Genomic DNA, 115,343 nt, shown 5'->3' on the forward strand with positions numbered 1-115,343 from the left:
CAATTCGAACACCGTCGGCTTTCGCTCGACGGACGTGAAGTTCGATCAGGTTCTGAGCAACACCCAGAACGACATCGGCGCCAAGGTCGCCTTCGTCTCCCAGGGCAACGACTATCTGTCCGAGCGCCAGGGCGACATGCAGGAGACCGGCAACAATCTGGATTTCGCCGTCCGCGGCGATGCCTGGTTCGCCATCAATACGCCGGTCGGGCAGGTGCTGACCCGTGACGGCCGCTTCACGCTGTCGGATACCGGCGAGCTCCTGTCCACCCGCGGATATCCCGTTCTCGACGCGGGCGGTGCCCCGATCCAGGTCAACCGCGACGGCGGTCCGATCAAGGTCGCCCGCGACGGCAACATCTATCAGGGTGGAAAGCAGGTCGGTTCGATCGGGCTGTTCACCGCCGATCTCGCCCAGGGCTTCGTCCGCTTCGAGAACTCGGGCGTGATCTCCACCCAGGCGCCGCAGCCGGTGGTGGATCGGCCCGATGTGGGCGTGATGCAGGGCTATGTGGAGCAGTCCAACGTCAACGGGATCGGCGAAATGACGCAGCTCATCCAGGTCAACCGTGCCTTCGAGCAGATCACCGCATTGATCCGCGATAGCGAAAGCTCGCTCGAAGAGGCCATCAAGACCCTCGGCGGCAGCCGCTGATGCCATCTGCAGCCGTCTGCCATGAGGGCCGGGCGGTCAGGTCGCTCCTTCCGGAGCGCCACGAAGAATGACTTTTTTCGAAACGAGGACCGGGCGCTGCCCGCCTGCAGGCGGGACCGGAATCCGCAGGGAGTGACAAGGCATGACCGAGGCATTGTTGGACGACATTCCTGTTTCCAGAAAGCTGAGCCAGCTTGCGGGGCTCGTCGACCGTTATGCCCGGCCGGCCCACGCCGTCACCCACGGCGGTCACGTGGAGACCATAGCGGCCGGCCATTACACCGTCTCCGGCCTTTCGCGGCACGTGCGCCTTGGCGAGTTCGTGGCCCATCGAAGCCCGTCGGGCATTCATCTGGGCGAGGTGATCCGCGTGGAGCCGGATGTGGTCTACGTGTGCCCCATCGAACCCGGCGAACCGATCGGCATCCACGATACCATCATCCGCAAGGGCGCGTTCCGCATCGCCCCCGACGACAGCTGGTGCGGTCGGACCATCAACGCCCTCGGCGAGCCCATCGACGGGCAGGGGCCGCTGACCCCCGGCCATATCCGCCGTCCCATTTCCAACACCGCACCGCCCTCGATGACGCGCCAGCGCGTCGAAACCGGCTTCAAGACGGGCGTGCGTGCCATCGATATCTTCTCGCCGCTCTGCTACGGCCAGCGACTGGGCATCTTTGCCGGCTCGGGCGTGGGCAAGTCGACGCTCCTGTCGATGCTGGCGCGCGCCGATGCCTTCGACAAGGTGGTCATCGCGCTGGTCGGCGAGCGCGGCCGCGAAGTGCGCGAGTTCATCGAGGATACGCTGGGCGTGCACATGGCCAAGTCCATCGCCGTGGTGGCGACGTCGGATGAAAGCCCGATGCTGCGCAAGATGGCGCCGCTTTCCGCCGTCACCATAGCCGAGCATTTCCGCGACCAGGGCGACAACGTGCTTCTGATCGTCGACAGCGTGACGCGCTTTGCCCATGCGATCCGCGAGGTGGCCGTGGCAGCCGGCGAACCGCCGATCGCGCGCGGCTATCCGGCCTCGGTCTTTACCGAACTGCCGCGTCTTCTGGAGCGGGCGGGTCCCGGGGCCGAAGGCGCCGGAACCATCACCGCCATCATCTCCATCCTCGTCGACGGCGACAACCACAACGACCCCATCGCGGACTCCACCCGAGGCATTCTCGACGGGCACATCGTCCTGGAGCGCAGTCTCGCGGAGGAGGGCCGCTATCCGCCCGTCAATCCGCTAGCCTCCATTTCCCGTCTCGCCCGGAAGGCCTGGACGCCCGACCAGGAGAAGCTGGTGCGGCGCCTGAAGTCGCTGATCCATCGCTTCGAGGAGACGAGGGACCTCAGGCTCATCGGGGGGTATCGCCCCGGCAGCGATCCGGATCTCGACATGGCGATCAAGCAGGTGCCGATCATCTACGAGGTGCTGAAGCAATCGCCCGGCGACAAGCCTGCCAACGATGCCTTCGCGGATCTCGCAAACGGCCTGAAGAACGGAGCGGTCCGCTGACCCGTTGAATGACATGACAAAGGACACCAAAGCCTTGACCGAACTGGACCTCGAGACCGATGACGACATGCCCGTTCCGCCGCTTGCGGGGCCGCGCAGGAAGTCTGTCTGGGTCGACCGCGTGCTGATCGCGACCGGCATCACCATGGCCGCGGCCGCAGCCTTCTTTCCCTGGTACGTGTTCTTCAACGAAGACAAGTTCGGGATCCGGGTGGCCGCCATCGATCGCAGCCGGGACCTTCCGCATACCGGCCCGCGCAACGTCTTCAGCGTCTCTCCGATGGCCATGGTCAACCGCAACAAGAACCCGAATCCGCAGCCGCTGCCGATGGATCAGCTGACCACCGCCAGCGTGTCCAGCCTCGGCAAGGACAAGAACACCCGTCCGGTGCCCATGGAGGAGCAGCCCTTCCCCGGTCCGACCGGCTTCCGGCTCCTGCACGTCGCCAACGGCCGCGCCATGATCGAGGACAGGTCAGGCATGTACATGGTGCGCGTCGGCTCCATCCTGCCCGACCAGAGCCGACTCGCCGCCCTCGAGCAGCGCAACGGACAGTGGGTGATCGTCACCTCCAAGGGCAACGTCTTCGCCCCGGAGTAAAGGGTTTTCCGCACCACGTTTTCCGTAAGTCTGACGCAAGATTAGCCCCTTAGGGTTTAGTCAGGACAAGACGGAGAACAGCATGACGCAGCCTATCCAACTTTTCGACCTGGCATCGAGGCAAGCCGAATGGCTTTCCATCCGCCAGGAAGTGGTGGCCTCCAACATCGCGAATGCCAACACCCCGAAGTACCGCGCCAGGGATGTCACGCCCTTCAACGCGGTTCTGGACAGCCGCAGCAATTTCCGCATGGCGCGCACCAATGCCGCGCATCTGACCGGCAATCCGGCCGGCATCAGCGGGGATGTCGATGTCCGCGAAGCGGAGCTGGTCAACGAAATCGGCGTTCAGGAGTCCGGCAATACCGTGGGCCTGGCCGAGGAAATGACCAAGAGCGGCGAAATCAAGCGCCAGTACGAGCTCAACGCTGCTCTCGTCAAATCCTTCCATCGCATGATGTTGATGACGGTAAGGAAATAAACCACCATGGATCCCTTGGCAGCCTCCCTCAAGATTGCGGGCACCGGCCTGGAAGCCCAGTCCACCCGCCTGCGCATCGTTTCCGAAAACATCGCGAATGCGCGCTCCACCGGCGATACGCCCGGTGCCGACCCCTACCGGCGCAAGACCATCACCTTCGGTTCCGAGCTCGACAAGGCCTCGGGCGCCGATGTCGTCACGGTCAAGAAGCTCGGCTTCGACCGTTCGAAATTCATCGAGGAATACGATCCCGGCAATCCGGCCGCGGACGAGAAGGGCATGGTGAAGATGCCCAACGTCAACATCCTCGTCGAGATGGCCGACATGCGGGAAGCAAACCGCACCTACGAGGCCAATCTCCAGACCGTCAAACAGTCGCGTGACCTCATCTCCGCGACGCTGGATCTTCTGAAGGCATCCCAATGATCGACGCATTGAGTGGAATTAGTGGCATTTCCGGCCTCGGCGCCGTCGGCAAGACGCTGCTCGAGACGAAGACGACCGCCACGCCCGGGGCAACCCCGGGCCAGGCGACCGGCGCAAGCTTCGGCGAAGTTCTCACCGAGATGGCGAGCGACGCCATGAACAACATCCGCCAGGGGGAGGCCATGTCCTTCGCCGGCATCCAGGGCAAGGCATCGACCCGCGAGGTCGTCGATGCGGTCATGCAGGCCGAGCAGTCGCTTCAGACGGCGATCTCGATCCGCGACAAGGTGGTCTCCGCCTTCCTCGACGTCACCAAGATGCAGATTTAACGCGTTTCCGGGGGAACCAGCATGAGAGCGCTTTCCATCGCCGCAACCGGCATGAATGCCCAGCAGACCAATCTCGAAGTGATCGCGAACAACATCGCGAACATCAACACGACAGGATACAAGCGCGCCCGCGCCGAATTTACCGACCTGCTCTATCAGACCGAGCGCCTGCAGGGCGTCCCGAACCGCGCCAACCAGGCCATCGTGCCGGAAGGCGCCAACATCGGTCTCGGCGTGCAGACAGCCGCGGTGCGCAACATCCATATCCAGGGCGAGCTGACCGAAACCAACAACGAGCTGGACGTGGCCATCGTCGGCCGCGGCTGGATCCAGGTCCAGACGCCGGATGGCACCACTGTCTACAGCCGGGCCGGCGCGCTGAACAAGAACGGCGAGGGCCAGCTCGTGACCATCGACGGCTACTCCGTCGTCCCGAACATCACGATCCCGCAGGATACCTCCGAGATCAAGATCAACGAGACCGGCCAGGTCATGGTGCGCGCCGGCAATACCGGCGAGTTCACCGAAGTGGGCCAGCTGACCCTTGCAAACTTCGTCAACGAGGCCGGCCTCGAGCCCATGGGCGACAACCTGTTCCGTCAGACGCCGGCTTCCGGCGAGGCGATCGTGGCGGCTCCCGGCGATCCGGGCTTCGGCACGCTCAAGCAGGGCTATCTCGAAAGCTCGAACGTCGATGCGGTGAAGGAAATTTCCGAAATGATTTCCGCCCAGCGCGCCTACGAGATGAATTCCAAGGTCATCCAGACCGCGGATGAAATGGCAGCCGTCGTCTCCAAGAACTTGAGGTAAGGAAAGAAAGGCAGGGTGAACATGAGGTTTTCCCAAAAATCGATGACCCTCGCGGGGGCGGCAGCCCTTGCTGCAAAGGTTGCGTTCGGCCCTGCCTGGGCTTTCGCCGGTGCACTCGGCACGGCCGTCATTCCCACGGCGATCATCTATCCCGGCCAGGAAATCACCGGCGACAGGATCCAGGTGGTCGACGTGACCAATCCCAACCTCTCCGGGGACTATGCCCGCAACGGCAACGAGGTGATCGGCATGATCGCCCGTTCGACGCTCCTGCCGGGCCGGACCATTCCGGTGTCCTCGCTGCGCGAACCCTATGCGATGACCCGCGGTTCGACGGTGCGCCTGACCTTCAGCATCGGCAACATGACCATCTCTGCTGCGGGTTCGCCGCTGGTGGATGCCGCAGTCGGCGACGTGATCCGGGCCCGCAATCTCGATTCCGGCGTGATCGTCAGCGGCACGGTCATGGCGGATGGCACGATCCATGTGGTGGCCAAATGAAAAAACTGCGTTTCCTTCTTCATAGCCTGATGGCCGCCGCCTTCGTGCTGACCGGCTTCCAGCCGGCCATGGCGGCGACCTCGCGCATCAAGGATATTGCCTCGCTCCAGGCAGGCCGCGACAACCAGCTGATCGGCTACGGCCTCATCGTCGGGCTGCAGGGGTCGGGCGACAGCCTTCGCGCATCGCCCTTCACCGAGCAGTCCATGCGGGCCATGCTGCAGAACCTCGGCATTTCCACCCAGGGCGGCCAGTCCGGCGCGAAGAACACCGCTGCCGTGATGGTCACCGCCACGCTGCCGCCCTTTGCAAGCCCCGGCAGCCGGATCGATGTCAATGTCAGCTCGCTCGGCGATGCCACCTCGCTGCGCGGCGGCACGCTCATCATGACTTCGCTTTCCGGTGCTGATGGCCAGATCTATGCCGTTGCACAGGGCAGTGTCGTGGTTTCCGGCTTCACGGCCCAGGGCCAGGCATCGAGCGTGACCGAAGGCGTGACGACCGGCGGTCGCGTTCCCAACGGGGCGATCATCGAGCGCCAGCTTCCCTCCCGCTTCAAGGACGGGATCGACCTCGTCCTGCAGCTGCGCAATCCCGATTTCACGACTGCCGTCGGCGTGGCCGATACGGTCAACCGGTATGCGGCCAAGAAATACGGCGCCCCGATCGCCGAGGCGCGCGACAGCCAGGAAATCGCCGTCGAGAAGCCGAAGACCGTCGATCTCGCCCGGCTTATGGCCGACATCGAGAATCTCGAGGTGGAAACCGATACGCCGGCGAAGGTCGTGGTCAACGAGCGCACCGGTACCATCGTCATCGGCGCCGACGTGCGGGTCTCTAAGGTGGCCGTTTCCTACGGCACCCTGACCGTTCAGGTGACCGAGACGCCGCAGGTCATCCAGCCGGAACCCTTCTCGCGCGGGCAGACCGCCCTCCAGCCGCAGACCGACATCACCGCCCAGAAGACCGGCGGCAAGGTCGCCATGCTGGAAGGTCCCGACCTCAAGACCCTCGTCGCCGGCCTCAACAACATCGGCGTGAAGCCTGACGGCATCATCGCCATCCTCCAGGGCATCAAGTCCGCGGGGGCCCTGCAAGCGGAGCTCGTTCTGCAATGATTGACAGACCATCCCTGAAAACCCGTTCTCTCGCGGCAACCGCCGCGGCCCTTGGCCTCCTTTGCCTCGGCCTTGCCGGCCCGGCCTTCACCGAGGAAGCCCAGCAGCAGCCGGTCGCCGCCGAAGGCGAGGGGGCCGCACAGCCGGCGGCCGAGGCTTCTGCCGAAGGCGGTGGCATCAAGGCCTATCCGAAGCCGCGCCAGCTCGGCGAGCTCACGTCCGAGGAAGAAATCAAGAGGTTCTGCACGAACATCGCCGATGCCGCAAAGGACCGGCGCTACCTGCTGCAGAAGCAGGAGCTCGAGAAGCTCCAGGGCGACATCAATGCCCGCATCGCCATTCTCGAGAAGCGCAAGGCGGAATACGAGGACTGGCTCAAGCGGCGCAACGACTTTCTCGCCCAGACCGAGGCAAATCTGATCGGCGTCTACAAGACGATGAAGGCAGATGCCGCAGCCCCCCAGCTGCAGGAACTGCGCCCGGAGATCGCGGCCTCGATCATCATGAAGCTTCCGGCCCGCCAGTCGGGCCTGATCCTCAGTGAAATGGATCCGCGCAAGGCCGCCATGGTGGCCGCGGTGATGACCAGTGCGGCCGATCCCAATACCTCCAAGGACCCATCATGAAGAAGTGTGTTGCAGCCATCATGACCGCCGCCCTGCTGGCCGGGTGCCAGAGCCAGGCGGCGCGGGAAATTGGACGGGCGCCGGAAATGAGCCCCATCGGCAGCGGCCTGCAATATGGCCGCACGCAGCAGATGGCGCTTTATCCGAAGGAGCCGCAGCGGACCGCCGTAGGCTATTCGCTCTGGAACGACAGCCGCGCGGCCCTTTTCAAGGACGCCCGGGCACTCAATGTGGGCGACATCCTGACCGTCAACATCCAGATCAACGACAAGGCCTCCTTCGACAACAAGACCGACCGCAGCCGTAAGAACGACAGCGGCGGCAAGTGGTCGCTGAAGACCGACCTGCTCGGCTGGGATCCGGCCACCAATGGCGAGGTCGGGTACGGCTCCGATACCTCCACCCAGGGCAAGGGCACCACCGAACGCGCCGAGAAGCTGACGCTTCTGGTCGCGGCCGTCGTCACCGGTATTCTGGAGAACGGCAACCTGATCATTTCCGGTTCGCAGGAGGTGCGCGTCAATCATGAACTGCGCATCCTCAATGTGGCCGGTATCGTCCGGCCGCAGGATGTCGATGCCAACAATACGATCTCCTACGAGCGGATTGCCGAGGCCCGCATCTCCTACGGTGGCCGCGGTCGCCTCACCGAGGTGCAGCAGCCGCCGGTCGGCCAGCAGGCCGTCGACCTCTACGCACCCTTCTGATCCTGGAGCCGGCGTTTCGGCGCCGGCGCCTCATGAGACATTACCAAGGACGACGAGATGGCGGACGAAGCCGAAACCGAAGACGCACCCAAGAAGAAGGGCGGACTGGTTCCCCTCATCGGGGCATTCGCCGTGCTGACGCTCGTCGGTGGCGGCGGCGGCTGGGTCCTCGGCGGGATGCTGGCGGAAAAGCTGGCGCCGCAGGTTGCGGCCGCCAAGGCCGAAGCCGCCAAGCAGGCGGCCGCGGAAAGCGGCAAGAAGGAAGAGAAGAAGGAGGAGGGGCTCCCGAAGATCGCGACCGAGGCCAACGGCATCGTGCAGCTGGAGCCCATCACCACCAATCTCGCCTATCCCTCCGAAAACTGGATCAAGCTCGACGTGGCGCTGATGTTCAACGGCCCGCCGGATCCCAAGCTTGCCGAGGAAATCCACCAGGATATCCTCGGCTATCTCCGCACCGTTTCGCTGCAGCAGATCGAAGGTCCGCGCGGCTTCGAATATCTTCGGGATGACATACAGGAGCGTGTTGACCTGCGCTCGGAAGGCCGCGTATCGAAGGTGATGTTCAGGACCTTCGTGATCGAATGATTCGATTTTTTACGGCTGTTTGCATCGTATTGCTGTTTCCCGCGGTGGCGGCTGCCCAGCAGCTTCCGACGAACATCCTGAACGTGCCCGTCGATGGCTCCGCCGCGGCATGGATCATCCGCACCTTCGGCCTGCTTACGGTGCTTTCGATCGCGCCGGGCATCCTGATCATGGTGACGAGCTTCCCGCGCTTCATCATCGCCTTTTCCATCCTGCGCTCGGGCATCGGCCTGTCGACCACGCCGTCCAACATGATCATGCTCAGTCTGGCGCTGTTTATGACCTTCTACGTGATGGCACCGACCATCGACAAGGCCTGGCAGGAAGGGGCCCAGCCGCTTCTCGACAACCGGATCACGGAAGCGGAAGCGGTGGTTCGCATCGCCGAGCCGTTCCGGACCTTCATGTCCGCCAATACCCGCGACAAGGATCTCAAGCTCTTCGTCGACCTCGCGCGCGAGCGCAACCAGTCCGTCGGCACCCCGGACAAGATCGACTATCGCGTCCTGATACCGGCCTTCATGATCTCGGAAATCCGGCGCGGCTTCGAAATCGGCTTCCTGATCATCCTGCCTTTCCTCGTGATCGACCTGATCGTTGCCACCATCACCATGGCCATGGGCATGATGATGCTGCCGCCGACCTCGATCTCGCTGCCCTTCAAGATCCTGTTCTTCGTTCTTATCGATGGCTGGAACCTGCTTGTGGGCAGCCTTGTCCGCTCCTTTTCCTGACGGGCGCAGCCCGTCGAGCAGCCTATGATTTCATTCGAATTTCTGCGTGATCATTAACGCCACATTCACCATGCTGTGCACGGTTCGAATGCTTCTGTCTGAGTTAAGTTGTTTGAAATAATTTCACCGCATCATCATCCCTACATGACGGGTTTGGTCTCCTCACGAGGAAAAATGCGGAGCCGAGAGGCATGAAGCCATCTGTCATCACCGGTGAAGTATCAAGTCCGGTATGTCCCTCAACAAGTTCTGCGTAAAAAAGGGACAATTCCTATGTCAAGCATCATGACCAACTCTTCGGCGCTCGCCGCTCTCGCTACCCTGCGTTCGATCGACCAGAACCTCGAGCGCACCCAGAGCGCGATCTCGTCGGGTTACCGCGTCGACACCGCAAAGGACAACGCTGCCTACTGGTCGATCGCAACGACCATGCGTTCGGACAACAAGGCGCTCTCCACGGTTCAGGACGCCCTGGGCCTGGCTTCTGCCAAGACCGACACGGCCTATTCCGGCCTGAACACGGCGATCAACATCGTTTCCGAAATCAAGGCCAAGCTCGTTGCCGCCCGCGAACCGGGTGTTGACCGCGACAAGGTGAACAAGGAACTCGCCGAACTCAAGAACCAGCTGACCTCGGTATCGCAGTCCGCTTCGTTCTCCGGCGAAAACTGGCTGTACAACGACTCGACCGCTGCCGTCGGCACGAAGGAAATGGTTGGCTCGTTCACCCGCGGCTCGAACGGCTCCGTTTCCGTTCAGACCGTCGACTTCGACGCTTCCAAGTCGGTTCTCGTCGACACCAAGAACGCCAACCGCGGCCTGCTGACCGTCGGCGTGACGGTGACCCAGCCGAGCGGCACGACCACGACCACCGCGACCTACTACCTGATCAACCCGAATGCGACCACCACCGCAACGGGCACGGAAGTGAAGATCTCGTCGGCCACCACGGACGACAGCCTCGAAGGCATGATCATGGCCGTGGACTCTACGCTCAAGAGCATGACCGACGCGGCCGCAACGCTCGGTGCCGTCAACAGCCGCATCGACCTGCAGAACAACTTCGTGAAGTCGCTCTCCGACGTGATCGACAAGGGTGTCGGCCGCCTCGTGGATGCGGACATGAACGAAGAGTCGACCCGCCTGAAGGCGCTTCAGACGCAGCAGCAGCTGGGCATCCAGGCGCTCTCGATCGCCAACAGCAACTCCCAGAACATTCTGGCCCTGTTCCGCTGATAGCGAAACACCGGACCGAAAAAGCAGGGGCCGCACCGAAAGGTGCGGCCCTTTTCGTTTCTTTTCCAAGAACCTTCAACATTAAAGAACAAGAATAAAAAAAATTAGCGATTTACGTCACATTAACCATACGCGTTTTAGAACATGGTCATACGGCACCGGCTGAACCTCACGAGACGGTTCCAGCATGAAGCGCCCGCTGCCCACGGTATCCAGTCCGTAATGTCCCTCTATTTCAGTTATTTAGCCAAAGGGGCAAAACACATGTCTAGCATTCTCACCAATACCGCCGCGCTTGCCGCACTCTCCACGCTGCGCTCCATCGATACCAATCTGGAAAACACCCAGAACAATATCTCCTCGGGCGAGCGCGTCGGCCAGGCCTCGGACAATGCGGCTTACTGGTCCATTGCGACGACGATGAAGTCGGACTCTCATGCGCTTTCCACCGTGACCGATGCCCTCGGTCTCGGTGCCGCCAAGGTGGACGCGGCCTATGCCGGCCTCGACCAGGCCAAGACCCTGCTCGACCAGATCAAGAGCAAGCTGCTGGCTTCCATGCAGCCGGGCGTCGACAAGGCCAAGGTGAACAAGGAAATCGCCGAGCTCAAGAACCAGCTGCTCACCACCGCGCAGTCTTCGTCCTTCTCGACGGAAAACTGGCTCTACAACGGCACGACCGGCGCAATGGGCTCCAGAAACATGGTGGGCGGCTTTACCCGCAACACCAACAACACCATCTCCGTGCAGACGATCACCTTCGATGCGGCCACGTCGGTCCTGCTGGACAAGGGCGATGCCGGCCGCGGTATCCTCACCAAGGGCACCGGTGTGAACACCGCTGCAGGCACCTCGACCACCTTCTTCCTGATGAACATTTCGTCCTCGACGGCGGCCGCCGCAGGCACCGAAATCATTCTTTATGCCACCACGACCAATGACAACATCACCGGCATGCAGAGCGCAGTGGATGCCATGCTGCAGACCGTGATCGACGTTGCCGGCACGCTGGGTGCGGTGAAGGCGCGCGTGGACACGCAGAACCAGTTCGTCAAGGATCTGATCCAGACGATCGACAAGGGCATCGGCCGCCTCGTCGATGCCGATATGAACGAGGAGTCCACCAGGCTGAAGGCGCTTCAGACGCAGCAGCAGCTCGGCATCCAGTCGCTGTCGATCGCCAACAACAACTCGCAGATGATCATGCAGCTGTTCCGCCAGTAAACCGGCGGAACCGCAGTCAGGCAAGGAAAGGGAGGGCGAGCGATCGCCCTCCTTTTTTCATTCCGGAGAGAGCGCAATCGAGGCCTGGAAGTGATTTAGAAAGAAAGGTTAAAATAAATTAGAGATTTACGGATCATTAACCATATCTGTCCTAGAACCTGACCATACGGCAGCGGCCGAATCTCAACAGACAGATCCTGCATGACGCACCCGCTGCCCACGGTATCCAGTCCGTAATGTCCCTCAAAACAACATTCAGCCGAAGGGGCACACCGATGACCAGCATTCTGACAAACACCGCCGCTCTCGCCGCACTCTCCACGCTGCGCACTATCGACAACAACATGGACACCACGCAGCAGCGCATCTCTTCCGGCATGCGCGTTTCGCAGGCCGCAGACAATGCAGCCTACTGGTCCATTGCAGCCACAATGAAAACCGATTCCCACGCTCTGGCGACCGTGACGGATGCGCTCGGCTTCGGTGCGGCGAAGACCGATGCAGCCTATGCCGGTCTCGATCAGATCAAGACGCTGCTGGACTCAATCAAGAGCAAGCTTGTTGCGGCGAGCCAGCCGGGTGTGGACAAGGCCAAGGTGAACAAGGAGATCGCCGAGCTGAAGGGCCAGATCGTCACGGTTTCCCAGTCTGCGAGCTTCTCTTCGGAAAACTGGCTCTACAACACCGGCACCAACCCGCCGGGCACCAAGAATCTGGTCGGCGGTTTCACCCGCAGTGCAGCCAATGCCGTGTCCATTCAGACCATCGACTTCAACGCGTCCTCATCCGTCATGCTGGACAAGACCAATGCCACGCGCGGGGTCCTTACCAGAACCACAAGCGTTGCCGTGGATGCCAACACCACCCATACCTACATCCTCGTCAACATCTCCTCGACCACAACCGCGACCGGGACGGAGATCTCGATCAGCAACGCCACGACGAACGATGCGCTTGGGGTCATGGCACAGGCGGTCGATCAGATGCTTCAGACGGTCATCGACGTCACGACGACGCTCGGCGCCGTCAAGGCACGGATCGATACCCAGCAGCAGTTCGTCAAGAACCTCACGGAGAATATCGACATTGGCGTCGGGCGCCTCGTCGATGCCGAGATGAACGAGGAATCGACGCGGCTGAAGGCGTTGCAGACCCAGCAGCAGCTCGGCGTGCAATCCCTCACCATCGCTAACAACAATTCCCAGGCGATCATGCAGCTCTTCCACCAGTAAGGCGCGGCGGGAAGGCCATGTTGAGGGGAGGAGCAGAGAAATCCTCCCCTTTCTTCACCTCATCGATCTGTAAAAGAAAATGTTAAGATTCTAATGTAAGAACCTAATCATACGACGGGCATCAGCGAGGATGAAGACTGACAGGCATGACGCCGCAGCCCAGTCGACGGTAAACATTCCGTATGTCCCTTTCAGTTTTGCGTTTTTCAAGGGGCAATTTCATGTCTAGCATTCTTACCAATGCGGCCGCACTCGGCGCACTCTCCACTCTCCGCAGCATCGACACCAACCTGTCGCAGACCCAGTCCCGCATCTCCTCCGGCCTTGCCGTCGGCCAGGCTGCCGACAACGCCGCCTACTGGTCCATTGCCACCACCATGAAGTCCGACAATATGGCGCTGGCCACCGTCCAGGATGCGCTGGGCCTTGCTTCGGCCAAGGTGGACACGGCCTATGCCGGTCTGGAGCGCACGCTCAACATCCTCAACGCCATCAAGGGCAAGTTGGTAACGGCACAGGAGAACGGCGTGGACCGCACCAAGATCAACCGCGAGATCTCGGAACTCAAGAACCAGCTCAACACCACCGCGCAGTCCTCCTCATTCTCGAGTGAAAACTGGCTGTACAACTCGACGACCGGCGCCATGGTGGCACGAAACATGGTGGGTGGTTTCACGCGCAGCTCCGGCAACTCGATCGCCATCCAGACGATTACCTTCGATGCCGCCACCTCCGTCATTCTCGACAAGGGCGATGCCAACCGCGGCATCCTCACCAAGGGCATCGGCGTCAACACCGCAGCCGGCACCTCCACCACCTTCTTCCTGATGAACATCAGCTCCACGACCAACGCCACCAACGGTACCGAAGCAATCGTTTACGCCACCTCCACCACCGATTCGATCAGCGGGATGCAGGCCGCCGTCGAGGTGATGATCGGCGAAGTCACCAATGCCGCCGGTACGCTGGGTGCGGTGAAGTCGCGCATCGATACGCAGGGCGCTTTCGTCAAGGATCTCGCCGATACCTTCACCAAGGGCATCGGCCGCCTGATCGATGCTGATATGAACGAGGAGTCCACCAAGCTCAAGGCGCTCCAGACCCAGCAGCAGCTGGCGATCCAGGCGCTGACCATCGCCAACAGCAGCGCGCAGAACGTGATGCAGCTCTTCCGTTAATCCACGGATCAGCACTGCTCTGACCAGGGGCGCCGCCGGATCGACCGGCGGCGCCTTTTCTGTCTTGCGCGAAGCTTGCAGAGGTTAAGAAACCGTTAAAAAAATAGTTGCGAAATTAGGAATGAAAAATATAAATGACCTCATGAAGACGGCGGCTGTGTCCTCGAAGGCGCAGCAGACATGAGGTCGAGGTCCGTCCCCGGTGTTGCCGGACTGTCCGCACATTACCAACTCCAGGGGCGAAATGATGAGCAGCCTTTTGACGAACTCCGCAGCGCTCGCTGCATTGCAGACCCTTCGCACGATCGACAACAATCTGAACACGACACAGGAGCGCATTTCCTCCGGTTTCAAGGTCGGCAATGCAGCCGACAATGCCGCCTACTGGTCGATCGCCACCACCATGCGCTCCGACCACGGCGCTCTGTCCACGACCGTCGATGCGCTCGGCCTCGGTTCGGCCAAGACCGATACGGCCTATGCCGGTCTCGATCAGGTGCGCAGCCTGCTCGACAAGATCAAGAGCAAGCTGGTCGCCGCATCCCAGCCGGGCGTGGACAAGGAAAAGGTCTCTGCGGAAGTCGAGGAACTCAAGAAGCAGATCTTCAGCGTGACGCTCAGCTCATCCTTCTCCGGCGAAAACTGGGTTTACAACTCCGACAGCGATACGATGCCCGTCAAGCAGCTCGTCGGCTCGTTCACCCGTTCCGACAGCGGGAGCACCAGCATCCAGACCATCGATTACGATGCCAGCCAGTCGATCCTGATCGATATCGGCGACGTCCAGCGCGGCGTGCTGACCATGGATACCGAGGTCACCGACCCCGACGGCACCACGACAAACGATTTCTTCCTCATCGATCCCGGTGCTGCAACCGGCGCAAACGGCAACGAAATCAAGCTCACCAGCGCGACAAGCGCTGACGACCTCAGGCGCATGCGGGACGCGGTGGAGATAATGCTGGCGAAGGTCATCGACTCCGCCTCGACGCTCGGCGCCATCAAGACGCGCATCGACTCGCAGTCGGACTTCGTCAAGAACCTGGTCTCCACCATCGAGAAGGGCGTGGGCCGCCTCGTGGATGCGGACATGAACGAGGAGTCGACGCGTCTCAAGGCGCTGCAGACCCAGCAGCAGCTCGGCATCCAGGCGCTCTCGATCGCCAACACCAATGCGCAGAACATTCTGCAGCTGTTCAAGTAGCCCCTTCCCGACGCCGCAATTTTATCTTTTGGGCCGCCCTCCGTTAGGAGAGGCGGCCAAAATTTTTTTTAACGCTTTTTCGGCTGTTAAGGTGCGTTCGGAAAAACAGGAACCATATCAAGGAGATAGCTGTGGCCGTGCGGCCGCGAAAATTAACAAACATGGTTAAAATCGCGTTGGAGAGCTTAGGCGTTTATTAACCATAATCGTGTCATCTACCAATCATTCGAACGGTGAATTAATGATTAACCAAGCGAATTAATTGGCATGATGTCGCTCACCGTTGCCGGTAAATAGTCCGGAATGTCCCTCGAAACTCCTATGCACCAAGGGGCAAGTCCTATGACCAGCATTATCACCAACACCGCCGCAATGGCAGCTCTCCAGACTCTGCGTTCGATCGATCAGTCGATGGAAAACACCCAGAATCGAGTTTCTTCGGGGTACCGCGTACAGACTGCAGCCGACAACGCCGCCTACTGGTCGATCGCGACCACGATGCGCTCCGACAACAAGGCCCTCTCCGGCGTCGAAGACGCTCTCGGCCTCGGCGCGGCAAAGACCGATACGGCCTATACGGCCATGAACTCCTCCATCAACGTCGTGATGGAAATCAAGGCCAAGCTCGTCGCCGCCCGCGAACCCGGCGTGGACAAGGACAAGATCAACAAGGAGCTCACCGAGCTCAAGAACCAGCTGAACTCGATCGCGCAGTCCGCTTCGTTCTCCGGTGAAAACTGGATGTACAACGACTCGACGACCGCAGTCGGCACGAAGGAAATGGTCGGCTCGTTCGTTCGCAATGCCAACGGCACCGTCTCGATCCAGACCCTGGAATTCGACGCTTCCAAGTCGATCCTCATCGACAGCAAGAACGCCAACCGCGGCCTGCTTACCGTCGGCGTGACGGTGACCCAGCCGAGCGGCACGACCACGACCACCGCGACCTACTACCTGATCAACCCCTCCGCGACCACGACCGCGACCGGTACGGAAGTGAAGATCTCGTCGGCCACCACGGACGACAACCTCGAAGGCATGATCATGGCCGTGGACACCACGCTCAAGAACATGACCGACGCGGCCGCAACGCTCGGCGCCGTCAACAGCCGCATCTCGCTACAGAAGGACTTCGTCCAGAGCCTCACCGACGTGATCGACAAGGGTGTCGGCCGCCTGGTGGATGCGGACATGAACGAAGAGTCGACCCGCCTGAAGGCGCTGCAGACGCAGCAGCAGCTGGGCATCCAGGCGCTCTCGATCGCCAACGGCAACGCGCAGAACCTCCTGCAGCTGTTCCGTTAAAAGACGGTCCCCATCACACTTCGGGAAGGCCCGCGCGGAAACGCGCGGGCCTTTCGCGTTAACGCCGCTCAGCAGGTCCAGAACGCGGGCGAAGGGACGAAAAAATCTATAAGCAATTGAAAAATATGAGAAAAATATTCATTCTGGATCGGGCCTGAGCCGCGTTCGGGCATTGATTATGAGAAATGTATGTTTTGCTTCAGTATTTTTTAACGTTAATAGTATTTACTGTAACCATCAAACGGCGGATTAACCAACGAGTACAGAACAGGTTAGTTTGCATGACGCTGGCTGCCGTTGCCGGTAAGTAAATCCGGTATGTCCCTTCCATTTATCTAGTCCAAAAGGGGCAGTACCAATGACGAGTATCATGACCAATTCTGCAGCACTTGCAGCTCTTGCCACCCTGCGTTCGATCGACCAGAACCTGGAAAAGACGCAGAACCATGTTTCTTCCGGGTATCGCGTAGAAACGGCAAAGGACAATGCTGCCTACTGGTCGATCGCAACCACCATGCGCTCTGACAACAAGGCGCTTTCGGGCGTGCAGGATGCACTGGGTCTGGCAGCAGCCAAGACCGACACGGCCTATTCCGGCCTGAACACCGCCATCAACGTCGTTTCCGAAATCAAGGCCAAGCTCGTTGCCGCCCGCGAACCGGGTGTCGACCGCGACAAGATCAACAAGGAACTGACCGAACTCAAGAACCAGCTGGTTTCGGTTTCGCAGTCGGCCGCCTTCTCCGGCGAAAACTGGCTGTACAACGACTCCACGACCGCTGCCGGCACGAAGGAAATGGTTGGTTCCTTCACCCGCGGCTCCAACGGCTCCGTCTCGATCCAGACCATCGACTACGATACCTCGAAGTCGGTCCTGATCGACACCAAGAACGCCAACCGCGGCCTGCTGACCGTCGGCGTGACGGTGACCCAGCCGAGCGGCACGACCACGACCACCGCGACCTACTACCTGATCAACCCGAACGCGACCACCACCGCAACGGGCACGGAAGTGAAGATCTCGTCGGCCACCACGGACGACAACCTCGAAGGCATGATCATGGCCGTGGACACCACGCTCAAGAACATGACCGACGCGGCTGCAACACTCGGCGCCACCAACAGCCGCATCGAGCTGCAGAACAACTTCGTCAACTCCCTCACCGACGTGATCGACAAGGGTGTCGGCCGCCTGGTGGATGCGGACATGAACGAAGAGTCGACCCGCCTGAAGGCGCTTCAGACGCAGCAGCAGCTGGGCATCCAGGCGCTCTCGATCGCCAACAGCAACGCACAGAACATCCTCTCGCTGTTCCGTTAACAGCGCAGGACAATTAGCCGAACAGAAGAGGCCGCGCCCCCGGGCGCGGCCTTTTCGCGTTCCGGGATGCCTCCTGCTTTCGATGCGAGAAATGGCCATCGGATTTTTACAATTTTTTTATACAGAATAATTTTTTCTTAATTGCGTTAACCTTTTGTTAACCATATAACTGATAACTATTCGTTAACAGAACGATGAGCTGGTCACCAGGGCAAAACGTGGCCACCTGCATGATGCTGATCATCGTTACCGGTATTTCCCTTTGCACTCCGGTATGTCCCGACATCTCTATGGGGCAATGACCATGACAAGCATCCTGACCAACACCGCCGCCATGGCGGCACTCCAGACCCTGCGCACAATCGACAGCAACATGGAAACGGTGCAGAACCGCATTTCCTCCGGCTATCGCGTGGGCACTGCAGCCGACAACGCCGCCTACTGGTCCATCGCGACCACGATGCGCTCCGACAACGAGGCTCTCTCGACCGTCAAGGATGCGCTCGGTCTCGGTGCGGCAAAGACCGACACCTACTATGCCGGCCTCGATTCCTCGGTAAAGGTCGTCACGGAGATCAAGGCGAAGCTCGTCGCCGCCCGTGAACCCGGCGTCGACAAGGACAAGATCAACAAGGAGCTCACCGAGCTCAAGAACCAGCTGACCTCGATTGCCCAGTCCGCCTCCTTCTCCGGGGAAAACTGGCTCTTCAACGCCTCCACCACTGCGCTGGGCACAAAGCAGATCGTTGCCTCCTTCAACCGTGCGGCAAACGGCACGGTGTCGGTGACCACGCTGGCCTTCGACACCACGAAGTCGGTCCTCATCGACACGTCCCAGGCAAGCCGCGGCATCCTGACCAAGGGCATGCAGATCACCCAGCCGAGCGGTTCCACCACCACGACGGCAACCTACTTCCTCGTCAATGCAAGTGCTGCAACTGGCGCGACGGGTTCGGAAATCAAGATCTCCACCAGCACCTCCAACGACGACCTCGACGGCATGATCAGCGCCGTGGAAAGCGTGCTGCAGGTGCTGACCGACTCGGCCGCAACGCTCGGTGCCATCAACAAGCGCATCGACATGCAGGACGAATTCGTCTCGACGCTGATGGATGTGATCGACAAGGGTGTCGGCCGCCTGGTGGATGCGGACATGAACGAGGAATCGACCCGCCTCAAGGCGCTGCAGACCCAGCAGCAGCTCGGCATCCAGTCGCTCTCGATCGCCAATACCAACGCTGCCAACATCATGCAGCTGTTCCGCCAGTAAGCGGACGGCCATCACCGCCGGGGTGAGCCGGCGTCGGAACTGACCTGACCGGGACCGGACGGGATGCAGCCCTGGCGCCGCAGATGGCAGACGCACCCTACCCGAAGGCGCCCTCCTTCTTGCCTTCGCTTCCCTTTCACCGTGCCGCCGGTCATCGGCATCAGGTGGAATAGTTGGACCGCGCAAAGCCCTGGCGCGGTCCAACGCCATTTCATCCTCGCACAAGTTTGAGGCTCTAGGCTCCGGCATGCTGCTTTCATGCGGCATGAACCGAGGGGACCGATCATCCCCCGGATAGTTCAGTTCTCGCCGGATGCCATGATGACGAAGGTATTGAAACATCGCTTTGCCCGGGCTTGCGCATGCTGCCTCCCCGGCGCGGAAATGACTTCCGAGATGAAGGGAGGTGACGCATGAGCTCTCTCCTTGCACGATACCTGAAGGACTTCGGCGAACCGCAGGCCCATCATGCGGCCCCCCAGCTTCCCGATTTCGGCGAAACCGCACCGCTTGCGGCTGACGCGCCCGACTTTGCCGATTTTCCGCAGCCCGAGGCACCGGATCCTGACCTGATCCGGCAGGAGGCCTATGCGGAGGGCTACGAGACGGCCTCTGCCGAGCTTGGCGTGCGGCACGCGGAGGAAATGGAGGCGCTGCGCCAGGCTCATGCCGAAGAGCTTGCGGCCATCCGCCAGTCCCTTGAAAGAGACGCCGCCACTGCAATCTCCGAAGGGCTGAAGAACATTGCCCACACGGTCGCCGACCGCATCAGCGAAGAGCTTGCCCTTTGCCTTGCGCCGGTGCTTCAGGAAGAAATTGCCAGAAAGTCTGTTACCGCCATGGCCGGGATGGTGCGCGAGGCCATCCTCGAAGGCGAGGCGGGCGCAATTATAGTTAAAGGTCCATTGTCGCTTTTCAATATTTTGGCAACCGAATTGGGAGAAGATGCAAGCCTGCTTCGCCATGTCGAGGCGGCTGATCTGGATCTCTCGGTGGAAATGGCCGGATCGGTGTTGGTCACCCGAATGTCGGCCTTTGCCGCTAGTTTGAAGAAAGTTCTGGAATGAGTGAAGGCGAAAACCATCACCACGGAAAAAACGAGATACTGATCATCAAACGGCACGGCGGCGGGCACGATGACGGCCATCATGGTGGCGCGTGGAAAATCGCCTATGCCGACTTCATGACCGCGATGATGGCCTTCTTTCTCGTGATGTGGCTGGTGAACGCCGCAAACGAAGAGACGAAGGCTTCGGTGGCGAGCTACTTCAATCCGATCAAGCTGACGGACGAGACGCCCGCGCAGAAGGGGCTGAAAAAGCCCACCGAGCAGGCCGAGGGCGAACAGAAGAAGGACAAGTCGCAGTCCACCCAGGAACAGCCGAAGGACGGCGCTGCCGCCGCCACCGGTGAGGACCAGTCGTCTTCCGCCGGCGACCAGAAGAACTATTCCGAAGCCGACTATTTCGAAAATCCCTATTCCGTGCTTGCCGAAATCGCGCAGGAAGTGGGTCAGCAGGCGAATGTCAGCGTCAAGGGCGAGGGCGGTGCCGCCAATTCCGGCCCGGCGACCGGCGCAAGCGGAGGCGAAGCCTATCGCGATCCGTTCGATCCGGACTTCTGGACCCAGCAGGTCGAGGTGACCGGCAAGGACCAGTCGACCTCGGAGGCAACGCCGAAGGTTGCCCAGGACGACAAGGCGGAGCAATCCCAGCAGGTGCAGGAGCAGGCTTCCCTCGAAGCCCCCGCAGAGGACGCGGTTCAAAACCCGCCGGTGCCCGCGGCAAGGCCCGCAGACAAGGCCGAACAGGCAGACAAGACCAAATCGGAAGACAAGACGAAGACCGAGGACAAGACGGCCGATCCGGTGGAGGCCAAGAAGGCGGACGAGCTGAAGCAGGCCATCGAGAAGGAGCTCACCGGCGTGCCCGGCAAGCTTGCGGAAGGACTCGTCGTCACGCCCTCCGAGGGCGGCATGCTCGTCTCGATTTCCGACCAGGTGACCAGCCAGATGTTCAACGTCGGTTCGGCCGTTCCAAGCCGCGAGCTGGTGCTGGCCATGGAAAAGATCGGCAAGGTGCTCCAGGAGCGGCCGGGCGAGATCGTCATCCGGGGCCACACCGACGGACGGCAGTTCAAGGGCGGCCGCAACGACAACTGGCAGCTTTCCACCGCCCGTGCGCAGAGCGCCTATTTCATGCTCGTGCGCGGCGGTCTGGACGAGAAGCGGGTGCAGCAGATTTCCGGTTTTGCGGATCGCCGCCTCAAGGATGCGGCCAATCCGCTTGACGATGCGAACCGTCGCATCGAGATCCTGATAAAGGCAGATAAGGGGTAAGCCATGAGGGCTTTCAGGACCAGTTTCCTTCTGCTCGCCGGCACGATGCTGGCGGCGACGATCTCCGGCCATGCACGTGCCGCGGAGGAGGAGCTGGCGCCCTACAAGATGCTTCGGTCGATGCAGTTCGTGCAGGACTCGGTCGTGCGCGGAGATCACTCGGCCGGCGAGATGCAGCGCTATCTTCTCGGCGCGATCGACAAGCGGCTGCGCACCGTCGATTCCTCCATATTCGAAGATCCTCGCAATGTGGATGCGACCCTGATCTACGCCATGAGCGGCGGCAACCCGGCGACCCTCGAATATCTCGTCGACCGGGATGTCCAGGGCTACTTCGACAACCGCGTGGCGGAAGTCCTGCGCAAGTACCTCAACGGCAAGGGCCAGATGGCGAGCAAGACCCTGGTCGAGATGGCCAAGGAGTATGCCAGCAAGCCGATCGGTCCCTATCTGGCCCTCGTGGCCGGCAACACGCTGATGAACGCGAAGCCCGAAGAGGCGCTGAAGATGTACAGCTGGGCACGGCTGACCTCTCCGGGAACCATTGTCGAGGAAGCGGCTCTGCGCCGCTCGCTGTCCATCGCCGTGAATGCGGGCCTGGTGGAGGAGGGCGTGAAGTTCTCCAGCCTCTATGCGCGCCGCTTCCTGCACTCCCCCTATGCCAGCCAGTTTGCCGATCTCTTCGTGGCGCTTGCCGTCGACAATGTCCACGTCATCGGCCTGGATCGCATTCGCCAGGTGGCCGAGGTGATGGAACCCGACCGGCGACAGGCGATCTATCTGCGCATCGCACGTCAGGCGACCATTGCCGGCGAGATGGAGCTTGCCAGCATGGCGGCCGACGAAGCCGCCAAGGTGAAGGGAACCGAAACCCGCGACCGCGAGGTTCTGGCGAATTTCTACAGCGGGCTGGCAGGCGTTCCCTCGGACAATGTGGTCAAGGCCGCCGAAGGGCTCGACATGGTGCCGGATGCCATGCTCTCGCCCAAGGACAAGATGCTGCGCGACGCCGCCCGTGCGATTGCCGAAGAAGTTCTCCGGGAACCGGATCCAGCAAGCCTCACGCAAGAGACACCGGATAATAAAAGCGCAGGCAATAGTAGCATTGATGCAGATGCTGCCGGTCATGATGAACCGGCCCCCGGGCAGGAAGATCCGCTCGCCACGCAACCTGCGGTGGCCGATGCGGCAGCCCCGACTGCCGATTCCGCTCAACCGTCCGCGCCGGACACTGCGATCGATCCGATCATAACCTCTGCTCGCAGCAAACTCGGCGAGATCGACAAATTGCTGGAAAAGGACAGTACACCCCCATGATGGACGCCATGCTTGCCGCCACCACGCCACCTCAGGACCTGAAGGTACAGCCACGGCAGGGCGGCAAGTCCGACAAGGCGGACGCAAAGGGTCAATCCAGCTTCAAGAACACACTGGACGAGCGCCTCGGCAAGCCGGGCAACGGACACCCCGGGCGCGTCGGGCCGGATGCCGCAAAGTCGCTCGATGCCGGGGACGATTCTGCTCCGAAGACGGAGAAGCCTGACCTCGATGGTCATGAGACGGCGGCCGACGAGACGGTCAAGACCCCGAAGAAGCCCGTGATCCTCCTCACCAGACCGGTGATGCGCTCCGAAAACGCGGGGCAGAACGTTTCCGACGATTCCCGCAAAGGTGGCAACGGTATCGGCGAATCGATGGCCGGCGAGCATGCGCGGGCGGATGTCGAAAACCTGATGCATGGGGCTGCGGCCGGCAAGGCCGAACGGGAGGAGGTGGATCTTCCCGATACGGCCAAGGCGCCGCCCGAAGTGCAGGACCGGGGTCTGGCAAAGGCGCATGGACACGAGCCGCGCAAGGCGGCGGACGACAGCGACGAGGCGACCGATCTCCCGTCGTCGGATTCCGGACAGCAGTCCGATGCTCCCGCAAAGGATGCACTGGTGCTCCTGAAGGATGGCGCCGGCCACGCGGGAGCCAGCAACATGGCTGCCCATCGCGCGGACGCCGGCGATGCACCCGTCACGGACGGCGAGGGCAGCGAAGCCAGCCGCGGTGCGGTCTATCGCGTGTCCCGCGCGGATGGAAAGGGCGCCACGGTGGATCTGCCTGTGCAGGCGGCAGCCGATGACGGGGATGCAAAGAGCGCCTTCAACGCGGCGATCAACCAGGTGACCGTGCTCGAGCAGCGCCGCTATCTGGCGCCGACGGATACGAACAGCCTCGCGATCATCAATTCGATTTCCGGTGATGCCGAATGGGTCCATGCGATGCAGCCGGATCAGGCGCTGGCCAACGCCGCTGCCCAGGCAGGCACCGGCCGTGTGGTCAACACGCTTAAGATCCAGATGCATCCGATCGAACTCGGTCTGGTTACCGCCACGATGCGGCTCGCGGGGGATGAACTCACGGTGGAGCTGAAGGTGGACAATGGCGCGGCCTATCGCAGCCTCAAGGAAGATCAGAGTCGCATCATCGAGGCATTGAAGTCGCAGGGCCTCAGCGTCGACCAGGTCACCGTCACACTCGCGCCCGATCGCTCCGATACGGCTGCCTCCGGCAACCAGCAGAACGGTCAGGCCTCCGGCTTCGCCCAGCAACAGCAGCAGGCGCGAAACGGTCAGGATATGCCGACAGGCCGCGAGCGGCGGATGAATGAACAGGAAAGGGCAGGCAATGGTTCGGGCGGGGCGGATGAAAACCGTGTGGAAACAAGCGCTTCTGGCCTCGCTGGCGGTGCTCGCCCTGGGCATGTCTATCTCTGACGCAAGCGCCTCCAACGGGGCTTGCGAACAGGAAATCCAGGCAGCTGCCGCCAAATACGGTGTTCCCGAGGGAATCCTCTATTCGGTGGGCCTGACGGAGACGGGACGCAAGGGATCTCTGCACCCCTACGCCCTCAACGTGGAGGGCAAGGTGCTCTACCCGCGCACCGAACAGGAGGCACTGGTTGCATTCCGCAAGGCAAGCCAGAGCGGCGCCAAGCTGATCGACCTCGGCTGCATGCAGATCAACCACCACTATCACGGGGAACATTTCGCCTCGGCAGGGGAGATGCTCGAGCCGCGTCTCAATGTCGAATATGCCGCGAAGTTCCTCAAGAACCTCCACGACCGGCACGAAACCTGGACCATGGCTGTCGCCCGGTACCATGCAGGTCCGAATAATGATCCGGCGCAGAAGCGCTATGTATGCCGCGTCATCGCGAATCTGGTGGCGACGGGCTACGGGAATTGGACAGCCAATGCGCGGCAATTCTGCCAGTAGCAAATATCAGGAGTTGTAATCGAGGCTTGCGCGAAACATGTGCCACATTCTGGCCAGAATGTGAGCGCAGTTTTTTGGCAAGACAATTGTTACCCAACGGTTAATTTTCCACTGGAATTTAGTGGCTCATGGTTAACGGAGCCACAAGATATAGCCCAAATCGGCACTCATTTCTTAATCAACTGTTAATTCCAGCCATTAACTTCCACCAGTTGTTCAAGATTCGTCCGATTCGTACCTCTATGCACATCGAGGCACCACACTGATTCGGAGGCGGACGAATGATCGTAGTGGTTGATGAGCGTGAGCTCGTGAAAGACGGCTATACTTCTCTATTTGGACGGGAGGGGATTCCTTCCACGGGTTTCGACCCGCGGGAGTTTGGCGAATGGGTCAACACGGCAGCCGATAGCGATATCGCAGCCGTCGAAGCCTTCCTGATCGGTCAGGGCGACCGGATGTTCGAACTTCCGCGAGCCATTCGCGACCGTTCGATGGCGCCGGTGATCGCGGTTTCCGATCAGCATTCCCTGGAAACCACGCTTGCACTCTTCGACAGCGGTGTCGACGATGTGGTTCGCAAGCCGGTACATCCCCGGGAAATCATGGCCCGCGCAGCTGCCATCCGGCGGCGCCTGAAGGCCATCAGCAACTTCACCGATATCGGACCGATCCGCGTCTTTTCAGACGGCCGCGATCCCGAGATCAACGGCGATGTCTTCCCCCTTCCGCGCCGCGAGCGCCGCATCCTGGAATACTTGGTCGCCAATCGCGGCCGGCGCGTATCCAAGACGCAGATCTTCAACGCGATCTACGGCATCTTCGACGACGAGGTCGAAGAGAACGTGGTCGAGAGCCACATCAGCAAGCTGCGCAAGAAGCTGCGCAAGAAGCTTGGCTTCGATCCGGTCGACTCCAAGCGGTTCCTCGGATACTGCATCGACTGGAACTGATCGATCGGACCGGCAACCGGTTCCCCCATCAAAAAGCCGCGCTGGCATCCAGCGCGGCTTTTTCTGTTTTCTCCGCCTGCAGGGAGCGGGCCGCCGGGATGTTTCCCGATGCCGCGCGGCGCCGCTGCATCAACAGTTTCGCACAAGCTCATACATTTAAATCTCTAAATTATAAAAAAAGGAGATATTGAAATGGGTTTGTTTGGAACCATGAACACCGCCATTAGCGGGATGAACGCCCAGTCCAACCGTCTCAGCACGGTGAGCGACAATATCGCGAATTCCGATTCCATCGGCTACAAGCGCTCCAAGGTGCATTTTTCGTCCTTTCTCGCTTCCCAATACGAAGGAAGCTACAATTCCGGTTCCGTCGAAACCGTCACCACGCGGGATGTCAGCATCCAGGGCGATCTCACCCGGGTGTCCTCGGGCACCTCGATCGCGGTCAACGGACGGGGCTTCTTCGTGGTCCAGGACGATCAGGGAGCAAACTTCCTGACCCGCGCCGGCGACTTTGCCGTCGACGAGAATGGCGACCTGGTAAACGCGGCAGGCTTCAAGCTCCTCGGCTACTCCTTCGAGGACGGCGCTCCCGCCACCCAGATCAATGCACTGACCGGCATGCGCACCATCAACATGCGGCAGGGTGCTCCCCATGCGGCAGCCACCAAGGAGGTCACCTTCACGACGGCGCTCGATGTACGCAAGCCCGTCGTGGACGCAGCCAACTCGGCCGGCGAGAACAACGCCGACTCCACCTTCACGCACAAGACCTCCATCGTCGCCTATGACTCGCTCGGCCGCGAGGTGAAGTATGACGTGTACTTCACCAAGCTCGCCGATGCCGTTGGCGGCTCGAATCCGGCCGACCACAAGTGGGAGGTCGCCATCTACCGCGCGGACAAGGCCACGGATGGCGGGTTTCCCTATACCAGCGTACCGGCGGACAATGTGAAGGAGTTCACCTTCGACGCAAACGGCAACATCAATTCCGACGAAACCGAAATCAACATCACCGACTCCGATACGGTGCCCGCCCAGTCCATCCGCTTCGATTTCTCGAAGCTCAACGTCAAGGCGAGTGAATTCGCACCCAGCCAGCACGAGGTCGACGGAAGCAAGGCTTCGTGGGCGGTCAAAGCCGCGATCGACAAGGATGGCACGGTCTATGCCGTCTATCCCGACGGCACGCGGGAACCGCGTTATCGGATCCCGCTTGCGGACGTACCGAGCCCGGACCGGCTGGAGGCTCTGAGCGGCAATGTCTTCCAGCAGACGCTGGAGTCCGGCCCCACCATCACCGGTTTCCCGGGCGAGGGGATCTTCGGCCAGACCATCTCCGGCATGGTCGAGAAGTCGAACGTCGACATGTCCGAGGAGCTGACGGACATGATCCAGGCCCAGCGCAACTACACGGCCAACTCCAAGGTGTTCCAAACCGGCTCGGAACTCATGGATGTGCTGGTCAATCTGAAACGATGATTCACCATGAATTGAACCCCGGCAGGGGTTTCAACTGAATAATGGCCGGTAGGGCCGATTTTGAACATGAGGTTTAAAGAAATGTGCGCTCTTTCGGTACAGGTGGAAAGCAAGAGGAAGGTCTGGCTAAATGCCGGTATTCCTTCGTCTTTCCCCGGTTTGCCGGAGGCCCCTGAGGGGCCGATGGAGCGCCGCCGGCCGCGTCTTTCCCCCGCCCGTTGGGCTCATATTCGATTTAAATTACAGTTATACCATACAGCTTCACGCAAGGCCCGTCCCATAGTGTCGCTTCCATTAGGAAAGCGAGGAATTGAGATGAGCCTCTTTGGTACGATGAAAACGGCCGTTTCCGGCATGAATGCCCAGTCCAACAGGTTGGGCACCGTGGGCGACAACATCGCCAATGCAGACACGACGGCCTACAAGAAGGCCTCCGTGCAGTTCTCCTCCCTGGTCCTGCCTTCGACGGCCGGTGCCTACACCTCGGGTGGCGTGAACTCCAACGTCCGTTATGCCGTCTCCGAGCAGGGCAACCTCAAGTTTACCTCCTCGGCTTCGGACCTCGCGATCAACGGCGGTGGCTTCTTCGTGGTGAACAATTCGGCCGGCACGCCCTTCCTCACCCGTGCCGGTTCCTTCGTGGTCGACGACGCAGGCAACCTGGTGAATGCGGCCGGCTACACGCTGCTCGGCTATTCCTTCGGTTCCGGCGCGCCCGCGGCCGTCGTGAATGGCTTCGACGGTCTCGAGCCGATCAACCTTTCGGCCAATACGCTGACCGCGCGCGCTTCGCAGTACGGCACCTTTGCCGCGAACCTCGATGCCCGCAAGACGGCGGTCGCTGCCGCGAACCTGCCCAGCGCCAACGCCGCGACCGCGCAGTATTCGCACAAGAGCTCGCTCGTGGCTTACAACGCCGTCGGCAGCGAAGTGCTCTACGATTTCTACTACACCAAGGTTTCCGATCCGGTCGCGGGTCCTCCGCCCGTCGGCGCCAAGTGGGAAATCACCGTCTATCGCAAGGATCAGGCCAATCCGGGCACCGGATTCCCCTATGCGTCGGCACCGACCGGCAACTCGGTCACGCTGGAATTCGATCCCGCAACCGGCAAGGTGACCGGTCCGACCACCAGCATGACCTTCACCGACAACCTCGGCGTGCCCGCGCAGACGATGACCATCGACTTCTCGGACATGACGCAGCTCGCCTACGACTTCACCTCCAACAAGGCGACGGTCGACGGCAACAAGGCGGCAGCGGTCAAGAGCGTCGCGATCGACAAGGACGGTACGGTCTATGCGGTTTATGACGACGGTTCTCGCGATCCGCGCTACCGTATCGCCCTCGCCACCGTCCAGAGCCCCGACAATCTGATCCTGCAGAACGGCAACGTCTACAGCCAGAGCGGCGACTCGGGCGTCGTTCGCACGGGCTTCCCGGGCGAAGGCAATTTCGGCCAGACGATCTCGGGGGCCCTCGAGGACTCCAACGTCGACATGGCCTCGGAACTCACGGAAATGATCCAGGCTCAGCGCAGCTATACGGCCAACTCCAAGGTCTTCCAGACCGGGGCTGACCTGATGGACGTGCTGATCAACCTGAAGAGATAATTGATCGGATAAGGTAAGGTTCACATGACCCTCTCGGCCGCGTTCAATACGGTACAGACGATGTTCGGCAATCACGGGACCCAGTCCGACGTGATTACCAAGAACGTTGCCAACCAGCAGAATACTGCCTACGGGCGGCGGACTGCGGTCACCACCAGCACGCTGTACGGAGGGGCATTCGTCACCATCCAGCGGGCGCAGGACTATGCTCTCCTGCGCCAGTCGCTGACCGCCACCAGCCAGGACAGTGCCCAGAAGGCGCTGGCCACGGGGCTCAACCGGCTGAGCTCCATCTTCGGCGGCAACGAACAGCCTTTTGCGCCGAGCACCTACCTGAACAACCTCTACAAGAGCCTGTCGGATTACGCGGCCAAGCCCTCCGATCGCACGCTCGGTGCGGCGGTCGTCAACAATGCCCAGAGCCTTGCCGGGGCGCTCAACGATGCGAGCAGCGCGGTCCAGAAGGTGCGGGCCGATGCCGACCGCGAGATCTCCCTCCAGGTCGACAAGCTCAACGATCTGCTCCGGCAGTTCCACGAGGCCAACGATGCGGTGATGTCGGCAAGTGCGGCCGGCATGGACGCCAATGACGAGATGGACGTCCGCGAAGGCGTTCTGAACAAGATCTCCGAGATCGTCGGCGTCAATGTGCTGCGCCGCGAGCCGAACGACATGGTGCTCTACACCAGCGATGGCACGACCCTGTTCGAATCCTCTCCGCGTGCGGTGACCTTCACGCCCACCATGGCCTATGGGGCGACGGTCGCCGGCAACAGCATCAAGATCGACGGCGTGCCGGTAACCCCCGGCACGGGCGCGAACACGACCGGGCAGGGCACGCTTTCCGCACTCCTGCAGCTGCGCGACGAAGTGGCGCCGGTGCTCCAGAACCAGCTCGACGAAATGGCCCGCGGCCTGGTGACGGCCTTTGCCGAAACCGATGGCGGCGTGCCGCCGACGATCATGGCAGGCCTCTTCACCTACGGCACGGGCGCCGTGCCCGTCGCCGGTACGGTCGTACCCGACCTCGCATCGGTCATCCGCGTCAACCCGGCGGTCGATCCCGCTCTCGGGGGCGATCCCTCGAAGCTGCGTGACGGCTCCATCAACGGTGCTGCGTTCAACCGCAACACGGGCAACAATGCGAGCTTCTCGGCCGTGCTCGTCGGCTATGGTCGCGCCCTCGACACGCCGATGCCGTTCGATCCGGTGGCACAGCTCGACTCGAGCGCCAGCCTGATGACCTACGCCACCAAGCCGATCGGCTGGCTGGAAGACATTCGCCAGAGCGCGACGGATTCCGCCACGAAGAAGAGCGCCCTCAAGGTCCATTCGGCCGAGGCCTATTCCAATGCCACGGGTGTAAGCCTGGACGAGGAAATGTCGCTGATGCTCAACCTTCAGCAGTCCTACAAGGCCACCGCCCAGATCCTCAGTGCAATCGATGAAATGATCAAATCCCTCCTGAACGCTGCAGGCTAAGTCATGACGACGATGAGAGTTTCCACGATGTCCCTTCAGAGCGCTCTGCGCTACACCGTCATGGACGGCCAGGCCGATGTGAACAAGGCCCGGCGGGAAGTGACGACGGGAACCTACGACGATTACGGGGTTTCGCTCGGTGCCCACATGACCCGCACCGTCGATCTCACCAGCGAACTCGACCGTCTGCAGAACCTGAAGGACACGAACTCCATCGTCACACAGCGGCTTGAAGCCTCGCAGGAAGCGCTGAGCCAGATCTCGAAGAACAGCCAGACGATTCTCAATTCGCTGGTTTCGCTTTCCGGCAACATCGACGCGACCAGCATCAAGACCACGACGGACACCATCAAGAGTGCCTTCAACGCCATCACCAGTGCCGCGAACATCTCCCTGAACGGCGAATATCTCTTCTCCGGCATCAATACCGACGTGAAGCCGCTGACCGACTATTCCGACCCGGCATCGCCCGCAAAGGTGGCCTATGACGCGGCGCTCAACGGCTTCCTCGCCGCCCAGGTGCCGCCGCTGGCGACGCCGGAAGCGATGAGCGCGGCGCAGATGGACGACTTCATCACCAACACGCTGACCCCGATGTTTACCGGTGCCAACTGGACAACGGACTGGTCGAGCGCCACGGACCAGAACCAGACCACGCGCATCAACCGCAGCCAGATCATCGAGACCTCGACGAACACGAATTCCGACGGCATGCGCCAGGTAGCGCTTGCCATGGTGATTTCGACCGAGCTTCTCAGCCGGGGCCTCAAGGGCGACGTCCGTCAGATTGCGGCCAAGGCTGCGACCAATGCAATCGGCCTCGGCATCGCCGGAATCGATCTTCAGCGCGGCCAGCTTGGCCTGTCGCAAGCGCGGGTCAAGGAAGCTGATGCATCACTGGATGCACAGCGAACCATCATCGAAACCCATATTTCCGATCTGGTGAGCGTGGACCCGTACGAAGCGTCAACCCGCGTGAAGAATTTGGAGACCATGCTGCAGGCAGCCTACAGCCTGACCAGCAAGCTGCAGAATTTGAGCCTCGTGAACTTCCTCTAATGATTCGAGGATTAACGTGAACATGAAGGATGCATGAATGTATCAGTTTTCATATGCCGAAATCATGGAAGACGGCGTCGCCGATGCCAAGGATCGTGAACGGCAGGTCCTGAGCCGCTCTATCGAAATGCTCGAGGCAGCCCGCGACGTCGGCGGTTATTCGCGAGAGGCAATCGATGCACTCTTCTACACGCGGCGAATCTGGATCCGGTTCATCGAGGATCTGAAACAGCCGGAAAACCAGCTCGATATCGAGCTGCGTGCCAACCTTATCTCAATCGCCATCTGGATCTTGAAGGAATGCGACCGGATCAGACGCCGGGAGTCCGAAAATTTCCAGGGTATCATCGACATAACAACCATCATCAGGGATGGACTTAAATGAAAAGCACTCTGCGCATCTCTCTCAAATCCGGCGAACGCATCTTCATCAACGGTGCCGTGCTTCGCGTCGACCGCAAGGTGGCGCTCGAGTTCCTGAATGACGTGACCTTCCTTCTCGAGAACCACGTCCTTCAGCCGGAAGACGCAAACACGCCGCTGCGCCAGCTGTATTTCATCGCGCAGATGATGCTCATCAATCCGGAAGGCGCCGAACAGTCCATGGCGATGTTCCGCAAGTCGGTCATCATGCTGCTGAACTGCTTCAAGAACGAGGAAGTTCTTGCCGAGCTGAAGCGCATCGACGGTCTCGTGACCTCCGGCCGCGCCTTCGACGCGCTCAAGGCGATCCGCGGTCTCTACCCGATCGAGGACCAGATCCTGAACAGCCAGGAAATGAGCCCGGCGACCATCGAGGAAATCCGCAAGGAGATTGCACCATGGCGGTAAACGTCGTCAGTTCGAGCACGAACACGAATAACACGACGAACTCGCAGGCCGCGGCCGCCAGCAAGACCGCGACGGTAAACTACAATTCCTTCCTGAAGCTCCTGATCGCCCAGATCAAGGCCCAGGATCCGACCGACCCGATGAAGGCATCGGAGCAGATTGCCCAGCTGGCTACCTTCAGCCAGGTGGAGCAGTCCGTGAAGATGAACACCAACCTGGAAAATCTCATCCAGTCTCAGGGGCTTGCCCAGGCGAGCTCCGTCATCGGAAAGACCGTGACGAGTGCCGATGGCAGCGTCAGCGGCGTGGTCAAGGAAGTGCGCATTGCCTCCGACGGGGTGGTCGCGACCACCACGGAAGGCAAGCAGATCATGATCGAATCAGGTATCAAGATCAAAGGCTGAGGCTGGCCTTTGATCTTCCCCTGCGGGGGAGCCACAACCGGAAGGGGCATGACGCCATGAATGAAGCCGATGCACTCGATATCGTCCAGGCTGCGGTCTGGACCGTTCTCGTATCGGCGGGACCTGCCGTTGGCGCTGCCATGGCGGTCGGACTGGTGATCGCCCTCATCCAGGCCCTGACCCAGGTTCAGGAAATCACGCTGACCTTCGTTCCCAAGATCGTCGCCGTCATGATCACTGTCGGCATTTCCGCCCCCTTCGTCGGGGGACAGATCTCGCTTTTCACCAACATGGTCTTTTCCCGCGTCCAGTCCGGCTTCTGACCGCCGCATGGCGCAAGCCCCGTGCCGATCTCAGCCATAGCCACCTTCGCGCAAGCTTCACCCGTTAGGCATGGCCCAAACGGGATGCGTGCGTCCGCTAGGGTCTGCGCATTCCCCTCTCATGAAGAGATGGAAAAGACATGGCGCAGCCTCCTGCATTACCCCTGCTGAAATCCCCCAACAGCCGCGACATCGGCTTTGCACTCGGCATCGTCTGCATCCTGTGCATCCTGTTCCTGCCGATTCCGGCCTTCCTGATCGACCTCGGCCTGGCCTTCTCGATTGCGCTGTCCGTGCTGATCCTGATGGTGTCCCTGTGGATCCAGCGCCCGCTCGATTTCTCGTCCTTTCCGACCATCCTCCTCATCGCGACGATGATCCGCCTGGCGCTCAACATCGCCACCACGCGCGTCATCCTGTCCCATGGCAACGAGGGGCATGGCGCGGCGGGCAAGGTGATCGCGGGCTTCTCCTCGCTCGTGATGTCGGGCGATTTCGTGATCGGTCTCATCGTCTTCATGATCCTGGTCACGGTGAACTTCATCGTCATCACCAAGGGCGCCACCCGTATCGCGGAAGTCGGTGCCCGCTTCACCCTCGATGCCATTCCCGGCAAGCAGATGTCGATCGACGCCGACCTTTCGGCCGGCATCATCGACGAGAAGGAAGCGCAGCGCCGCCGCCGCGAGCTGGAGGAGGAAAGCTCCTTCTTCGGCGCCATGGACGGTGCCTCGAAGTTCGTGCGCGGCGACGCCGTCGCCGGCCTGCTGATCACCGGCATCAACGTCTTCGGCGGCATCATCATCGGCTATTTCCGGCATGGCATGGAAATCGGCGAGGCGGCGGATGTCTTCGTGAAGCTCTCCGTCGGTGACGGTATCGTCTCCCAGGTTCCCGCCCTCATCGTTTCGCTCGCCGCGGGCCTTCTGGTCTCGCGCACCGGCACGCCGGGGTCCACCGACCAAGCCGTCGTCAGCCAGCTGTCCGGCTATCCCCGTGCACTGTCGGTCTCGGCGGGCCTCATGGTGCTGCTGTCCGTGGTGCCCGGCCTGCCGATGCTGCCCTTCCTCGTGCTCGGCCTGCTGCTGGCCTTTGCCAGCTGGTACATTCCGAAGCAGATCGAGGCCGACAACAAGCTGCGCCGCGAGCAGGAGGAAAAGAAGGTCATCCAGACCAAGGAGCAGGAGAAGGATTCCGTCAAGTCCGTGCTCAAGACCGCGGAAATCGAGCTGGCGCTCGGCAAACAGGTCTCGACCCGCCTTCTCGGAGCCCATCAGGAACTGGCCTTCCGCGTCGGCAAGATGCGCAAGAAATTCGCCAGCCAGTACGGTTTCGTGGTGCCGGAAATCAAGGTCACGGACGACATCGCCATTCCCGAGAAGTCCTACCAGATCCGCATCCATGGCACGACGATCGCATCCAACATCCTGCGCGTGGGCGAAGTTCTCGTGGTGACGGGCTCCGGCCGCCGGCCGACGGTTCCGGGAGACGAAATCCGCGAACCCGCCTTCGGCATGCCGGCGGTCTCCATTCTCGAGGCCTTTACGGAGGATCTGAAGCGCGAAGGCTTCCATCCGATCGACAACGTGTCGGTGGTGCTGACCCATGTCTCGGAAGTCATCCGCAACAACCTGCCGCAGCTTCTCTCCTACAAGGACGTGAAGATCCTGATCGATCGCCTCGACCCCGAGTACAAGAAGCTGGCGGACGAAATCTGCTCGTCGCACATGTCCTATTCGGGCCTGCAGGCGGTGCTGAAGCTTCTGCTGGCGGAGCGGGTATCGATCCGCAACCTTCATCTCATCCTGGAAGCGGTGGCCGAGCTTGCGCCGCATGTGCGCAAGACCGAGCAGATCGTCGAGCACGTGCGCGTGCGCATGGCCCAGCAGCTCTGCGGCGACCTCGCCGACAATGGGGTGTTGCGGGTGCTGCGCCTCGGCTCCAAGTGGGATCTCGTCTTCCACCAGGCCCTGAAGCGCGATGCCAAGGGCGAAGTGGTGGAGTTCGACATCGATCCGCGCAGCCTCGAGGAGTTTTCCGAACAGGCAACCAAGGTTATCCGTGAATTCATGGACCGCGGCCTGCCATTCGTGCTTGTCACCTCGCCGGAAACGCGCTCCTATGTGCGCATGATCATCGAACGTCTGTTCGCGACCCTTCCGGTGCTGTCCCATGTGGAGCTCGCAAAGGGGATCGAAATCAAGATTCTGGGTTCCATTTCATGATTACCGACCCCCAGGGGACCATCCTCGCGCTCTTCCTGACCTTTTGCAGGATCGGCGGATGCGTGATGGTCCTTCCGGGGTTTTCCTCGGCGCGCGTTCCGCCCCAGGTCCGTCTCTTCGCGGCTCTGGGGCTTTCCATGGCGGTGCTGCCCATGGTGTGGGACATCGTCTATCCGAAGGTAGGCGGCGGAAACCAGCTTGCCTACATCACCCTCATCCTGTCGGAAAGCGCCGTCGGCGTGATGTATGGCATGATCGCCCGCTTCTTCACGCTCGGCCTGCAGTTTACCGGGTCGGTGCTCACCCAGATGATCGGCTTCAACGCGCCGCCGGCGCCCGACGTCCTGGAAGACAATGCGGAAAACCAGCTGACCAATCTCATCAGCTTCGGCGGTCTCATGGTTCTCTTTGCCATGGATTTCCACCACATGGTTTTCCGCGCGCTGCTCGATTCCTACATGCAGATGCCGGTGGGCGGGGACATGCATGTCCAGAAGCTTCTGATTTCGCTGACCGACACCGTGCAGGCCACCACGCTGATCATGCTTCGGCTTTCGAGCCCGTTCATCATCTACGGGCTGATGTTCAACGTCTCGATCGGCATGATCAACAAGCTGGCCCAGCAGATTCCGATCTTCTTCATCTCGACACCCTATCTGATCGCGGGCGGCCTGTTCATGCTCTATCTGTCGATAGCGGCCATGCTGAAGCAGTTCGCCGATGCCTTTCCCACCATTTTCCTCGGAATGTAGAAAGGACTGGATGCCATGCCCCCGGTCAACCGCTCCGACAAGCTGAAGCGCCTCGTCGCCGTTCAGCGCCACCTGGAAAAGATTGCCGAAAGCGATCTGGCCGCCACCACGCGCCAGCGGGAGGAGGTCAACCAGACCATGGACGTCGTCCTCGACGCCATCGGCTCCCTCGACAGCCTGCATCGCATGTTTGCCCAGCATTACGCAGAGCGGTTCAGCCGCCTCACCATCCAGGACGCGCAGCTTGCCGGCATGCAGAACCTGCACGAGCGGCGCGTGCTGAAGGAGCGCACCAAGGCCGAGCGCCTCGAGGAGCACATGGTGGAAGCGCGCAGCGATGAAGACCGCGAGGCCGACGACAACGCCATCTACGATCTCATCGACCTGCAGGTCGCCTCCACGCCAGCCTCCAGCAAGGTTCAAAAGTCATAGTTCCCTCCATCAAGTGATTGAGAGGAACACGCATTGGCTATCTCGCCTCCAAGTGATTTGGTGCTTGACGTCGTTCGTGCTGCGGATCCGCAGCAGGTGCAGGAAGCGCAGGCCAGGCTGAAGGCCAACCGCGCCGCCTTCCGGGCCACGAGTCTGGCAGATGCGGGCGCCGGTTTCAGCGCCTCGCTCGACCAGGTCCGCAACCCTTCGTTCGATGCAGGCCTTGGCAATGTCAGCCGCACGCGCATCAACCCCGCCGACGTGCCGAAACCCTACCGGGAATACGAGGCGGTCTTCCTGCAGAATTTCGTGAAGTCGATGTTGCCGGACAGCGAGGATGTCTACGGCAAGGGCGTCGCCGGCGACATGTGGAAGAGCATGGCCGGCGAGCAGATCGGCGAGGTGCTTGCGCAAGGCCGCGGCGTCGGCATTGCCGAGCAGATGTTCGCGCAGTCTATCGCGCGCCAGCAGGCCCATGGCGGCCTGCAAGCCACCACCGACGAGAATGACCGTCAGGCCGCCCTCAGCGCCGTCAGGGATCTGGAACGCCGCACCTTCGGCGTGTCCCATGACGATAGCGACAAATCCAGCAGAGCATGATTGGAACACAGACCATGGAAGTTCTCTCCAACGATTACCGGATCAAGTCCGTGCTGGGACGCCTCGAGCTCATCATCGACAACGAGAATGAGCGCATCGGCACGGATCCCCAGTTCGATCTGAAGGTATCCAATGCCCACAAGAGCCGCTGCCTCTATGAGCTGACCATGCTGTTCCGCGACACGGACCAGCACGAGATCGCCAAGGGCTATGTCGACCAGATGCATGCCCTGCGGCAGAAGCTTGCCACCAATGCCACCCGTGTGCAGGCGCATCTGGAAGCCGTGCGCGCCGTCGCCGACATCCTGAAGGCCGCCATGCAGGACGAGGATGCCGACGGCACCTATTCCCAGGAACAGTTCCGCTACGGTGAAGTTTGATGATCAAGGTTGTTGCGGCTGGCATCTGGGTCTGCATCATCACCCTCGGGGCGGTCTATTTTTCCGTCCAGATGGCGACGAAGCCGCCCGTGGATGAGGCCGCGGCCAAGCAGGCGTCCCTCGAGGTGGTGAAGGGCGAGTCGATCACCGTTCCGCTCCTCAAGGACGGCCAGGTGAGCGGTTATTTCATCAGCCGCATCTCCTTCATGATGGACAAGGAAAAGCTCAAGGGCGGCGAGTTGCCGCTCACGGAGTACATGACCGACGAGCTCTTTTCGCTGCTCGTCGGCAACGCGATGATCGACATCACGGACCCGAAGGCCTTCAAGCTCGACGAATTCAAGAAGATGGTCAAGGAAGACCTGAACAAGCGTCTGGGCGAGGAATACATAGCCGATGTGCTGGTCGAGCAGCTCGACTATCTGTCCAAGGACGACATCCGCATCGGCCAGTCCGGCGGCAAGGCCGAGCCGCCGACGAAGATCGTGGCTCCGGAAGCGATCCCCAGTGCCGAAGCGGCACCCAAGACGGAATGAGGCGGGTTGGTCCCGACATCACGCAAAGGCCGGCCTTCAAGCCGGCCTTTCTGCATTAATGATCCGTTGATCCTGTCGCTAAATTTGCATCCACCGCGCTAGGCCGGATTTCATAAACCCCTGCTATAAACATCACCGGTTGAGTAGAGCGTCCTGCCGGCGGAAGCCTGCCCGGGAAGAGGATTGCTCCCGAACGAGGTGAGCTGCGATGAAGCCGGTCGTGCAATTCGTACCGCAGGTGCTTGACGCGAAGGTTGAGGCCGAAGCCTTGCCGAAGCCTGGGAGGCTTTGCCTGTTCGGGCTGCCGCTGAGCGTGGGCGACTGGGATTGCCTGCTGGCCCATGTGCGCGGCCTCGTCGGCCACGGCACCGGGCTTACGGTCATGTCCTTCCTCGATGCCGCCACCGTCAGCGCGATGCGCCATCGGTCCCCCTATCGCGACGCCCTTGCCAGCCGTCTTCTTCTTGCCAGCGGCGAGGGCATGAAGGTCGCTTCCCGTCTGCTGAGCGGCACCGCGCTGCCGGCCACCTTCGACGCGGCTACCTTCGTCCCGGCTTTCCTGACCTATGTGACAGAGCCGCTGCGGATCGGTGTCGTCGGCGGCAGCGCCGCCGAACTGGTCGCGGCGGTGGATGCGCTGCGCAGGCATGCGCCCTGGCACACCGTCGTGCCGGTGGCGGAGGGCGGGTTTGACGAAGCCGAGGCCGAAATCGTGCTCGGCCGCATTCCAGAAGAAGGTCTCGACGTGATGCTGGTTTCCCTCGATGCCCCCGCCAGCGACGGCTGGATCGAACGCCTCGTGCGGCACTCCCACGCTTCGCTCGTCATTTCTGCGGTGGGTCTCATCGATACCGCGCTTGCCGGATCGCCGCTCCAGCGCCTGCGTTCCCTGGAGGGACGGGGAACACGGCGGACAACGCTGATCCGGCCGGCAGGAAGAACGTTGCGCCTCATCCGCTACGGAGGCGCTCTTGCTGCCGAATGGGTGCGGCAGAAGCGGGCGTGACTGCCCGCAGACCCCGATGCGAGCCAGCCCTCGAGGTCGGCGTTAAGTCTCGGTTAACCCTCCCTGTTTAACCTGTCTTAACGAAGATCGGACCAGGCCCAGCAACCCTGGTGCAGGGATGTGGGCAGCCATGACTGCAAGCAAACGAACGCCAGAAACGGAGCTGCTCCGGTCGGGCCCGCAAGGCGGGCCATCGCCGAGGCAGCGCTATGCCGTTCTGTTCATCGGCTTGCTGGCCGCCTCCGGCGCGGCGGTTCCCGCACTCAATGCCGGACTTTCTCCCCAGGCCTGGCTGGCAAGCGTCGATCTCACGCTGCGCGACGCGAACGGCAAGCCGCTGCCCGACGCACTGGGAGGCTCGGCGCGGGCGCTTTCCGGCGAGCGGGCGCTTGGCCGCGCCGTCGATCTCGTCCAGCTTGACCGTGATCCCGAATTCAACGGAGGCGAAACCACCCCGCTGTCGGTTGCCATGGAGCTTCTGTCCGGGGAGGGCGGCGAAGGTATCGATGCGCGCCACCGGGCGATACGAACGCTCGGCCGGCAGATCGCGGTGGAGTGGAAGCCCGGCTCGCCCGAGGCGCGGCTCCTCGTGCGCGCCTCTTCCCGCGAGAAGGCCATGAAGATCGCGGAGGCCATGGCCATGGTCTATATCGCGGCCACGGAAACCACCGGCTCGGTCCCTGACGATTCCGCGCTGAAGGCGCTGGAGCAGGCCGAGGCAGCCCTTGCGGAGTTTCGCAGCGCATCGGGTCCCGAGAAGCTGTCGCAGGCGCTCGTTCTGCGCAGCCGCATCAAGGGCCTTGACAATCACCGGGCCGAAGTCGCCGCCGAACCCGACCCCGCCGAGGCCTTGAAAAACGCCACACTGAAGGACGTTCTGGATGGCCGGGCTGGCACGGAAGGGGCGGACGGTCCGCTGTCCAGCCTTCGCAGGGCCTATGCGGAGGCCGAGATGCAAGTGGCAAAGCTCTCCGTCTCGCTCGGTCCGAAACATCCGACGCTGCTGGCAGCGCGCGCAGACCTCGCCAAGGCGCGCGCCGCGGTGGAAGCGCGGCTCCTGACGGTGAAGAAAAGCGGCGGCGACGAAGCCCAGCGTCGCACGAAGCTTCTGGATGCCCTCGACGGCCAGCAGGCGGACCTCCGGGCAAAACTCACCGCAACCGGAATAGATCTGGCACGATACGACACGCTCGTCATGGCCCTCGATTCGGCGAGAACGCGGCTGCGGGACCCGGGTGTCCCGGCCGATGCGACGTCCCATCCCATTCACGAGGCCTCCGTTCCGAAAGAGGTTGCGGCACCCCAGGCAGGTGGCCTCTGGTTCAGGATGCTGCTTGGCGGACTTGCCGGGCTCGGGGCGGCACTTGCCTTCGTGCTCGCCCGGCGTCCAGGCTCCGGACCTGCGCAGAACCTGCCCACGGTTGCCGAACCGGGAGCGGGCAAGCGCGAGCCGGCACTCGAGGCCCTGCCGAAAGAACAGATGGCTGCCGTATCTGCGGCCGCTCCCATGCGCGCGAAGCCCGAGCAATTGACGCCCGCAGGGGTGCAGCGCGCCCTCGCGCGGCAACACTGGCCGGCCAACGGCAAGACGGCACCGCGGGACGAGAGCCGGCGTATCGTGCTCACGCCACCGCCTCCGGAACAGCCGCTGCCGACCATCGAAAAGCTGCGCCGCGTCGCCCCGCATCTCTTCGAGGAGGCGGACGCTGCCGGCCCGGATGTCGAGCGGATCCGGCAGGAACTCGCCGATCTCCGGCATCGCGTGCTGGCAAAGGCGGGCCGCCGCATTTGACATTCTCCTCCAACATGTGAATGACCAAGGCGGAGCCTTGGGGAAAGCCGGTCGCTTTGCCGCAAACGGACAGCTTTGGGCGCTGTCAGGCTATTACCTGCTTGCCCCAGCGCCTAGAGTGAAGCGGATCGCGCGGGAGCCTCCTCAGCCGCCTGGGCAAGGCCGCGGGGAAGAGGTTCCGTGCCCGTTCTGCGCGTCCCGTTGGCGTGGCCGGGCAATGACGCAAAAGGTTTGAGAGAAGGCAGGGAGATTCGCGTGACGACAGTTATTGATGGCAAGCAGGTAGCCGCTTCCGTGATCGACGCCGTGAAGGCGGCCAGTGCGAAGCTGGAGAAGGACACCGGGGTCAAGACCGGCCTTGCGGTGATCATCGTGGGCAACGATCCCGCCAGCCATGCCTATGTGAATTCCAAGAGCAAGATGGCCAAGGAGTGCGGCTTCAAGTCGGTCCAGCACACGCTGCCGGAGGAGACCACGCAGGAAGAACTGGCGGCCCTGGTCGCGACCCTGAACAAGGATCCGTCCATTCACGGTATCCTGGTGCAGCTTCCGCTGCCGAAGCATCTCAACTCGGATCCCATCATCCAGTCCATTCTTCCGGAAAAGGACGTCGATGGCCTGCATGTGGTGAATGCCGGGAAGCTGGCCACCGGCGATGCGGACACGGGTCTCGTCTCCTGCACGCCTGCCGGCGCGATGGTTTTCGTCCGCCGCACCCATGGCGAGGACCTTTCCGGCCTCAACGCCGTGGTAATCGGGCGCTCCAACCTGTTCGGCAAGCCGATGGGTCAGCTCTTCCTGGCAGCAAACGCCACGGTGACCATCGCGCATTCACGCACGAAGGACCTGCCGGCCGTCTGCCGCAACGCCGACATCCTGGTGGCCGCCGTGGGGCGTGCCGAAATGGTGAAGGCAGATTGGGTAAAGCCGGGCGCAACCGTGATCGATGTCGGCATCAACCGGGTTGCAGCGCCGGAAAAGGGCGAGGGCAAGAGCAAGCTGGTGGGCGACGTTGCCTTCGATGAATGCGCCAAGGTCGCGAGCGTCATCACCCCGGTTCCCGGTGGCGTGGGCCCGATGACCATCGCCATGCTGATGGCGAACACGGTGATTGCCGCCTGCCGTTCGGCAGGGCAGCCCGCGCCGAAGTTCTGATATCGGCTCATGGAACAGGGCGGTTCAGCGACCGCCCTGTCGTAGATTTGATCAGTTTTTAAGTAAATAATACAGTTATTAGTTGTTAACTTTATCTATTACTAGCAATTTGCGGACGAATTCCACACGCTCTGTTAAAGGTCGGCTGCTAGTGTTCTTGGCATAAGAAGAACAGGAGCATGGCCGTGGGGATGATGTCTCAATCAAGAGAGCATTTCCTGAACAAGGAAGAGTCCTTCATGTATGACCGCGAGGCGCGGTACCGGATGGAGGAGACGCTCAATGCGGCCCGTATCGAGTATCAGGAGCGGGTGGTAACCCATCTTGCTTCGAGGCGGTGCGATCTCATTCGCATTTCGCCGTCAGGTGCGGTTCTCTCCCTGCTGACCCAGTTCTACGTGCCGCAGCAGTTCTATCTCGACATTCCCGACGCCCGCATTGCGAAGATCGGCTGCGTGTTGATGAAGACCTTCCCTAACAACACCATCGAGGCCCGCTTCCTCAAGCTTCTGACAAAGAAGGAAATGGACCGCATCTTCGTGTTCAGCACCCATCCGGCCCACCGCGATCGCGTGCTTGACGTGCGCAACTGGTAGCCGCGCGCCTGTGGGCCGGCTGCGGCACGCCGCCGTCGCTGACGGAACATGGCGACATGCCTTTGCCGTCTAGGATCGGGCTTCATCCGGTCGCATTCAGGAAGGCTGCATCGTCGTGATCATTCGGCCACGCCCCAATCTGTTGCAGTTGTTCTATATCATGCGCGGGTCCGTGGTGCCGCGCATCCTGCCCCAGATTGCCGGCGTTGCCGTGTTCGCGGCCTTTCTCGTGACCCTCCACAAGGCCTTCCCGGCGGAGGTGCCCGTCTATGCCGGAGCGCCTTTCGCACTGGTCGGCATCGCCCTTTCCATCTTTCTCTCGTTTCGCAATTCCGCCTGCTACGACCGCTGGTGGGAGGCTCGCAAGGTGTGGGGCGAGATGGTCTACACCGCGCGGCAGCTGGCACGGCAGACGCAGGTCCTGGACCATGCCGGGGGAGCAGATGCCGAAAGCCGGCGCCGGTTGCTGTCGCTCACCATTGCCTTCGCGCAGGCCATGGTCATCCACCTGCGCAGCGGGGGCGACGGAGAACGGGTGCTGAAGCATCTGCCCGAAGACGTGGTCCCGTCCTATCTCGCCAGCCGCAATCCGCCCGATGCCCTGTTGCGAGCCATTTCCGCCGAGCTCGCGCTACTTCTCCGCCGGGGCAGCATCAGCGACATCCTCTACCAGACGCTGGATCGCAGCGTTGCGGGCCTCGGCGGGGTGCAGGCGGCCTGCGAGCGCATCCGCAATACGCCGGTGCCATTCGCCTATACGCTCCTGCTCCACCGGACCGCCTATCTCTTCTGCTTCACCATGCCTCTCGGCTTCATCGATGCGCTCGGCTGGGCTACGCCCTTTGCCTCCGCCATGGTGGCCTATGCCTTCTTCGGCCTCGATGCCTTGGGGGACGAGCTGGAGGAGCCCTTCGGTCTCCTGCCGAACGATCTGCCTATCGGCGCCCTTGCCGACGTGATCGAGATCAATCTGCGCGAAGCCATGGGCGAAACGGACCTGCCGCCCTTGCCCGTACCTGTCGGATACGTCCTGATGTAAGCCCGGTCAGTGCGGGGGCGGGAAGCCGAACAGCGGATGCTTGAGCAGGCCGAGCGTCTGGTTCGGATTGCTGACGCGGGCCAGGAAATCCACGAGCTTGGTTTGCTCCTCCTTGATAAACTCGCAGCGCAGGATGTCCTTCTCGCGACCGACGACGATGCAGCCGATGCCGTGCTGGTACTTGCCGACGAACAGGTAGAAGTGCTTCGGGATGTCTTTCACGAATTCCGTATGGAGACGGACGCCCACCTCGGAAATGTCCTGGGTCAGCACGATATACTGGGTGATTTCCCGTGTGCCCTTTGCGGTGAACAGCACGCGGGCCATGAAGTTGCACTTCCTGCGTTCGAACCGCCGCCGCTCGTATTGCGGCCTGATCCGGGAAAGATAGTTGCCGACCTGGCTTGTATTGCTGCCTTCTTCCTTCATCTTCTTCCGTCCTTTCTAGGTGGAAAAGATATTCAGGGTGGAGCTCCAATGGTCATTTACTACCATAGTTATTTGAGAAATACAAGATCATTCGGATAAGTGAATATTTATAGTATTCGGGTTAACGCAATTCCACGCGTTTTAACTGTCGCGTCAATTGAATGGCAGCATTCTCCCGGCTCTTCGGAAACATGGGATGATAGAGCGTGCGCAGCGTCACGGCGGGGTCGCTGAGGCTGGAGAGGAAGGCCACGAGATCGGTGCTTTCGGGCCGAATGAGGGCACAGCGCAGCCTGTCGCGGCGCCGCAGGGTAACGGCGCAGCCAAGGCCGTATTGCCGGCTTCCGAGGATCAGCGTGAAGGCATCGGGGAGGAAGGATGTGAGCGGGCTTGTGACGACCAGATCGCGCCGGGAGATCTCCCGGACATCCACGGTGAACTCCTGGATGTTTCTGCAGCCTTTCGACGTGTAAAGGGCGCGAGCCTGGAAGTGGCAGGAAAATCGCTCGAAGGATTGCTCCTCCGCAGCCCTCAGGATCGCCCGGCGGCGGGAAAGAGTTTCAGAAACGAAATCCAATTCCTTACCTCATAAATTAAGAAATAAGGAAAATATCATATTAAGAGGTTAATTGTTTGTAAAGATCAAGGGCCGGAGCAATCCGGCCCTTTGTCGGCAATCCGCATCAAGGTCGTCGGCGTTCAGGCAAACACCCCCGCCCCTTCATCTGCCGGACGAGCCAGCAGACGGAACGAGGCAAACAATTCGCGGCCCATGCCGAATTCGTTCGCGGCAAGGTCGGCCTTTGCGGGTGCGCGTGCCGCCAGCTCTTCCGCGCCAACCAGAAGCTCCAGCGTTCCGGAAACCGCATCGAGCCTCAGCATGTCGCCGTCCCGGATCAGTGCGATCGGGCCGCCGTCCTTGGCCTCGGGGGTCACGTGGATTGCAGCCGGAACCTTGCCTGAAGCGCCGGACATGCGCCCATCCGTGACGAGAGCCACCCGGTGGCCGCGGTCCTGCAGCACGCCGAGGGGAGGGGTCAGGCGGTGCAGTTCCGGCATGCCGTTGGCCTTCGGTCCCTGGAAGCGGACGACGGCGATGAAGTCGCGGTCGAGCTTGCCGGCCTTGAAGGCATCCTGCAGTTCCTGCTGGTCGTGGAAGACGATGGCCGGTGCCTCGATGATGTGGCGGTCGGGCTTCACCGCGGAAATCTTGATGACGGCACGGCCGAGATTGCCGGTCAGCATCTTCAGACCGCCATTCGGCTGGAATGGCTGGGTGATCGGCGCAAGCACCTTGGGATCGGCGCTTGCGGCCGGTGCCGGCTCGCGCAGAACGCGGTTGTTGTCCCCGAGCTTGACGTCGATGGCATAGGACTGAAGGCCTTCGCCGGCCACGGTCCTGACATCCTCATGGAGCAGGCCGCCCTTCAGCAGCTCGGAAATGAGGAAGCCCATGCCGCCTGCCGCATGGAAGTGGTTCACGTCGGCAAGCCCGTTCGGATAGACGCGGGCAAGGAGCGGGACCACATCCGAGAGATCGGAAATATCCTGCCAGGTGAGCTTTATGCCCGCTGCCGCCGCCATGGCGACGAGATGCAGGGTGTGGTTGGTGGAGCCGCCCGTGGCATGGAGGCCAACCACGCCGTTCACCACCGAGCGCTCGTCGATCATCTCGCCGGCCGGCGTGAACTCGTTGCCGCTGGCGGTAATGGCAAGCGCCCGTTTCGTCGCCTCCCGCGTCAGCGCCTCGCGCAGCGGCGTGCCGGGATTGATGAAGGATGCGCCCGGAAGATGGAAACCCATGATCTCCATCAGCATCTGGTTGGAATTGGCGGTGCCGTAGAAGGTGCAGGTGCCGGGGCCGTGATAGGATTTGGATTCCGCCTCCAGAAGCTCCGCGCGTCCTACCTTGCCCTCTGCATAGAGCTGGCGGATGCGCGACTTCTCGTCGTTCGGAAGGCCCGAAGTCATCGGCCCTGCGGGCACGAAGACGGCGGGCAGATGGCCGAAGGTGAGCGCGGCGATCACCAGTCCCGGCACGATCTTGTCGCAGACGCCGAGATAGACCGCGGCATCGAACATGTTGTGCGACAGCCCGATGCCCGCCGCCATGGCGATGACGTCGCGGGAGAAGAGGGAGAGTTCCATGCCCGGCTGGCCCTGGGTCACCCCGTCGCACATGGCCGGCACGCCGCCCGCCACCTGCGCCACGCCGCCCGCCTCGCGAGCCGCCTCGCGAATGATCGCCGGATAGGTCTCGAAGGGCTGGTGGGCCGAGAGCATGTCGTTATAGGCGGTGATGATGCCGAGGTTCAGCACCTGGTCGCCGGCGAGTGCCTGCTTTTCGGCGGGCGCGCAGACGGCAAAGCCGTGGGCGAGGTTGCCGCAGGAGAGCACCGAACGGTGCGGCTTCTTCGAAACGGCAGATCTTACCCGCTCGAGATAGGCCTCGCGCGTGGGTCTGGAACGCTCGACGATGCGGCGGGTGATGGCAGCGATGGTGACATGCGGTGTCTGGGAGGACATGGCTTTCCTTCCGTTCAATGGCCGTTCAGGGTCAGCCGCCTTGGGCGGCGCTTGCATGGGACCGGCCTGGTGCCGGTCGGCGGTCCCGGCCTGGCCGGGGCGGGCACGTCAGGGTGCCCAGTAGATATCGACTTCGGTTGCCGCGCGCCGCAGGACGGCACGCACCGGCATCTCCGTCTCCTCGTGCCCGGCCTGTGCCTTTTCCAGCACGGAACGCTTGGCCTCGCCTTCGATATGCAGGATCAGCAGGCGCGCATCCTGCAGTCGCCGGAAGGAGAAAGTGAGGCGCGGCTCGCCGGCGCCGTCCGCCTCCATGCTGAGGATGGGGGCGTCGGTGCCCATGTCGAGGGCCTGCGAAAGATGGCTGCCGCCCGGGAAGAAGGAGGCCGTGTGACCGTCTCCGCCCATGCCCAGCACAACCACGTCAAAGGGCGCGGCAAGGGCGCCCGCCGTCCTGGATGCGGTGGCGGCAGCCGCTTCCGCGGTCGGCTCCGGCTGGTAGAGAGGCAGGAAATGCGCCGCGGACGCCGCATTCTTCAAGAGCCGCCCGGCGACGAGCGCGTGGTTCGACCGCGGATTGTCGAACGGAACGAAGCGCTCGTCGACAAGAGTCACATCCACCTTGTCCCAGTCGAGCGGACGGGTGGAGAGTGCGTCGAAGAAACGCCCGGGCGTGGTGCCGCCGGAAACCGCGATCGACGCGCGGCCCCGTGCGCCGATTGCTTCCGACAGCGTGGCCGCCACTCGGTCTGCCATGGCCTCGGCGAGGGCTTCCGCACCCGCGAATTCGTGGAAACGGCTCATGGTCTCAACCCACTTCGTGCCAGGTGCGGCCATCGCGTTCGATGAGCGCGATCGCATGGCTCGGGCCCCAGGTGCCGGCGGTGTAGCCCTGCACGGCCTGGCCGGTCGCTTCCCAGCCCTTGAGGATCGGATCCACCCACTTCCATGCCGCCTCCACCTCGTCGCGGCGCATGAACAGCGTCTGGTTGGAGCGGATGACATCGGTGAGAAGACGCTCGTAGGCATCGGGATTGCGGACGCTGAAGGCCTCGGCAAAGGTCATGTCGAGCGAGACGTGACGCAGGCGCATGCCGCCGGGACCCGGATCCTTGATCATCAGCCACTGCTTCACGCCCTCGTCGGGCTGAAGCCGGATGACGAGCTGGTTGGCGGTGATGCGGCCTGCGGCGTCGTCGAAGATGGAGTGAGGGATCGGCTTGAAGCTGATGACGATTTCCGACATGCGCGCGGCAAGCCGCTTGCCGGTGCGCAGGTAGAAGGGCACGCCCGCCCAGCGCCAGTTGCCGATTTCGGCCTTGATCGCCACGAAGGTTTCCGTGTTGGAAACCCCGCCTTCGAGTTCCTCGAGATAGCCCTTGACGGGCCCGCCCGCGGAAGCGCCTGCGCGATACTGGCCGCGCACCGTCAGTTTCTCGACATTGGAGCTGTTGATCGGCTTCAGGGCGCGCAGAACCTTCAGCTTCTCGTCGCGCACGGCTTCCGCCTCGAGCGAGGAGGGGGCTTCCATCGCCACGAGGCAGAGGAGCTGCAGCATGTGGTTCTGCACCATGTCGCGCAGCGCGCCTGCCTTGTCGTAGTAGCCGGCGCGGCCTTCAAGCCCGACCGATTCCGCGACGGTGATCTGCACATGGTCGATATGGGCGGAGTTCCACAGGGGCTCGTAAAGCGCGTTGGCAAAGCGCAGCGCCATCAGGTTCTGCACGGTTTCCTTGCCGAGATAATGGTCGATGCGGAAGATCTGTTCCTCGCGGAAGACCTTCCCGATCGTGTTGTTCAGCTCCAGCGCGGAGGCGAGGTCGCGGCCGATGGGCTTCTCCACGACGATGCGGGACTGGCGGGTGATCATCTTGTGGTCGCGCAGCTGCTCGGCGATCGGGCCGAACAGGGAAGGCGCGACCGCCAGATAGAAGGCGCGGATGCGCTCCTTGCCCTCTTCCAGAAGATCCCGAAGCTTGTCCCACCCCTGTTCCGACTTGGCATCGACGGAAACGTAGAAGAGGCGCGCGCAGAAGCGCTCGACCTGATCCTCGCGATAATCGTCTCCCTTGAGATGCTCCTTGAGGGCCGTTCGGGCATAGGCGCGATACTCCTCGTCGGTCATCGGCGCGCGGGATGCGCCGATGATGCGGGTGGGTTCGCTCAGCTGCTCGTCCATCTGCCGGTGATAGAGGGCAGGAAGCAGCTTGCGCTCCGCAAGATCGCCTGTGCCGCCGAAGACGACACAATCAAAGGGCTCGACGGGGATGAATTGGCTGGTCATGCTCATGTCTCTCGAATACGGGATGGGGACTACATAATCTAATCGATTTAAAAAAGCCAGTCCGTGCGAATGCGAATCCTCGAAAACCGTGTCCGGTTGCCGAGGATTCCATTTCTGCCTGTCGGGGCGGCGCGTGGCCGCCGGTCAGATCCGGTCGAGCAGCGCGTACCAGGAGAGCGCCAGGAAAAGCAGCGGTGCCCGCAGGGAAGCGCCTCCCGGGAAGGGCGGAACCTTCAGGTTGCGGAACAGTTCGAGATCGGTTTCGTTCCCCGTCACGTGATCCGCATAGAGCTTTCCGCAATAGTTGGACAGCATCACGCCATGGCCGGAATATCCGCCGATGGAGGTCACGCCGGGCATCACCTCCCGCACGAAGGGCTTGCGCGGCATGGTGATCCCCACCGAACCGCCCCAGGAATGGGTGATTTCGACATCCCTCAGCTCCGGATAGATTTCCGCAATCTGGCGCCGGATGTGAATGGAGATGTCGGCGGGATTTGCGGCCGTATAGGCCTCGCGCCCGCCGAAGATCAGCCGCCCGTCGCGGGACTTGCGGAAGTAGCGCACCATGAACCGGCTGTCGGCGATCGCCTCGCTGCCCGGCAGCACCCGCGGGAATCGATCCAGCGGAACGGTGGCGCCGATGAAGGAGCGGATCGGCATGACATGGGCAGCCGTCACCGGCTCCAGGTTGCCGATATAGGCGTTGGTGGCGATGAGTACCCGATCCGCCGTGATCGTGCCGCGGGCGGTCTCGATCTGGGTCTTGCCCCCCGACTGGCGGATGGCGGTTGCCGGGGTCATTTCGTGGAGAGCAGCGCCAGCCCCGGCTGCGACCCGTGCCAGCCCGATGATCAGCTTCAGCGGATGGATGTGGCCGGTGCCGCCGTCATAGACGCCGCAGGAGAAGCGCCTGGAACCGACCCGCTCCTCCGTTTCCGCCCGGTCCATGAAGCGGATGTGGCGGTAGCCATAGCGGCCGGACATGATCTCGGCGGTCCGCCGATACTCGTCATCCTTGCCCGCCTTGTGCGAGACGCTCATGTAGCCCGGCATGTATTCCATGTCGATCGCATGGGTTTCCGCAAAGGAGAGCAGATGCTTCTTGGCGCGCTCCGCCATGTCGAAGAGCGCCCTGGTGCGCTCGAAGCCGAATTCGGGTTCCATCTCGTCCGGCCATGCGCGCTGGCCGGTGCCGATCTGGCCGCCATTGCGGCCCGAAGCACCGTCACCGAAGCGGGCAGCCTCGATCAGCGTTACGGAAACGCCGGCTTTTGCAAGGTTGTAGGCTGCCTGAAGACCCGTATAGCCGCCGCCGATGATGGCGACGTCCGTGCTCAGAGAGCCGTCGAGGGCCGGATATTCCGGCCGCTCTCCAGCGCTCGCCTGATACCAGGAAATTCCTGGGGCGATGGGGCTTTGCCACATGATGGACCGGCCCTTCAGACGTTGAGAAGCAGGAATTCCCGCTCCCAGGGGCTGATCACCTGCATGAAGGTTTCGAATTCCCCCCGCTTCAGCCCGGCATACATGCCGACGAATTCCGCGCTGAGGCAGCCCGCAAGGCTCGGTTCCGCCTCGAGCAGCGCCACCGCCTCGAGAAGGCCGCGGGGCAGATCGATGCGCCCGTCATTGACCGTTCCGTCCGCCGGTGGCGTCGGCTCGATCTCGTTGACCATGCCGAGATAGCCGCAGGCCAGCGAGGCCGCGAGCGCCAGGTAAGGATTGGCATCGGAGCCGGGCAGCCGGTTTTCCACACGCCGCGCCGCCGGGCCGGAAACCGGGATGCGGAAGGCCGTGGTGCGGTTGTCATAACCCCATGCGGTGTTGACCGGGCTCGACATGCCGGGCGTCAGGCGACGATAGGAGTTCACGTAGGGCGCCATCATCGCGAGCGCATTCGGCACGTATCGCTGCATGCCGCCGATGAAGTGGCGGAAGAGATCGGATTCCTGGCCATCGGGCTCGGAAAAGATGTTCTTGCCGGTCTTCAGGTCCACCACGGACTGGTGGATGTGCATGGCGGAACCCGCCTGGCCCTGCAGCGGCTTGGCCATGAAGGTGGCGTAGATGCCGTGCTTCAGGGCCGCCTCGCGGATCGTGCGCTTGAACATGAAGACCTGGTCTGCCAGCTCCAGCGGATCGCCGTGGCTGAGGTTGATCTCCAGCTGCGCCGGTCCCTCCTCGTGGATAAGGGTGTCGATCTCGAGCCCCTGCTTTTCGGAGAAGGCATAGATGTCGTCGATCAGTTCGTCGAACTCGTTGACGCCCGCAATCGAATACCCCTGGCCGCCGAGGATGGTGCGTCCCGATCGTCCCTTCGGAGGCTGGAGCGGGTAATCCGGATCCTCGTTCATGGCGACGAGATAGAATTCGATTTCGGGCGCCACCACGGGCTTCCAGCCCTTCGACGCATAGAGCCCGACCACCCTGCGCAGAACGTTGCGCGGCGTGTAGGTCGTCTGCTCGCCGTCGATGTCGACCACGTCGCAGATCACCTGCGCGGTCGGATCTTCTTCCCAGGGAACGATGGCGAGCGTGGAAAGGTCCGGCAGAAGCTTCAGGTCGCTGTCGCGTGCGTCATAGCGGAAACCGCCGGATTCATCGGGATATTCTCCCGATATCGTGTGCCGGAAGACGGCATTGGGAAGCGCAAGCGATGTGGATTCGTTGAATTTCGAGGTCAGCATCATCTTGCCGCGCGCAACACCCGCAAGGTCGGGCGTGATGCATTCGATATCCTCGATACCCCGGGCGCGGAGCCATTCTCCCGCTTCTTTCCAGTTCTTCACTCCCCGGAGCGACTGGGCGGCAGCGGTATCCGCGTTTTTCGATTTGGATGATTTGTCTGCTTTGCTTTTTTTCAGAGGCATGTCCCACCAGTTGGACGTTGATAATGAAAGACATCATATCCACTCGCGACAAATAAGCGAGGGGGGCAGTATATTGACTTTGCCGCTTTTCCGGGGGAACAGGGTGCTTTCTGGACGGAAAAGGGGCCGAAGTGGCGGCAAGAGTGGATGTTCTGGTGCTGGGCGCAGGCGCTGCCGGGCTGATGGCGGCAATTCGCGCCGGCCAGCGCGGACGCCGCGTGCTGGTGGTCGATCATGCCTCGAAGCCCGCCGAGAAAATCCGCATTTCCGGCGGCGGACGCTGCAACTTCACCAATATTCATGCCGGCCCGAAAGCCTATCTCTCGCAGAACCCGCATTTCGCGAAATCTGCGCTCGCCCGCTATACGCCGCAGCATTTCATCGACCTTGTGGATCGCCACCGGATCGCCTGGCACGAGAAGACGCTGGGCCAGCTCTTTTGCGACAATAGCGCCACGGACATCATCCGCATGCTGCTCGACGAACTGAAGGCTGCCGGCGGCGAGCTGAGGCTCGGCACGGAGATCGGCGAGATCGCCCTGACGGAAAGCGGCTTTCGCGTCGGGCTCGGCAGCGAAGGAGAGGTGCAGGCGCAAAGCCTGATCGTTGCGACCGGCGGCAAATCCATTCCGAAAATGGGCGCCACCGGGTTCGCCTATCAGATCGCCGCGCAATTCGGCCTGCCGATGGTGGAGACCCGCCCGGGTCTGGTGCCGCTGACGCTGGAGCCGATGCTGCTGGAACGGCTCTCCCCTCTTTCGGGCGTGTCGGTCTCCGCATCGGTTTCCCATGGGAAAACCGCATTTCGCGAGGCGGTGCTCTTCACCCATCGCGGGCTTTCAGGCCCCGCGATCCTGCAGATCTCGTCCTACTGGAGGGAGGGCGACCGGATCACCCTGTCGCTCGAGCCGGATCTCGATCTTTTCGCGGCGCTCAAGGCTGCCAAGGCCACTCGCGGCAAGCAGGCGCTGCAGACGGTGCTTGCCGATCACTATCCGAAGCGGCTTGCCCAGCATGTTTCGGACGTGCTGGGGGTCGATCGTCCGCTGGCGGACCTCTCGGACAAGGCCCTCCAGAAGGCGGCGCTCGCCCTTCAGTCCTGGGAGATCGTTCCCGGCGGCTCGGAGGGCTACCGTACGGCGGAGGTCACGGTGGGAGGGATCGACACGCGGGCCCTCGATTCCCGAACCATGCAGGCGCGGGACGTGCCCGGCCTCTATTTCGTCGGCGAATGCGTGGACGTCACGGGCTGGCTCGGCGGCTATAACTTCCAGTGGGCCTGGGCCTCCGGCCATGCGGCGGGCGAAGCGGCCTGAGGCCGCCAGCAACATTCTGCCGCAGGCCGCCTCTCCGTATCATTCCTGACTTGCAGCGGCGCGGAAGCGGGTCCATACTCCCCTCATGACAAAAGCATGAACTGCTGCAATTCGGCCATGCTTTAATGCTTGTTAATGAACGGATGGCATCCTGACCCATAAGCCAGCGGGGCGTCGCCCTGAACATGAGGTTGGCGCTGGTGGCCAGTTGTTGAAGCAGGTTCGTTCGGGCGATCGGATGATGTGCCCCTTCGATAACCGCTTTTCGGGCCGGGATGTTCACGTTCAGGAAGGGTAGGCCAGACATGAAAGAGAACCGTCGTCGCGCTCGCGCCATTGCCATCGCCGCCACTGAAAAGCACAGCCGTGATGCATGGCTCCGACTGGGCTATATGACCGGTTTCGTCATTCTCTCCATCGGCCTGGGTTTCGCACTCGTCGGCTGATGATTTCGGGCAGCGTCGCTGCCAGGGGAGTTCCTGCCTCCGCTGAGGGAGGCAGCTTCCATTCGTATACGAGACAGACATCCGCTTCGGGTAATCGGCCGGATGCAATCCGTGCCGTTCACGCCAGCATTCCGGTCTCTCTCGATCCGGTTCCACCAGAAACGAAATCCGCGCAGGTCTCCGGCACAGCCTCCCGTGGCCTGTGATCCGAAAACCTGCGCGGCAATAACCCGGCAGCAGGGTAGCCGGGCTATGGAAAAGGTCCCGCTTCGGGCGGGACCTCGGGTTGTCAGGCCGTCGGGCCCTGGGTCAGGATGACGGGGATCAGGAGATCCCCCCAGTTGCCGCCGCCGCCATGGTGACGGGCGGAGCGGACGAGCTCCACGGATACACCGGCATCCACCGCCTTCATCACGGACTGGTTCAGGCGATGCAGGTCGTTGGCCACCATGCGGATCATGGCCTGCTGGTCTGCGCTCATGGCCGATGCCTGTTCCTCGGCCCGTTCTTTAACGCGTGTCTGCGGTGCCATCGGGATACTCCTTGTTGCTTGGCGTTGCAGGATGCCATCGCCCTCGGGCGGTGGCGGAAGCGGCGGGCTGGGCTCTTGATAGAAGGCCCGCCACCCCGGTCTCGGTGACTTACTCGGCGGCCGGCTTGAACTGGTCCGTCTCGGTCGATTCCTTCATGGCGGTCGTCGAGGACTTGCCGCCGGAGATGGCGAGCGAGACCGCATCGAAATAGCCGGTGCCGACTTCGCGCTGGTGCTTGGTCGCGGTGTAGCCGTTGGCTTCGGCGGCGAATTCCGCCTGCTGCAGCTCGGAATAGGCGGCCATCTGGCGATCCTTGTAGCCGCGGGCCAGTTCGAACATGCCGTAGTTCAGCTGGTGGAAGCCGGCCAGGGTGATGAACTGGAACTTGTAGCCCATCGCGCCCAGTTCCTTCTGGTACTTGGCGATCGTTGCGTCATCCAGGTTCTTCTTCCAGTTGAAGGACGGCGAGCAGTTGTAGGCGAGCTTCTTGCCGGGATGTGCCTTGTGTACGGCTTCGGCGAACTTGCGGGCCTGTTCGAGATCCGGCTTGGAGGTTTCCATCCAGATCAGGTCGCAGTAGGGCGCATAGGCAATGGCGCGGGCGATGCAGGGCTCGATGCCGTTGCGAACCTGATAGAAGCCTTCGACCGTCCGGCCGGCATCGTAATCGACGAAGGGCTGGTCGCGCTCATCGATGTCGGAGGTGAGAAGCTTGGCGGCTTCGGCGTCCGTGCGGGCGATGATGAGGGTCGGCGTGCCCATGACGTCAGCGGCGAGGCGCGCGGCGGTCAGGTTGCGGATGTGGGCAGCGGTCGGGATCAGAACCTTGCCGCCGAGATGGCCGCACTTCTTTTCCGACGCAAGCTGGTCTTCGTAGTGAACACCGGCAGCGCCGGCTTCGATGAAGGCCTTCATGATCTCGAAGGCGTTGAGCGGGCCGCCGAAGCCGGCTTCCGCATCGGCGACGATCGGGGCGAACCAGGTGTCGACCGAAAGGCCCTTGCCTTCCTGGGTCTCGATCTGGTCGGCACGCTGCAGCGTGCGGTTGATGCGCTTGGCAAGCTCCGGAGCGGCGTTGGCCGGATAGAGCGACTGGTCCGGATACATGGCCGAGGCGGTGTTCGCGTCGGCGGCAACCTGCCAGCCGGAGAGGTAGATGGCCTTGAGGCCCGCGCGGACCATCTGCATGGCCTGGTTGCCCGAGAGCGCGCCGAGCGCGTTGACGAAATCCTCTTCATGGATCAGCTTCCACAGGCGGTTCGCGCCCATTTCGGCAAGCGTGTACTGGATGTTGACCGAGCCGCGCAGACGCTTGACGTCCTCGGCGGTATAGGTGCGCTCGATACCGTCGTAACGGCCCTTCGGTGCGCTGGGGATGAGATTGTAAAAATCAGTCATATCCATTCTCCATGGTCGATCCGGTTGCCCGGTTGATTGGCCAGTTTGGGAACTCGTGGCCGCCTTTGATGTGACTGGTTTTACACTGCACTGCGAAAAGCCACCAGAAAAATACGATAAATCCGCCCGTTAAAAGGGTTATGATGTCTTGTCTTTGACAAGCCGGCTGTGTAAATTTGTAAAAAATGTAAAGTCTCCGTTTCGACCAAAGTTGTAAAAGGCGTGACAAATGGCGGAAAACAAGATCTTTGCCGGCCCCCGGGTGCGCCGCATCCGGAACGGATTGAACCTCACCCAGACCGCCATGGCCGAGGCGCTGGAGATTTCCCCTTCCTATCTCAACCTGATCGAGCGCAACCAGCGGCCGCTCACCGTGCAGCTGCTCCTGAAGCTGGCCGCCGTCTACAAGGTGGATCTCGACGAAATCCGCGGCGGGGGCGGGGACATGGCGGGCGGCCTGCGCGAGGTTTTCGCCGATCCGCTTCTGGCGGGCGAGCTGCCCGGAGACCAGGAACTGGTGGAGATAGCCGAAGCCGCGCCGAATGCTGCCAACGGCATGGTCAAGCTCTACCGTGCCTATCGCGAGCAGGCCGCACGGCTCACCGATCTTGCGGAGCTTCTGGCGCGAGAGGGGCACGACACGTCCCTTTCCGGAACGCGGCTTCCCATGGACGAGGTGCGCGAGACCCTGGAGCGGCGACCCAATCATTTTGCGGCCATCGACGAGGCTGCGGAACGGTTTCACGCCCGGCTCGGTGCGGGGGAGGGGCTGCTCATTCCGCTGAAGGAATGGATGCGCGCCGAACATGGCATCGTCGTGCGCACGCTGCCGGTTCACGCCATGCCCACCCAGAGGCGCCGGTTCGACCGGCATTCCATGCGGCTCTTCATATCCGAGCGCCTTTCCGTTCACGAGCAGCTTCGGGAGATCGCTCAGGAAGCAAGCCTACTCGCCTTTCGGGAGGAGATCATGGAGCAGCTGGAAGGGCTTGCCCTTTCGGGCAGCGAGGCCCGGCGGATCGCGCGCTTCGAGCTGGCCCGCTACGCCGCCCATGCGCTGATGATGCCGTACGGGGAGTTTCTGGCCCAGGCCCAGCGCCTGCGCTACGATCTCGATCTCCTGCGGGTGCGCTTCGGCGTTTCCTTCGAGCAGGCCGCCCACCGCTTGACGACGCTGCAGCGGCCGGGTGCCTCCGGTATCGCCTTCTTCACCATGGAAATCGATCATGCGGGCAATCGCCTGCGGCGGGCCGGCGCACAGGGATTTCCCCATTCCCGCTTCGGGGGCGGCTGTCCCAAGCTCAATATCCACAGCACCTTCGCGCAACCTTCGCAGATCCTTGTCGATCAGGCGGACATGCCGGATGGCACCCGTTACCTGCTGATCGCGAGAACCCTCGACGGCCCGCATGTGGCATTTCAGGAGCGGGTGCGGCGAACGGCGATCCTGATCGGCTGCGATGCCGCCTTCGCCGAGGAGACGGTTTACGGCCAGGCGGTGCGGGGCGGCGTTCCGGTTCTTCCGATCGGGACCGCCTGCCGGCTCTGCGAGAGACAGGGTTGCCTCTCGCGCGCCGAGCCTCCTGTCACCCGGCCTCTCGGCCTCGACGAGATGGTAACCGGGCTCAGCGCCTTCGACTTCCAGTAGGTCCTCTGGGGGCCGGAAATTAACACTTAGTTAGATTCTGCGCGGCCCCCCTTGCCGCCTACTGTTTTCCTTCATAGTCTTCCTCAGAGGCAACAACGATGGCTCACGGGCAAAAAGAACCGGCCTGGACCATCGAAAAGGGAGAAAATCATGAAGTTTACCCGGACAATGACGTTTGCACTGGCGACGCTCGTCGCGACTGCATTCGCACATGCCGAAGACCGTGTCGTTAATGTTTACAACTGGTCGGATTACATCGACGACAGCATCATCAAGGACTTCGAGAAGGAGACCGGCATCAAGGTCGTCTACGACGTCTTCGACTCCAACGAAATCCTCGAAACGAAACTTCTCGCCGGCTCTTCCGGCTACGACGTGGTGGTTCCCACCGCGATCTTCCTTGCCCGCCAGATCCAGGCCGGCGTCTTCCAGAAGCTCGACAAGTCGAAGCTTCCGAACCTCAAGAACATGTGGGATGTGGTGTCCGAGCGCACCGCGATCTACGATCCCGGCAACGAGTATTCCATCAACTACATGTGGGGCACCACCGGCATCGGCTACAACAAGGCCAAGGTGAAGGAGCGGCTCGGCACCGACCAGATCGACAGCTGGAAGACCGTATTCGATCCGGAACAGGCCAAGAAGCTGGCCGATTGCGGCATCTACATGCTGGACTCGCCGACGGACATCCTGCCGAGCGTGCTGAAGTATCTGGGCCTCAACCCGGATTCCAAGTCGGCCGAAGACCTCGCCAAGGCCGAGGAAGCCATGCTGGCGATCCGCCCCTATGTCCGCAAGTTCCATTCCTCCGAATACATCAATGCCCTCGCCAATGGCGACATCTGCGTGGCCGTCGGCTGGTCGGGTGACATCTTCCAGGCCCGCAACCGCGCCGCAGAAGCCAAGCAGGGCGTCGATGTAGGCTATGCCGTTCCGAAGGAAGGCGCGCTGATGTGGTTCGACCAGATGGCGATCCCGGCCGATGCCCAGCATGTGGAAGAGGCGCACGAGTTCCTGAACTACATCATGCGCCCCGATGTCGCCGCCAAGGCGTCCAACTACGTGGTCTATGCCAACGGCAACAAGGCCAGCCAGGAGATGATCGACAAGGCGATCACCTCCGATCCCGCCGTCTATCCGGATGAGGCAACCCTCGCCAATCTCTTCACCACCACGCCCACCAATCCGAAGGAGCAACGGGTCGTGACCCGGGTCTGGGCGAAGGTCGTGACCGGTCAGTGAGGAAAGGATGAGACCCCGGCGCTCGAAGGCGCCGGGGTTTTTAACGAAAAGAGCGACCTATCGCTTCGAGGGGACAATCATGAAATCGTTGGGAAACATCCGGCGCTCCTTTGCGCCCTGGAATGATCCTTCTGCAAAACCTTACATCGCATTCGAGAACATCACGAAGGCCTTTGGCAGCTTCATCGCCGTCAATGACCTCACGCTGCACGTGTTCCAGCGCGAATTCTTCGCCCTGCTCGGAGCATCCGGCTGCGGCAAGTCCACGCTGCTGCGCATGCTCGCGGGCTTCGAGCAGCCCACCAGCGGCCGTATCCTGCTCGACGGGCAGGAAATGTCGGGCATCCCGCCCTATCGCCGCCCCGTGAACATGATGTTCCAGTCCTATGCGCTTTTCCCGCACATGACGGTGGAGAAGAACATCGCCTTCGGCCTCAAGCAGGATGGCATGGCCAAATCCGAAATCGAGGATCGCGTGGCGCAGATGCTGAAGCTCGTGAAGCTCGAGCAGTTCGGCAAGCGCAAGCCGCACCAGCTTTCCGGTGGCCAGCGTCAGCGCGTGGCACTCGCCCGCTCCATCGCCAAGCGGCCGAAGGTGCTGCTGCTCGACGAACCGCTCGGCGCGCTCGACAAGAAGCTGCGCGAGGAAACCCAGTTCGAACTGATGGATCTTCAGCAGGAGCTCGGCCTCACCTTCATGGTCGTGACCCATGACCAGGAAGAGGCCATGACCATGGCCGACCGCATCGCCATCATGGATCGCGGCCAGGTGAAGCAGGTGGCAACGCCTGCGGAAGTCTACGAGGCGCCGAACTCCCGCTTCGTCGCGGATTTCATCGGCTCCGTGACGCTGTTCGAGGGCAAGGTGGAGAAGGCGGAGGGCAACCGCATCGAGATTGCCGGCACGGACGGATTCCCGATCCGGGCGGAGAGCGCCGTTGCCGTGACGCCGGGGGCCACCGTTCATTACGCCATTCGTCCGGAGAAGATCCGCCTCACCAAGGCCCGCCCCGCGGACCCGTCGGTCAATGCTGCCGAAGGGGAGATCTGGGACATCGCCTATCTCGGCGACATGACCGTCTTCCACGTGCGCCTTGCCTCGGGCAAGGTCATCAAGATTTCCCAGATGAATGCCACCCGAGAGGCCGAGGAACCTTTCGGCTGGGACGAGCAGGCCTGGGTGTCCTTCCCGGCGAATGCCGGTATCGTGCTGACGAGCTGAGGAGACGCATCATGAACCCGCTCAAATGGGTCACGAGCCGGCTGGTCATCCTGGTGCCCTATGCCTGGCTGCTGATCTTCTTCCTCGTCCCCTTCTTCATCGTCTTCAAGATCTCGCTGTCGACGACGGCGATCCAGATGCCGCCCTACGACCCCGTCTTCGACGGCACCGGGACCTGGGAAAAGATCAAGCAGCTTTCCTTCGACAACTATGTCTGGCTGACGGAAGACCCCCTCTATTACCGGGCCTATATCTCATCGGTCATCATCGCGGCGGTCTCGACCGTCCTGACGCTCCTGGTGGCCTATCCGGTTGCCTATGGCATGGCACGGGCGCCGTCCTCGATCCGCCCGACGCTGCTGATGCTGGTCATTCTGCCCTTCTGGACCAGCTTCCTGATCCGCGTCTATGCCTGGATCGGCATCCTCAAGCCGGAAGGACTGCTCAGCCAGCTGCTGATCTCCCTCGGGCTCATCAGCGAGCCGTTGCAGATCCTGAACACCAACACCGCCATCTTCATCGGCATCGTCTACTCCTACCTGCCCTTCATGGTGCTGCCGATCTATTCGGCGCTGGAGAAGATGGACTACTCGCTCGTCGAGGCCGCGGAAGATCTCGGCTGCACGCCGACCGGCGCGTTCTGGAAGGTGACCTTCCCGCTCTCGCTGCCCGGGGTCATCGCGGGCTGCTTCCTGGTCTTCATTCCCGCGGTCGGCGAGTTCGTGATCCCGGACCTGCTTGGCGGCTCGGCAACGCTGATGATCGGCAAGACGCTCTGGAACGAGTTCTTCTCCAACCGTGACTGGCCGGTCTCTTCGGCCGTGGCTGTGGTGCTGCTGCTCATCCTTGTCATACCCATCGTGTTCTTCCAGAACGCGCAGGCGAAAGCAGAGGAGGCCGGACGATGAACACGACCTGGAGCCGTTTCAACATCCTGTCGGTCGTGGTGGGCTTTTCCTTCCTCTACCTGCCCATCCTCATCCTGATCATCTTCTCGTTCAATGCGTCGAAGCTGGTCACGGTGTGGGGAGGCTTTTCGACCAAATGGTATGTCTCGCTGTTCAGCAACCAGGGCATCATGGATGCCGCCTGGGTGACGATCCGCGTGGCACTGCTTTCGGCCAGCATCGCCACCGTGCTCGGCACGCTCGCGGCGCTGGCGCTCAACCGCTACACCCGCTTCAATGGCCGCATGCTGTTTTCGGGCATGGTCTATGCACCGCTCGTCATGCCAGAGGTCATCACCGGCCTGTCGCTTCTCCTGCTTTTCGTCGCCATCGGCTTCGATCGCGGCTTCTGGACGGTGACGCTCGCCCATGTGACGCTGACCATGTGCTTCGTGGCGGTGGTGGTCCAGTCCCGTCTGGTGACATATGACCGCTCTCTGGACGAGGCGGCGATGGATCTGGGCGCGACACCGGTGGGCACCTTCTTCCAGGTAACCCTGCCGGTGATCCTGCCGGCCGTCGTGTCCGGCTGGATGCTGGCCTTCACGCTGTCGCTCGACGACCTCGTGATTGCGAGCTTCACCTCCGGCCCCGGCGCAACGACGCTGCCCATGAAGATCTACAGCCAGGTACGCCTCGGGGTGACGCCGGAGATCAATGCGGTCTCGACGATCATGATCGCCTTCATCGCGACCGGCGTAGTGATCGCGTCGATCATCACCAAGCGGCAAGAAGTGCAGCGCAAGCGCGACGAACGCATGGCCATGGCCCAGCCCTGACCGGTCTCAAGGCACCACTGAGGGCCGGCCGGTGCCGGCCCTTTTGCCTGTTCAGTCTTCGGCCGATGGCAGGAACAGATAGGTGAAGAACCAGACGGGAACCACGATCAGCGCGCCAAGCGTCAGCCGCGGTGCGGCCCATGCGGCTGCATCCGCCATCCTGTCTGCCACCTGCTGCCGCGACAGGCTTGCCGCTTCCAGGAGCGTGTCTGCCGTAATGCCGAAGAGGCCCAGCAGCCATCCCGCCAGCAGTGACGCCAGGCCGAGCTTGATCAGTCCCCACACGATCCGCCGCATCCTTCACTCCCCCAGAGCGATGATTCGTTGTTCATCATATTCTTTTTGCCTTGCCCGGAGGAATCCCCGGGCGGGAGGACGAGGGCGCGCATGGAACAGGACGCGGGTGCAGGCACGCAAGCGGGCCGCAAGGGTGCCTTTATAATGCAATGCAGCATGATATAAACGACGCACAATCGTGAGGAGGGACGAATGCTCGACGACAAGCCGCTGTGGGTGCCATCGGAGGAATTCAAGGCTGCGACGCCGATGCGCGCCTTCATGGATTTCGTCAGCGAAACACATGCTCTTTCCTTCAGCGATTACGATTCCTTCCATCAGTGGTCCATCGACAGGCGCGACCTCTTCTGGTCTGCGGTCTGGGATTTCTCGGGCGTCAGGGGCGAGAAGGGCGATCGCTTCCTGATCGACGACGAGCGGATGCTCGAGGCCCGGTTCTTTCCCGATGCGAGGCTGAACTTCGCCGAAAACCTGCTCTCCCACACCGGCAGCACCGATGCCATGATCTTCGTCGGCGAGGACAAGGCGCAAGGTCGGATGAGCTTCGATGCCCTGCATGGGCTTGTCTCGCGCCTGCAGCAGGCCTATCGCGCGATGGGGATCGGCAAGGGTGACCGCATTGCCGCGATGATGCCCAACATGCCCGAAACGGTGGCGCTGATGCTCGCCGCCGCCTCGATCGGAGCCATCTGGTCCTCCTGCTCGCCCGATTTCGGCGAACAGGGCGTGCTCGACCGCTTCGGCCAGATCGAGCCGAAGTTGTTCATCACCTGCGACGCCTACTGGTACAACGGCAAGAAGCAGGACGTTGCCGGCAAGGCGGCTGCGGTTACCGCAAAGCTCGGCGTGCCTGCGCTGGTGGTGCCCTATGCGGGCGATGCCGCCGCGGCGGTCTCGCTGATCGGCAATGCACGCACGCTTGCCGATTTCATCGCACCTCATGCTGCAAAGCAGGTGGAATATGTGGCTCTGCCCTTCTCCCATCCGCTTTACATCCTCTTCTCCTCCGGCACGACCGGGGTGCCGAAATGCATCGTCCACTCCGCTGGCGGCACGCTACTCCAGCATCTCAAGGAGCATCGCCTTCATTGCGGGCTGAAGCAGGGAGAGAAGCTCTTCTACTTCACCACCTGCGGCTGGATGATGTGGAACTGGCTCGTATCGGGTCTGGCTGTGGGCGCCACGCTCTGCCTCTATGACGGCTCGCCCTTCTATCCGGACGGAAAGGTGCTGTTCGACTATGCGGAGCGGGAAGGTTTCGCGGTCTTCGGCACCTCCGCAAAATACATCGATGCCGTGCGCAAGGCAGGGATCGAACCGGCGAAGACCCATGATCTTTCCGCGCTTCGCCTTGTCACCTCCACCGGTTCGCCGCTTTCGCCGGAAGGCTTCTCCTTCGTCTATGAAGGCATAAAGGCGGATGTGCAGCTTGCCTCGATCTCTGGCGGCACGGACATCGTCTCCTGCTTCGTCCTCGGCAATCCGCTGAAGCCGGTCTGGCGCGGCGAGATCCAGGGCCCGGGCCTCGGCCTTGCCGTGGACGTCTGGGACGATGACGGAAAGCCGGTGCGGGGCGAGAAGGGCGAACTCGTCTGCACCCGCGCCTTCCCCTCCATGCCTGTCATGTTCTGGAACGACGAGGGGGGCCGGAAGTACCGGGCTGCCTACTTCGAGCGCTTCGACAACATCTGGTGTCACGGCGATTTTGCAGAGTGGACCGCCCATGGTGGGCTCGTCATTCACGGGCGCTCGGACGCCACGCTGAACCCGGGCGGCGTGCGCATCGGAACGGCCGAAATCTACAATCAGGTGGAGCAGCTGGAGGAGGTCGTCGAGGCCCTCTGCATCGGCCAGGACTGGGACGACGATGTGCGGGTTGTCCTCTTTGTCCGGCTTGCAGCCGGGCAGGCTCTGACGCCGGAACTCGTCAACAAAATCAAGACGAAGATCCGCACCGGCGCCTCTCCGCGGCATGTTCCGGCGAAGATCGTCGCCGTCGCGGACATTCCGCGCACCAAGTCCGGCAAGATCGTGGAACTGGCCGTGCGCGAGGTGGTGCACGGACGCCCGGTGAAGAACAAGGAGGCCCTTGCCAATCCCGAGGCGCTCGCACTTTTCGCCGATCTTCCCGAGCTGAAATCCGCCTGAGTGAAGGCGCGTCCGGCGTCTTCCCGACGGATATCAAGGAAACTGTGCCAAGGTGCGGGACATCAACACTTTCTTAGGAAAGGTTTGGCAAGAGTGAGGCATCTTGGGGTCGGTCAATGATGGAACCGACTTGGAGCCGCGTTGCTCCCGAAACATGATGTTACTCGACTCGAGCGCTCGTTGAACAGCATCACACTTATCAAGGCAGCTTCGGCTGCCTTTTTTTTGGCTTGGATGCGAGGCCGTCAGCGGGCGCGGTCAAGCGAGCGCGAGACGAGGAGTGCGGGGATGAGCCCTGCCAGGATGATGATCAGCGCTCCGACGGAGGCATCCTCCACCTTCGCCCGCGAGGCATCCTCGCAGACAAGCGTCGCCAGCGTGTTGAAGTTGAAGGGCCGCAGCAGGATCGTGGCGGAAAGCTCCTTCAGCGACTCGATGAAGACCAGGAGAATGGCCGTCAGGATCGCCGGACGCAGGTTCGGCAGAAGAACGGATACGAGCGCCTGAACCCGGGTGCGCCCCAGCGTCCGGGCGGCCATGTCGAGGTGGGGCGAGAGCTTCTGGAAGCCCGAATCGATGGACCCCTCCGCCATGGTCAGAAAACGGACCGTCAGCGCATAGATGATCGCAAAGCCCGTGCCGCTCAGCAGCAGGCCGGTCGAGACACCGAAGAGTGCCCGCATGTTCTGGTCGAGCACATTGTCGAAGGCCGCAAACGGCAGGAGAACGCCGAGCGCCAGCACGGTGCCCGGTACGCCATAGCCCAGGGACGCGACGCGCGCGGACAATCCCACGGCGGGCGACCGCGCCGTTCGTCCCGAATAGGCCAGCAGGAAGCCCAGCGCCACGGCAAGGATCGCCGTAAGTCCGGATACCACCATCGACGTCGCCACGGCATCGAGAAGCCGGCTGTCGGTCAGGTGGTCGAGCCGGCGAAGCGCGTAGCCTCCGAGCACGCTGACCGGAATGACGAAGCCGAGCAGGACGGGCACAAGGCAGACGAGGGTGGCGAGGAGCGCCCTTGCGCCCTTCAGCCGGATTCGGATCGCATCGTGCACCACCGTCGTGGTCTTGCCGGAGGCGAAGCGCTGGCGCCGCCGGGCAGCCCGTTCGACGGCGATGAGCGCTCCGGCGGCCAGAAGCAGCAGGCAGGCGAGCTGCGCTGCGCCCCCCAGGCTGCCGCGGTTCAGCCAGCTGTCATAGATTGCGAAGGTCAGCGTGTTCACGCCGAGATATTCCACGGTCCCGATATCGTTGAGGCTTTCCATCATCACCAGCGACAGGCCGACCGCAATGGCCGGCCGAGCCATCGGCAGCTGGACCCGGAAGAACACCTTCAGCGGGCCCGCGCCCAGCGTTCGCGCCACATCGGCTGCGGCGCGCCCCTGCATGAGGAACATCGCGCGGCAGGCAAGGAAGACATAGGGATAAAGCACGGAGCTGAGCACCAGCACCGCCCCGCCCATGGAGCGGATATCCGGAAACCAGTATTCGCGCATGGACTTGAAGCCGAACAGCGCGCGCAACCCCGCCTGAACGGGACCCGTATAGTCGAGGAATTCCCCGAAGGCATAGGCCGCGAGGTAGCCGGGTATTGCAAGCGGCAGCACCAGCGCCGCCGTCAGCAGCCGCCGGAAGGGGAAATCGCAGGCCGTCGTCACCCAGGCAGTGGCAATTCCCCAGAAGGCGGCGAAGAAGCCCGTGAGCACGAGGAGCTCGAGCGTGCGCCCGGCCGCGCGCGGAAAGACCACGCCGAAAAGATGGGGAAGGCTATCCATGCCTCCCGTTGCCGCCAGCCACAGGATGGCAGCCACGGGCAGGAGCACGGCGAGCGCGATCACCACGGACAGGAGGCTCAGGCCGGACCGTTCGGTGCGGGCCTGGCGGCTGTCTCCGGTTTGCGGAAGGGCAGGGGACCTGGGCACGGGCTTGGGGGCCTCTTTGCTGTTCTCGATCCCGCGCGAGCGGGGTTTCGGGTTCCTGCTTTAGAGCAAATGGCGATCAGTTCGCAAGGACGCGCGGCGAGGGGAAGGTGATTTCGACCAGCGTGCCTTCGTTCGGAGCCGACTGAATGGTGAAGTTTGCCCGGTTGGCATCCACCATCGCCTTGGTCAGCGGCAGGCCGAGCCCGGTTCCGTCGCCACGCTTGCGCGTGCCCGGGGTCACCTGGCGGAACGGCTTCATCGCCTGCTCCAGCTCCGCGCGGGTCATGCCCACGCCGGTATCCCGTATCCGGAGCACCACGCTGCCGTTTGGCTCGTAGGCCGTCGATACCACGATCTGGCCTCCGGCCTGCGTGAAGCGGATGGCATTGGCCAGGATGTTCAGAACGATCTGCTTGATGGATCGAAGATCCGCCACCACGTCCGGGACGCTTTCGGAGAAGGCGGTCCGGATGATCACGCGGCTTGCCTGCGCCTGCGGCTGGACGAGGGCTACCGCTTCCGAAACCGCATCGTTGAGCCCGACGGCGGTGAATTCGAGATCCATCTCGCCCGCCTCGATCTTCGAGATGTCGAGGAGGTCGTTCACGATATCGAGCACCAGCCGCCCGGAGCGGGCGATGTCATTGGCATATTCCACGTAGCGCGGATGTCCGATCGGACCGAAATGCTCGATCGCCATCATGTCGGAAAAGCCGATGATCGCGTTCAGCGGCGTGCGGATTTCATGGCTCACCCGGGCGAGGAACTCGCTCTTGTGCGCATTCGCGGTCTCGGCGGCGCGCTTGGCGTTCTTGAGGTCCTCTTCCGTCCGCTTCCACTGGGTAATGTCGCGGATGACGGCGCAGAAACCGTTGGAGGCCGAGAGGCGGCCGATGGTCATGAACAGCGGGATGAAGCCGCCGGAAGCCTCGCGCCCGATCACCTCGCGTCCGTCATTGAGAACGCTTGCAACCCCATGGCCGGTCATGCCCGACAGATAGTCGGCAACCGCGCGGTGGCTTTCATGGGCAAAGAGCATGACGAAAGGCTTGCCGCGCGTTTCCGCCTCGTCATAGTCGAAGAGGGCGCTCGCGGAGCGGTTCATGGAGCGGATGTCGCCTTCCGGGCCGATGATGACGACGCCGTCGGTCGCGGTTTCGAGGATCGAGCGCAGCTCGTCGACCTCCACCTGCAGTTCCTCGATCCGCTGATTGAGACGCTCTTCGTCGGGGTCCCGCACGTCCGTCTCCGGAGCCGTCTGCGGACGGGGGCCGGAGGGAATGAGCGCGAGAAGCAGCGCATTGGCGTCTTCCCAGCGCACCGACTGGAGGCGCGCCGTCACGGGAACGAGCGAATCGTCCGCCCGGACCAGCGAAAGACCGCCGGACCGCTCCGGCATGTCCTCGAGATCGCGGTGGTGGAGCAGCGAGTCGAGCCCGCCGACCGCTTCGAGGGCCGAAAGAGTGTCGTAGCCGGACAGCTTCAGGAATTCCGGATTGGCGTGGATCAGCCGATCGCCGGCATGGATAAGGAGCGCCACGGGGATTTCATCGATGACATCGGCGGTCAGGCCCCCGCTCATGGCGGTGCGCGCCGGAATGGAGCTCGCCAGAATTTCCAGCTGTTCGTCGAGATGACGCCTGCTTGCCTCGTCTTCAGCGGCAGAAGCCGCGGCCTCTTCCGTGCCGGAGGAGGCCTCGCTCTCGGCCCGCCCATTCCCATCGTTCTCTGCCGCCTCTCTTTCATCGAGGGGCGCGGGGCCGGCTTCGGCAAAAGGCGATGCGGGTCCGGCTTCCGGTTCCGCGCCATGACCCGGCGTTCCGGCGGCAGAGGCATCCGCTTCATCGGCAACGAGCCGCTCGTCCTCGTCCTCCCTGCGGAAGGGCTCCAGCTGCCGTGCGATTTCGCGGAAGGCTTCCTGTTCTCCGGGCGTCAGGCCCTCGCGATTGCGAAGCCTGCGTTCTTCCAGCTTGATGATCTTGTCGGATTCCGGTGCGGCGGTGACGCGACGGAATACCGGCGGCTCGGGACGGGGGGCTTCCGCTTCCGGTTGCGGCATCTCCGGCCCGGCCACGGCTTCTGCGTCGTTCGCCGCCTCTGCCGTCATTTCCGCCATGTCTTCCGCAGGGCCGGCGGTCGCCGTTTCCTGGATTCCGGCCGATCCGTCGCCGAGATCGGCGCCCTGTTCCGGCTCACCCGGGTCCTGTTCGGGATTGGCGTCGTCGCCGAAGAGCAGTTCTGCGGATGCCTTTTCCTCCTCGGCGGTGGGCTCGGACGTCTCCGGCAGGGTGCTGCGGGCGGTTGCCTCGTCCTCGCGCGCGGCCGTTTCCGGCGCATCGCCAAGCGTCAGCCCGATGGCCTGCGGATCTTCGATGGCGTCCGAAAGACGGACGATCCCGAAGCCGCGGAAGCCATCGAACTCGCGGTTGCGCTTGTAGGTGGGAAGTGCTGCCAGATCCACCGGCGCGCGCAGGCTGGTGCCTTCGATCGGCCAGTAGATCGTCTTGCCGGACCACGTGTCGCGACGGCCGAGCAGCTCGGCTATCTTTCCTTCCGGATCGAGATCGAGAAGGCTCGCAATATCGGTGAAGGCAACGCCGGACAGCGAGGAAGCATGCGGCCCGACCGCATCGGCAAGCTCGGGCGACACCTCGGAGAAATGGCCGTTCGCATCGATCTTCCAGACGAAACGGGTTGGCCGAGCGGCGCGGTTGACGCGGAAGGCGTCTTCACCCGACGGCAGGTCGCCTGCCTGCGTTTCGCCGGCTGCAGCCTCGTCGGGCCTGTCGGGCGCATCGTTGGTGCTTCCGTCGGTTTCGACGGATTCGGCTGCGCGATCGTCTTCCGCCCCCGGCTCGGGGGCTTCGGGTGCGGCTGTCTCATCGCCGGCAAGGGATTCCTCTGCCGTTTCGAAGGAGGCCGTGTCTTCCCCGGCCGCTGTTTCCCCGGGAATGTCAGTGGCGTCGCTGCCATGGCTTTCGGCCGGACCGTCGGCCACCGGATCATCGGCCGGCGCATCGGGCGTCACCGAAGCGGCTGTGTCGTCCATGAAGCTCTGCGGTGCGGCAGGCGCCGTTTCTTCGGCTGCGGTGCCAGGATGTTCCTCTTCCGGAAAGCCGCTCGCAGGACCCATGTTTCCAAGGATCGTCTCCACAGCAAACAGCAGATGCATGGGCGGGGTATCGCTGACCTTGCCGATTGCTGCCGGGAGATAGCCCTTTGCGGTGGGAATGGGGCGCTTGACCAGCCGTTCCGCATGGGCGCCGACCATGGTCACCAGGCCGCGCGCGGTTGCCGGCGTCAGGTTCAGCCCGCCGAAGCCCGTGGATGCGGCAAGCACTTCGCCGTCACCGCCAAGCACCGCCATGTGGGTGTCGGGATCGTCGAAGCCCTTCAGCATGTCCGCGGCGATGGTCTCGATCTTAAGCGGCGACGCACTGACCGGCGCGGCAAAAAGCAGCGCGTCCACATCGCGCGTCAGCCGGATGCGTTCCACCACCGCCTGCACCGGAACCCGCTGGAAACCGGAGGGAATGCGGATCAGGAACCCGCGGCTGTCGCCTTCCGCGCGCAGCTGGTGTGCCGTTGTCTCCACCTGGCGGAAGGTGACGTCGTTGGAATTGGGGCCATCCTCGATCAGGTCATAGAGAACCGGCTTGCCAAAGAGCCGTGCGCCCGCACCGTTGGCCCAGAGGACATCCTTGAGGTCGACGGAGAACAGCACGAGCGCTTCGCCCCGCGCGAAATGATCCTTCACCCGTTCGTGAACGGCGATGTCGATGAAAGGATACTGCACTGCGGGCATGACCGATCCTGTATCCGCGTGGGATGCCTTGAGCCACAAGTTAACACAATCTTAATACGTGCACAGCCCCGGAAAGGTCCATAAGCCTCGGGGGAAATTGGAGAAGAAGGTTAACGCGCTGACGCGCTGCACAAAAATTTGTGGCTTATGTTGCAATGCACAAAATCCCGTGCTATATGACGGGACATAGATGAACACGGGCGCCCCACATCCTGACGCGCCCCCGCACAAGGAGTGCATCCCATGGCTGCCAAGAAGAACGAAGACGTCTTTTCCGTATCCGCATTCGACCCGGCAAAGGTCACCGAAGGCCTGCGCGATTTCGCCGAGAAGGGCGCAGAACAGTCCAAGCAGGCGTTTGCCCGCATGAAGGCCGCCGCCGAAGAAGCCAGCAAGACGGTCGAAACCACGGTTCAGTCCGCCCAGGCCGGTACCGTCGATCTCGGCCTCAAGGCCATCGACGCGCTGCGCACCAATGCCGAATCGTCCTTCGCTCACATGGAAGCCCTGCTGGGCGTGAAGTCCGTTGCCGAATTCTTCGAGCTGCAGACCTCCTTCATCCGCAAGCAGGCTGAAGTGGCCGTCGAACAGGCCAAGACCATGCAGGACGCTACCCGCAAGCTGGCCGAGTCCGTCTCGAAGCCTGCAAAGGACGCCGCCGAGAAGGCCCTCTCGACCTTCAAGGCCGCCTGATCCGCACAGTGCCTCCCAAGGCTGGGGCCGGGCCTTTGTGCCCGGCCTTTTTCATGGTATGAACAGAAAAGGTCTTGCAATATCAAAAGACCTTGCGTATGTGACCCGCATGTCGCGGTCACGCGGTTCGTGCGGTTGTAGCTCAGTTGGTTAGAGCGCAGGTTTGTGGCACCTGAGGTCAGTGGTTCGACCCCACTCAACCGTACCATTCTCCCTTGTTTCCCTTGCTATTCCGGCTGTTTGTCGGCGCTTTGAGGCGGCTGGCTGTCATCGTCCGGCGCGGTTGCGTCGGGATGGTTTATGACCTGCCACTCTTTGGCGTGCGGCCTTTACCCTTCCTTTACCATCCCGCTCTGCGGTGTCCCGCTTTGGTCAACAATTAGGAAATGATTCAGTAATAACCCAATAACGTTAACCCCGTTGCATGACTGGCATACATGACGTTCAGGCCAGTGCTTCAGTGGGGTTTCGCACATGACGTGCTTCAAATGGCCGGCAATCATTGCCGGCGCATTGGGTCTTTTCGTTCTCTGGCTGCCGATCAGCCTGCAGGCGCAGCTGGTGCTGAGCTTCGCAGTGCTTGGCCTGCTGTTCATCGCCATGAGCCGGCCCGACAACAAGACTTTCCGTCTCATGACCTTCGTGCTCTCGGGCGTGCTGGCGCTGCGCTACGGCTACTGGCGGACGACGGAAACCCTTCCCGACATATCGGAACCCTGGAACTTCGTCCCCGGCCTGCTGCTCTATCTGGCCGAGATGTACTGCCTGGTCATGCTGGGGGTCAGCTATTTCATGCTGGCGGATCCGCTGAGCCGCAAGGCCCCGGCGATCAGGGATGCGGCCGAACTGCCGACGGTCGACGTCTTCATTCCGACCTACAACGAGGATCCGGAACTTCTGGCCGGCACGCTCGCGGCGGCGAAGTCGATGCTCTATCCCCGCGACAAGCTCACCATCTACCTGCTCGATGACGGCGGCACCGAAGCCAAGCGCAGCCACAAGGATCCGCGCGTCGCGCTTGCCGCCATGCGCCGCCACGAGCTGCTGAAGTCCCTTTGCGAGGCCATGGGTGTCGTCTATCACGCGCGCCAGAAGAACGACCATGCCAAGGCCGGCAACCTGAACGATGGTCTGCGCATCTCCAGGGGTGAGCTGGTCGTGGTCTTCGATGCCGATCACGCGCCCGTGCGCGAATTCCTGCGCGAAACCGTGCCCTTCTTCCGGGAGGACGAGAAGCTTTTCCTCGTCCAGACCCCGCACTATTTCCTCAATCCCGATCCCCTGGAAAAGAACCTCGATACCTTCGCGCGCATGCCGTCGGAAAACGAGATGTTCTATTCCGTCATCCAGCGCGGGCTGGACAAGTGGAACGCCTCCTTCTTCTGCGGGTCGGCGGCCGTTCTCAGGCGCAAGGCGCTGGAGACGACAAAGGGCTTTGCGGGTCAGTCGATCACCGAGGATTGCGAAACCGCGCTCGCGCTCCACACCAAGGGCTGGCACAGCTATTATGTCGACAAGCCGCTGATTGCGGGTCTCCAGCCGGAAACCTTCGTTTCCTTCATCGGCCAGCGCGCGCGCTGGTGCCAGGGCATGCTGCAGATCCTGATCCTCAACCGGCCCTTCCTGGCGCGGGGGCTCTCGGTGGCACAGCGCATCTGCTATGCCGGCATCAACCTGTTCTGGCTCTTTCCGCTGTCGCGGCTGGCCTTCATGTTCTCGCCGCTGCTCTACATCTTCTTCTCGCTGGAGATCTATCAGGCGAACATCATGGAGTTCGGCTCCTATGCGCTGACCTATCTCGTGTCCTCCTTCGCCATGCAGAGCTATCTCTATGGCCGCGTCCGCTGGCCCTGGGTGTCGGAACTCTACGAATATGTGCAGTCGGTGATGCTGTTCGGCTCGATCGTCAGCGTCGTGCGCAACCCCCGCAAGCCGACCTTCAACGTCACCGCCAAGGGGCAGACGCTGGAAAAGAGCATGCTTTCGCCGCTGGCGCGCCCCTATTTCGCGATCTTCTTCGTGCTTCTGGCCGCTGCCTTCTATTCGGCCTGGCGCTTCTTCACCGAACCGCTTGCCACGGACCTGCTGATGATCGTCGCGGGATGGAACCTGCTCAATCTCGGGCTTGCGGGTGCCGCGCTGGGCGTCGTGTCCGAGCGTCGCGAGCTGCGTCGCAACCAGCGCCTGCCGGTCAAGCGCCACGCCCTGATGCGGATCGGCGAGACGCTGCATTCCGTGGTGGTGAACGATGCCTCGAGCGGCGGGCTGACGGTGGAGTTCCTTGATCATGATCCGGAGATCCCGGCCGATGGTCCCTTTACCGCCACGCTGGAGCTTCGCCGCAACGGCCATGTCATCGCCGTCGAGGTCGAGCGCCGGAACATGCGCCAGGGCTCGCAGGCACCGGTATACGGCTTTGCCTATCGCGAACGCACGCCAGAGACCTTCATGGCAATCGCCGAGCTGATGTATTCCGATCAGGCCGTCCTTCAGGAAAGGCTCACCCGGCGCCAGACCAGCATCGGCTTCTTTGCCGGCACCGCACAATTCGCCCTCTGGACCGTCCGCGAGACCGTTCGCTCCCTCGTCTATGCCGCCGGACAGGTGCGCGAGGGCGCAGTCGAATCGCTTGAGGACGCGCCGATGACCATCAAGCCGAAGCCGAAATACCGGCCGGAAGAGGTCGAGGATTTCACCGAGAATGCAAGGGGAGGGCAGGTCTATGGCTGATCGGTCCCGCACGATGAAGGTTGTCACGCTTCTGCTTTTCGCCTCCGTGTCCTGCGCGCCTGCGGTGGCCCTTGCCGGAGAAAACCGCCTCGCCCCGCCCGTGGCGGACGTGGAGGCCGCGAGCGGCGGCGCGCCTGCCGTGGCGCCGGCTCCGGCGGACCGGAAGGGCAGCCTCATCCCCTTCGAGGAGCCGCCCTCGTCGATGAAGCTCACCGGGGAGGACGACAGCACGCTGCTGACCTTTTCCCTGCCGGAGCGCCTTCGGCTCGCCGGCGGCGTGCTCGAACTGTCCTATACCAATGCGGTCTCGGTCCTTCCCGATACGGCCAGGGTCGACGTGGCGCTGAACGGGCAGTCCGTCGGGCAGTTCCCGGTCCGCTCGCCGAACGGCTTCACCACCATCCGCATCCCGCTCAAGGGGGATCAGGTGAAGGCCGGGCGCAACCAGGTGCGGCTTCGTGTGGTCCAGCATCACCGGGTGGATTGCTCGCTTCCGGCCACCTACGAACTCTGGACCCGGCTCTCCGCCGGGGAGAGCGGCTTCCGCACCGCGCTGCCGGTGCGCTTTGCCGGTGCGGCAGACCTGCTTGCCGTCGGCCGTAACGGGAAGGAGCAGACGGAGATCCGCCTTGTCGCCGATCCGGCTGGCGGGGTGGCGCTGGTGAATCAGGCAATGCCGGTCATCCAGTCGCTGGCCCTCGCCATGAACCGCCGCGATGTCGTGGTGTCCGTGGCCGGTCAGCCCGGCACCGGTCCCGGTATCGATCTCTATGTGGGCGAGGCCGGCCAGCAGGGTCAGCCGGAGGCCGCGAGGCGGGTACTCTCCGGTGCCGCGCCGGGCCTCACCGTGGCCGATGCGGAAGGCTCCGGTCGTGCGGCAGTCGTCCTGCGGGGGGCATCTCCCCGCGAGCTGCAGGCGGGATTGCTTGCCGCGTTGCGGGGGCCGTTGAACGAAGCCCTGCAGACGGGGATCCTTGCGCCCCGTCCCGGCGGGATCAAGGGCGGTCCCGGCAGCCGCCACACGCTGGCCGATGCCGGCTATGAGGCGCAGCCCTTTGCGGGTCGCCTGTCCCGCGCGCGGTTCACGATCGACATGCCGGCGGATTTCTATCCTGCGGAATACGACACGATGAAGTTCTTCCTGAGCGGCGCCACCGCACCGGGCCTTCTGCCGAATGCGCAGTTCCTGGTGCGCGTCAACGACCGGATCGTCACCAGCCTGCCGTTCCGCAACACCGATGGCGAGGTGTTCCGCCACAAGCCGATCGAGATGCCCCTGCGCGCCTTCCGCCCGGGCACGAACCGGGTCGAACTCCTTGCAGAAGTCCCCGCGCCCTCGGACGAGGCCTGCCGCCCGGGCGAGCGCGAGGACGACAAGCCCCGCTTCATGATGCTGAAGGAATCCGCGCTCGAGGTTCCCTCGCTTGCCCGGATCGGCCGCCTGCCCGATCTCGGCGCCTTCGCCGGGACGGGATATCCCTATGGCCGGGGCAAGCCCTTCTCGGTGATGATCGACCGCCCGGGGGAAGAAACCCTTTCGGTCGCCGCCACCACCGTCACCCGGCTGGCCCTGGCTGCCGGAAAACCCGTCGAGGCCATCCTGGCCTTCGGAGGGGTCGATGCCGCAGCGAAAGGCGACGTGCTCGCCATCTCCACGGATGCCGCCTCGAAGGTCCATGCCGCGGCCGTAGAACCCGGCGAAGCCGCCGGGGTTCCTGAAGCTGCCACCGCGCCGGCCATCGATGGGGTTACTACGTCGGCGACAGGCCATGGCGATGCGATCGTCTCGGCAGGATCGGAAGCGCTTCTCGATGCGTTCCGCCAGTCGACCTCGACCGGTGGCGAGCGCTCGATGAACGCGCGCCTGCAGGAATGGCTCGGACAGCTTTCCAACCGCTTCAACAGCTGGCTGCGTTATCAGGATGCGCCCGAAGGGCCGATGCCGGAAGAGAAGGATACACTGGTTTCCATCAGCCAGACGCCGCTCGCCGGGGGCGAGGGTGTGTTGACCGCCATCCGCGCCAAATCGCCGGACGATCTGGCGCGCGGCTTCGACGCGCTGTCCGATCCGCAGGCCTGGGAACGGCTGGAGGGTGCCCGCGCCATTCTTCGCGCCGGCGATCTCGCGCTCGTTACCCATCAGGCGGACCAGCGCTTCATCCGGGAAATCACCGATGAGAGCTTCGGCAACTTCCGCCGGCTTGCCGCCTCGTGGTTCTCCGACAATTTCCAGATCTATATCGGGCTCGTGATCGCCCTTTTCGTGGGCTTCGGGCTGTGGCTCGGTCACGTCATCCCGAGGAAAGGGGTGCGGTCAGAATGATCAAGACCTATCGGAACCGCCTTCTCGGTGGCCTTGCCATGGCTGCCCTTCTCCTGCCGGCACCCGCCACGGCACGGGCGGAAGATTCCGTCGAGCTGTTGACCGGCAGCATCCGCGCGAGCCGCCTGTTGCCGCCGGAGCCTTCTGCCCCGTCCGGTGAACAGGGTGCTGCCGCGCTCGCCCAGCCGCTTCCGCCGGCCTTGCCATCTGCGTCGGAAAACGGCAGCGCTCCGGAGCCGGCTGAGGATGGTGAAACGGCTGCGAAGGCAAAGCCCGCAGCCCGGCCGGACGAGGTCGAACTGTCCGCCCTCTATTATTACGCGCGCGAGAAGCAGGATAAGCGGGTCACCGCAGAGACCGAGCGGCTGCGCCTCAAGTATCCGGGCTTCGAGCTGCCCGACGATCTCTACACCGCAGGCCTGCGCCAGCGCGTGGACGAGCAGCCGCTGTGGAAACTTTACGAAAAGGACGACTTCGCCGGCATAGACGCGGCGGTCGCACGGCTGAAGGAGCAGAACGCGGGCTGGGAGCCGTCGGAGGACTTCCGCCAGAAGCTCGAACGGCGCAAGCTCAGGGTCACGCTCACCCGCGCCCATGCCTCGAAGGACTGGGTCGGCGTGATTTCCGCGGCGGCCGGCATCAGCCTGCGGAAGGAAAAGGACGCAGACCTCCTGTGGATGCTGATCGATGCCTATCGCGAGGCGTCGATGCCGGATGCACTCCTCGACGTCTATCGTGCGATGCTGTTCCGCGAGAAGGCTGACCGGTTGCCGGATCCCGTTCTCGTGACGACGCTGCAGAAAGCGACGCGAGACTTCGAGCCCGAGGAGGTGAGGAGCGCCATCGCCACCCTCTGGCCGAACCCGGCCCTCGTTCCGGCTCTCAAGCCGCTGCAGGACGATTTCATCCGCAGGGACGTGGCCGATTTCAACAATCGCTCGGAGCGGCAGGAGCCGCTGGCGGAAAAGGACATCCAGCGCCTGCGCGACCTGGTCGCCGCCAGGGGGGAACTTGCCGATATGTCGCTGCTCGGCTGGTATTTCCTCAAGCTCAAGCAGCCGAAGGAGGCCGAGCCCTATTTCCAGCGGGCGCTGGAGAAAAAACCGACCCCCGAATTTGCCAAGGGCCTCTATCTCAGTCTCGCCCAGCAGAAGCGGGACGAGGAAGCCTATGCGCTCGCCGCCGCGCATCTGAAGGAACTGACCGATGATCCGGAATTCCTGATGAATGCGCTGTCGCTGCGCTTTGCCAAGCCGGAGCTGGGAGCCATCGATCCCCGCACCGTCGAGGCCTATTCCACCACCATACTGAAGACGAAATCGGCGGACCATGCGGAGATCCTCGCCTGGTACGCCTACAACTCCATGCAGTATCCCGCCGCGGAAGCATGGTTCGTCCAGTCTTGGAACTGGGAGGAGGAGCCGAACCGCCTGAAGGGCATCGCTCTGACCTTCCTGCGCGAGGGCAAGAAAAAACAATTTGCAGCCCTCCGCGCCCGTTTCGGGGATCTTTATCCCGACATGTGGGCAGAACTGCTCAGCCCCAGGCCGGTGCAGGCGCAGGCGCTCCAGCCTGTTGTCGTCACCCATCCGACGACGGGCCAGCCGGTCATAGTCTATCGCCAGCCGCCGGTCGTGCAGGCCGCAGGCGCCATCGACCAGCAGCTGGCCGTGCTGCCCGCGAGCTATCAGCCCGAGCCGATGCCGGTGGTCCAGCCGGCCGCGATGCCGGTCGTCCAGCCCGTGCCGCAGGCCGAGCCCATGGTGGTTTATGCCAGTGCGCCTGCCGTTCAGCCTGTCTATCAGCCGGTCGAGCCCGCGGCTGAACCCGCCGCCATGCCGGCAGCCCGTCCGGCGCGAATCGAAAAGGGGCCGCGTTCCGGCTATTTCGCTGCCTTCAAGGCGAAGCGCTATTCGGAGTGCCTTGCCGGCATCAACGCCATGGGGCGCGTCCCGCCGGATGCGGAGCTGATCCGCGGCTGGTGCTATCTCGGCCTCAACCGCATTGCCGATGCCCGGCAATCCTTCGGGCTGGCCCTGCAGGGACAGGGACAGGTGCGTCACGATGCGGCCTATGGCTCGGCGCTTGCCGCGTTGCGGGCAAAGCTGACGGATGAGGCCGAGGCCGTGATCACCGCCTATCCGCTGGAGGCATCGAAGGACCGGGAAGTGCGGGCGGAAATCTACTGGCAGAGGGCCCGCTCCGCCTTCGATCACAAGGACTTCCAGGGCACGCTCGACGCGCTGAACGCGCGGATCGGCATCGTTCCGGAGCCCACGGACCTCTCCACCTTGCGCGCATGGGCCCATTACAAGCTGGGCAACCGGCAGGAAGCCAAGGCCATTTTCACGAAACTCAACCAGCGGCTCGCCGATCCCGAGATCATGAGGGGTCTGGCCGCCATGGACGAGGTGACAAGATGAACAGGACCATCATCATTCTCGGCGTCATCCCGGTATTTCTCGCCGGATGCAACGCAACCGTTCCCGATCCCTTTCTCACGGCATCCACGCGGCCGGATGCGCCGACGATTGCAAGCGAAGTCGCCCCGCAATTTGCCGTCGCGGCCCTGCCGGTCACGGCAGGCGGCATCCGGACCGTGCGCCAGACGGCGCGCAAGGATTACCTGCAGCAGCAGATCGTCTACGGAAATCCGGATCATGGCTTCGGGGAGAATGCGATCACCGTGGAGGTAGGGCGCCCCGATCTCGATGCCGCCTACCTCAACCCGCCTTCGCGACGCCAGATCGTTGCGGAGATGCGTGCGGCGCTGCCCGGCGTGCCGATGCAGATACGCTCCGCCTACGGGGAGAACCAGCAAGGACCCTTCGGCTATGCCACGGGTCCCTACCGGACCGCCGGCAGCTGCCTCTACGGGTGGCAGCATGTCCGGCCGCAGACCGGCAATCCGCTCTCTGCCATGGCCGCGGGTCGGCATGCCTATCGCCTGCAGGTTCGGGTGCGCTTCTGCCACCCTTCGCTTCCGGAGGGCCGCATAGGAACGATGATGGATGGCCTGAGGGTCAAGACCGTTTCGGCCGATACGCTCTCCATGCTCGAATTTGCCAGCGGAAGCGGGGAGGTCGCGTCTGTCCCGCCGCTTGCTGCACCCGCCGAGACGCCGGAAAGGGCCGCACCCGTCCGTCGCCGATCGGCAGCACCTGTGGAGGCCTATCGTCCGGCGGACCTCGGAGACGTGGTTTTGCCCATCACGAGGCGCCAGCCGCCCGCGGGCAGTCTCTATGTGCAGGGCGCAGGCCCGACGACGATACGCCATGCGGCCCGTATTCCTCTGCCGGCAACGGGGGCTCCCGCCGCCGCGCCGGTCGGGCTTCCCGCCGTCGATGCCACCACGACGGCATCCGGCAGCCGGACGCCGGCAGCCGTTGCCATTCCGCTGCCGCAGAGCACGCTCGGAAGCCGATAGCGGCGGCGGCTCAGAGAAAGATCTGCCGTTCGCTCCGCACCAGTTCGTGCACGAAATCCGCGACCGTCCGCACCCGGACGAGATCGCGGGCGCTCTCGTGATAGATCGTCCAGTAGGCCCGGCTGATGCTGATCTCCGGCAGGATTCGGACGAGTTCCGGATACTGGCGGGCAATGTAATTGTGCAGGATGCCGATCCCGGCACCGGACCGCACCGCCTCGGTCTGCCCGATGGCCGAAGATATCTCGAAGCCCGCATCCCAGTTGCGCATGATCTCTCCCGTGTAGTTGAGCGAGGGAGAGTAGATGAGGTCTTCAACGTAGCCGATGCGCCTGTGCTCCTTCAGCGAGTCCACGTTTTCGGGGAGGGGATGGTCGCGAAGGTAGTCGCGCGCGGCATAGAGACCGAGCGTGTAGTCCGTCAGCCGGGCGGAAACGAGACGGCCCTGCTCCGGCCTTTCGATGGTGATGGCGATATCGGCTTCCCGCTGCGAGAGCGAGAAAGAGCGGGGCACGGGCACCAGCTGGATCTTCAGCTCCGGATAGCGTGCGGTGAGCTGGCCGAGGCGCGGTGCCAGGAAATAGACGCCGAAACCGTCCGGCGCCCCGATCCGCACGGTGCCCGCAAGGGCGCTGTCTACACGGCCCACCTTGGCCTGTGCCGCCAGCATCTCCGTTTCCATCCGCTCGGCGGCGCGCAGGAAGATCTCGCCTTCCGCCGTCAGCTCGCAGCCATTCGTGCGGCGGATGAGGAGCCGCGTCTCGAGATCCTCCTCGAGCGCGGTGACCCGGCGGGAAAGCGTCGCATGGTTCACGCCGAGCCGTCGGGCTGCCGCGAGAAACTGGCCGGTTCGCGCGACCGCCAGGAACATCCGTACATCATCCCAGTTCATGAGAGGCTCTTTCGAAATCTGCACAACGGATGCTTACTTCAGGCGATTGATTTGTGCAAATTCAAGTGCGATCCTTCCGGTCGAGGGTCGGGAGGACATGGGCCACCCGAACGGATTTCATCCGCCGCCCTGGCTACAGGCGATGGCGGCATCAGCGAACACAAGACAGGGAGACAGCCATGTATCACGTGGGTCATTTCATCGGCGGCAAGCATGTCGCCGGCAACAGCGGCCGCACCGCCAACATCTTCAACCCCGCGACCGGCGAAGTGCAGGGCACCGTTGCTCTTGCCAGCGTCGAGGAACTGCGCGCAGCCGTGGAGAACGCGAAGTCCGTTCAGGCCGGCTGGGCAGCGACCAACCCGCAGCGCCGCGCCCGCGTGTTCTTCAAGTTCGTCGAACTGCTGAACAAGAACATGAACGAGCTCGCCGAGATGCTCTCCCGCGAGCACGGCAAGACCATCGAAGACGCCAAGGGCGACGTGATCCGCGGCCTCGAAGTCTGCGAGTTCGTCTGCGGCATCCCGCACCTCCAGAAGGGTGAATTCACCGAAGGCGCCGGCCCTGCCATCGACATGTATTCCATGCGCCAGCCCGTCGGCATCGGCGCCGGCATCACGCCGTTCAACTTCCCGGGCATGATCCCGATGTGGATGTTCGCGCCCGCCATTGCCTGCGGCAACGCCTTCATCCTGAAGCCGTCCGAGCGCGATCCGTCCCTGCCGATCCGCCTTGCCGAACTGATGATCGAAGCCGGCCTTCCTGCCGGTGTTCTGAACGTGGTCAACGGTGACAAGGCCGCCGTGGATGCCATCCTCACCGATCCCGATATCGGTGCCGTCTCCTTCGTCGGTTCCACGCCGATCGCCCGCTACGTCTATGGCACCGCTGCCATGAACGGCAAGCGCGCCCAGTGCTTCGGCGGCGCGAAGAACCACATGATCATCATGCCCGACGCCGACCTCGACCAGGCCGTGAACGCACTCGTCGGTGCCGGCTACGGCTCCGCCGGCGAACGCTGCATGGCGATTTCGGTCGCCGTGCCGGTGGGCCAGGAAACCGCCGACCGCCTGATCGAAAAGCTCGCCCCCAAGGTCGAGGAGCTCCGCATCGGTCCGTATACTGACGAAAAGGCAGAGATGGGCCCGCTCGTTACCAAGGAAGCCCAGGCCCGCGTCATGGGTCTGATCAACCGCGGCGTCGAAGAAGGTGCAAAGCTGGTCGTCGACGGCCGCGACTTCAAGCTCCAGGGCTATGAGAACGGCTATTTCGTCGGCGGCTGCCTGTTCGACAACGTCACGCCCGAGATGGACATCTACAAGACCGAAATCTTCGGGCCGGTTCTCTCCGTCGTCCGCGCCAACACCTATGAGGAAGCCATCCAGCTGCCCATCAAGCACGAATACGGCAATGGTGTCGCGATCTTTACCCGTGACGGCGATGCCGCCCGCGATTTCGCCTCGCGTGTCAACATCGGCATGATCGGCATCAACGTACCGATCCCGGTTCCGCTGGCCTATCACTCCTTCGGCGGCTGGAAGGCCTCTTCCTTCGGCGACCTCAACCAGCACGGTACGGACTCGATCAAGTTCTGGACCAAGACCAAGACGATCACCGCCCGCTGGCCGTCCGGCATCAAGGACGGTGCCGAATTCGTCATTCCGACGATGAAGTAAGCCTTGCGCTAGAGCACGGTTCGAAAGGCCTCCGGAGACGGGGGCCTTTCTTTTTGCATAAGAAAAATCTTGCTGACAAAAATCTAAAACAATAGGCTGGTTGCGTTCGGTTGCACAAAGCAGACGCGCCTTCTGGACCACGAAGGCGCATCAGGGACGACGGGCTCCCCTGACGCCGGCATGCGCCTTGCTCTCGAACGTGGAGGTTTTGCGATGTGGCAGTTGCCAATAAGCATTACGCTTACGCTAAAGAAAACCCGGACGGAGTGGTCACTCACCGTCCGGATCGTTTTCTTAGTCGCTGAATAAAAGGAAGGGCGAGGCGGCAACCTCGCCCTTCACTCCACCCTATACCAGAATTCGCTTATGCACTCAAGGCTCGATTATTCGCTCGGGCCGTCGTTGAAGCCGACCTTGTCGACCAGCTCGGACGCTTCCTTGCGATGGGCCGAAATCTCGGCGAGCGGCAGCGGGTCCGGCTTGATCGGGCCGAAGGACTTGACGATCTCGGAGGGCTCGGCCCCCGGGGCGACCGGATATTCGAAGACCTGTTCCGCATAGATCTTCTGTGCTTCCGGCGACGCGAGGAATTCCATCAGCCGGATGCCGTTCTCCTTGTTCGGAGCGTTCTTGGCGAGAGACACGCCGGAGATGTTCACGTGCGTGCCGCGATCCTTGGCGTTCGGGAACAGCACCTTGATGGCGCCGGCCCATTCCTTCTGTTCCGGCTCCTTCTCGTTGGTCATCATCAGGCCGACATAATAACTGTTGCCGAGCGCGATGTCGCATTCCCCGGAGAAGATCGCCTTGGCCTGGCTGCGGTCGCTGCCGTCGGGCTTGCGGGTAAGGTTGTTCTTGACGCCGGTCAGCCACTTTTCAGTATACTCGGCCCCGTGATGGGCAATCATCGAGGCAAAAAGGCCGATATTGTAGGAATGCTGGCCATCGCGGGTGCAGATGCGCCCCTTCCACTTCGGGTCGGAAAGCTCTTCGTAGGTGATCTCGTTTTCCGGAACACGATCCCTGGAGGCATAGACGACGCGGCCGCGGGTGGTCAGGCCGAACCAGTTGCCCTTGGGGTCGCGATACTGGGCCGGGATGTGGTCGTTGATCTTGGCATCGTCCACTGGCTGGGTGACACCCGCCTCGACGGCCTCCGTCAGACGGCTGATGTCGACGGTCAGAATGACGTCGGCAGGAGAGTTGGCGCCTTCCGCCTGGATGCGCTCCACGAGACCCTTGTCCAGGAACAGCACGTTCGTCTCGATCCCTGTTTCCTTGGTGAAGGCATCGAGTAGCGGCTGGATCAGCTCCGGCTGACGGTAGGAGTAGATGTTCACCTCGCCATCCGCGAGCGCGGGCAGTGCGTGAGACGTGGCGGCCGCCAGCGTCAGGGCTGCGACAACGGGACGATTCCAGGGCATGGCATTCTCCTCTGCAAAAATCTTGATTGGCAAAATCATATTTAAAAGGGCCCTGTCAACCGGTCCGGACCGCTTGTGATGAAAATATGATTGGTTTAATCATGTATTTTGGAATTGTTCCAAACTGCTGCGTTCCTATATAAGGGGCTCTCGCAGAAACGACGAAGGAGCGCCCCATGCGGCTGACCAAACAGACCAACTATGCCATCCGCATGTTGATGTATTGCGCCGCGAACGAAGGGCACCTCAGCCGCATTCCGGAAATCGCGAAGGCCTATGGCGTGTCCGAGCTGTTTCTTTTCAAGATCCTCCAGCCGCTCAACAAGGCAGGAATCGTGGATACGGTCCGCGGGCGCAACGGCGGTGTGAAACTCGGGCGGCCCGCCAACGAGATCACGCTTTTCGATGTGGTGAGGGTAACCGAAGACAGCTTCGCCATGGCGGAATGCTTCGAGAACGGAGCCGTGGACTGTCCGCTGGTGGACAGCTGCGGACTGAACTCCGTTCTCAGCAAGGCGCTGAAGGCCTTCTTCGACGTGCTCGCGCAATACACCATCGATGACATCGTCAAGGCGCGCCCGCAGATCAATTTCCTCCTGGGCATTCCCGGCCTCGACGTCGGGCAGCCGGCCGCCTGATGCCGGACGGCAATTTGGACTAGTCCATAACAGTTATTTATTATCCCTTGTTGCTGTCCATAATCTGCGGCGAGACAACAGGGTGACTCGCATGATTTCGAGCTACAGGTTACGGGCCGCCATCGCCGCGACGGCGACGATGGCTTTTGCCGGCGCCGCGCAGGCCGGCACCGCATATGATTTCTCACGAATAAAGCCGCTGGTACCTGTCGGAACCGCGGGTTTCGAGATGGGCCCGTTTCACGATTTCAAGATCAGCGTGATGACGAGCTACAATCACACCTGGCGCACCGACGATTCAAAGCCGCTGGACCGGCGCGCCCGGGACCTGTCGCTCGAGATGAACTTCCGCATCGGCAGCGATGCGTACGCCGCGATCAGCGGGCAGATCGGGCGCGAGGACATCGAGACCCAGCCGCTGGAATTCCCGCTGGACATGGACAACAGCAACAGCTTCCGGGGCTTCGATGTCATGGCGGGCTACATGTTCGTGCCGGGCATCAGCGTCGGTCTGATGGGCGGCTACGGCAGCGCAGACGCCACCTATGTCTTTGCCCTTGATCCCGCGAACGAACTGGGGTCCAGCGGAAACAGCCGGCGTTTTGGCGGCTTCGCCAATGTCATGCTGCCGACATCGGCCGGCATGCTCAGCGGAACGGTCGCCATTGTCCGCTCGAGCGGCAGCCAGACCTACAATCCCGGGAACATTCCTCCCTCCACGGACTGGTCCAGCACGCTCGGCGTCATCGATGTGACGCTGGCCCATCCCGTGACCGCGGATTTCATGATCAAGGGCGGCGCTTCCTATTCGCGGATCCTGTCCGAAAACGCCGCGGCCGGATCCCTTGAGCGGGACCGGGACTGGATCACCCTGAAGGGCGGGGTCCTCTACAACGTCACGAGCACCCTGCAATGGCAGGCCAATGCCAGCACCTGGCTTGGCAATGACACAAACCGCAATGTGCGGATCGCATCCGGATTTACCTACAGGTTCTGAGGAGCGCCGGACGGCGCTTTCGCACCGCCCTTCCAGCCTGGGATCAAAGGAGTAGCAACGTGAACAGCCCCCTGAAGAGACGGTTTTCGTCCCTCGCCCGCAAACTCGCCCCGCTCCTCTGCGCGGTGGCGCTGACGGGCTGCATGGGGCCAAGCGTCACGAGTCTGGGAACCAAGGCGGATGGCACCTATTCCAGGCAGTTGGCGGCGGACCGCATCAACATGCTCTCCCGTGCGCTCGGGCTGTTCTATGACCGGGTCGGGCCGGTTATCGCCAATGACACCACGACCGTCTCCCTGCTGCTGGATCTTGCGGGCGATTACGTCTTCACCAGGGATGAAGCGCAGCGCAATGCAACGCTGGAACGGATCAACGGGCTGCTGGAGGATGACGACAAGCTCGTCGCCGAACTGATGGTGCCCCTGAGCCAGCCGAAATCGAAGCGCAACGGGAACACGGACGGCACGTTTCTGGGGCAGTGGGGCATTCAGCAGACGGATGAACTGCTGGAAGCCTATATCCGGAGCCAGATCGTCGATGTGCGCGGGAAGGAACCATCCGTGGAGTCCCGCAAGTGGATCCGGCTTCTGTTCCACACTTTCTATGCGGATGACAGTCCTGCCCTCGTCGACATCCTGCCCCTGATCGATCCGACGCGTGACATCGTCACTCCGGGACTTGGAAGCTAAATCCGGCGAAGACCCCCGCTTCCGCAGGCCTGACCGGCCCCCTTGCCGGGCGCAGGACTGCGGATTGCGCCCCCCAGCCGGCACCAGCGCGTTTCGCCAGGTCGCCCTGTCGCTTTTCAGACAGCCGGACAATTAAAAAAGGACCTGCAAAACCTCCGTGGCCGCATATTCCGTTTCGTTGAAATGCAGCGTTCTCCACAGAAAATACCCCTTCTGGATGGCGATTATTTCGTCAAGCGAGCATTTTTGACGGGTAAATTGCTAAATTTTGTGTCCAGTATAATTTTTTTAGTCGCCGTGTTGCTTTCGTCGATCAAATGTCGTTCCATCCCCGCCTGACCCTCACGGCGTCGCTCTGAGGTCAAAAAACAAGCGCAATAAGAAAAAACTGGGAACCGACATCATGAAGAAGTTTTCCATTCTGCTCGCCGCGACCGCACTGGTTTCGGTGATGGCCACCGCAGCCTCGGCCAAAACCCTGGTCTACTGCTCCGAAGCGTCTCCGGAAGGCTTCGATCCCGGCCTCTACACCGGCGGCCAGACCTTCGATGCCGCCTCGCGCACCGTTTACAGCCGCCTCGTTGAATTCAAGCATGGCGGCACCGAAATCGAACCCGGTCTCGCCGAAAGCTGGACCGTTTCCGAAGACGGCAAGGAATACACGTTCAAGCTCCGCAAGGGCGTGAAGTTCCAGACGACCGATTTCTTCACCCCGACCCGCGACCTCAATGCCGACGACGTGATCTTCTCCTTCGAGCGCCAGCTGAAGGCCGACAATCCGTGGAACAAGTATGTCGAGGGCGCAGCCTGGGAATATGCTGCTGGCATGGGCTTCCCCGAGCTGATCAAGTCGGTGGAGAAGGTTGACGATCTGACCGTCAAGTTCGTGCTGAACCGTCCGGAAGCTCCGTTCATCGCCAACCTCGGCATGGACTTCGCCTCCATCATGTCCAAGGAATATGCCGACAAGCTCGCTGCCGACGGCAAGATGGCCCAGCTGAACCAGATGCCGCTCGGCACCGGTCCGTTCACCTTCGTGGCCTATCAGCCCGACGCGGTCATCCGCTACAAGGCGCATCCGGACTATTTCGGCGGCAAGCAGAAGATCGACGATCTCGTCTTCGCCATCACCACCGATGCAGCCGTTCGCGTCCAGAAGCTGAAGGCCGGCGAATGCCATGTCGCCCCCTATCCGAACGCGGCCGATGTTCCGGACCTGAAGAAGGACGAGAACCTTACGGTTCTGGAAGGCCCGGGCCTCAACGTGTCCTACCTCGCCTACAACACCACCCAGGCTCCCTTCGACAAGGCTGAAGTGCGTCGCGCCCTGAACCAGGCCGTGAACAAGCAGGCCATCGTCGACGCGGTCTTCCAGGGTGCGGGCCAGGTTGCGAAGAACCCGATCCCGCCGACCATGTGGTCGTACAACGATGCCGTCCAGGACGACACCTATGATCCGGAAGCAGCCAAGAAGGCTCTGGAAGCCGCTGGCGTCAAGGATCTGAAGATGAAGATCTGGGCGATGCCCGTTTCCCGTCCCTACATGCTCAATGCACGCCGTGCAGCCGAGCTGATGCAGGCGGACCTGGCCAAGGTTGGCGTGACTGCAGAAATCGTCTCCTACGAGTGGGCCGAGTATCTGAAGCTGTCGAAGGACAAGGCCCGTGACGGTGCCGTGATCCTCGGCTGGACGGGCGACAACGGCGACCCGGACAACTTCCTCGACACGCTGCTCGGCTGCGATGCCGTTGGCGGCAACAACCGTGCCCAGTGGTGCAACGAGGAGTTCAACAAGCTGGTGAAGGACGCCAAGGTCACCTCCGACCAGGCCGAGCGCACGAAGCTGTACCAGGAAGCCCAGGTCATCTTCAAGCGTGAGGCTCCGTGGATGACCATCAACCACTCGGTCGTCTCGATCCCGGTTTCCAAGAAGGTCACCGGCTTCCAGAACGACCCGCTCGGCATCCACCGCTTCGACGGCGTTGATATCGCCGAGTAAGCCATTCAAAGCCTGACCCGGAATGAAGCCGGGTTCGTCCGGCGATCGGTTCAAACCCGATCGCCGGAGCCATTTTGGACAACCACAATGCTACGTTTCCTGCTTGGACGCCTCGCGATCCTCATACCGACATTTCTCGGGGTTTCGCTGATCGCCTTTTCCTTCATTCGCATGCTTCCGGGCGACCCGGTGATGCTCATGTCGGGCGAAAGGGTGATGTCGGAAGAACGCCACGCCGCCATCATGCACGATCTCGGCCTGGACCGGCCCATGCCCGTTCAGTACCTGAATTATCTGACCGACGTCCTCTCGGGCGATCTGGGGACGTCGATCGTCACAAAGAGACCCGTTCTGGGCGAGTTCCTGTCGCTTTTCCCGGCCACGCTCGAGCTTTCGCTCTGCGCGATCATCCTTGCCGTGGTGCTCGGGGTTCCGGCAGGGGTTTTCGCGGCCGTCAAGCGTGGCACCTGGTTCGACCAGTCGATCATGGGCGTGGCGCTGGTGGGCTACTCCATGCCGATCTTCTGGTGGGGGCTGCTCCTCATCATCTTCTTCTCGGGCTATCTTCAGTGGACACCCGTGTCGGGACGCATCTCGCTGATGTATTTCTTTCCGCCGGTAACCGGTTTCATGCTGATCGACAGCCTGCTGTCCGGACAGCCGGGGGCCTTCCGCTCGGCCTTCTCCTATCTGATCCTGCCGACCATCGTGCTCGGGACCATCCCGCTGGCGGTGATTGCGCGCCAGACCCGGTCAGCCATGCTGGAAGTTCTGGGCGAGGACTATGTCCGCACCGCCCGGTCGAAGGGGCTGTCTCCGTTGCGGGTGGTGGGCGTCCATGCCCTGCGCAACGCGCTGATTCCCGTCATCACCACCATCGGCCTTCAGGTGGGCGTACTGCTCGCGGGTGCCATCCTCACCGAAACCATCTTTTCCTGGCCGGGCATCGGCAAATGGATGGTGGATGCGGTCTTCAAGCGTGATTATGCGGTGGTGCAGGGCGGCCTGCTTCTCATCGCCGGCGTCATCATGCTGGTGAACCTCGCCGTGGATATCACCTATGGCTTCATCAATCCGCGTATCCGGCACTGAGGTCATGGCCATGAGCACCGTTACCGCTTCTCCCAAGAAAACCGGCCATCCCTCCGCCCTGGCGGAATTCTGGCATTACTTCTCCCGCAACAAGGGGGCCGTGATCGGCCTCGCGATCTTCATCGTCATTCTCGTGGTGGCGATCCTCGCGCCGCTCTTTGCCCCGCACAGTCCGAGCGAGCAGAACCGCGAGGCGCTGCTTCTTGTTCCCTCCTGGATGGAGGGCGGCAATTCGAGCTACCTTCTCGGCACCGATGCCGTCGGGCGCGACATTCTTTCCCGCCTCATCTACGGCGCGCGATTCTCGCTCTTCATCGGTCTCGTGGTCGTGACGCTGTCGGTGATATCGGGTGTGCTGGTCGGCCTGGTGGCCGGTTACTTCGGTGGCCGCACCGATATCGTCATCATGCGCATCATGGACATCATCCTGGCCTTCCCGTCGCTGCTTCTGGCCCTTGTGCTCGTTGCCGTGCTCGGACCCGGCCTGCTGAATGCGATGATTGCGATTTCGCTCGTCAACCAGCCGCATTTCGTGCGTCTCACCCGCGCCTCGGTTCTGGCGGAGCGGGAAAAGGAATATGTGGTCGCCTCCAAGGTGGCCGGCGCCGGCACCATGCGCATCATGTTCCTCACCATCCTGCCGAACTGTCTGGGGCCGCTGATCGTGCAGGCGACACTCGCCTTCTCTGCGGCGATTCTCGATGCCGCCGCGCTCGGCTTCCTCGGCATGGGCGCCCAGCCGCCGACGCCCGAATGGGGCACGATGCTGGCCGAGGCCCGCGAATTCATCCAGCGCGCGCCCTGGGTCGTGACCTTCCCGGGCCTGGCGATCCTGATCACCGTTCTGGCCATCAATCTGATGGGCGATGGGCTGCGCGATGCCCTCGACCCCAAGCTGAAGAGGTCGTGATGGCACTTCTCGAAATCCAGAATCTCACCGTCGAGTTCCAGACGGCCTCGGGCCTGTTCCGCGCGGTGGACAATGTCTCGCTTACCTGCGACCGCGGGGAGATCCTTTCCATCGTGGGCGAGTCCGGCTCCGGCAAATCCGTGTCGATGCTGGCGCTCATGGGACTCCTGCCATGGACGGCGAAGATCACCGCGGACAGGCTCGCCTTCGACGGCAAGGACCTGATCGGCCTTTCGCCGCGCCAGCGCCGAAACATCATCGGCAAGGACATGGCGATGATCTTCCAGGAGCCCATGTCCAGCCTCAATCCGTGCTTCACGGTCGGCTTCCAGCTTGGCGAGACGCTGCGCATCCACATGGGCATGAACCGCGCGCAGCGCCGCGAGCGCTCCATCGAGCTCCTGAAGCTCGTGGGCATCCCGGCACCGGAAGAGCGGCTCTCGAACTTCCCGCACCAGATGTCGGGCGGCATGAGCCAGCGCGTGATGATCGCCATGGCACTGGCCTGCAATCCGAAGCTCCTCATTGCCGACGAACCGACCACCGCCCTTGACGTGACCATCCAGGCGCAGATCCTCGATCTGCTCGTGCGCCTGCAGAAGGAAAACGGCATGGCGCTGGTGCTGATCACCCACGACATGGGCGTGGTGGCGGAAACCGCCCATCGCGTCCAGGTGCAGTATGCCGGGCAGAAGGTGGAGGAGCAGCCGGTCGGCCAGCTCTTTGCCGACCCTCATCACCCCTATACGGCGGCCCTGCTTGCGGCACTGCCCGAGCGGGCGGTGGCGGGCGAGAAGCTGCCGTCGATTGCCGGCGTCGTGCCCGGCCAGCATGACCGCCCCACGGGCTGTCTGTTTGCGCCGCGCTGCGCCTTCGTCCAGCCCGATTGCCATCAGGGCGCCCGCCGCCAGGGCAGGGAGCTCGGCGAAGCGCTCTGCAACTATCCGCTGGTCAAGGGCGTGCCCCTCGATCACCCGGCCTTTGCCGTCAAGGAAGGAGCATGAGGATGAGCCAGGCTGTCCTTGAAGCCAAAGATCTGGCCCGCCACTATTCGGTGCGCCGCGGCCTCTTCAAGCCCGATGCGACCGTCAGGGCGCTGAACGGCGTGTCCTTCGAGCTCTATTCCGGCAAGACGCTGGCCATCGTCGGTGAATCCGGCTGCGGCAAGTCCACGCTTGCCCGTCTGGTAACGATGATCGAGGACCCGTCCGCCGGCACGCTGCTGATCGACGGCAAGCCGGCGAGCGTCGACGACATGTCGCTGCGCAGCCAGGTGCAGATCGTTTTCCAGAACCCCTACGGCTCGCTGAACCCGCGCCAGAAGGTCGGCTCCATCCTCGAAGAGCCGCTGAAGATCAACACCTCCGACGATGCCGCCACCCGTCGCCGCAAGGCGGAGGAGATGATGGCGAAGGTGGGCCTGCGGCCCGAGCATTACGACCGCTATCCGCACATGTTCTCCGGCGGCCAGCGCCAGCGCATCGCCATTGCCCGCGCGCTGATGCTGCGGCCGAAGGTGCTTGTTCTCGACGAGCCGGTTTCGGCCCTCGACCTGTCGATCCAGGCGCAGGTGCTCAACCTGCTCATGGACCTGCAGAAGGAAATGGGGCTTGCCTACCTCTTCATCAGCCACGGCCTTTCCGTCGTGCGCCACATCGCCGACGAGGTGATGGTGATGTATCTCGGCAAGCCGGTCGAAACGGGAACCGCAGAAGAGGTCTTCTCCAATCCGAAGCATCCCTATACGGCCGCGCTTCTTTCCGCGACGCCCATTGCAGATCCCTCGCGGGCGAAAAACCGCATCCGGCTGCAGGGCGAATTGCCGTCTCCGCTGAAGCCCCCGCCGGGGTGCCCCTTCAATCCGCGATGCTGGAAGGCAACCGACATCTGCCGCCAGGAAATGCCGCCGCTTGCGGGTGGCGAAACCCACAAGTTCGCCTGTCATCACCCGCTGGACTGACCTTTGCGGTCACAGGCGTCGAAAGGGCCACGCCGAAAGGCGTGGCCCTTTTGCTTTGCCGCTCGCGGCTTGGTGCCGACACCCCAAAATAGAATTTCACAATTCCGCGTTTCTCCCATATTCTTCCGTTTACGGAAGATGCGGGAAGGGGAGCCCGCATCCGGCGGAGGGCAATCCATGTTCGATTATGTGATCGTCGGAGGCGGTTCGGCGGGCGCGGTTCTGGCTGCGCGTCTGAGCGAGGACCCGGCAATCCGGGTCTGCCTGCTGGAGGCCGGTGGCGATGGCCGCAGCATTCTGATGCGCGTGCCGATGGCAGCGGCTGCGATCGTGCCCGGGCATGTCTCCTCGATGAACTGGGGCTTCGAGACCGTTCCCCAGCGAGGCCTTGGGGGACGGCGTGGCTACCAGCCCCGGGGCAAGGGCCTCGGAGGATCGAGCTCCGTCAACGCGATGCTCTATGTCCGCGGTCACCGGACGGATTACGACGACTGGGCTGCGCGCGGATGCACCGGCTGGAGTTTCGAGGAGGTGCTGCCCTATTTCCTGAAGGCGGAAGACAATCAGCGGGGCGGCGGGCCGCTTCATGGCACCGGCGGACCGCTTCAGGTTTCGGACGCGCCGTGGGTACGCTCCATCAACCAGGATTTCATCGCCGCCGCGGCAGAAAACGGCATTCCCCGCAACGACGATTTCAACGGCACCGTTCAGGATGGAGCGGGTGTCTATCAGGTCACCCAGTTCTGGCACGGCCCGCGTCTTGGCGAACGCTGCTCGACGGCGGCTGCCTATCTTCATCCGGTTCTGGATCGCCCGAACCTCACGGTCGTGACCGGCGCCCATGCGACGCGCGTCCTGTTCGAGGGACGCCGGGCAGTCGGCGTCCGCTACCGGAAGGGACGGGTCGAAGATCAGGTCGAGGCGGGAAGAGAGGTGATCCTCTCTGCGGGAGCCTTTCTGTCGCCGCAGCTGCTGATGCTGTCCGGTATCGGTCCTGCTGCGTATCTGAAGGCGCGGGGCATCGAGCCGCTCGCCCACAGCCCCGATGTCGGCCGGAACCTTCAGGACCATCTGGATTTCACCTTGTGGTACCGCGCGCGTACCAAGGATCTCGTGGCGCTGGCGCCGGGGTCCATGGCCGCGATGAGCGCCGGGATCGGCGAGTGGCGCCGGCATGGCACCGGGCGGCTGCGGACGACATTTGCGGAAAGCGGCGCCTTCTTTCGCACCCGTCCGAACCTGGACCGTCCCGACGTGCAACTGCATTTCCTCATCGCACTGGTGGACGATCATGCCCGCAAGATGCATCTCGGCTATGGCTATTCATGCCATGCCTGCGTGCTTCGCCCCCATTCCCGCGGCGAAGTGCGGCTCGCGAGCGCCGACCCCGCCGACATGCCGGTGATCGACCCGCGGTTCCTCTGGGACGAGCGGGACCAGCAGGTGCTGCTGGAGGGTGCAAAGCGCATGCGCTCGATCATGGAGAGCGAGCCGCTGAAACGGCATATCCGCGAGGAGCTCAAGCCCGCCGGGCGGGACGACGACAGCCTCCTGGAAACGATCCGCCAGCGCTCCGATACCATCTACCATCCGGTCGGCACCTGCCGGATGGGCTCGGATCAAAACGCGGTCGTCGATCCGAAACTGAGGGTCCGGGGCGTCGAGGGCCTTCGCGTCGTGGACGCCTCGATCATGCCGACATTGATCGGCGGCAATACCAATGCGCCGACGATCATGATCGCCGAGAAGGCCGCCGACATGATCCGGGCGGCCTCCCGGGATGAACGAGAGCCGGCTTACTCGACGGTGAGCTCGAAGGCGTCGCCGTAATAGCGGCTGCCCGATCCGTCCTCATAGGCGGGCATGGTGGCGCCGACCTTGAACGAATCCGCACCGCGATAGCCGCTGTCCGGCGTATAGAGAACGCGCAGTGCCTTTGCATGCTTGCCCTTGCACGAGCCGTAATCTTCGTCCAGCGTCAGGCTGATCCACTGGAAGGTGACCTTCCCGTGCTTCGGCTGCCGCTCCACCTTGCCGCGCGGCTTGCCTATGGTCTGGCAGGCGTCGTCGAGGTTGGTGAAGTCGATGATGGCGGAGGTCTCGCCAGCCGGTACGCTGACGCTTTCGGCCAGCGCGGCCTGTGCGCTCAGGGCAAGAACCGACGCGAAGATAAGAGTGCCTTTCAGCATGGTTATCCTTCCAAGGTTGTTGGTTTGCACATCCATGGCAGGAAAAACTCTCGATGTCCGGGACTTAATCCACCTCAGGTCGACATATTCTGGGTGGATCAACCCGTGGGAAGGGCAGCCCAGGTGTCGACGATCTGCCCGTCTGCATATACCGCAATTTCCCCGAACTGCTGCAGCACCGCCTCGCTCTGGGTCGGGCGCAGGAATACCATGTCGTCCGGCTGCAGGTGCGCTTCGGCCGGCAGTTCCATGAACTGCTGGTTGGAGGAGCGGCCCCAGATGCGGTTTTCGCGGATGCCGGGCGGGTGGATCGGGCGCGCCATCCAGGCTCCGCCATAGATGTAGCAGCACCGGCGGGGAAAGAGACCCGCGCGGCTGAGGATGCGCGTCAGAACAGGCGGACCGGGCACTTTCGCATCGGTAACCTTCAGCACGGGGGTGGCAATGAAGGCCGCGGGCTCGAAACCCTGAAGGCCCGGCGTATCGAAGTCCGAGGGCAGCACGAAGGCGGAGCCGACCGACAGGTCGTTCCCCCTCAGGGCGGCATCGTAGAGCAGGGCCGTCTTGCTCCCGCCCGTATTAAGAATGCGGCTTTCCTCGGGTTTGAGGCACGCGGCGAAGCGGGCAAAGCGCTCCACCACTCGCCTCTGCTCTGCCTGCGGGCCGCCCGCCAGCGCCGGGATCTCGGCGATGTGTGCCTCATAGGCCATCAGTCCCTCGACCCGGAGGCGGGGATGGGCTCGCGCTGCCTTGACCAGTCCCTCGAGCGCTTCCGGTGTTCCCACGCCGCCACGGCACACGCCCACATCCACCTCGAAGGCGATCCGCAGGGTGATGTCCTGCCGTTCCGCGACAGACGCATAGGCCGAAAGCCGCTCCGGCGTATCGATCAGCCACACGGTTCTGTGCTCCAGTGCCGTTCTCAGCGCCGGCTCGGCCTGCGCGAGGGCCTGCTCCGCTGCCGCTGCGGGCATGGGTTTGCCGAAGAGCAGGTCCACATCCGTGAAGGCATTGAGGACGGCCCGGGTGATCGGCAGGTGGAAGGTCATGATGCGGCTTGCCCCGGTGCGTGACAGCACATGACGCAGCAGCGGAACGGAGGGCAGGGATTTGTCCACCACCCGCAGCGCCGCATGGGAGGGTATTCCCCGCATCATCCGGTCGATGTTGTTGTCGAGCCTGTTTCGATCGATCACGAGCGTCGGGCGAAAGAAGCCGGCAGACTTCAGGGCCGCCGAAAGGGCGTTGAAATAGCGCTCTGTCATCCGTTGATGCCCAGCAGCCGGCGCATGTAGGGCGTGAGGAAACGGCCGTCGGGATCGAAGTCGCGGCGGACCTCCAGCGCGTCGCGGAAGCGCGGGTAGATCGTTGCGAAATCGCCGCCGGTGAGGTTGTGCATCTTGCCCCAGTGCGGTCGGCCATCATGCCGCCGGAAGATGGCCTCGGCCTCGCGCATGAAGGCGGTCGGATCTTCGGCGGCGTCATGGTGGATGGCGATCGAGCAGGTTTCCCGGCGGTAGAAGGGGCTCAGCCAGAACTCGTCAGGGGCGACCGCACGGACCTCCATGGGGAAATACACTTCCGGAAAGCGGGTTTCCGCCAGCGTGATGATCTCGCGGAGCGCAGTGGCACCGGCTTCAAAGGGCAGGTGGTATTCCATTTCGTTGAAGCGTGTCCGCCGGTCGCTCGTATAGACGTTCTGCCAGGCCTGAACATAGTCCTCCGCGGGAACGCGCCTAAGCGCAGCCCCGATCAGCTTGCGGCGAAGCCAGGGCGCGCGCAGCAGGCCGGTGCGCAGCGCCTTGAGAATGGCGAGTGACTCCTCGTCGTCCTCGGTCGGCCTTTCCGTTGCCGCATCTGTCGTCATGTCGATGGTGCAGAGGAGGGCATGGCCGGAGAACGGGATGAAGTAGAATTCCGCGGATCGATGTCCGCGCATGAAGGCCTCGAACCCGTCGAGGATGTCGCCGATCGGCACGATCCATCGCCGCCGGCGCAGATTGTAGGCGGGAATGTTCTGGATGGTCACCTCGGTCAGCGCGCCGAACATGCCGAGCGTTACGCCGGTCGCGTGGACAAGATCGGGATCGGAGGCGCGCTCCAGCCGACGCAGCGAACCGCGTCCGTCCACCAGCGTCATGTCGAGGATCTGCGTGTGATAGGCGCCGAGGCCGAGGCCGGAGCCGTGGGTTGCCGTGCCGAGCGCGCCGGCAAAGGCCTGCTTGTCGATATCGCCCATGTTGGGCAGGCCGTGTCCGATGCCGGCCAGCAGCGGCGTCAGTGCACCGAGCCGCGTCTGCGCGCCGATTGTGGCGGTATGCCTTTCCGGATCGTGGCGGATGAGACCGCTGAAGGCCGTGAGATCGAGAAGGGTGCCTGCCGTTTCCACGAGCGGCGTGAAGGAATGGCCGGAACCGGCAATGCGGATCGGTCCCGGGGCCGTACGGATAGCCGTGGCGAGCGCGTCCACATCCATCGGCTGAAGGAGGTTTTCGGGATTGGCCCTGACCGAACCCGACCAGTTGCTCCATCGCGGCGCAGCGAGAGCCTCTGCCTTTTCCCGGGCGGAGCGCCGGACAAGGAGCGTCCTGAACCGCAACAGCGACAGCAGGCTGAGCGCAAGGCAGCCGAGGCCGAAGACGGGCACCAGCCGCGCATCCTGCCCGTCGATGAAGAGGGATGCCCCCAGCGGACCGAGCGCCGCGCCGAAGAGCTGTGCGGCCGGTACCAGGAGGGCCGTCGAGCGGCTTTCATCCGCCATGACGGTCAAGCCTATCTGGAAAGGCGTCACGAACAGCCAGATGAAACCCGTGCCGAGAATGGCTGCCCCGAACATCGTCCAGCCGGGCTGGGCGAGGAAGACGACACAGACGGCCATGCTCGCCAGAACGGACGCGATGACCGCACCGAACGTGAGGCGTCCGCCGGAAAGCCCCGTCGCGATCATCGCCCCGACGATCTGCGTTGCGAGGCTGGTCGAGACCATCAGCGCGACATCGTGTCCGCTGACGCCGCTCGCAAGCCCCATGGGCTCGAGGAAGGCCCATGTCGCTCCGATGAAGAGGAAGAACAGAAAGATCGCGAGGAGCGCCATGCCCGAGATGCGGTTGAGGAAGCCGACGCCGCCCGAGCGGCTGGCAAGCGGCGGATAGGCCGCGAGGATGAGCGGAACGGCTGCCAGAGACAGGAGGGAAACCGCGGCAAGGACCTCAAAACCGCCTGCCGATCCATAATCGGCGAGGATGCTCAGGGAAAAGGCGATGGCGAGAAGGCATTGGGCGAGGGTCTGCAGGATGACGAAGAGGCCGCCCGCCCGCTCCGGCACCGGGGCGCGGGCGATCATCTCCGCAGCGATGGCGACGAGCCCCCCTTCGGCGATGCCGGCCAGCGTGCGCCACAGGATGAACGCGCCAGCGCCTTCGCTTCCGGCGGTCAGGAGATTGAAAAGCGCAGCGGCGCAGAGAAAGAGCGCGGCCTGCATGCGCACCCGCCGCTTCCAGAAGGCCGCGACCGCGGAGCTCATGCCAAGGGCGATGATTTCCAGCGTCGCCGCGATGGCCAGTTCGTCGAAGGTGAGGCGTCCCTCGGAGAAGACCGCGCCGAGAAGGATGGGTTGAAGGCCGATGATCAGCAGTCCCGCCGATCCGATCCACAGCGCCGCCCAGCGCGCCAAGCTGCCGCTCGCCGCATTCGCGACGTTTCCAAAGGTCGCCTCGGTCATGATCGTCCTCCCCTTGATCTCCCCGATGCAAGCTAAGCGGAAATCTGATAAAGTATCAACTATTCCTTTCGGTCTGCCGCAAAATTTCCCGCTTCACCTTTTTCAGCCGAAGTCTGGCGCAGAAATGCAGGCTTTGCGGGAACAAAATCCGAAATCGCCTCTTCCTTTCGGGGCAATTGCTTCTAAAGAATGTTGCGGGGGTCGACGGAGGAAGGCGGGAGATCAGGACATGGACGGGCCAGATACGGCAGTGGGCGGTTCGCTTCTCAGGCGGCTTCCCAAGCAGGAGCGGTCGCGCGAGCGTGTGGACGAAATCCTCGCGGTTGCCATGCGCCTCATCGGCGAGAAGGGCATCGATGCGGTGACCATGAAGGAGGTCGCCCAGCATTCGGGCGGGCCGATTGCTTCCGTCTATCAGTATTTCCCCAACAAGTCGGCGATCATCGCCACGCTTTACGCGCGCTACAACCGGCAGATCGGCATTCTCATCTCGGAATGCCTCATCGAGATCAATTCCCTTGCCCGCCTGCACCGGGCCGTCGACCAGATGCTGACGCGATACAACCGGATGATGCGCGAGAACCCGCCGCTTCTCGATCTCGTCAACGCGGTCCACGCCGACAAGAAGCTGCAGAACCAGGATCTCGAGGAGACCGAAAAGCTCGTCAGCGAGTTTTTCGAGGCAAGCGTCCACCTGTTTCCGGAAGCGGCGAGGCCGCAATACCGGCGGACACTGTTCCTGCTGTTCCAGCTGGCGAGTTCCACGGTGCGCATGTCCTTCGCCATGGAGGGCCGCGATGGCGAGGCCATGCTGCAGGAATTCGCCAATGTGGTTCACCTGCAGATCGACCGCATCGCTGCCCCAGCGGATGGCAGGCCCCGGTAGCCTCCGGACCGGCCATGGCCGGTCCGGCTCCTGGCTTCAGATCCCGAGCCTGTCCCTGAGGCCGTAATACCAGGCACCGAGCGCCGTCAGCGGCACGCGGAACGTCTTGCCGCCGGGGAAGGGGAAGTTCGGCAGCGAGGACCAGACGTCGAAGCGCTCCGCATGGCCGGCGACCGCCTCGCCGAGGATCTTGCCGAGGAGATGCGTCGTCGTCACGCCATGGCCGCTGTCGCCGTGGCTGAAATAGACGGTGTCGGACAGCCGTCCCATATGCGGGATGCGCGACAGGGTCAGGGCGAAATTGCCGCTCCAGGCAAAATCGATGCGGACATTGCCGAGCTCCGGGAAGGTCTTCAGCATGTTCGGGCGGATCTTGCCGGTCAGTGTCCGGGGATCATGGCCGCCATAGACGATGCCGCCGCCATAGAGCAGACGGTTGTCCGCCGTGCGGCGGTAGTAGTCGAGCACGTAATTGGCGTCTTCGACACAGTAGTCGGCCGGCAGCAGGTTTTCGATGAGGTCCTTCGAAAGCGGTTCGGTTGCCATCACCTGGGAGGATACCGGCATCATCCGGTCGCCGATCTCGGGGAGCAGGCTGCCGAGATAGGCATTGCCGCATACCAGCACGTAACGGGCGCTGACGGAGCCTTCAGCCGTGCGCACCCGGGGGCGCTGGCCCTGATCGACCGCGACGACGCGGGAATTTTCGAAGATCTGTCCGCCCATCGCCTCGACGGCACGGGCCTCGCCGAGCACGAGGTTCAGCGGATGGATGTGGCCGCCGAGCCTGTCGATCATGCCGCCGGCATAGACATGGGTCTTCACGTAGCGGCCGACTTCGGCTTTCGAGACCATCTCGAGGCCGGTGTGGCCGTGCTTCTCCCAGTTTGCCTTGACCGCTTCCATCTCGCGGATCTGCTTGTCGGTGAAGGCGCCGAAGAACCCGCCATGGCGAAGGTCGCAGGCAATGTCGTACTTTGCGATGCGGCTGCGGATGATGTTGCCGCCCTCGAGCGACATGCGCCCGAGCTCGACGGCCTTGTCGCGGCCGTAGCGGCGCGCGATCGTCTCGAGATCGCGGCTGTAGCCGTTGACGATCTGGCCGCCGTTCCGGCCCGAAGCGCCGAAGCCGATCCGGGTGCCTTCGAGAACCACGACCTTGAAGCCCCGTTCCGAAAGCTCGAGCGCCGCCGAGACGCCGGTGAAGCCGGCGCCGATCACGCAGACATCGGCCTCGAGATCGCCCTTGAGCGTGGGACGCACGCGCTGGTCGTTGGCGGAAGCGGCATACCAGGTGGCGGCATGGCCGGGATTGGTGCTGATGGAAGAGATATGTGCGTTCATGATCAGACAGTCCTGATATAGGCGTCGTATTCGACGTCGGTCACACGAAGGGAGAATTCCGAGAGTTCCTGCTGCTTGCAGGCCGTGTAGAGCGCCCGGTATTCCGGAGAAAGCGTCGCATAGGCGAAGGAAGACTTGGCAAAGCGCTGGAGCGCGTAATCCCAGTTGGTGGGCAGCGGCTCGTGATTGATCGCGTGGTCGTCACCGGTAATGGCGCCGCCCGGATTGTGCTTCTCCTTCATGCCGGTGAGAGCCCCGTTCAGGATCATCGCGAGCACCAGGTAGGGATTGGTGTCTGCACCGGCGACGCGATGCTCGATGCGAGTCGCGGGCCTGGACGAGGTGATCACGCGCACCGCGGCAGAGCGGTTGTCGAAGCCCCAGGAGGCATAGGTGGGTGCATGTTCGGAAGGCCGGAGCCGCCGGTAGGAGTTCGCATGGGGCGCGAAGATCGCCATGCTCTCGCCCATGCTGGCCAGAAGCCCGCCGACCGAATGCATCAGGGTGTCCGCCGGCTTGTCGGTCTCGCTCACATAGATGTTGCGGCCATGCTCGTCGAGAACCGAGAAATGCACATGCATGCCCGATCCCGCCTGAAGGCCATAGGGCTTTGCCATGAAGGTGGCGTCGAGATCGTGCTTGCGCGCCACGCCCTTGACGATGCGCTTGAGCAGGACCGCGAAATCCGCCGCCTGAAGCGCATCCGGCACATGGTTGAGATTGATCTCGTACTGGCCCGGCCCGTTCTCGCGCAGCACGGTATCCGCCGGCACGCCTTGGGCCCTGGCTGCACGGGCGACGTCCATGAAGACATGCTCGAGATCCTGCAGCTCCGAAATCGAGAGAACCTGCGTCTGGCTGGCATGCCACCGCCCCTCGCGCGAATGGGGCGGGCGCACCGGGTCCAGGGCATTGCGCACGGGATCGATGAGATAGAATTCGAGTTCGGTCGCCACGACGGGCGTCAGTTTCGCCTCGGCGAAGCGTTTCAGCACATTCGCCAGCACCTGTCTCGGATCGGCAAAATAGCCGGAACCGTCGCCGTTGCGCATGCCCAGCATCACCTGAGCGGTCGGGCGCTCCAGCCAGTCCACGCGGGACAGCGTGCCCGGAACGGGAAAGCAGAGGCCGTCGGGATCGCCCGTGCCCTCGGCAAGCCCTGCAGCATTCACGTCGCGGCCCCAGCAGTCGAGCGCGTAGACGGAACGGGGAATGGCCATGCCCTTTGTCAGGACGTCGAGGGCCCGCTCGCGGGGGATCCATTTGCCGCGCGGCACGCCGTTCACGTCAATGACGAAAGCCTCCAGGACCTCGATGTCCGGGTTGTCGCGCAGGAAATCCTGCGCATAAGTCGCAAAATCCATAAGTCACCAGATTGATAGATCTTTTCCTGAATCGGCAGGCCAGGACGCGGACCGCACCGGATATCGCACTCCGGGCTCAGAGAGCCGGGGAAAGAATGTCCGGAAAAAGGAGGATGGGCGGGACCGCACCGACGCCAATTCGCGTCCGTGTGAAGAAGCCGGAGCTACGCTAACGGTCGCCACTTTCGTGGCTGAAATGCAAGAAGCGGATCATCGTCTCTTGTGCCCGGCCACCCTTGCGCGGGTGGTTCCGGGATTCCCGGTTTTTGTGACGGTGGTTGTTTAATATACCAAAATTCCGTCAAAAACCAGCCACAGACGGCCATTTTCCGGCAGAGAGCGCCGGCGCGGGGCAGCGGAGCGAAGCGTAAGCCGCTGATTCCCTTGGATTAAGGAAGCCGGGAAAAATCTTCGAAAATCGCCCGTTTCAGGCTCCGAAACGCTCCGGACGGAAGGGCGCGGGATCGATGAAGGGCGTCTCGCCGGCCATCATTTCCGCCAGAATCCTGCCGGTGACCGGCCCGAGAGTCAGGCCGTGATGCGCATGGCCGAACGAGAACCAGAGGCCCTCGTGACGCGGTGCCTTGCCGATCACTGGCATCATGTCCGGCGTGCAGGGGCGGGCGCCCATCCAGGGCTCGGGATCGAGACGCCGGCCGAGCGGGAAAACCGTGCGCGCGACCTTTTCCGCGCGGTCGAGCTGGACGGGTGATTTCGGCGCGCCGAGATCGGCGAATTCGGCGCCGGTCGTCAGGCGGATCCCCTGTGTCATCGGCGCGAGGAAATAGCCGCGCTCCGCGTCCATGGTCCAGTCGTTGAGCACCGCATTGCCTTCGGCCGCATAATGCATGTGATAGCCGCGCTTGATGCCCAGCGGCAGGCGGTAGCCCAGGGAGCGTGTGATCGCCTCGGCCCACGGACCGAGTGCAACAACGGCCTGCTCGGCCTCCGCCTTGCCCTCGGCGGTATCGATCATCCATCCGGTGGCAGTCTTTTTCAGGGTGCTTGCATCCCCGGTGACGAAGCGGCCGCCAAGGCTTTCGAAGAGCTTCAGATAGGCCTGCGTCAGCGAAAGCGGGCTCAGAACCGTCCAGGGATCCGTCCAGCGCAACGCGCCGATGAAGCCGGGCCTGATGTGCGGCTCGGCCGCCGCCAGCGCCCTGTCATCCAGCGCCTCGTAGGAAACGCCGAATTCCTGCCGCCAGAGTTCCGCCTGAGCGAGTTCCTCGTCGCGCACCTTCGCCGTCCGGAACGCCTTCTGCCAGCCCCGCTTGCCGACAAGGGCTTCTGCGCCGGATGCCTCGATCAGGTCGCGGTGCTCCGAAATGGAGTTCTCGATCAGCGGCGCATAGGCTCTGGCGATGGCCTTGTGACGCTCCGGCGCGGAATTCCACCAGTAGCGCAGCAGGAAGGGCGCCGCGGCGGGAAGCGCCGTCGCGTGGTAATGGGCGTCGATGCGGTTGTTCAGCATGTAGCGGATCAGCAGGCCGATCTCGCGGGGAAAGCCGTAGGGCACAACCCCTTCTCGCTGGATCAGGCCGGCATTGCCATAGGAGGTTTCCTCGCCCGCCCCGCGGCGGTCCACGAGGGTGACGGCAAAGCCGCGCCGCTGCAGATGCACCGCGACCGATACGCCCACAATTCCTGCCCCAAGCACAAGCGCCGTCTTCGCCATCATTTCCATCCCGAAACCATGCTGCAAAGGGTGATTGCCCGCCTTCGCCTGCAAATGCAATTATTGTTTTCAATGGAAACGTGAAAGGCATGAAAACACTGAAAATGAAGCATTTGGCCGTCACGAATCCGGGCAAAGCACGAAAGTGCCGCATCAATGACATCTCAGGAGCCTTCCGGCTGCTGCAGGCAAGCGCAAAGGACATCCCGTGGCGCTGAAAAAGGACTATCCCGTGCTGGACCTGCTTTCCGGGCCGGAGGAAGGGCATGCGCTCTCGGCGCTTGCCGATCCGGCTCACCCGCAATGGGCTGCGCTGCTCGACTGGCAGCAGAGGCTCTGGCCCGGCCTCGGCCCGAAGGGCGAAGCGGCCATGTTCCTGAACCAGCTGGGATTCTTCATCGGCGTTGCGCTGATGACGGCGGGACCCCGCGGCGTGGGCGGCGCGGAAACGCGGTCCGCAAGCTATCGCCTCCTGCCGCCCGGCGGGTCGTCGTCAGCCGGCCTTGTCCGCTTGCACCTCAAGGTTCCGGAACGGGGCGCGGAGGAGCATGTGGTGTCGGTTCTGGGTGATCCGGTTGCGGGCCTTGCCGTGCGGGCGCGCATGGGAAGGGGTGGCCTCTGGCGGGTTCTCGCCGATGGCATTGCGCTCGGCCTTCTGGACTGCGGCCGGCGAACCGGCCGGCTGGAAGAGGCGCGGCACCTCTTTGAAAGGATCGCGAAGCAGCAGGGCTCACCGCTTGCCAATCGGCAGCTGCGCTGGCCAGAAGCGGAAGAAACCGGCCTGCTGCAGCGTGGCGGCTGCTGCCGGATCCATGAGGCGGGCGAGCCCCTCTGCCCGGGTTGCGTTCTTTTCCGACGCAGGGGATGACGGCCCAGGGGGCGGCCTATGCCCGCCCCCTGGGCCTGCTGTCATTTCAGCCGGAAATCGAAGTGCTTGCGCACCTTTTCCTCGATCTTCCACGTGCCCTTGAAATCATGCTCGACCACGAAGGCATCGCCAGCCTGAACGGTGACGGGCGTGCCGCCATCGGGGGTGATCACGATCCGCCCTTCGATCATGTGGACGAATTCATAGGCGGAATAGGTGGCGTGATAGGTGCCGGGGGTGCATTCCCATACCCCCGAGGCCATGGTGCCGTCCGACGAGGTGTGCAGTGCCCAGGTCTTCATGGACGGGTTGCCGTCGACCACCACCCAGCCCTCGAGATCGTTGGTATCGGGCTCGATGCCTGCGGTGTCGCCAAGGCGCGTTACGGTCTGCATGAAAAAAGTCCTCCTGATGGTATCGGGAGGACTTCTAGTCGGATTGCCGGCGGAGCGGCGGTCTAAATACGACGGAGTGCTTCTTCCGTCTCCTGCTCGCCTTCCCCTTCGGGATGGAGCCTGTTGTACCTTATCGACGCCAGCAAGGAGATGCCGATCAGACCGGCACCGGCGAGGCCGGTGATGACCTCCGGGATGTGGAAGAGCGTCTGCACATACATGATCACGGAGAGGATCACGATGGCCCAGAAGGCCCCGTGCTCGAGATAGCGGTATTCCGCAAGCGTTCCCTTTTCCACCAGCATGATGGTCATCGAGCGCACATACATCGCCCCGATCCCGAGGCCGATGGCGATGATGAAGAGGTTGTTGGTGAGTGCAAAGGCGCCGATCACGCCGTCGAAGGAGAAGCTCGCATCCAGCACCTCGAGATAGATGAAGGCACCGAGGCCGCCTCGCGCTGCCGCCGACATCGTCTCCTGCGAATAGTCGAGCAGACCGCCCAGCACCTCGACCGCGAGGAAGGTCAGAAGTCCGTAGATCGAGGCATAGACGAAGGCGACCGATTCCTCGCCCTCGAGCAGCGAGGAGAACAAGAGCACAAGGATCAGCACGAGTGCTATCTCGATGCCCTTGACCGTCGCGATCCGCGCCATCCGCTTCTCGATGAAGGCGATCCAGTGAACGTCTTTCTCGTGGTTGAAGAAGTAGGTTAGGCCCACCATCAGCAGGAACGTACCGCCGAAGGCGGCAATCGGCAGATGCGCGTCGGTCATGATGCGCGCATAGTCGTCGGGTCTCGCCGCGGCCATGACAAGGGCATCGATCGGGCCGATATGGGCGGCAATGGCCACGATCGCCAGCGGGAAGACGATGCGCATGCCGAAGACGGCGATGACGATGCCCCATGTCAGGAAGCGGTGCTGCCAGACCGGGGTCATGTCCTTGAGCTTGTTGGCGTTGACGATCGCATTGTCGAAGGACAGCGAGATTTCCAGCACCGCGAGAACAAGGCAGATGAAGAATACGGTGGCCGTGCCGCCGATCGTGCCGGTATTCACCCAGCCCAGGACGGCGCCAAGCACCAGACCGAAGGCCGTGACGATGAACGCCCACTTGAAGTAATGCAGAAGAGTGTTCTGTGTCATGGTTATGGTAAAACCCTGACGGCAGGAAAAGCAAAGGTACCGACATCACGGGAGCGCCGAAACTTCCCGCCAGAGGGGCCCGGTACCGGGTGAGGGGCCGTCCGCCCGCGAAATAGCCGCCGGACCGGACACAACCCTGTAAGTAGCCAAGATTGCTGCCCGGTCAAGCGTCAAGATCGCGCGACGTCAGGCAATGGCCAGGCTCACACCGTTTCTTTCGAGCATGGCGAGGATATCCTCCGGGGGAGAACGGTCGGTGACGAGCATGTCATAGGCCGACGCCTCCATCGGCACGATCGGTGCGCTGCGGCCGAACTTGGCGCTGTCGGCCACGACAACGCGCCTCTCCGCGCGCGCTCCCGCCTCCCGCGAAAGCTCTGCCTCTTCCATGTCGGCCAGCATGAAGCCGGATGCGGCATTGACCGCTGTCGTGGACAGGATCGCCAGCTTCAGGTGAAAGCGCCGGACGAAGGAAACGGCCTCGGCGCCAAAGGCACCCGCGTCGTGCGGGCGCAGCTCGCCGCCGGCAAGGAAGATCCTGTTGCCGTTCCGGCCCACCAGCGTATGCGCGACCGCGACCGAATTGGTGACGACCGTCAGGTCCCGGTGTTTCTGAAGCGCCACGGCGATGAAGGCCGTCGTGGAGCCTATATCGAGGAAGAGGCTGTCTCCATCGGCCACCAGCTCTGCCACCCGCGCGGCAATCGCACGCTTGGCATCCGCATTCTCGCCCATGCGGAAATGGAGCGGCTGCTCGCCGCCGCTCTCCTTCAGGTGAACTCCGCCATGAACCTTCACCACAAGCCCTTCCGCCTCCAGCGCGCGGATGTTGCGGCGGATCGTTTCCTCCGACACCCGGAGCCGCTGCGCGAGAAAGGGTATGCGGCCGGAGCCGCCGGCCAGTCTGAGTTCGTCGAGAATCTCCCGCTCCCGGTGATTGGCCGCTCGGGACGTGGGGCTGGAGGGATCGATCATCTGTTGGCTTTCCTGCGGCGTCCTGTGGATTCAGGCAATCATCCAGCCCAAGAATCAACAAAAATCCACACAAAGTCAAATCCACGAGTGGTAATGTGGATATTTCTTGACAGAACCAGGTATTCGCGGAACCTTTCGCTTCAACAAGCATAAGCAAGGGAACAGCCATGAGTGCCTCGCCTGACCGGGAGATCAGGGCGCTGCCGCTATGGGACGGCGAAATCACCGTCCGTCCGTTGAGCGGCGGCATTACCAATCGGAATTATCTGGTGGAGGACCGCAGCCGCCGCGCCGTCGTCCGCCTCGGGGCCGACATTCCCGTGCATCATATCCGCAGGGACAACGAGCTGGCCGCCAGCCGCGCGGCCCATGCGGCCGGCCTTTCTCCCCGTGTCCTGCATCATCAGCCCGGCCTGCTGGTGCTGGATTACATCGATGCGCATGCCCTGACGCCCAAGGAGGTGAGAGCGCCTTCGATGCTGGAACGCATCGTGCCGCTGATCCGCAGTTGCCACCGGGAAATACCGAAGCATTTCCGCGGGGCCGCCGCCGTCTTCTGGGTTTTTCATGTGGTGCGCGATTATGCGGGCGAGCTGGCGGACCGGCAGAGCCGACATCGGCCGCTGCTGGCCGAGCTCATGGACAAGGCGGATCGGCTGGAAAAGGCCGCCGGCCCCTTCGAGATCGTGTTCGGTCACAACGACCTGCTGGCCGCCAACCTTCTCGATGACGGCAATCGGCTCTGGCTGATCGACTGGGACTATGCAGGCTTCAACACGCCGCTTTTCGATCTTGGCGGGCTTGCTTCAAACAACGAGCTTTCGCCGGCCGATGAACGCAGGATGCTGGAGCTCTATTACGAACGGCCGGTCTCCGACGAGCTCATCCGCCGCTACGAGGCGATGAAATGCGCCTCGCTGCTGCGCGAGACCATGTGGAGCATGATCTCCGAGATCCATTCTACGCTCGATTTCGACTACGCCGCCTATACGGCGGAAAATCTTCAGCGCTTCGAGCGCGCCTACGACACCTTCTCGCACATGTAAAAGGACCCGCCATGAAGGAACTTCCCTCTACGGCCAAGATCGTCGTCATCGGCGGCGGCATCATCGGCTGCTCCACGGCCTATCACCTCGCCAAGCTCGGCTTTACGGATACGGTGCTGCTGGAGCGCAAGAAACTGACTTCAGGCACGACCTTCCATGCGGCGGGCCTTGTCGGCCAGCTGCGCACCAGCGCCAACATCACCCAGCTGCTCGGCTATTCCGTCAATCTCTACAAGACGCTGGAGGCCGAAACGGGCCTAGGCACCGGCTGGAAGATGAACGGCGGGCTTCGCCTTGCCTGCAACCAGGAGCGCTGGACGGAAGTGAAGCGCCAGGCGACGACCGCCCAGTCCTTCGGTCTGGACATGCAGCTTCTCACGCCGAAGGAGGCCCAGGAGCTCTGGCCGCTGATGACCATCGACGATCTGGTCGGTGCCGCATTCCTGCCGACCGACGGACAGGCAAACCCCTCCGACATCACCCAGGCGCTCGCCAAGGGTGCCCGCATGGCCGGCGCCTCGATCTTCGAGGATACGGAAGTGCTCGATCTCGAGATCGACAAGGGCCGCATCCGCGCCGTGATTACCGAGCGCGGCCGGATCGAATGCGAGAAGGTGGTGGTCTGCGCCGGCCAGTGGACCCGCAGCTTTGCCGCCCGCTACGGTGTCAACGTGCCGCTCGTCTCGGTCGAGCACCAGTATATGGTGACGGAGGCCTTCGGCGTGCCTTCGAACCTGCCGACGCTGCGCGACCCGGACAGGCTTACCTATTACAAGGAAGAGGTGGGCGGTCTGGTGATGGGCGGTTACGAGCCGAACCCGATCCCCTGGGCCATGGATGGAATCCCGAAGGATTTCCACTACACGCTGCTCTCCTCCAACTTCGATCACTTCGAGCAGATCATGGAGCTTTCGCTCGGCCGCGTGCCGGCCCTGGAAACGGCGGGCATCAAGCAGCTTATCAACGGGCCGGAAAGCTTCACGCCCGATGGCAACTTCATTCTCGGTGAGGCGCCGGAGCTGAAGAATTTCTTCGTCGGCGCGGGCTTCAATGCCTTTGGCATCGCGTCCGGCGGCGGCGCGGGCATGGCGCTTGCCGAATGGGTGGCGAAGGGCGAACCGCCCTACGATCTGTGGCCGGTCGATATCCGCCGCTTCGGTCGTCCCCATTTCGATACGGACTGGGTGCGCACCCGCACGCTGGAGGCCTATGGCAAGCACTACACGCTCGCCTTCCCGCATGAGGAACATTCGAGCGGCCGCCCCTGCCGCAAGTCGCCGCTCTATGACCGGCTGAAGGCGCAGGGCGCCTGCTTCGGCGAAAAGCTCGGCTGGGAACGGCCGAACTGGTTTGCCGATCTTGCCGCCGGCGAAGAGCCGAAGGATGTCTATACCTACGAACGCCAGAACTGGTTCCACGCCGTCGGCCGGGAACACAGGGCCGTGCGCGAGGCGGCCGTCATCTTCGACCAGACCTCCTTTGCCAAATTCGTGCTGAAGGGGAGGGATGCGCAGGAAGCCCTCTCCTGGATTGCGGCGAACGATGTGGCAAAGCCGGTGGGCTCGCTCGTCTATACCCAGATGCTGAACGACAAGGGCGGCATCGAATGCGACCTTACCGTCGCCCGCGTTGCCGAGAACGAATATTACATCGTCACCGGCACGGGCTTTGCCACCCATGATTTCGACTGGATCGCCAGGAACATTCCCGAAGGCCTGCATGCGGAGCTGGTGGATGTCACCTCCGGCTGGTCGGTGCTGTCGCTGATGGGGCCGAAGGCGCGGACGATACTCGAGAAGGTGACGCGCTCTGACGTTTCCAATGCCGCCTTCCCCTTCGGCACGGTCAGGACCATCGGCATTGCCGGTTGCCCTGTCCGGGCGCTGCGGGTCACCTATGTGGGCGAGCTTGGCTACGAGCTGCATCTGCCGGTGGAATATGCCACAACGGTCTACGAAGCCCTGATGGCGGCTGGCCGCGAGGATGGCCTCGTCAATGCCGGTTACCGCGCCATCGAAAGCTGCCGCCTGGAAAAATTCTATCGCGCCTGGGGCTCGGATATCGGCCCCGACCACACGCCTGTCGAAGCCGGTCTCGGCTGGGCGGTAAAGCTGAAGAAGGGGACGCCCTTCAAGGGCCGTGCCGCCATCGAGGCGCAGGTGAAGGGCGGTGTGAAGAAGATGCTCGCCTGCTTCGTGCCCGATGATCCCGATACGGTCCTGCTCGGGCGCGAGACGATCTACCGCGACGGCAAGCGGGTCGGCTGGCTCACCGGCGGCGGCTTCGGCTACACCGTCGGAAAGGCGATCGGTATCGGCTATGTCCGCAATCCCGAGGGCGTGACGGAGGATTTCGTCCTTTCCGGCACCTACGAACTCGACGTCGCCATGACCCGCATCCCCTGCAAGGTCAGCCTGAAGCCGCTCTACGATCCCTCGATGAGCCGCATCAAGGGCTGAGAGGGGGAGAGGGGCGCTTCATGCGCCCCTCTTCCTTTCACGAATTGATGCGATAGAACTTCTTGTACCAGTCGACAAAGCGCTCAACGCCCGTTTCGATGGGAGTATTCGGGTTGAAGCCGACCCAGCTTTCCAGGGCAGTCGTGTCCGACGACGTTGCCGGCACGTCGCCAGGCTGCATCGGCAAGAAATTCTTCATCGCCTCCCGCCCCATGGCCTTCTCCAGCGCTGCGATGAAATCCATAAGCTTCACCGGCTGGCTGTTGCCGATGTTGAAGATGCGGTAAGGCGCGTTGCTGATGGACGGGTCCGGCTGTGCGGGATCGTAGCCCGGGTCCGGCGTCGCCGGCTTGTCGCTGACACGCACCACACCCTCCACGATATCATCGATGTAGGTGAAGTCGCGGAGCATGTCCCCGTTGTTGAAAATGTCTATCGCACGGCCTTCGGATATGGCTTTGGCAAACAGCATCGGCGCCATGTCGGGGCGGCCCCATGGACCGTAAACGGTAAAGAAGCGCAGACCGGTCGTTGGTATGCGGAAAAGATGGCTGTAGGTATGCGCCATCAGCTCGTTCGCCTTCTTGGTGGCCGCGTAAAGGCTGATCGGATGGGCGATGTTCTGTGACTCATGGAAGGGCAGGGTGGCATAACCGCCATAGACCGAGGAGGAGCTGGCATAGGTCAGACTTTCCACCGGATGGTGTCTGCATCCCTCGAGTATGTTCAGGAACCCCTGGACATTTGCATTCACATAGGCATGCGGATTTGCGAGCGAGTAGCGCACGCCGGGCTGCGCGGCGAGATGGATGACCCTGTCAAACCTGCCTTCCCCGAATATGGCCTGCATTTCGGCGGCGTTCTCGATGTCTGCGTGCAGAAAGCGGAATCCGGGCCTCTCTGCGAGTAGCGCCAGCCGCGCGTCCTTGAGGCTGCGGTCATAGTAGTCATTGATGTTGTCGAGCCCCACGACCTCGTTTCCCCGCTCGAGGAGCTTCAGGCAGGTATGCATGCCAATGAAGCCGGCAGCGCCTGTAACCAGTATCTTCAAATCATCCGTTCCTTTTGCCGTTCCATGGCAGGTTATCTTGTCCGTTGCGTTGCGGAAAGCCTGCGGGGAAAATCTGCGCGGACAGGAAGCCCCGGGCGGATGTGAGGGGTAGCGAAACCCGCTCCGATTCGCTCCAGGCTTACCGGACCGGACATCGCTTCATGCAGACCGATCGGGGCGAATACATCGGAAGATTGTAATGTTCCAATGTCGGCTGTTGTTAGATTCGCCCAGGCAATGACGTTCTGTACGTTGAAATTTCCCCCGCAAATCGATATGACGCAGCAGACATTTCATCGCCGGGGGCATCGTTCAGGGTGCATTCACCGGCGAAATGCCATGGCCCCGAAGCGCTTCTGCGCACATGTTTGCAGTTGTAGCAAACAACTTTGCGGGTCCTGGCGTGCGTTTGGATTCGGGTGTTGGCCGGGAAAGGGCATAGATGACCTCTGCGCTTGTGCAAAGACTGAACAACAGGGAAGCCGTTATCGGCATCGTGGGCCTGGGCTATGTCGGCCTGCCTCTGATGCTCCGCTATTCCGAGGTTGGCTACAAGGTCCTGGGTTTCGACATCGACGACCAGAAGGTCGACCGTTTGATGAAGGGCGAGAGCTACATCGAGCATATCGCGGCATCGTCCATTGCCGAGGCAAGAAAGCAGGGTTTCGAGGCGACGACGGATTTTTCCCGCGCGGGTGAAGTGGACGCCCTTATCCTCTGCGTGCCGACACCGCTGAACAAGTATCGCGAGCCCGATCTGAGCTTCGTCCTGAACACCGTGGACAGCCTTATCCCCCACATCCGTGCGGGGCAGATCATGTCGCTGGAAAGCACCACCTATCCCGGAACCACGGATGAGGAACTGCTGCCCCGGATCGAGAAGCGTGGCTTCAAGGTCGGCACGGACTATTTCCTGGCCTTTTCCCCCGAGCGTGAAGATCCCGGCAATCCCAATTTCACGACGCGCACCATTCCCAAGGTCTGCGGCGGCTGCACCCCGGCCTGTCTGGAAGCGGGCGTTGCGCTTTATGGCCAGGTGATCGATCGCGTCGTGCCCGTCAGCTCCACACGGGCAGCGGAACTGACCAAGCTTCTGGAAAACATTCATCGCGCTGTAAATATCGGCCTGGTCAACGAAATGAAGATCGTGGCGGACCGGATGGGCATCGACATTCATGAGGTCATCCGCGCGGCTGCAACCAAGCCCTTCGGTTTCGTGCCCTACTATCCAGGCCCCGGCCTTGGCGGTCACTGCATTCCGATCGACCCCTTCTATCTCACCTGGAAGGCGCGCGAATATGGAGTGCACACCCGCTTCATCGAACTGGCAGGGGAGATCAATTCCTCCATGCCTGACTACGTGATCGCCAAGATCATGTCGTCGCTGAACTCGGCAAGGAAATCCGTCGCCGGGAGCCGCATTCTGGTACTCGGCATCGCCTACAAGAAGAATGTGGACGACATGCGGGAATCGCCGTCGGTCATGCTCATGGAGAAGCTGCGCGACATGGGTGCCGAAGTCGCCTACAGCGATCCGCACATCCCCTCCTTCCCGAAGATGCGCGAGCACCACTTTGATCTGAAGAGCGTGCCGCTGACGGCGGAAAGCCTCGCTTCCTTCGACTGTGTGCTGCTCGCCACCGATCACGACCGCTTCGACTATGACATGATCCGCGACAACGCGAAGCTGATCGTCGACTCCCGCGGCCGCTATCTCGAGCCCTTCGAACACATCACCAAGGCATAATCCATGCGCAGTTTCGCCCCCGGAATTACAGATCGGAAGATCAAGTTCGCGCTCGTCGGCTGCGGCCGCATCGCACAGAACCACTTTGCTGCCATGAAGCAGCACGGCAACCGCGCCGAGATCGTTGATGTCTGCGACATCGACCCGGTGGCGCTCGACAAGGCTGCCGAGCTCACGGGTGCGCGGCCGCACCTTCGGTTGTCCGACATGCTGTCCACCACCGATGCCGATATTGTTGTGTTGACGACGCCGAGCGGCCTTCACGCAGATCAGGCTGTCGAAGTGGCTGCCACGGGCCGCCACGTGATGACGGAAAAGCCGATGGCCACGCGCTGGCAGGATGGGCTGCGGATGGTGAAGGCCTGCGACGACGCCAACGTGCGCCTCTTCGTTGTCAAGCAGAACCGCCGCAACGCCACGCTTCAGCTGCTCAAGCGCGCACTGGACCAGAAGCGTTTCGGGCGGATCTACATGGTTAACCTGAACGTTTTCTGGACTCGCCCGCAGGAATATTACGACAGCGCCGCATGGCGCGGCACCTGGGAGTTCGACGGCGGTGCGCTGATGAACCAGGCAAGCCACTACGTGGATCTGCTGGACTGGATGATCGGCCCGATCGAAAGCCTTCAGGCCTATACGGCCACGCTCGCCCGCAACATCGAGACGGAAGATACGGCCGTCATCAGCGTGCGCTGGCGGTCCGGCGCTCTTGGCTCCATGAACGTTACCATGCTGACCTACCCGAAGAATCTGGAAGGCAGCATCACGGTGATTGGGGAGAAGGGGACCGTGCGGATCGGCGGCGTGGCCGTCAACGAGATCCAGCACTGGGAGTTTGCCGAACCGCATCCCGATGATGCAGAGGTTAAGAACGCGTCGTACGCGACCACCTCGGTTTATGGCTTCGGGCACCCTCTCTACTATGACAACGTCATCAACGTACTGAGGGGGGAGGACATTCCGGAGACCGATGGCCGCGAAGGCCTGAAGTCCCTGGAGACGCTGATTGCCGCTTATCTCTCGGCGCGTGACGGCAAGCGCATCGCGCTGCCGCTGGATTACTGACATGACGGTGACAATTCATCCCACGGCCATCGTCGACGAAGGTGCGCAGATCGGCGAAGGCAGCCGCGTGTGGCACTGGACGCATATCTGCGGCGGTGCCCGGATCGGCAAGGGCTGCTCTTTCGGGCAGAACGTTTTCGTCGGCAACGATGTCGTCATCGGCGACAATGTGAAGATCCAGAACAATGTTTCGGTCTACGATGCCGTTCGCCTCGGTGACGACGTGTTCTGCGGCCCGAGCATGGTCTTCACCAATGTCTACAATCCCCGCTCTGCCATCAACCGCAAGGCGGAGTACCGCCAGACAGTGGTGGGCAAGGGTGTTTCCCTTGGCGCAAACTGCACGATCGTGTGCGGAAACACCATCGGGGATCATGCCTTTGTCGGCGCGGGCGCGGTGGTCAATACCGACGTGCCGGCTTATGCGCTGATGCTGGGTGTGCCGGCAAAGCGCAAGGGCTGGATGTGCCGGTGCGGCACCCAGTTGAAGGGCTCGGGCACCATCACCTGCGAGTGTGGGGCCCGCTTTGAAATTACCGCTACGGAGTGCAAGCCGCTATGACCGCGAAACGCCTCGATTTCATCGACCTCAAGACGCAGTATGCCGAACTGAAGCAGTCCGTGGACAGCCGGATTCAGAAGGTTCTCGATCACGGCCAGTATATTATGGGTCCGGAAGTGCGCGAGCTTGAGGAGAAGCTTGAGGCTTACACGGGATCGGCCCATTGCATCACCGTTTCGTCGGGTACCGAGGCACTGCTGATCGCGCTCATGGCGCTGGGCGTCAAGCCGGGCGACGAGGTGATCACCACAGCCTTCACCTTCATAGCGACCGCTGAGGTCATCGCGCTTCTCGGCGCCGTTCCTGTTTTCGTCGATGTCGAGCGTGACACCTGCAATATCGACGCCACGAAGATCGAGGCAGCGATCACCGACCGAACCCGGGCGATCATCCCGGTTTCGCTGTATGGCCAGACTGCGGACATGGATGCGATCAACGAGATTGCTGCCCGCCATGGCAACATCGCCGTTATTGAAGACGCCGCGCAGAGCTTCGGTGCCGATTACCAGGGACGCAAGTCCTGCAACGTGTCGCATATTGGCTGCACCAGCTTCTTCCCCAGCAAGCCGCTCGGCTGCTATGGCGATGGCGGGGCGATCTTCACCAACGACGGCGATCTCGCGAAGGCCATGCGCGAGATCAGGGTCCATGGTCAGGAACGTCGCTACTACCACACCCGCATCGGCGTCGGCGGACGCATGGATACGCTGCAGTGCGCGGTGGTCCTCTCCAAGCTGGAACGCTTTGACTGGGAAGTGGAGCGCCGGATCGCCATCGGCGACCGCTATGTTTCCCTTCTCGAAGGCAACAACGCCGTGAAGACCGTTACGGTCCGTCCCGGTCGCACCTCCGTGTGGGCGCAGTTCACGGTGATCTCCGAACGGCGGGAAGAGCTTCTCGCAACGCTGAAGGCTGCCGATATTCCGACTGCGATTCACTACCCTACGCCTCTACACCGGCAGCCCGCCTATGACGGTCTCTGCCGCGTTTCCGGCGACCTTTCCAACACGGAATATCTCGCCGACTGCGTCTTCAGCCTGCCGATGCATCCCTATTTGACCGAAGCGGATCAGGAGCGGATCGTGGGTGTACTCAAGGGGTGATGACGTACGGTCGCTCCTCTGGAGCTCGTGGGGAGATCCCTCAGGCGCAGCTCTTTCCCGAGCCGATGGATTAAGAATGAAAATTGCACATCTTACATCGGCACATGGCCGCTTTGACATCCGGATCTTCATGAAGGAATGCCGGAGCCTCGTTGAGGCGGGGCACGACGTTAGCCTAGTGGTGGCAGATGGAAAGGGTGACCAAATTTCTGAAGGAGTGCACATCCTTGATACGGGTTCGGCTGGAAGCCGTATTGATCGGATGGTGCATTCTAGCCGAAGAGTATTCAAGAGAGCCAGACGGCTTCGGGCTGACGTATACCATCTTCACGATCCGGAACTGATCCCTTGGGGCCTGTGTCTTCGTGCATTGGGCGCTAAGGTCATCTTCGACGCACATGAAGATCTTCCCAAGCAAATAAAGTCGAAACCCTATCTCTCCGAATGGCAAAAGGCGGTTGTTTCTGCAGCTGTCCAAGGAGGTGAAGCCTTGGCGTTTCGAATGATGTCAGGTCTGATCGGAGCAACGCCGAGCATCACGAAGAAACTTTCGGCCTATGCCAAGCGTGTCGAGGCCATCAACAATTTCCCCCTATTAGGAGAGCTCGAAGCGCCTGAGAAAAACCCCAAGCGCGCAAATGAAGTTTGCTACGTCGGCGGCATATCCTGGATCAGAGGTTGTCGGGAACTTGTAAGCGCGATGCGGCTTGTAACGACAGATGTGGTCCTGAACCTTGTGGGGCCAGTTCAAGACGCGAGCCTCAGAGTCGATATGAAGGAAGATGCGGGATGGAGCCGCGTAAAGGAAGCTGGGGTTGTTGACCGAATCGGTGTTCGGAGCATCATGGCGCGTTCTCGAGCGGGTATTGTTACCTTTCTGCCTGCTCCCAATCATACAGAAGCCCAGCCGAATAAAATGTTCGAATACATGTCAGCCGGACTTCCCGTCATCGCTTCGAATTTTCCTCTGTGGCGGGAAGTCGTTGAGGGGTCTGGATGTGGGCTGTGTGTGGATCCAGCGAAGCCTGAAGAAATTGCCCGTGCCATCGATTGGATCATCATGAATCCGGTTGAAGCAGAGGCTATGGGACGGAGGGGGCAAGAGGCCACCAAAAACAGATACAACTGGCCTAACGAAGCTGAGAAGCTCGTGAAGTTTTA

At 62.5% G+C, this 115,343-nt stretch carries 103 protein-coding genes and 1 tRNA gene (2 of these 104 running past the window's edge); 80 read left to right on the forward strand and 24 right to left on the reverse strand.

Annotated features, from left to right (window positions below; translation table 11 throughout):
- From flgF to GGR23_RS06695, 46 genes are all read left to right on the forward strand, one after another.
- A protein-coding gene (gene flgF, locus GGR23_RS06470) for a flagellar basal-body rod protein FlgF (protein ID WP_183365349.1) crosses the window boundary here: on the forward strand, positions 1-655 show its 3' portion. 80 nt of this gene lie to the left of the window's left edge; 655 of the gene's 735 nt are visible here — the last part of the coding sequence; its start codon lies off the left edge, out of view; its stop codon occupies positions 653-655.
- A 142-nt stretch (positions 656-797) separates the two neighbouring features.
- The gene (gene fliI / locus GGR23_RS06475; RefSeq protein ID WP_183365350.1) at positions 798-2,165 is read left to right on the forward strand and encodes a flagellar protein export ATPase FliI; all 1,368 of its coding nucleotides are present in this window, start codon (positions 798-800) and stop codon (positions 2,163-2,165) included.
- Positions 2,166-2,232: 67 nt separating this feature from the next.
- Complete coding sequence (locus GGR23_RS06480; protein WP_183365771.1) at positions 2,233-2,766, forward strand: flagellar protein; 534 nt, start codon at positions 2,233-2,235, stop codon at positions 2,764-2,766.
- 82 nt (positions 2,767-2,848) lie between these two features.
- On the forward strand, positions 2,849-3,247 hold the full coding sequence (gene flgB / locus GGR23_RS06485; RefSeq protein WP_183365351.1) for a flagellar basal body rod protein FlgB: 399 nt from the start codon (positions 2,849-2,851) through the stop codon (positions 3,245-3,247).
- Between the two features lie 6 nt (positions 3,248-3,253).
- Positions 3,254-3,673, forward strand: a complete 420-nt coding sequence (gene flgC / locus GGR23_RS06490) for a flagellar basal body rod protein FlgC (RefSeq protein ID WP_183365352.1) — start codon at positions 3,254-3,256, stop codon at positions 3,671-3,673.
- Positions 3,670-4,002 carry a flagellar hook-basal body complex protein FliE gene (gene fliE / locus GGR23_RS06495; RefSeq protein WP_183365353.1) on the forward strand — a complete coding sequence of 111 codons (333 nt, stop codon included), beginning with the start codon at positions 3,670-3,672 and terminating at the stop codon, positions 4,000-4,002. Before flgC ends, fliE begins: the two co-directional genes overlap by 4 nt.
- A 21-nt stretch (positions 4,003-4,023) precedes the next feature.
- The gene (flgG, locus tag GGR23_RS06500; RefSeq protein WP_183365354.1) at positions 4,024-4,812 is read left to right on the forward strand and encodes a flagellar basal-body rod protein FlgG; all 789 of its coding nucleotides are present in this window, start codon (positions 4,024-4,026) and stop codon (positions 4,810-4,812) included.
- A gap of 21 nt (positions 4,813-4,833) precedes the next feature.
- Complete coding sequence (gene flgA, locus GGR23_RS06505; RefSeq protein WP_183365355.1) at positions 4,834-5,313, forward strand: flagellar basal body P-ring formation chaperone FlgA; 480 nt, start codon at positions 4,834-4,836, stop codon at positions 5,311-5,313.
- A gap of 29 nt (positions 5,314-5,342) precedes the next feature.
- A complete protein-coding gene (locus GGR23_RS06510) occupies positions 5,343-6,431 on the forward strand; it encodes a flagellar basal body P-ring protein FlgI (protein ID WP_246365101.1) in 1,089 nt (362 codons plus the stop codon).
- On the forward strand, positions 6,428-7,057 hold the full coding sequence (locus GGR23_RS06515; protein ID WP_183365357.1) for a MotE family protein: 630 nt from the start codon (positions 6,428-6,430) through the stop codon (positions 7,055-7,057). The genes GGR23_RS06510 and GGR23_RS06515 overlap by 4 nt, the downstream gene beginning before the upstream one ends.
- Positions 7,054-7,764, forward strand: a complete 711-nt coding sequence (gene flgH / locus GGR23_RS06520) for a flagellar basal body L-ring protein FlgH (protein WP_183365358.1) — start codon at positions 7,054-7,056, stop codon at positions 7,762-7,764. The genes GGR23_RS06515 and flgH overlap by 4 nt, the downstream gene beginning before the upstream one ends.
- 57 nt (positions 7,765-7,821) lie before the next feature.
- The gene (locus tag GGR23_RS06525; RefSeq protein ID WP_183365359.1) at positions 7,822-8,352 is read left to right on the forward strand and encodes a flagellar basal body-associated FliL family protein; all 531 of its coding nucleotides are present in this window, start codon (positions 7,822-7,824) and stop codon (positions 8,350-8,352) included.
- The gene (fliP, locus tag GGR23_RS06530) at positions 8,349-9,086 is read left to right on the forward strand and encodes a flagellar type III secretion system pore protein FliP (protein WP_183365360.1); all 738 of its coding nucleotides are present in this window, start codon (positions 8,349-8,351) and stop codon (positions 9,084-9,086) included. The genes GGR23_RS06525 and fliP overlap by 4 nt, the downstream gene beginning before the upstream one ends.
- Before the next feature lie 273 nt (positions 9,087-9,359).
- Positions 9,360-10,322, forward strand: a complete 963-nt coding sequence (locus tag GGR23_RS06535; RefSeq protein WP_183365361.1) for a flagellin N-terminal helical domain-containing protein — start codon at positions 9,360-9,362, stop codon at positions 10,320-10,322.
- 264 nt (positions 10,323-10,586) lie between these two features.
- Positions 10,587-11,546 (forward strand): flagellin N-terminal helical domain-containing protein, encoded by a 960-nt coding sequence (locus tag GGR23_RS06540; protein WP_183365362.1) that lies wholly within the window; start codon positions 10,587-10,589, stop codon positions 11,544-11,546.
- Between the two features lie 275 nt (positions 11,547-11,821).
- Positions 11,822-12,778, forward strand: coding sequence for a flagellin N-terminal helical domain-containing protein (locus tag GGR23_RS06545; RefSeq protein ID WP_183365363.1), 957 nt, complete (start codon positions 11,822-11,824; stop codon positions 12,776-12,778).
- Between the two features lie 221 nt (positions 12,779-12,999).
- Entirely contained in the window at positions 13,000-13,956 is a 957-nt protein-coding gene (locus GGR23_RS06550; protein WP_183365364.1) for a flagellin N-terminal helical domain-containing protein, read from the forward strand.
- A 247-nt stretch (positions 13,957-14,203) separates the two neighbouring features.
- The gene (locus tag GGR23_RS06555; protein ID WP_183365365.1) at positions 14,204-15,160 is read left to right on the forward strand and encodes a flagellin N-terminal helical domain-containing protein; all 957 of its coding nucleotides are present in this window, start codon (positions 14,204-14,206) and stop codon (positions 15,158-15,160) included.
- Positions 15,161-15,502: 342 nt separating this feature from the next.
- Positions 15,503-16,465 carry a flagellin N-terminal helical domain-containing protein gene (locus GGR23_RS06560; RefSeq protein WP_183365366.1) on the forward strand — a complete coding sequence of 321 codons (963 nt, stop codon included), beginning with the start codon at positions 15,503-15,505 and terminating at the stop codon, positions 16,463-16,465.
- A gap of 358 nt (positions 16,466-16,823) precedes the next feature.
- A complete protein-coding gene (locus tag GGR23_RS06565; RefSeq protein WP_183365367.1) occupies positions 16,824-17,786 on the forward strand; it encodes a flagellin N-terminal helical domain-containing protein in 963 nt (320 codons plus the stop codon).
- A gap of 304 nt (positions 17,787-18,090) precedes the next feature.
- A complete protein-coding gene (locus GGR23_RS06570; protein WP_183365368.1) occupies positions 18,091-19,056 on the forward strand; it encodes a flagellin N-terminal helical domain-containing protein in 966 nt (321 codons plus the stop codon).
- A gap of 413 nt (positions 19,057-19,469) precedes the next feature.
- The gene (locus tag GGR23_RS06575; protein ID WP_183365369.1) at positions 19,470-20,123 is read left to right on the forward strand and encodes a hypothetical protein; all 654 of its coding nucleotides are present in this window, start codon (positions 19,470-19,472) and stop codon (positions 20,121-20,123) included.
- Complete coding sequence (locus GGR23_RS06580; protein ID WP_183365370.1) at positions 20,120-21,394, forward strand: MotB family protein; 1,275 nt, start codon at positions 20,120-20,122, stop codon at positions 21,392-21,394. The genes GGR23_RS06575 and GGR23_RS06580 overlap by 4 nt, the downstream gene beginning before the upstream one ends.
- Before the next feature lie 3 nt (positions 21,395-21,397).
- Entirely contained in the window at positions 21,398-22,711 is a 1,314-nt protein-coding gene (gene motC, locus GGR23_RS06585) for a chemotaxis protein MotC (protein ID WP_183365371.1), read from the forward strand.
- Positions 22,708-24,156, forward strand: a complete 1,449-nt coding sequence (gene fliK, locus GGR23_RS06590) for a flagellar hook-length control protein FliK (RefSeq protein WP_183365372.1) — start codon at positions 22,708-22,710, stop codon at positions 24,154-24,156. The genes motC and fliK overlap by 4 nt, the downstream gene beginning before the upstream one ends.
- The gene (locus GGR23_RS06595; RefSeq protein WP_246365004.1) at positions 24,143-24,658 is read left to right on the forward strand and encodes a transglycosylase SLT domain-containing protein; all 516 of its coding nucleotides are present in this window, start codon (positions 24,143-24,145) and stop codon (positions 24,656-24,658) included. The genes fliK and GGR23_RS06595 overlap by 14 nt, the downstream gene beginning before the upstream one ends.
- A 281-nt stretch (positions 24,659-24,939) precedes the next feature.
- Complete coding sequence (gene rem, locus GGR23_RS06600; RefSeq protein ID WP_183365374.1) at positions 24,940-25,611, forward strand: transcriptional activator Rem; 672 nt, start codon at positions 24,940-24,942, stop codon at positions 25,609-25,611.
- A 192-nt stretch (positions 25,612-25,803) separates the two neighbouring features.
- The gene (locus GGR23_RS06605; protein WP_183365375.1) at positions 25,804-27,093 is read left to right on the forward strand and encodes a flagellar hook protein FlgE; all 1,290 of its coding nucleotides are present in this window, start codon (positions 25,804-25,806) and stop codon (positions 27,091-27,093) included.
- Between the two features lie 315 nt (positions 27,094-27,408).
- Positions 27,409-28,704: a flagellar hook protein FlgE gene (locus tag GGR23_RS06610; RefSeq protein WP_183365376.1), complete on the forward strand. Its 1,296-nt coding sequence runs from the start codon at positions 27,409-27,411 to the stop codon at positions 28,702-28,704.
- 24 nt (positions 28,705-28,728) lie between these two features.
- A complete protein-coding gene (gene flgK, locus GGR23_RS06615; RefSeq protein WP_183365377.1) occupies positions 28,729-30,186 on the forward strand; it encodes a flagellar hook-associated protein FlgK in 1,458 nt (485 codons plus the stop codon).
- 12 nt (positions 30,187-30,198) lie between these two features.
- Entirely contained in the window at positions 30,199-31,245 is a 1,047-nt protein-coding gene (locus GGR23_RS06620) for a flagellar hook-associated family protein (RefSeq protein ID WP_281375684.1), read from the forward strand.
- Between the two features lie 37 nt (positions 31,246-31,282).
- Positions 31,283-31,630: a flagellar biosynthesis regulator FlaF gene (gene flaF, locus GGR23_RS06625; protein ID WP_183365379.1), complete on the forward strand. Its 348-nt coding sequence runs from the start codon at positions 31,283-31,285 to the stop codon at positions 31,628-31,630.
- Complete coding sequence (gene flbT / locus GGR23_RS06630; RefSeq protein ID WP_183365380.1) at positions 31,627-32,076, forward strand: flagellar biosynthesis repressor FlbT; 450 nt, start codon at positions 31,627-31,629, stop codon at positions 32,074-32,076. Before flaF ends, flbT begins: the two co-directional genes overlap by 4 nt.
- Positions 32,067-32,480 (forward strand): flagellar hook assembly protein FlgD, encoded by a 414-nt coding sequence (flgD, locus tag GGR23_RS06635; protein ID WP_183365381.1) that lies wholly within the window; start codon positions 32,067-32,069, stop codon positions 32,478-32,480. Before flbT ends, flgD begins: the two co-directional genes overlap by 10 nt.
- A gap of 56 nt (positions 32,481-32,536) precedes the next feature.
- Entirely contained in the window at positions 32,537-32,803 is a 267-nt protein-coding gene (gene fliQ / locus GGR23_RS06640) for a flagellar biosynthesis protein FliQ (RefSeq protein WP_183365382.1), read from the forward strand.
- 140 nt (positions 32,804-32,943) lie between these two features.
- On the forward strand, positions 32,944-35,028 hold the full coding sequence (gene flhA, locus GGR23_RS06645) for a flagellar biosynthesis protein FlhA (protein ID WP_183365383.1): 2,085 nt from the start codon (positions 32,944-32,946) through the stop codon (positions 35,026-35,028).
- The gene (locus tag GGR23_RS06650) at positions 35,025-35,780 is read left to right on the forward strand and encodes a flagellar biosynthetic protein FliR (protein ID WP_183365384.1); all 756 of its coding nucleotides are present in this window, start codon (positions 35,025-35,027) and stop codon (positions 35,778-35,780) included. Before flhA ends, GGR23_RS06650 begins: the two co-directional genes overlap by 4 nt.
- A 15-nt stretch (positions 35,781-35,795) precedes the next feature.
- Entirely contained in the window at positions 35,796-36,212 is a 417-nt protein-coding gene (locus GGR23_RS06655; RefSeq protein WP_183365385.1) for a hypothetical protein, read from the forward strand.
- 33 nt (positions 36,213-36,245) lie between these two features.
- Positions 36,246-36,812: a rod-binding protein gene (locus GGR23_RS06660; protein WP_183365386.1), complete on the forward strand. Its 567-nt coding sequence runs from the start codon at positions 36,246-36,248 to the stop codon at positions 36,810-36,812.
- Between the two features lie 14 nt (positions 36,813-36,826).
- On the forward strand, positions 36,827-37,192 hold the full coding sequence (locus tag GGR23_RS06665; RefSeq protein WP_183365387.1) for a hypothetical protein: 366 nt from the start codon (positions 36,827-36,829) through the stop codon (positions 37,190-37,192).
- Positions 37,192-37,728, forward strand: coding sequence for a hypothetical protein (locus tag GGR23_RS06670; RefSeq protein WP_183365388.1), 537 nt, complete (start codon positions 37,192-37,194; stop codon positions 37,726-37,728). Before GGR23_RS06665 ends, GGR23_RS06670 begins: the two co-directional genes overlap by 1 nt.
- 208 nt (positions 37,729-37,936) lie before the next feature.
- A complete protein-coding gene (locus tag GGR23_RS06675; protein WP_183365389.1) occupies positions 37,937-38,734 on the forward strand; it encodes a WecB/TagA/CpsF family glycosyltransferase in 798 nt (265 codons plus the stop codon).
- A gap of 130 nt (positions 38,735-38,864) precedes the next feature.
- A complete protein-coding gene (locus tag GGR23_RS06680; protein ID WP_183365390.1) occupies positions 38,865-40,526 on the forward strand; it encodes a GumC domain-containing protein in 1,662 nt (553 codons plus the stop codon).
- Positions 40,527-40,781: 255 nt separating this feature from the next.
- A complete protein-coding gene (gene folD, locus GGR23_RS06685) occupies positions 40,782-41,681 on the forward strand; it encodes a bifunctional methylenetetrahydrofolate dehydrogenase/methenyltetrahydrofolate cyclohydrolase FolD (protein ID WP_183365391.1) in 900 nt (299 codons plus the stop codon).
- A 179-nt stretch (positions 41,682-41,860) separates the two neighbouring features.
- Positions 41,861-42,277, forward strand: coding sequence for a hypothetical protein (locus GGR23_RS06690; RefSeq protein ID WP_382342190.1), 417 nt, complete (start codon positions 41,861-41,863; stop codon positions 42,275-42,277).
- Between the two features lie 115 nt (positions 42,278-42,392).
- Entirely contained in the window at positions 42,393-43,316 is a 924-nt protein-coding gene (locus tag GGR23_RS06695; RefSeq protein WP_183365392.1) for a bestrophin family protein, read from the forward strand.
- A gap of 6 nt (positions 43,317-43,322) precedes the next feature.
- On the opposite strand, the gene GGR23_RS06700 is transcribed toward GGR23_RS06695, so the two are convergent.
- The 7 genes from GGR23_RS06700 to GGR23_RS06730 form a co-directional block, all read right to left on the reverse strand.
- A complete protein-coding gene (locus GGR23_RS06700) occupies positions 43,323-43,745 on the reverse strand; it encodes a PilZ domain-containing protein (RefSeq protein WP_183365393.1) in 423 nt (140 codons plus the stop codon).
- Between the two features lie 121 nt (positions 43,746-43,866).
- Positions 43,867-44,322: a hypothetical protein gene (locus GGR23_RS06705; RefSeq protein ID WP_183365394.1), complete on the reverse strand. Its 456-nt coding sequence runs from the start codon at positions 44,320-44,322 to the stop codon at positions 43,867-43,869.
- Positions 44,323-44,444: 122 nt separating this feature from the next.
- The gene (gene edd / locus GGR23_RS06710) at positions 44,445-46,271 is read right to left on the reverse strand and encodes a phosphogluconate dehydratase (protein ID WP_183365395.1); all 1,827 of its coding nucleotides are present in this window, start codon (positions 46,269-46,271) and stop codon (positions 44,445-44,447) included.
- 108 nt (positions 46,272-46,379) lie between these two features.
- A complete protein-coding gene (gene pgl, locus GGR23_RS06715; RefSeq protein ID WP_183365396.1) occupies positions 46,380-47,075 on the reverse strand; it encodes a 6-phosphogluconolactonase in 696 nt (231 codons plus the stop codon).
- A 4-nt stretch (positions 47,076-47,079) separates the two neighbouring features.
- Positions 47,080-48,555, reverse strand: a complete 1,476-nt coding sequence (gene zwf / locus GGR23_RS06720; RefSeq protein WP_183365397.1) for a glucose-6-phosphate dehydrogenase — start codon at positions 48,553-48,555, stop codon at positions 47,080-47,082.
- Between the two features lie 144 nt (positions 48,556-48,699).
- Positions 48,700-49,983, reverse strand: a complete 1,284-nt coding sequence (locus GGR23_RS06725) for an NAD(P)/FAD-dependent oxidoreductase (RefSeq protein WP_183365398.1) — start codon at positions 49,981-49,983, stop codon at positions 48,700-48,702.
- A 14-nt stretch (positions 49,984-49,997) separates the two neighbouring features.
- Positions 49,998-51,428, reverse strand: a complete 1,431-nt coding sequence (locus GGR23_RS06730; protein ID WP_183365399.1) for a glutamine synthetase family protein — start codon at positions 51,426-51,428, stop codon at positions 49,998-50,000.
- 131 nt (positions 51,429-51,559) lie between these two features.
- On the opposite strand from GGR23_RS06730, the gene GGR23_RS06735 reads away from it, so the two are divergent.
- Both GGR23_RS06735 and GGR23_RS06740 read left to right on the forward strand, forming a co-directional pair.
- Positions 51,560-52,744 (forward strand): aminoacetone oxidase family FAD-binding enzyme, encoded by a 1,185-nt coding sequence (locus tag GGR23_RS06735; RefSeq protein ID WP_183365400.1) that lies wholly within the window; start codon positions 51,560-51,562, stop codon positions 52,742-52,744.
- A 305-nt stretch (positions 52,745-53,049) separates the two neighbouring features.
- The gene (locus GGR23_RS06740) at positions 53,050-53,190 is read left to right on the forward strand and encodes a hypothetical protein (protein WP_183365401.1); all 141 of its coding nucleotides are present in this window, start codon (positions 53,050-53,052) and stop codon (positions 53,188-53,190) included.
- A 289-nt stretch (positions 53,191-53,479) separates the two neighbouring features.
- On the opposite strand, the gene GGR23_RS06745 is transcribed toward GGR23_RS06740, so the two are convergent.
- Together GGR23_RS06745 and aceA are read right to left on the reverse strand one after the other, a co-directional pair.
- Positions 53,480-53,722: an SMc00767 family acetate metabolism repressor gene (locus tag GGR23_RS06745; protein WP_183365402.1), complete on the reverse strand. Its 243-nt coding sequence runs from the start codon at positions 53,720-53,722 to the stop codon at positions 53,480-53,482.
- 109 nt (positions 53,723-53,831) lie between these two features.
- The gene (gene aceA / locus GGR23_RS06750; protein ID WP_183365403.1) at positions 53,832-55,121 is read right to left on the reverse strand and encodes an isocitrate lyase; all 1,290 of its coding nucleotides are present in this window, start codon (positions 55,119-55,121) and stop codon (positions 53,832-53,834) included.
- A gap of 229 nt (positions 55,122-55,350) precedes the next feature.
- Between aceA and GGR23_RS06755 the strand changes: the two genes are divergently transcribed.
- From GGR23_RS06755 to GGR23_RS06775, 5 genes are all read left to right on the forward strand, one after another.
- Positions 55,351-56,769: a helix-turn-helix domain-containing protein gene (locus GGR23_RS06755; RefSeq protein WP_183365404.1), complete on the forward strand. Its 1,419-nt coding sequence runs from the start codon at positions 55,351-55,353 to the stop codon at positions 56,767-56,769.
- Between the two features lie 150 nt (positions 56,770-56,919).
- Positions 56,920-58,011, forward strand: coding sequence for a polyamine ABC transporter substrate-binding protein (locus GGR23_RS06760; RefSeq protein WP_183365405.1), 1,092 nt, complete (start codon positions 56,920-56,922; stop codon positions 58,009-58,011).
- 79 nt (positions 58,012-58,090) lie between these two features.
- On the forward strand, positions 58,091-59,233 hold the full coding sequence (locus tag GGR23_RS06765; RefSeq protein ID WP_183365406.1) for an ABC transporter ATP-binding protein: 1,143 nt from the start codon (positions 58,091-58,093) through the stop codon (positions 59,231-59,233).
- Between the two features lie 11 nt (positions 59,234-59,244).
- Positions 59,245-60,141: an ABC transporter permease subunit gene (locus GGR23_RS06770; protein ID WP_183365407.1), complete on the forward strand. Its 897-nt coding sequence runs from the start codon at positions 59,245-59,247 to the stop codon at positions 60,139-60,141.
- Positions 60,138-60,959 carry an ABC transporter permease gene (locus tag GGR23_RS06775; RefSeq protein WP_183365408.1) on the forward strand — a complete coding sequence of 274 codons (822 nt, stop codon included), beginning with the start codon at positions 60,138-60,140 and terminating at the stop codon, positions 60,957-60,959. Before GGR23_RS06770 ends, GGR23_RS06775 begins: the two co-directional genes overlap by 4 nt.
- A 51-nt stretch (positions 60,960-61,010) precedes the next feature.
- On the opposite strand, the gene GGR23_RS06780 is transcribed toward GGR23_RS06775, so the two are convergent.
- Positions 61,011-61,256: a DUF6460 domain-containing protein gene (locus tag GGR23_RS06780; protein ID WP_183365409.1), complete on the reverse strand. Its 246-nt coding sequence runs from the start codon at positions 61,254-61,256 to the stop codon at positions 61,011-61,013.
- Between the two features lie 192 nt (positions 61,257-61,448).
- On the opposite strand from GGR23_RS06780, the gene GGR23_RS06785 reads away from it, so the two are divergent.
- On the forward strand, positions 61,449-63,404 hold the full coding sequence (locus GGR23_RS06785) for an acetoacetate--CoA ligase (protein WP_183365410.1): 1,956 nt from the start codon (positions 61,449-61,451) through the stop codon (positions 63,402-63,404).
- 245 nt (positions 63,405-63,649) lie between these two features.
- Here the strand turns inward: GGR23_RS06785 and GGR23_RS06790 are convergent, their stop codons facing one another.
- Positions 63,650-65,263 (reverse strand): ABC transporter permease, encoded by a 1,614-nt coding sequence (locus GGR23_RS06790; RefSeq protein ID WP_246365107.1) that lies wholly within the window; start codon positions 65,261-65,263, stop codon positions 63,650-63,652.
- Between the two features lie 142 nt (positions 65,264-65,405).
- Positions 65,406-69,134 (reverse strand): ATP-binding protein, encoded by a 3,729-nt coding sequence (locus GGR23_RS06795; protein ID WP_183365411.1) that lies wholly within the window; start codon positions 69,132-69,134, stop codon positions 65,406-65,408.
- Between the two features lie 243 nt (positions 69,135-69,377).
- Here GGR23_RS06795 and GGR23_RS06800 point away from each other — a divergent pair, with 243 nt between their 5' ends.
- From GGR23_RS06800 to bcsN, 6 genes are all read left to right on the forward strand, one after another.
- Entirely contained in the window at positions 69,378-69,827 is a 450-nt protein-coding gene (locus GGR23_RS06800) for a phasin (RefSeq protein WP_183365412.1), read from the forward strand.
- Between the two features lie 131 nt (positions 69,828-69,958).
- Positions 69,959-70,035 (forward strand) — tRNA-His (locus GGR23_RS06805).
- Positions 70,036-70,301: 266 nt separating this feature from the next.
- Positions 70,302-72,557 carry a UDP-forming cellulose synthase catalytic subunit gene (gene bcsA, locus GGR23_RS06810; RefSeq protein ID WP_183365413.1) on the forward strand — a complete coding sequence of 752 codons (2,256 nt, stop codon included), beginning with the start codon at positions 70,302-70,304 and terminating at the stop codon, positions 72,555-72,557.
- The gene (locus GGR23_RS06815) at positions 72,550-74,880 is read left to right on the forward strand and encodes a cellulose biosynthesis cyclic di-GMP-binding regulatory protein BcsB (RefSeq protein WP_183365414.1); all 2,331 of its coding nucleotides are present in this window, start codon (positions 72,550-72,552) and stop codon (positions 74,878-74,880) included. The genes bcsA and GGR23_RS06815 overlap by 8 nt, the downstream gene beginning before the upstream one ends.
- On the forward strand, positions 74,877-77,303 hold the full coding sequence (locus tag GGR23_RS06820) for a tetratricopeptide repeat protein (protein WP_183365415.1): 2,427 nt from the start codon (positions 74,877-74,879) through the stop codon (positions 77,301-77,303). Before GGR23_RS06815 ends, GGR23_RS06820 begins: the two co-directional genes overlap by 4 nt.
- Entirely contained in the window at positions 77,300-78,307 is a 1,008-nt protein-coding gene (bcsN, locus tag GGR23_RS06825) for a cellulose biosynthesis protein BcsN (protein ID WP_183365416.1), read from the forward strand. The genes GGR23_RS06820 and bcsN overlap by 4 nt, the downstream gene beginning before the upstream one ends.
- A 10-nt stretch (positions 78,308-78,317) precedes the next feature.
- On the opposite strand, the gene GGR23_RS06830 is transcribed toward bcsN, so the two are convergent.
- Complete coding sequence (locus GGR23_RS06830; RefSeq protein ID WP_183365417.1) at positions 78,318-79,199, reverse strand: LysR family transcriptional regulator; 882 nt, start codon at positions 79,197-79,199, stop codon at positions 78,318-78,320.
- 179 nt (positions 79,200-79,378) lie between these two features.
- On the opposite strand from GGR23_RS06830, the gene GGR23_RS06835 reads away from it, so the two are divergent.
- The gene (locus tag GGR23_RS06835) at positions 79,379-80,875 is read left to right on the forward strand and encodes a CoA-acylating methylmalonate-semialdehyde dehydrogenase (RefSeq protein ID WP_183365418.1); all 1,497 of its coding nucleotides are present in this window, start codon (positions 79,379-79,381) and stop codon (positions 80,873-80,875) included.
- Positions 80,876-81,258: 383 nt separating this feature from the next.
- Here GGR23_RS06835 and GGR23_RS06840 read toward each other — a convergent pair whose 3' ends face one another.
- Positions 81,259-82,299, reverse strand: a complete 1,041-nt coding sequence (locus GGR23_RS06840; RefSeq protein ID WP_183365419.1) for a Fe(3+) ABC transporter substrate-binding protein — start codon at positions 82,297-82,299, stop codon at positions 81,259-81,261.
- A 176-nt stretch (positions 82,300-82,475) separates the two neighbouring features.
- Here GGR23_RS06840 and rirA point away from each other — a divergent pair, with 176 nt between their 5' ends.
- From rirA to GGR23_RS06885, 9 genes are all read left to right on the forward strand, one after another.
- Positions 82,476-82,937: an iron-responsive transcriptional regulator RirA gene (gene rirA / locus GGR23_RS06845; protein ID WP_183365420.1), complete on the forward strand. Its 462-nt coding sequence runs from the start codon at positions 82,476-82,478 to the stop codon at positions 82,935-82,937.
- Positions 82,938-83,028: 91 nt separating this feature from the next.
- Positions 83,029-83,934: a hypothetical protein gene (locus GGR23_RS06850; RefSeq protein ID WP_183365421.1), complete on the forward strand. Its 906-nt coding sequence runs from the start codon at positions 83,029-83,031 to the stop codon at positions 83,932-83,934.
- Positions 83,935-83,993: 59 nt separating this feature from the next.
- A complete protein-coding gene (locus GGR23_RS06855; RefSeq protein ID WP_183365422.1) occupies positions 83,994-84,623 on the forward strand; it encodes a hypothetical protein in 630 nt (209 codons plus the stop codon).
- 403 nt (positions 84,624-85,026) lie between these two features.
- Positions 85,027-86,622 carry an ABC transporter substrate-binding protein gene (locus GGR23_RS06860; RefSeq protein ID WP_183365423.1) on the forward strand — a complete coding sequence of 532 codons (1,596 nt, stop codon included), beginning with the start codon at positions 85,027-85,029 and terminating at the stop codon, positions 86,620-86,622.
- An 87-nt stretch (positions 86,623-86,709) separates the two neighbouring features.
- On the forward strand, positions 86,710-87,714 hold the full coding sequence (locus GGR23_RS06865) for an ABC transporter permease subunit (RefSeq protein ID WP_183365424.1): 1,005 nt from the start codon (positions 86,710-86,712) through the stop codon (positions 87,712-87,714).
- Positions 87,715-87,724: 10 nt separating this feature from the next.
- On the forward strand, positions 87,725-88,624 hold the full coding sequence (locus tag GGR23_RS06870) for an ABC transporter permease subunit (protein ID WP_183365425.1): 900 nt from the start codon (positions 87,725-87,727) through the stop codon (positions 88,622-88,624).
- A complete protein-coding gene (locus GGR23_RS06875; protein WP_183365426.1) occupies positions 88,624-89,628 on the forward strand; it encodes an ABC transporter ATP-binding protein in 1,005 nt (334 codons plus the stop codon). Before GGR23_RS06870 ends, GGR23_RS06875 begins: the two co-directional genes overlap by 1 nt.
- 2 nt (positions 89,629-89,630) lie before the next feature.
- On the forward strand, positions 89,631-90,584 hold the full coding sequence (locus tag GGR23_RS06880; RefSeq protein ID WP_183365427.1) for a peptide ABC transporter ATP-binding protein: 954 nt from the start codon (positions 89,631-89,633) through the stop codon (positions 90,582-90,584).
- Between the two features lie 177 nt (positions 90,585-90,761).
- Positions 90,762-92,414, forward strand: coding sequence for a GMC family oxidoreductase (locus GGR23_RS06885; protein ID WP_183365428.1), 1,653 nt, complete (start codon positions 90,762-90,764; stop codon positions 92,412-92,414).
- Here the strand turns inward: GGR23_RS06885 and GGR23_RS06890 are convergent.
- The 3 genes from GGR23_RS06890 to GGR23_RS23515 all read right to left on the reverse strand — a co-directional run bounded on the left by GGR23_RS06890 (position 92,381) and on the right by GGR23_RS23515 (position 96,494).
- A complete protein-coding gene (locus GGR23_RS06890; RefSeq protein ID WP_183365429.1) occupies positions 92,381-92,773 on the reverse strand; it encodes a hypothetical protein in 393 nt (130 codons plus the stop codon). The genes GGR23_RS06885 and GGR23_RS06890 overlap by 34 nt on opposite strands.
- 98 nt (positions 92,774-92,871) lie before the next feature.
- The gene (locus GGR23_RS06895) at positions 92,872-94,038 is read right to left on the reverse strand and encodes an alanine racemase (RefSeq protein ID WP_183365430.1); all 1,167 of its coding nucleotides are present in this window, start codon (positions 94,036-94,038) and stop codon (positions 92,872-92,874) included.
- Positions 94,035-96,494 carry a D-arabinono-1,4-lactone oxidase gene (locus GGR23_RS23515; RefSeq protein WP_343066611.1) on the reverse strand — a complete coding sequence of 820 codons (2,460 nt, stop codon included), beginning with the start codon at positions 96,492-96,494 and terminating at the stop codon, positions 94,035-94,037. Before GGR23_RS23515 ends, GGR23_RS06895 begins: the two co-directional genes overlap by 4 nt.
- Positions 96,495-96,723: 229 nt before the next feature.
- Here GGR23_RS23515 and GGR23_RS06905 point away from each other — a divergent pair, with 229 nt between their 5' ends.
- Positions 96,724-97,380, forward strand: coding sequence for a TetR/AcrR family transcriptional regulator (locus tag GGR23_RS06905; protein ID WP_183365431.1), 657 nt, complete (start codon positions 96,724-96,726; stop codon positions 97,378-97,380).
- Positions 97,381-97,416: 36 nt separating this feature from the next.
- Here GGR23_RS06905 and GGR23_RS06910 read toward each other — a convergent pair whose 3' ends face one another.
- The 3 genes from GGR23_RS06910 to GGR23_RS06920 all read right to left on the reverse strand — a co-directional run bounded on the left by GGR23_RS06910 (position 97,417) and on the right by GGR23_RS06920 (position 101,763).
- A complete protein-coding gene (locus tag GGR23_RS06910; RefSeq protein ID WP_183365432.1) occupies positions 97,417-98,724 on the reverse strand; it encodes an NAD(P)/FAD-dependent oxidoreductase in 1,308 nt (435 codons plus the stop codon).
- Between the two features lie 2 nt (positions 98,725-98,726).
- On the reverse strand, positions 98,727-100,088 hold the full coding sequence (locus GGR23_RS06915; RefSeq protein ID WP_183365433.1) for a glutamine synthetase family protein: 1,362 nt from the start codon (positions 100,086-100,088) through the stop codon (positions 98,727-98,729).
- A gap of 427 nt (positions 100,089-100,515) precedes the next feature.
- Complete coding sequence (locus GGR23_RS06920) at positions 100,516-101,763, reverse strand: NAD(P)/FAD-dependent oxidoreductase (RefSeq protein ID WP_183365434.1); 1,248 nt, start codon at positions 101,761-101,763, stop codon at positions 100,516-100,518.
- An 89-nt stretch (positions 101,764-101,852) separates the two neighbouring features.
- On the opposite strand from GGR23_RS06920, the gene GGR23_RS23410 reads away from it, so the two are divergent.
- Positions 101,853-101,981 carry a hypothetical protein gene (locus GGR23_RS23410; RefSeq protein WP_281375676.1) on the forward strand — a complete coding sequence of 43 codons (129 nt, stop codon included), beginning with the start codon at positions 101,853-101,855 and terminating at the stop codon, positions 101,979-101,981.
- Positions 101,972-102,631 (forward strand): hypothetical protein, encoded by a 660-nt coding sequence (locus tag GGR23_RS06925; RefSeq protein WP_183365435.1) that lies wholly within the window; start codon positions 101,972-101,974, stop codon positions 102,629-102,631. The genes GGR23_RS23410 and GGR23_RS06925 overlap by 10 nt, the downstream gene beginning before the upstream one ends.
- Positions 102,632-102,672: 41 nt before the next feature.
- Here GGR23_RS06925 and GGR23_RS06930 read toward each other — a convergent pair whose 3' ends face one another.
- From GGR23_RS06930 to GGR23_RS06940, 3 genes are all read right to left on the reverse strand, one after another.
- Positions 102,673-103,026, reverse strand: coding sequence for a cupin domain-containing protein (locus GGR23_RS06930; protein ID WP_183365436.1), 354 nt, complete (start codon positions 103,024-103,026; stop codon positions 102,673-102,675).
- Between the two features lie 62 nt (positions 103,027-103,088).
- Positions 103,089-104,174: a DUF475 domain-containing protein gene (locus GGR23_RS06935; protein ID WP_183365437.1), complete on the reverse strand. Its 1,086-nt coding sequence runs from the start codon at positions 104,172-104,174 to the stop codon at positions 103,089-103,091.
- Positions 104,175-104,360: 186 nt separating this feature from the next.
- Positions 104,361-105,149 (reverse strand): DeoR/GlpR family DNA-binding transcription regulator, encoded by a 789-nt coding sequence (locus tag GGR23_RS06940; RefSeq protein ID WP_183365438.1) that lies wholly within the window; start codon positions 105,147-105,149, stop codon positions 104,361-104,363.
- 167 nt (positions 105,150-105,316) lie between these two features.
- On the opposite strand from GGR23_RS06940, the gene GGR23_RS06945 reads away from it, so the two are divergent.
- Together GGR23_RS06945 and GGR23_RS06950 are read left to right on the forward strand one after the other, a co-directional pair.
- Complete coding sequence (locus GGR23_RS06945) at positions 105,317-106,195, forward strand: phosphotransferase (protein ID WP_183365439.1); 879 nt, start codon at positions 105,317-105,319, stop codon at positions 106,193-106,195.
- A gap of 11 nt (positions 106,196-106,206) precedes the next feature.
- Positions 106,207-108,654: a GcvT family protein gene (locus GGR23_RS06950; protein ID WP_183365440.1), complete on the forward strand. Its 2,448-nt coding sequence runs from the start codon at positions 106,207-106,209 to the stop codon at positions 108,652-108,654.
- A gap of 37 nt (positions 108,655-108,691) precedes the next feature.
- Here GGR23_RS06950 and GGR23_RS06955 read toward each other — a convergent pair whose 3' ends face one another.
- On the reverse strand, positions 108,692-109,705 hold the full coding sequence (locus GGR23_RS06955; protein ID WP_183365441.1) for an NAD-dependent epimerase: 1,014 nt from the start codon (positions 109,703-109,705) through the stop codon (positions 108,692-108,694).
- Between the two features lie 442 nt (positions 109,706-110,147).
- Here GGR23_RS06955 and GGR23_RS06960 point away from each other — a divergent pair, with 442 nt between their 5' ends.
- The 5 genes from GGR23_RS06960 to GGR23_RS06980 form a co-directional block, all read left to right on the forward strand.
- On the forward strand, positions 110,148-111,452 hold the full coding sequence (locus tag GGR23_RS06960) for a nucleotide sugar dehydrogenase (protein ID WP_183365442.1): 1,305 nt from the start codon (positions 110,148-110,150) through the stop codon (positions 111,450-111,452).
- A 3-nt stretch (positions 111,453-111,455) separates the two neighbouring features.
- A complete protein-coding gene (locus GGR23_RS06965) occupies positions 111,456-112,517 on the forward strand; it encodes a Gfo/Idh/MocA family protein (RefSeq protein WP_183365443.1) in 1,062 nt (353 codons plus the stop codon).
- A gap of 1 nt (position 112,518) precedes the next feature.
- Entirely contained in the window at positions 112,519-113,079 is a 561-nt protein-coding gene (locus GGR23_RS06970) for an acyltransferase (protein WP_183365444.1), read from the forward strand.
- Positions 113,076-114,182, forward strand: a complete 1,107-nt coding sequence (locus tag GGR23_RS06975) for a DegT/DnrJ/EryC1/StrS family aminotransferase (RefSeq protein ID WP_183365445.1) — start codon at positions 113,076-113,078, stop codon at positions 114,180-114,182. The genes GGR23_RS06970 and GGR23_RS06975 overlap by 4 nt, the downstream gene beginning before the upstream one ends.
- Before the next feature lie 76 nt (positions 114,183-114,258).
- Positions 114,259-115,343: the 5' portion of a glycosyltransferase family 4 protein gene (locus tag GGR23_RS06980; RefSeq protein ID WP_183365446.1), read on the forward strand. The gene runs 13 nt beyond the window's last position; only the first 1,085 of its 1,098 coding nucleotides appear in the window; it begins with the start codon at positions 114,259-114,261; its stop codon lies off the right edge, out of view.

The sequence above is a fragment of the Gellertiella hungarica genome (assembly GCF_014197145.1).
GTDB lineage: Bacteria > Pseudomonadota > Alphaproteobacteria > Rhizobiales > Rhizobiaceae > Gellertiella > Gellertiella hungarica.

Bases quoted from the DNA above. Each gene is read 5' to 3' on its own strand.
- fliI (WP_183365350.1), top strand. From the start codon at position 798: ATGACCGAGGCATTGTTGGACGACATTCCTGTTTCCAGAAAGCTGAGC.
- GGR23_RS06480 (WP_183365771.1), top strand. From the start codon at position 2,233: ATGCCCGTTCCGCCGCTTGCGGGGCCGCGCAGGAAGTCTGTCTGGGTC.
- flgB (WP_183365351.1), top strand. From the start codon at position 2,849: ATGACGCAGCCTATCCAACTTTTCGACCTGGCATCGAGGCAAGCCGAA.
- flgC (WP_183365352.1), top strand. From the start codon at position 3,254: ATGGATCCCTTGGCAGCCTCCCTCAAGATTGCGGGCACCGGCCTGGAA.
- fliE (WP_183365353.1), top strand. From the start codon at position 3,670: ATGATCGACGCATTGAGTGGAATTAGTGGCATTTCCGGCCTCGGCGCC.
- flgG (WP_183365354.1), top strand. From the start codon at position 4,024: ATGAGAGCGCTTTCCATCGCCGCAACCGGCATGAATGCCCAGCAGACC.
- flgA (WP_183365355.1), top strand. From the start codon at position 4,834: ATGAGGTTTTCCCAAAAATCGATGACCCTCGCGGGGGCGGCAGCCCTT.
- GGR23_RS06510 (WP_246365101.1), top strand. From the start codon at position 5,343: ATGGCCGCCGCCTTCGTGCTGACCGGCTTCCAGCCGGCCATGGCGGCG.
- GGR23_RS06515 (WP_183365357.1), top strand. From the start codon at position 6,428: ATGATTGACAGACCATCCCTGAAAACCCGTTCTCTCGCGGCAACCGCC.
- flgH (WP_183365358.1), top strand. From the start codon at position 7,054: ATGAAGAAGTGTGTTGCAGCCATCATGACCGCCGCCCTGCTGGCCGGG.
- GGR23_RS06525 (WP_183365359.1), top strand. From the start codon at position 7,822: ATGGCGGACGAAGCCGAAACCGAAGACGCACCCAAGAAGAAGGGCGGA.
- fliP (WP_183365360.1), top strand. From the start codon at position 8,349: ATGATTCGATTTTTTACGGCTGTTTGCATCGTATTGCTGTTTCCCGCG.
- GGR23_RS06535 (WP_183365361.1), top strand. From the start codon at position 9,360: ATGTCAAGCATCATGACCAACTCTTCGGCGCTCGCCGCTCTCGCTACC.
- GGR23_RS06540 (WP_183365362.1), top strand. From the start codon at position 10,587: ATGTCTAGCATTCTCACCAATACCGCCGCGCTTGCCGCACTCTCCACG.
- GGR23_RS06545 (WP_183365363.1), top strand. From the start codon at position 11,822: ATGACCAGCATTCTGACAAACACCGCCGCTCTCGCCGCACTCTCCACG.
- GGR23_RS06550 (WP_183365364.1), top strand. From the start codon at position 13,000: ATGTCTAGCATTCTTACCAATGCGGCCGCACTCGGCGCACTCTCCACT.
- GGR23_RS06555 (WP_183365365.1), top strand. From the start codon at position 14,204: ATGAGCAGCCTTTTGACGAACTCCGCAGCGCTCGCTGCATTGCAGACC.
- GGR23_RS06560 (WP_183365366.1), top strand. From the start codon at position 15,503: ATGACCAGCATTATCACCAACACCGCCGCAATGGCAGCTCTCCAGACT.
- GGR23_RS06565 (WP_183365367.1), top strand. From the start codon at position 16,824: ATGACGAGTATCATGACCAATTCTGCAGCACTTGCAGCTCTTGCCACC.
- GGR23_RS06570 (WP_183365368.1), top strand. From the start codon at position 18,091: ATGACAAGCATCCTGACCAACACCGCCGCCATGGCGGCACTCCAGACC.
- GGR23_RS06575 (WP_183365369.1), top strand. From the start codon at position 19,470: ATGAGCTCTCTCCTTGCACGATACCTGAAGGACTTCGGCGAACCGCAG.
- GGR23_RS06580 (WP_183365370.1), top strand. From the start codon at position 20,120: ATGAGTGAAGGCGAAAACCATCACCACGGAAAAAACGAGATACTGATC.
- motC (WP_183365371.1), top strand. From the start codon at position 21,398: ATGAGGGCTTTCAGGACCAGTTTCCTTCTGCTCGCCGGCACGATGCTG.
- fliK (WP_183365372.1), top strand. From the start codon at position 22,708: ATGATGGACGCCATGCTTGCCGCCACCACGCCACCTCAGGACCTGAAG.
- GGR23_RS06595 (WP_246365004.1), top strand. From the start codon at position 24,143: ATGTCTATCTCTGACGCAAGCGCCTCCAACGGGGCTTGCGAACAGGAA.
- rem (WP_183365374.1), top strand. From the start codon at position 24,940: ATGATCGTAGTGGTTGATGAGCGTGAGCTCGTGAAAGACGGCTATACT.
- GGR23_RS06605 (WP_183365375.1), top strand. From the start codon at position 25,804: ATGGGTTTGTTTGGAACCATGAACACCGCCATTAGCGGGATGAACGCC.
- GGR23_RS06610 (WP_183365376.1), top strand. From the start codon at position 27,409: ATGAGCCTCTTTGGTACGATGAAAACGGCCGTTTCCGGCATGAATGCC.
- flgK (WP_183365377.1), top strand. From the start codon at position 28,729: ATGACCCTCTCGGCCGCGTTCAATACGGTACAGACGATGTTCGGCAAT.
- GGR23_RS06620 (WP_281375684.1), top strand. From the start codon at position 30,199: ATGAGAGTTTCCACGATGTCCCTTCAGAGCGCTCTGCGCTACACCGTC.
- flaF (WP_183365379.1), top strand. From the start codon at position 31,283: ATGTATCAGTTTTCATATGCCGAAATCATGGAAGACGGCGTCGCCGAT.
- flbT (WP_183365380.1), top strand. From the start codon at position 31,627: ATGAAAAGCACTCTGCGCATCTCTCTCAAATCCGGCGAACGCATCTTC.
- flgD (WP_183365381.1), top strand. From the start codon at position 32,067: ATGGCGGTAAACGTCGTCAGTTCGAGCACGAACACGAATAACACGACG.
- fliQ (WP_183365382.1), top strand. From the start codon at position 32,537: ATGAATGAAGCCGATGCACTCGATATCGTCCAGGCTGCGGTCTGGACC.
- flhA (WP_183365383.1), top strand. From the start codon at position 32,944: ATGGCGCAGCCTCCTGCATTACCCCTGCTGAAATCCCCCAACAGCCGC.
- GGR23_RS06650 (WP_183365384.1), top strand. From the start codon at position 35,025: ATGATTACCGACCCCCAGGGGACCATCCTCGCGCTCTTCCTGACCTTT.
- GGR23_RS06655 (WP_183365385.1), top strand. From the start codon at position 35,796: ATGCCCCCGGTCAACCGCTCCGACAAGCTGAAGCGCCTCGTCGCCGTT.
- GGR23_RS06665 (WP_183365387.1), top strand. From the start codon at position 36,827: ATGGAAGTTCTCTCCAACGATTACCGGATCAAGTCCGTGCTGGGACGC.
- GGR23_RS06670 (WP_183365388.1), top strand. From the start codon at position 37,192: ATGATCAAGGTTGTTGCGGCTGGCATCTGGGTCTGCATCATCACCCTC.
- GGR23_RS06675 (WP_183365389.1), top strand. From the start codon at position 37,937: ATGAAGCCGGTCGTGCAATTCGTACCGCAGGTGCTTGACGCGAAGGTT.
- GGR23_RS06680 (WP_183365390.1), top strand. From the start codon at position 38,865: ATGACTGCAAGCAAACGAACGCCAGAAACGGAGCTGCTCCGGTCGGGC.
- GGR23_RS06690 (WP_382342190.1), top strand. From the start codon at position 41,861: ATGGCCGTGGGGATGATGTCTCAATCAAGAGAGCATTTCCTGAACAAG.
- GGR23_RS06700 (WP_183365393.1), bottom strand. From the start codon at position 43,745: ATGAAGGAAGAAGGCAGCAATACAAGCCAGGTCGGCAACTATCTTTCC.
- edd (WP_183365395.1), bottom strand. From the start codon at position 46,271: ATGTCCTCCCAGACACCGCATGTCACCATCGCTGCCATCACCCGCCGC.
- pgl (WP_183365396.1), bottom strand. From the start codon at position 47,075: ATGAGCCGTTTCCACGAATTCGCGGGTGCGGAAGCCCTCGCCGAGGCC.
- zwf (WP_183365397.1), bottom strand. From the start codon at position 48,555: ATGACCAGCCAATTCATCCCCGTCGAGCCCTTTGATTGTGTCGTCTTC.
- GGR23_RS06725 (WP_183365398.1), bottom strand. From the start codon at position 49,983: ATGTGGCAAAGCCCCATCGCCCCAGGAATTTCCTGGTATCAGGCGAGC.
- GGR23_RS06730 (WP_183365399.1), bottom strand. From the start codon at position 51,428: ATGCCTCTGAAAAAAAGCAAAGCAGACAAATCATCCAAATCGAAAAAC.
- GGR23_RS06740 (WP_183365401.1), top strand. From the start codon at position 53,050: ATGAAAGAGAACCGTCGTCGCGCTCGCGCCATTGCCATCGCCGCCACT.
- GGR23_RS06745 (WP_183365402.1), bottom strand. From the start codon at position 53,722: ATGGCACCGCAGACACGCGTTAAAGAACGGGCCGAGGAACAGGCATCG.
- aceA (WP_183365403.1), bottom strand. From the start codon at position 55,121: ATGACTGATTTTTACAATCTCATCCCCAGCGCACCGAAGGGCCGTTAC.
- GGR23_RS06755 (WP_183365404.1), top strand. From the start codon at position 55,351: ATGGCGGAAAACAAGATCTTTGCCGGCCCCCGGGTGCGCCGCATCCGG.
- GGR23_RS06760 (WP_183365405.1), top strand. From the start codon at position 56,920: ATGAAGTTTACCCGGACAATGACGTTTGCACTGGCGACGCTCGTCGCG.
- GGR23_RS06765 (WP_183365406.1), top strand. From the start codon at position 58,091: ATGAAATCGTTGGGAAACATCCGGCGCTCCTTTGCGCCCTGGAATGAT.
- GGR23_RS06770 (WP_183365407.1), top strand. From the start codon at position 59,245: ATGAACCCGCTCAAATGGGTCACGAGCCGGCTGGTCATCCTGGTGCCC.
- GGR23_RS06775 (WP_183365408.1), top strand. From the start codon at position 60,138: ATGAACACGACCTGGAGCCGTTTCAACATCCTGTCGGTCGTGGTGGGC.
- GGR23_RS06780 (WP_183365409.1), bottom strand. From the start codon at position 61,256: ATGCGGCGGATCGTGTGGGGACTGATCAAGCTCGGCCTGGCGTCACTG.
- GGR23_RS06785 (WP_183365410.1), top strand. From the start codon at position 61,449: ATGCTCGACGACAAGCCGCTGTGGGTGCCATCGGAGGAATTCAAGGCT.
- GGR23_RS06795 (WP_183365411.1), bottom strand. From the start codon at position 69,134: ATGCCCGCAGTGCAGTATCCTTTCATCGACATCGCCGTTCACGAACGG.
- GGR23_RS06800 (WP_183365412.1), top strand. From the start codon at position 69,378: ATGGCTGCCAAGAAGAACGAAGACGTCTTTTCCGTATCCGCATTCGAC.
- bcsA (WP_183365413.1), top strand. From the start codon at position 70,302: ATGACGTGCTTCAAATGGCCGGCAATCATTGCCGGCGCATTGGGTCTT.
- GGR23_RS06815 (WP_183365414.1), top strand. From the start codon at position 72,550: ATGGCTGATCGGTCCCGCACGATGAAGGTTGTCACGCTTCTGCTTTTC.
- GGR23_RS06820 (WP_183365415.1), top strand. From the start codon at position 74,877: ATGATCAAGACCTATCGGAACCGCCTTCTCGGTGGCCTTGCCATGGCT.
- bcsN (WP_183365416.1), top strand. From the start codon at position 77,300: ATGAACAGGACCATCATCATTCTCGGCGTCATCCCGGTATTTCTCGCC.
- GGR23_RS06830 (WP_183365417.1), bottom strand. From the start codon at position 79,199: ATGAACTGGGATGATGTACGGATGTTCCTGGCGGTCGCGCGAACCGGC.
- GGR23_RS06835 (WP_183365418.1), top strand. From the start codon at position 79,379: ATGTATCACGTGGGTCATTTCATCGGCGGCAAGCATGTCGCCGGCAAC.
- GGR23_RS06840 (WP_183365419.1), bottom strand. From the start codon at position 82,299: ATGCCCTGGAATCGTCCCGTTGTCGCAGCCCTGACGCTGGCGGCCGCC.
- rirA (WP_183365420.1), top strand. From the start codon at position 82,476: ATGCGGCTGACCAAACAGACCAACTATGCCATCCGCATGTTGATGTAT.
- GGR23_RS06850 (WP_183365421.1), top strand. From the start codon at position 83,029: ATGATTTCGAGCTACAGGTTACGGGCCGCCATCGCCGCGACGGCGACG.
- GGR23_RS06860 (WP_183365423.1), top strand. From the start codon at position 85,027: ATGAAGAAGTTTTCCATTCTGCTCGCCGCGACCGCACTGGTTTCGGTG.
- GGR23_RS06865 (WP_183365424.1), top strand. From the start codon at position 86,710: ATGCTACGTTTCCTGCTTGGACGCCTCGCGATCCTCATACCGACATTT.
- GGR23_RS06870 (WP_183365425.1), top strand. From the start codon at position 87,725: ATGAGCACCGTTACCGCTTCTCCCAAGAAAACCGGCCATCCCTCCGCC.
- GGR23_RS06875 (WP_183365426.1), top strand. From the start codon at position 88,624: ATGGCACTTCTCGAAATCCAGAATCTCACCGTCGAGTTCCAGACGGCC.
- GGR23_RS06880 (WP_183365427.1), top strand. From the start codon at position 89,631: ATGAGCCAGGCTGTCCTTGAAGCCAAAGATCTGGCCCGCCACTATTCG.
- GGR23_RS06885 (WP_183365428.1), top strand. From the start codon at position 90,762: ATGTTCGATTATGTGATCGTCGGAGGCGGTTCGGCGGGCGCGGTTCTG.
- GGR23_RS06890 (WP_183365429.1), bottom strand. From the start codon at position 92,773: ATGCTGAAAGGCACTCTTATCTTCGCGTCGGTTCTTGCCCTGAGCGCA.
- GGR23_RS06895 (WP_183365430.1), bottom strand. From the start codon at position 94,038: ATGACAGAGCGCTATTTCAACGCCCTTTCGGCGGCCCTGAAGTCTGCC.
- GGR23_RS23515 (WP_343066611.1), bottom strand. From the start codon at position 96,494: ATGACCGAGGCGACCTTTGGAAACGTCGCGAATGCGGCGAGCGGCAGC.
- GGR23_RS06905 (WP_183365431.1), top strand. From the start codon at position 96,724: ATGGACGGGCCAGATACGGCAGTGGGCGGTTCGCTTCTCAGGCGGCTT.
- GGR23_RS06910 (WP_183365432.1), bottom strand. From the start codon at position 98,724: ATGAACGCACATATCTCTTCCATCAGCACCAATCCCGGCCATGCCGCC.
- GGR23_RS06915 (WP_183365433.1), bottom strand. From the start codon at position 100,088: ATGGATTTTGCGACTTATGCGCAGGATTTCCTGCGCGACAACCCGGAC.
- GGR23_RS06920 (WP_183365434.1), bottom strand. From the start codon at position 101,763: ATGGCGAAGACGGCGCTTGTGCTTGGGGCAGGAATTGTGGGCGTATCG.
- GGR23_RS23410 (WP_281375676.1), top strand. From the start codon at position 101,853: ATGAAAACACTGAAAATGAAGCATTTGGCCGTCACGAATCCGGGCAAA.
- GGR23_RS06930 (WP_183365436.1), bottom strand. From the start codon at position 103,026: ATGCAGACCGTAACGCGCCTTGGCGACACCGCAGGCATCGAGCCCGAT.
- GGR23_RS06935 (WP_183365437.1), bottom strand. From the start codon at position 104,174: ATGACACAGAACACTCTTCTGCATTACTTCAAGTGGGCGTTCATCGTC.
- GGR23_RS06940 (WP_183365438.1), bottom strand. From the start codon at position 105,149: ATGATCGATCCCTCCAGCCCCACGTCCCGAGCGGCCAATCACCGGGAG.
- GGR23_RS06945 (WP_183365439.1), top strand. From the start codon at position 105,317: ATGAGTGCCTCGCCTGACCGGGAGATCAGGGCGCTGCCGCTATGGGAC.
- GGR23_RS06950 (WP_183365440.1), top strand. From the start codon at position 106,207: ATGAAGGAACTTCCCTCTACGGCCAAGATCGTCGTCATCGGCGGCGGC.
- GGR23_RS06960 (WP_183365442.1), top strand. From the start codon at position 110,148: ATGACCTCTGCGCTTGTGCAAAGACTGAACAACAGGGAAGCCGTTATC.
- GGR23_RS06965 (WP_183365443.1), top strand. From the start codon at position 111,456: ATGCGCAGTTTCGCCCCCGGAATTACAGATCGGAAGATCAAGTTCGCG.
- GGR23_RS06970 (WP_183365444.1), top strand. From the start codon at position 112,519: ATGACGGTGACAATTCATCCCACGGCCATCGTCGACGAAGGTGCGCAG.
- GGR23_RS06975 (WP_183365445.1), top strand. From the start codon at position 113,076: ATGACCGCGAAACGCCTCGATTTCATCGACCTCAAGACGCAGTATGCC.